Source organism: Brevibacillus fluminis (assembly GCF_003710825.1).
GTDB lineage: Bacteria > Bacillota > Bacilli > Brevibacillales > Brevibacillaceae > Brevibacillus_D > Brevibacillus_D fluminis.
This window is the reverse complement of sequence record NZ_RHHQ01000024.1, coordinates 1-84,675: the sequence shown is the minus strand read 5'-3', so window position 1 is coordinate 84,675 and position 84,675 is coordinate 1. Positions and strand designations below refer to the sequence as shown.

Genomic DNA, 84,675 nt, shown 5'->3' with positions numbered 1-84,675 from the left:
CTAACTTTTTGGGGTCACTTCAAAAACGGAAGCGTTTTGTTATAGGCACTCTTTTACGAAAGCACAGCGCCATACTTCTGCTTGAACTGCGCCAGCGAAAATCCTTCGAACAGCTTGAGAAATGCGGCCGTTTCGTTGTAATACTGGCGTCCTTCTTTGGTGTCGGGGTTCTGCTCCAAAAACAAAATCGCGGCAATGCGATTGACCGGAACACCTTCCTGCTCCTGGTCATAAATTCCTTGCTCGGCCAGCGCTTTGCCGAAATAACGGCAATAGGTGACCGTCAGGCTTTTCGTCGCTTCCCCCGCCTGATAGGTGGCGATGGAGCGATCGAACGTGTCGGACGGCGAGCCGCCTTTGCCGGCAGGAACTTGTTCGCCTGTTACGGACAGAATGTTCATCGTTAAGCTCCCCTTCAAAACGATTTATTTCGCGTTCAAAAAGGAGGATAAACATAGCCGAGAAGTTCAAGGCGCGGCAGCCCCGAGCAGCGGAACGTAGGTAAGTCTACGTGAGCAGCGGAGGGGCAACGCAACGCAGAAATTCGACAGCTAGGTTTACCGGACTTTTTGAACTTCCTCTATAAGGATTCAAGCACTTCGGTCAACAACTGGTTAACCATCGGCGGGTTGGCTTTCCCTTTTGTCTGTTTCATCACTTGGCCGACCAGGAAGCCGATCGACTGCTTCTTGCCTGCCTTGTAGTCTTCAACCGATTGCGGGTTGGCAGCGATTACGTCGCTTACGATGCGCTTCAGCTCGCCTTCATCGCTGATTTGCACCAAGCCTTGCTCTTCGACGATCTTGGCTGGCTCTTTGCCGGTCTCGACCATTTCCTTGAACACGGTTTTGGCGATCTTCGTGGAGATCGTGCCTTTTTCAATCAGGTTGATCATTTCGCCCAAGCCATGCGGCGTGATTTTGACGTCTTTCAGCTCCAGGTTGTTGGCGTTCAGGTAGCCGAACAGATCGCCCATCAGCCAGTTGGCCACGCTCTTCGGATCGGCGCCGGTTTTGGTCGCCGCATCGTAGAAATCAGCGGAATCCTTGGTCAGCGTGATGACATACGCATCGTCGCCGGACAGACCGAAATCTTTCATGTAGCGCTCGCGGCGTGCATCCGGCAGCTCCGGAATCGTCGCGCGAACCGCTTCAATCCATTCTTCGGAAATCTGCATTCTGACCAGATCCGGGTCTGGGAAGTAGCGATAGTCGTGCGCTTCCTCTTTGGAACGCATGGAAATCGTCTTCTTGCCCGCTTCATCCCAGCGTCTGGTTTCCTGCGTGATTTTGCCGCCTGCGGAAACGACCTCGATTTGGCGCTCCACTTCGAATTCCAGCCCCACTTGTACGTTGCGGAAGCTGTTCATGTTTTTCAACTCGGTTTTGGTACCCAATTCTTCTTGGCCATACGGTCGAATTGAAACGTTGGCGTCACAGCGCAGCGAGCCTTGCTCCATGCGCACATCGGAAACCTCGGTGTATTGGATAATCGCTTTGAGCTTTTCCAAATACGCTTTCGCTTCTTCTGGCGAGCGCAGGTCCGGCTCGGAGACGATCTCCACCAGCGGTACGCCGACACGGTTGAAGTCAACCAGCGAGCCTCCGCCGAAATCGGTGTGCGTCAACTTGCCCGCATCTTCCTCCAAATGCAGACGGGTGATCCCGATGCGTTTGGTCTCGCCGTTCACCTCGATGTCGATCCAGCCGTTCAGGCCGATCGGCTGATCGAATTGGGAGATTTGGTACGCTTTCGGCGAATCCGGGTAAAAATAGTTTTTGCGGTCAAACTTGGTTTCGCGGGAAATTTCGCAATTCAGCGCAAGAGCTGCCTTCATCGCGAATTCTACCGCCTGCTTGTTGGTCACCGGCAATACGCCTGGATGGCCCAAGCAGATCGGGCATGTATGGGTATTCGGCGGCGCTCCGAATTCGGTTTTGCAGCCGCAGAAAATTTTACTGTTGGTCGAAAGCTCGGCATGGACCTCCAAGCCGATGACGGTTTCGTACTTACTCATCTCGCTTACCCCCTCACCAATTCCGGCTTGCGCAAATGATGGCTCGTGGCCTGTTCATAAGCATGCGCAACGCGCAAAATGGTTGCTTCATCAAACGTTTTACCGACGATTTGCAGACCGATCGGCATTCCATTTGAAGCCAGTCCGCACGGCACGCTGATCGCCGGCAGGCCTGCGAGGTTGACGGGAACGGTACAAATGTCTTCGAGATACATTTTGACTGGATCATCGACTTTGTCCCCGATTTTGAACGCGGTCGTCGGCGTGGTCGGGTGCAAAATGACGTCAAATTGGTTGAACACTTCTTTGAAGTCGTTGATGATCAGCGTGCGCACTTGCTGCGCTTTTTTGTAGTATGCATCATAGTAGCCGGACGACAGCGCGTACGTACCGAGCATGATGCGGCGTTTTACTTCCGGTCCGAAGCCTTGGCTGCGGGACTCCTTGTACAGCTCGATCAGGTTTTCCGCATTGTCTGCTCTTACGCCGTAGCGCACGCCGTCAAAGCGCGCGAGGTTGGACGACGCCTCGGAAGAAGACAGGAGGTAATATGCAGGCACCGCGTACTCGGTATGCGGCATTGACACTTCCGCCCAAGTAGCACCCATGCTCTCCAGCTGCTTCAATGCCGCCAGCACCGCTTCGCGCACCTCCGGATCGATACCTTCGCCGATCAGCTCTTTCGGTACGCCGATGCGTAGTCCTTTTACATCGCCGGTCAAAGCGGACAGGTAGTCAGGCACGTCCACATTAGCGGAAGTCGAGTCGAATGGATCGTGACCCGCGATCGCTTGCAGTACATATGCGGAATCCTCGACGTTTTTGGTGATCGGCCCGATTTGGTCAAGTGAGGACGCGAATGCGACCAGACCGAAGCGGGAGACGCGACCGTACGTTGGCTTCAAGCCAACAACGCCGCAAAATGCAGCCGGCTGGCGGATCGATCCACCTGTATCAGAGCCCAGTGTAAAGAAGAACTGACGCGCAGCCATCGCTGCCGCAGAACCACCGCTGGAGCCACCTGGGACATAATCGGTGTTCCACGGGTTTTTCGCCGGATAGAAGCCGGAGTTTTCGTTGGAGCCGCCCATGGCGAATTCGTCCATGTTCAGCTTGGACACGATCACAGCATCAGCCGCTTTCAGCTTTTTGCTGACCGTCCCATCATAAATTGGATCATAGTTCGCCAAAAATTTGCTCGCACATGTGGTGCGCAGACCTTCCGTGACGATATTGTCCTTCACGCCCGCTGGCAAACCAAACAAAAGCCCCAGCTCCTCGCCCGGGTTTGCCAGGCGCTCGTCCAGCGCTTTCGCCTGCTTGCGCGCATATTCCTCATCGACGGAAATCGTCGCTTTGATCTCGCCATCCGTTTCGCTGATCTGCTTCAACGACGCTTCCACCAGATCGCTTACGGAGATGGTTTTGCTCCGCAGATCGCTATGTATTTCTGACAATCGCTTATCAAACAAAGACACGCTCATATCCTCCTTCCTTATTCAAACACAGCCGGCACTTTAAATTGGCCTTCATCTTGCTCTGGCGCATTTTTAAGCGCCGTCTCCGGTGAAACGGAAGGACGGTTCACATCTTCACGCATCACATTTTTCACATCGGTCGCATGGCTGGTTGCCTCTACGTTGGATGTGTCCAGTTCGTTCAATTTTGCTGCAAAATCCAAAATGGCGTTCAAATCTTTCGTGTAACGCTCCGCCTCTTCCTCTGTCAGCTGCAGGCGCGCCAGATTGGCTACATGCTCCACTTGCTCACGCGTAATCGCGCTCATTTTTCTCCACCTCCGAAACTTGCCACATATCTTTGATGATACCTGAATCTCTTCTTACTCGTCAATTTGACCCAGCTGCTGCCCCATCTGCAGGACGCTGCCTTCGCGTAGGCCGGGAACCCAGTCCATACGCCCTTTTTCAAACAGCAAAATGACCGTGGAGCCGAACTCGAACCAGCCCAGCTCCTGCCCTTTGTCGAGGCTCGGGTGTCCGGCGATTTGTTCATTGTGAACGCGCCCATGCTTCACATTGGTCGTCGCTCGATTATATGTTACTTTAACGCTTCCCACAAACAGAGCGCCTACCTTGACGACAGCTACACAGCCAGCTTCCTCGCTTTTCACGAACGTGATCAGACGTTCATTGCGGGCAAACAGGCAGTCCACTTGCTGCACCCCGATGTCATTGACCGGATACAGCCTTCCTGGCAAATACGTATATTGCTCAAGCGTGCCGTCCACCGGCATATGGATGCGGTGATAGTCGCGCGGACTCAAATAGATCGTGATGAACTTGCCGCCATAAAAACGGCTCGCCAGCTCCTCATGATCGCCCAAGAGCTCGGCAACACTATACTCCTTACCCTTGGCTTGTATCAAAGTCCCGTGCATGATGTCGCCAAGCTGCGACACTTTGCCATCCACCGGACTGACAATCGCTCCCGGGGCTGTCGCGATCGGACGAGCCGATGGCTTGAGCCGGCGAGCAAAAAATTCCTTCAACGTCCGGTACTCGCCAACCGGCTTTTCCACTACGTCAAGATCGATCTTGTAATGATGGACATAGCGACGGATCGCCACTCGGCTAAAGCGGGAAGCAGTGATTTTGCCCATCGTCCTCGACATCGCGTTTTGAGGCAGGCGATGAATGATCTTTCCAATCAAACCTTTACGCATTTTGTAACTCCTTATCGTAGAACTCCGGGTTGATTTCCAGTGTACACATATCCCTTACTCTATCACTATCCACGAAACGGAGCAATTCAGACATGCAAAAAACAGTTATAGATAGCGACTTTATAAAAACAAAAACAGGCATACCGATGTGAGGGAAAACAAGAAGCTGACCACATACAGCACAACGACCGTTTGACGCGTCGTCAGCCCTTTTGACAGCAAACGGTGGTGAACGTGGCGGCGGTCTGCCTTGTAGACGGGCAGGCCCGCTCGCAGCCTGCTGACCATCACCTGCAGCGTATCGACGACGGGCAGCCCAAGCGCCAGCACCGTCACAGTGAGCGAGACCAGCGTCGCTCCTTTCATCGCACCTTCCAGGCCAAGCAGGGCAAGCGTATAGCCGAGAAAAGCCGAGCCCGCATCACCCATGAACAGCTGTGCCGGATGAAAATTAAAGCGCAAAAACGCCAGCGTCGCCCCTACCAAAATTGCTGCCATCAACGCCGTCTGGCTTTGTCCGGTCAGCCAGGCGATGAAAAACAGCGTGGTCGCCGAGATCGTCGTCACCCCTCCGGCCAAACCATCCGCTCCGTCGAGGAAATTCATCATATTGGTCAATCCCAAAATCCACAGGACCGTCGCGATAAATGACAGCCACAGCGGAAACAGCACCATCTGCCCTTCATCCCCGCCCAACCAGCCCGTGCTAATGCCGCGAAAGCGGATATCCAAGGCGAAAGCGATTATTGTGGCAAGTCCTTGCACGATAAGCCGAGGCGAAACCGGAAATTCGCGGCGCTGCGCCTTGAACCAGTCATCCACGGCTCCTACTCCGACAAGCAAAACCCCGCCGCTAATGACCGCCACTACAAGCGAGTCCCACTCCGCATACATCATTGATACAATCAGCACGCCGCCAAACATCGCGATGCCGCCCGAAAGTGGCATGGGCTTGGCATGCGCCTTACGCCCAATGGGCAAATCGATCAACCTCAATTTCCACGCGAACCGCACGGAAAGCGGAATCAGAAGATACACGAGGAAAAATGCAGACAAACACACGACGAGGTACGTAATGAGAACCGTAACCTTCCACCTGCCTTTTACACCTGCTTTTTTCCTTAGTGTGGGTGAAAAGAAAAGAAGCCATCCCCCGCTTGCGCGGAAAAGATGGCTTCGGCTTGAAAAAATGTGGCTTACAGCAATTCGGAAACAGATTTCGCTTGCGTGAACAGCAAGAGGTAGTCTGGTCCACCTGCTTTGGAATCCGTACCGGACATGTTGAAGCCGCCGAACGGATGCACGCCAACCAGTGCGCCTGTGCACTTACGGTTGAAGTAGAGGTTACCAACATGGAACTCGGAGCGTGCTTTTTCCAAGTGAGCGCGGTTGCGGCTGTATACGGAGCCAGTCAAACCGTACTCGGTGTTGTTGCCGATTTCCAATGCATGATCGAAATCTCTTGCTTTGGTGAAACCAACAACTGGTCCAAAGATTTCTTCTTGCATCAGGCGCGCATCAGGAGCAAGGTCAGCGATAACGGTTGGCTTGATGAAGTATCCGCCTTCTGGACCTTTCTCGCCGCCAGCCATCAGCTTGCCTTCTTGTTTGCCGATCTCGATATATTCCAGGATTTTGTTGTATGCTTTGTCGTCAACAACAGGACCTGTGTAGAATTCAGTGTTAACCACATCACCGACAGTCAGAGCTTTGGTCAGTTCGGTTACGCGGTTCAGCACTTGGTCGTAAACGTCTTGATGCACGATTGCACGGGAGCAAGCGGAGCATTTTTGACCGGAGAAACCGAATGCGGAAGCCACGATCGCTTGGGAAGCCGCTTCCAGATCACAGTCGTTGTCAACGATGATGGAGTCTTTACCGCCCATTTCAGCTACGAGGCGCTTAATCCATTTTTGGCCTTTGCGAGGTTTCGCAGCCAGTTCGTTGATGCGCAGACCTACGTCGCGGGAACCGGTGAAGCTGATGAAGCGAGTCAACGGATGCTCAACCAGATAATCCCCGATTTCTCCGCCGCTTCCTGGAACAAAGTTCACTACGCCAGCTGGTACGCCTGCGTCTTCCAGGATTTCCATGAATTTCGCTGCGATTACCGGAGTAGTGGAAGCTGGCTTCATAACTACTGTGTTACCAGAAACCAATGCCGCAGTCGTCATACCAACCATGATCGCCAGAGGGAAGTTCCAAGGTGGGATCACGATGCCTACGCCCAATGGGATGTAGTACAATTCGTTGTCTTCGCCTGGGATGCGAGTCAATGGGTGGCGTTGTGCCAATTTGTCCATTTGATGCGCATAGTACTCCATGAAGTCGATTGCTTCTGCTGTGTCAGCATCAGCTTCTGGCCAGCTTTTACCTGCTTCTTTTACGAGCCAAGCAGAGAACTCATGCTTGCGGCGGCGCAGGATTGCAGCAGCTTTGAACAGGTAGCGGGAACGAGCTTGTGGCTCTACTTTTCTCCAGCTGTCAAAAGTCTCATATGCGACCTGGATTGCTTTTTCAGCAAGCGCTTGGTCTGCTTGGGAAACAACACCTACGATTTGCGTAGTGTTGGATGGGTTGATGGATTTAGATTTTTTGTCGGTTTTGATGCGCTCGCCACCGATGATCAGGTCGTACTCGCGACCCATTTCGCTTTCCACTTTGTCTAACGCTTTTTGGAACGCTTCTTTATTCTCAGGCAGTCGAAAATTGGTAAACGGTTCGTTTTTGAACTCAAGTTGCACTTGTTGTTCGCCTCCTCAATTCTTTCGTAATGCACGCTTGCCTAAATACTAATGCAAGGATCATACCAACTATTTCGCAGCCATAGTGTATGCTATTGTGCCCGATTCAAAACCAAGGAAGACTGTATTTACAAGTGACACTTTTGTATAAGCGTGTGCAAAATTTAAGCACATGTGTGCAAAATAATTTTGCTTTACTTGCGGTAAATGTGCATATAGGGTTTGCCCTCCGCCGGGCGAACATAGATGGCCAGCGGCTGGTTCATCGACTGCACATACAAGTTCACATGAACATTTTTATCAAACAATTGATCGATCAAGCCGCCGGCATATTGAGTGAATTGGAGCACGACCGTACGGGAATCGTACTCGGCAGTCGCCGTGATCGTCAGTTCGTTCAATTCACCGCCACTGAACCGGCCAAGTCCGGTCAGACCGATGTATTCGCCAATATAAGACTGAATGCTTTTGCGCAGTTTGTCGTACTGCAGCGACACTTGTGGCTGCGCCTTTTCGGCGGCATCGCTCGGGAACAGGTAATACTCCTCGTTGATCGGCACCCATTTGGACACCGAGCTATCCGTCGCCCCGACTGTGCCCGACATGATGAAATGACCAGGAACCAGCGATGAGTTTTTCTCCGGCACTTGGAACAAGGCCACCACCATCGGAATGTTGGGGTTATTGGCTCTCACCTTGGGCAAAATCTGCGCGGCCAGCTGCTGGCCTTTTGTCCGCAGCTCCTCGCTGCTGTAGGACTTCTCGGCACCGGATGTGTCCTGATAGAGCGGAGACAACGAGATGCCGAGCACAATGCCCGCGAGCTTGCGTGAGTCCTTTTCCAAATAGTCGTGCTCCAAAATATGCACCAACGTACGCGGCCCTTTTTCAGGATTCAGTGCTTCCGGATTTTGTTTTTTACGTGAGATCCAAGCATTTACCTGCTCGCGCTTTAACTGCTGCCCTTCCTGAAACAAGTATTTGTCAGGTGCAAACGTTTCGCGGGCGATCTCGGTCAACCCCAGCTCCAGATGGCTGAAATCGATCCGATACCCATAGTTCGCCAGCATGCCGCGCGTCTGATTGGGCTGGAAAGGCGCGACGCTCGCATAATAATCCTCTGACGCCGCCACGATCGGCGAAATGGATGGCTGCGCCGGTTGTGGCGTATCTTTTGTTTTCCCTGGCAAAAAAGAGCAAGCCGTACCAGTCAGCGTCAAAAGTAATACGGCACCTAATGCCGCGGCCTGCTTCCATGCAGCATGCATGATGCAAAACTCCTTTTTTTCCATACTTGGCGTTGAGCAACAAAACGCGTTTATCTAGCCTATTGTTTTCGGTCCGTCGTCAATTTCGTCTTCAAGCTGTATTCACAGCCGAATGCCTTCACGAATTTTTGCTGCAGCTCACCAGCTTCCTTCAATTCCAGGCGGATATCCGGGTCTACGCTGTACACGACGATCTTAACCTTACCTTCCTTCTGCTCACAGCTCACGTCCTGAATATGGCTGGACAGCGAGCGGTCCATCGCCCGCGCCATCATCAAAAAAACGCTTAGCTTGGCAATCACGTCTTCATCCTCAGGACGAAGCAGCTGCTGATAGGGCAAAGACATTTCCCGCATTTTCTTTTTGCTCCGGTGGGCGGCAACCAATGCCACCATCAACCGTTCCCGATGTGTAAGTCCGACGATTTTGGTATGTAGCAGCACATAATACGTATGCTTCTGCCATTCGTAAAAGCTGACCGCAACGCCGACATTGTGCAGTTGCGCCGCGATTCTGAGAAGGAGTCGCTCCCGCTCTCCGAGGCTATGGATAGCCGCCAGCTCATCGTACAGCCGGACGCTGAGATGCGCCACGTGCTTCGCATGCTCGATCTGTACGCCGTAATAGCGCATCGTGTTTTGCACGTCCAGCTCCAGTGGATTGCCGAATGCTTCTGATCCATGCACCTGGTAGTAATGCTCGAAAAACAGCCCCTCGCGCAAACCGTTTCCGCTGATGATCAATTCGGGTGCACCGCTCACTTCCATAAGCGTCTGAATGATCAAGCCGCCAGCCACGATAATGTCCGCTCTGTCTTTGGACAACCCCGGCAGCGCCTGCAGCTCTTTTACGGAAAGCTGAGTGATGAACGCCATCGTCTCGTCCACCTGCGCTTTTGTCATCACATATTGATGGGCGCTTTCAAGCGGGTATTGAATCAATTCGCGGTGGATACGGGCAATGTTGCGCACGGTTCCACCCAAGCCGATCAACGGAACGCCCGTCTTGCCGCCTATCCATTCATTGGACGAAATCGCCCCGTATAAATAGTGACGTATATCTGCGAGCAAAAGTTTCCCTTCTCCTGTAGGAGCCGGGTCGCGGAACTGTTCAGTAAGCGTCAATGCCCCGAATGGCATGCTGACGGAGTTCGCCAATTCCCGCTCCGCAAAATAGGTGACCTCGCTGCTGCCTCCGCCGATATCCAGCGTGAAGCCCGTAGGTTGTGTCAGCCCATTGATGACGCCGAGAAAGCCGTAATATCCTTCTTCATGGCCGCTCAGCACGCGAAACGTAAGCTGCGTCTCCTGTTTTACACGTTCGAGGTACTCAGCTTGATTTTTCGCTTGCCGGACAGCAGCAGTTGCCACCGGAATAATGGTCTCCACTTGTCGCGAACGGCAAATTTTCATGAAACGGGCCAGAGCAGATAACGCCCGCTCCATTGCCGCAGGTTTAATCGTCTGCTCTAGCCCCATATTTTCGCTCAGTCTTACAGTCTCTTTCGTATCGTCAATCAAATGGTACGTAAGCTCGTTCATTTGAAAGATAACCATGCGGATCGTATTGGACCCCATGTCTATAACCGCTACTTTTTGATTTACTCCCATTTTTTCCACCCCTCTTGCTGCAAAACATAGAGAAGTGCCGATTCGCCTACTCCAATCAAGGAGTTTTTATCGGAGCCAGCGGCGATCACAACCAGTCTTTCCGGGGCATTGGCAGACATCAGTTTCCATGCGCCGTTCCGTTTCTGGAAGATGCCTTGGGAAGTTGACGCATACAGGTCACCTTTCGTGTTGTCAGCTGCTACCGAGTACACCTGCGAAGCACCAGGCAAATCCTCCTTCACCCAGTTCATCCCGTCATTCACCAGCACGCCATCCTGCGTCACAACGTACAGATGTCCATCCGCTGCGTTGTATTCCATTGAATTGACGGGCTGCTCAAGCGCCATGTACTTTTTCCAGTGCAAGCCGCCATCCACCGTACGGAAGACGCCTTCCGTCGCAACGAGTGCATAAATCACGCGCTGATTCCCTTCCATCGCTTCGACTACGCTGCGGATATCAGGAGAAGGAGGGAGGCCATCGCCGACCTGCTCCCAGCTTTTCCCGCCATCTGTCGACCGGAACGAGACACTCTCGCCAGCGACAAAAACTTCGTTTGGATTATTGGCGTTGACAACCCATCCGGCAATATCTTCTCCACCCAAATCAGGCGAAAGCAGTGCCCATGTTTTGTTCTGTGCCGAGACATACAGGCCACGGTGCGTTCCCACCCAAACTTGGCCAGCTTGTCCCGGCATGCCGACAGCATGAACCAACTCGCCGTTTTGGAGGACATCCTGATAGGTCAGGTCCCCTTGAATATGTGCTGCCACTACCGGTAGCTGCTGATTTTTTCGTGGTTGCACCGTCGCTTGACCGTCATCTTGACAGCCGGTAACGAACCATGTCGCCAAAAGGATCCCGATGCCCAAGGCTTTCATCGCACACTTCATGGTTTTCACATCCTAATTAGTTGGCCGCTACAAATCACTCATTTTTTGGAAGCATTGCCAAAAATGTTTGTTCATCTATGATAGGTATGCCCAGATCTCTCGCTTTTTCCAACTTCGAGCCGGCTTTTTCCCCGGCGATCACCATGTCCGTCTTTTTGCTCACGCTACCTGTCGCCTTCCCGCCCAAAAGCGTAATCTTCTCTTCCGCTTCCGGACGCGACATCGCGACCAATGTGCCGGTGATTACGACCGTTTTTCCTTGGAACGGAGAATCAGCGGCGGCTTCCATTGCCCGCACGCCTGTATACTCCGTATTGACACCAGCTGCCTTCAGCCGTTCGATCAGGTGATGCACCTGTGGCATAGCACAATACGTCAAGATGCTTGCCGCCATTTTGGGCCCGATCTCGTCGATTGCCACCAGCTCATCTTCCGTTGCAGTCATCAGAGCGTCAATTTGGCCAAAATGCTCGGCGAGCTGACGCGCCGCTTTCGCTCCGACGTGCCGGATGCCCAGGCCGAACAGCAGACGCTCCAACGAGTTGCGCTTGCTCGCCTCGATTGCCGCAAGCAGGTTATCGACCGATTTCTCGCCCATTCGCTCGCGGGAAAGCAGCTCGTCGCGGCGCTCGTGCAGGTAATATAGATCAGCCACGCTTTTCAAAAGACCGTCGTGGAACAGCTGCCCGACCAGCTTTTCGCCAAGGCCGTCGATGTTCATCGCCAGTCGCGACACAAAATGGATCATCCCTTCGCGAATGAGGGCCGGACATTCCGGATTAATGCAGCGCAGCGCCACTTCCTCATCCAGGCGGACCAGCTCACTTCCGCATTCCGGACAGTGAGTCGGCATGTTAAACGGAACCTCGCTGCCTGTTCTGCGTTCTGGCAGCACCGCGACGATTTCCGGAATGATGTCGCCCGCTTTTTTGACGACGACATGGTCGCCTAAAAGCAAGCCTTTTCCGCGAATGATGTCCTCGTTGTGCAGCGATGCGCGCTTGACTGTCGTCCCTGCAAGGCTGACCGGCTTCAGCAGAGCAGTCGGCGTGACGGCTCCTGTCCGGCCCACCGTTACCTCGATGTCTTCGAGGATCGTCACCGCTTCCTCGGCTGGGAACTTGTACGCGATCGCCCAGCGCGGGCTTTTAGCGGTAAAGCCCAGCTCCTGCTGTTGTCCGTAGCTGTCTACCTTGATCACCATTCCGTCGATTTCATACGGCAATGTCGGCCGCTTTTCCGTCCAGCCGTTGATAAACGTAATGACATCCTCGATATCGTCAAAAACGCGAAGCTCCTGGTTCACCTTGAAGCCGAGCGACTCCAGCAGCTGAAGACCCTCGCTGTGCGCTTGCGGCGGCTGCACATCACCTTGCAGATCGCTTAACCCATAGATGAAAATATCGAGCGCCCGCGATGCCGTGATTTTGGAGTCAAGCTGGCGCAAGCTGCCTGCCGCAGAGTTGCGTGGGTTGGCAAATAGCGGCTCGCCTTGCTCCTCACGCTCTTTGTTCAGCTTTTCAAAGGAGCGTTTCGACATGAATGCCTCGCCGCGCGCCTCCAGCGTCAACGGCTGTGACAAGCGGAGCGGGATGGTTTTGATCGTCTTCAAGTTTTGCGTAATATCCTCGCCGATCGTTCCGTCGCCGCGCGTCGCGCCTCTTACGAACATGCCGTTTTCATAGTGGAGCGAGACCGCCAAGCCGTCGATTTTCAGCTCGCACACATAACGGACGGTATCGTTTCCGACGATTTGCCGCACGCGCCGATCAAAATCGCGCAGATCAGTATCATTGAAAGCATTCCCGAGGCTGAGCATCGGTGTTTTATGCTCCACTTTTTCAAAGAAAGGCAACGGCTCCGCGCCGACGCGCTGCGTGGGCGAATCCGAGGTGAGCAGATCGGGATGCTCCGTTTCCAATGCTTGCAGCTCGCGCATGAGCTGGTCGTACTCGGCATCCGAAATCTCCGGTTTGTCCTCCGTATGATAAAGTCGATTATGTCGTTCAATCTCTTCCCGTAATTGCTGAATGCGTGCCTGGGCGGCTGTTCGATCCATGTATAAATCCCTCCACCAAAAATGGGGTTATGCTTTTTCAATCGGCGCAAAATTGGCCAACAGCTTTTTGATTCCGACCGGGCTCGGGAAGGCAATGTCCAGCTCGATATCGTCGCCTTTCCCTTTCACGCTGACTACCGTTCCGATGCCCCATTTACCGTGCTTCACTTTTTCGCCCACTTTCCAGTCAATTCCTGCTGCTTTGCCGTGGTGCGTAAGTTTTGCCGGCGAAATGATGCTGCTGGATGCCGGCTTCTGCCCGAATGCGGCTGTCGTGCGCGGCTGCAGCGGCTTGACGCCAAAGCGGCTTTCCCCACTTTGCGGACGTGCTGTCGCGCCAAAGCCGGTACGGCCGAAGCCGCCAGAACGCTCCTGCTGTTCCCGTCCTTCTAGCGCCTCTGACGGAATCTCGTCGATGAAGCGCGATGTCGCATTGTAGCTGGTCCGTCCAAACAACGTGCGCATCCGCGCGCACGTCAAATAAAGACGCTCTTCCGCGCGAGTGATCCCCACATATGCGAGCCTGCGTTCCTCCTCCAGCTCACTGTCATCGAACAACGCGCGGCTGTGCGGGAATACGCCTTCTTCCATCCCGACCAGAAAGACGACCGGAAACTCCAGCCCCTTCGCACTGTGCAGCGTCATCAAGACTACCTGGCCTTCGGCTGGGGCATCGTCTTGCTGGCCGTCGTCGCCAAGCGTATCGATGTCGGCAACCAGCGCCAAGTCTGTCAAAAATGCGATCAAGCTTCTATCTTCACTCTTTTTCTCGAATTCCTGGGTAACGGATAAAAACTCCTCGATATTCTCCAGGCGTGCCGCCGCTTCCAGCGATTTGTCCTCGCGCAGCGTTTGGCGGTAGCCCGACTTTTCCAGCACCTCTTCAACCAGCTCGGTCACAGACAGGAAGTCGGTCATCTGCGTAAAGCCATTGACCAGATCGCTAAAGGACAGGATCGCATTGGTCGTGCGCGCTGGCAGCCCCATGTAGCCTGCGTCCTGAATCGCGCGGAACATGGATACGCCTTGGCGGGAAGCGAACTCGCGGATTTTGTCCACGGTTGTATCCCCGATGTTACGCTTCGGCACGTTGATGATCCGCTCGAGGCTGATGTCATCATCCGGATTGGAAATGAGACGCAGATAGGCGAGGACGTCTTTGATCTCTTTGCGATCGTAGAACTTCGTGCCGCCCACGATGGTATACGGGATGTTCGACTTGATGAACACTTCCTCCACCACACGGGACTGGGCATTCGTCCGATACAGCACGGCGAATCGGTCAAAGCTTTTGTATTTGGACAAGTGCTGACGGATTGTATCGACGATGAAATACGCTTCCTCGTGCTCGGAGCCGCCTTCGTAAAAATGGATTTTCTCCCCATCCTCGTTTTCCGTCCAAAGATTCTTGTCTTTGCGCGCCACGTTTTTTTCGATCACCCTGTTAGCCGCCTGCAAAATCGTCTTTGTTGAACGGTAGTTTTGTTCCAGTTTGATCAATTTCGCATTCGGATAATCCTTTTCAAAGTTCAGGATGATCGAAATATCGGCACCACGCCATTTATAAATACTCTGGTCCGCATCGCCCACGCAGCAAATGTTTTGATAGCCGCTGGCCAACAGCTTGATCAGCTGGTATTGCGCACGGTTCGTATCCTGATACTCGTCGACGTGGACGTACTGGAACTTCTTCTGGTAAAACTCAAGTACCTCCGGCTCCTCTTTGAACAGCCGGACGGTCGTCATGATCAAATCGTCAAAGTCGAGCGATTGGTTGTTTTTCAGCTTTTTCTGGTACAGCTCAAATACGCGTGCCACTGTGCGCTGGAATGGGTCCCCGGCCGTTTGTGCGTACGCGGCTGCGTCAATCAGTTCGTTTTTCGCCGTGCTGATCGCGCCTAGCACATTGCGCGGCTCATACTGCTTCGGATCGAGATTCAGCTCCTTCAAGCATTGCTTGATTACGGTCAGCTGGTCTCCTGCATCCAAAATCGTAAAGCTGCGGTTGATCCCCATCCGATCGATATCGCGGCGCAAAATACGGACGCACAGCGAGTGGAAGGTCGAGATCCAGATGTCCTCAGCACCGCTGCCGACCAGACTGGCCACACGGTTTTTCATCTCGCGGGCCGCTTTGTTGGTAAATGTAATGGCTAGGATGCTCCACGGCGCCCGTCTGTGCACCCCGATCAAATAAGCGATGCGCTGGGTTAGCACGCGCGTCTTACCGCTCCCTGCGCCAGCCATGATCAGCACGGGCCCTTCAGTTGTTGCGACAGCTTCCCGCTGCTGCGGATTGAGACCAGAGAGGAATTTATCTTGAAACGACATCGACATTCGTTTGCCACCTTTCACTTATTACAAACCGAATAAAAGCATATGTTCTTATTTTGGCATAAGTCAGCCGCTGCCGCCACTTTTTTGCTGCATCTGTGACGGAGAAAACCGGAGCAGATTTTTCATTCACAAACGCTCCCGATATTGCCCCACCCATTCCAGCGCCGACTGCCTAAACGCCTTAACGGCAGGCGCCGCATCATCGAGTACTGGGACGGCGAGACCGATGCTTCTTGCCGCCTCCATAGCTAGCGGAACCGCCACTACCCGGTCCAGGGACGTAGGCAGTGTCAGCCGCGGCACGATCGACAGCCCGAGTCCTTCTTTGACCATCGCCAAAATGGTTGGATTGTCAGCAACCTCGAAACGGATTTGTGGGGTTGCACCTGCTCGCTGGAACGATTCCAGCACCAGCTTTTCACAGCCAGCGAGTGGCAATATGAACGGTTCGGCGGCGATTTCTTCATGCGTTACAACATTCTTGCCGACCAACGAGTGATCGTGGGGCAATACCGCCACCAACGGATCCTCAATCAATGCGATGCTATCAAAGCCCGGTGTCGGCAGTGTGACAAAAGCGGCATCGACCTCACCGACATGCAGCCACTGCACAATTTGCCCGTACGTGCCTTCGCAAAAAACGAGCTCGATCTGCGGAAACTGCTCCTGAAACGAGCGGATGATGCCTGGTAAAAGCTTGGCGGAGGCGCTTGGAAAACTCCCGATGCGAATCGTCCCGATCGACATGCCGATCGTATCGGCGGCGATCTGCCTGATTTGCTCGGCCCGGTTGACCATTTCCCTGACGTGGGCCAAAATTCGCTCCCCCGCTTGCGTTAGCTTGATGCCGTGCCGGTTTCGCACGAGCAGCTGGATACCGAGCTCTGTCTCCAGGCCTGAGATAGTGTGGCTCACGCCCGATTGGCTCAGGTTGAGCCGCTCTCCCGCCTTGGTGAACGTTCCAGTTTCCACGACAGCCAAAAACACCTGCGCTTGCATCAACGTCATAATGGTATCACGCTCCTTGCATGAAAATCACTCATTCATCCCATGAGGAACATTCATTTGTCTGATGGTAGTACCATCATTATACTGAAAGCAAGATAGAGCGAAAAGGAGCGAATGACAAATGAAAGAAATTGACATTTATTTAATTGACGCGTTTACTTCGCAATCGTTCGGCGGGAATGCAGCTGGGGTTGTGCCCCATGCGGAAGGGCTATCCGATGAGCAAATGCAGCGAATTGCCCGCGAGCTGAACCAATCGGAAACGGCTTTCTTGTTCCCCAGTGAAAAAGCAGGAGCGGACTTTCGCGTACGTTTCTTTACGCCAACGGTCGAAATTGATTTTTGCGGGCACGCTACGGTAGGCTCTGCATGGCTGCTGGCTACCCGCCTCGGCTGGGCCGACCGAGCTGAAAAAGTTGTGTTCGATACGAATATCGGGCTGGTGCCGATTGCCTGGGAAAAGGAGAACGGCGAGCTAACCCGTGTCACCATGACCCAAGCGGCTCCAAAGGTAAAACCACTGGAATATCCGCTGCCTGAGCTGGCCCGCTTGCTCGGAATCCGCACTGACGATGTTGATGAGCGCTATCCGATCCGCATCGCCAGCACCGCCAACTGGCATTTGCTTGTGCCCGTCAAAACGCAGGCAGCCATCGATGCCGCCGCTCCCCTGTTGGCTGAACTGGGTAAAATGAATGAAGAAATCGGCGTTGTGACGACGCATTTGTTCACGTTTGCCACAAACCGCCCCGGCTATGATCTATATACGCGCGATTTTTGCCCGGCGATCGGGATACCGGAAGATCCGGTGACAGGCTCCGCAAACGGTGCGCTTTCCGGTTACCTAGCGCTCGAAGGCTTGGTTCCTGCGGATGCTCTCACTCGCCTGGTGATCGGCCAGGGCGATGCGGTCGGCCGCCCCGGCACGCTGCATGCGATGATTGAGCCTGCTGCACCGTTGCCGCTCATCAAAATTTCAGGGGCAGCCGTCATTACGGTCGCTGGACGCTTGGCATACTGATTTCCAATCGCATTGCAAAAAGGCGACGCCGGAGAAAATCGCTTTTCTCGGACGTCGCCTTCTTTTTGCAATACGATTAAGGCCGGTTGACCTCTTTCACCGCTTGCACGGTCATAAGCGCCGCTTCCACATCATCGTAAACGATATTGCCTACAACCACGACATCGGCAATCGCCGCCATCTCCCGCGCTTGTTCGACACCGGTGATGCCGCCGCCGTAAAACAGCGTTCCACCCTCGTAGCCGGACTTGCACGCGCGAACGATCTCAGGATCGCCATACATGCCGCTGTATTCCACGTAAAAAATCGGCGTTTTGCAAATATGCGCAGCCACCCGTGCATACGCTTTGGCTTCTTCCTTGCCTGTCACGGGACGAGCCTTGGTCAGCTTGGCTGCAGCCGCATCAGGGTTAAGGATCAAGTACCCTTCCGCGAAAATCTCCTCCCAATGGATGTAAGAGCCATAGGCGGTCAGACCAGCCACATGGGGAGCGATTAGCCAATCCGGATCGCCCGCATTCAGGACTAACGGCAGAAAATACGCATCAAAGCCCGGCACGACCGCTTCCAGATTGGACACTTCCAAAACAGTGGGAACCGCATAGCGGCGAATCCGCGCCATCAGCTCCAACGTATTGTCATACGTAATCCCCAGCGTCCCGCCGACAATGATCCCATCTGTACCGGAATCGCATATCGCTTCCAGCGCATCGTCATCGATCGGCTTATCCGGGTCCAATTTGAATACATGTCGCCAATTATGAAAATCGATCACAGCAAGCCTCCTAGTTTACCTTCCAATTCGCTCCAGGGCAAGCTGATAGCCATCGTTTCCGTAATTCAGGCAGCGCTTTACACGGGAGATGGTAGCTGTACTCGCGCCGGTTTCCGCTTCGATCTGATTGTACGTGAACCCTTTACGCAGCATCCGGGCTACTTCCAACCGCTGTGCAAGCGATTGCATTTCATTAATAGTGCAGAGATCGTCAAAAAACTGATAGCACTCTTCCATGGTCTCAAGCGACAAAACCGCTTCGAAAAGCTGCTCGATTCCCTTCCCCTTCAGTTTCTCCAATTGCATACACTCACCTCATCTATATGGTGAAAAATAAGCTCTTTAAATCTTTACAATTTTAAAGCCCTACAGTCACTTTATTTATCTTAGGTCAAAAACGAGACCAATTCAAGCGAATCTTAGGCTTTGGTACCCACTTATTATAAAAAAATTTTTATTGGAAAGAAAGTTCTTTCGCAAGCCCCGGTTTGTCAGGTAGAATGTTCACCCATGTATTTCCAGGTAGCAGCGGCAGTTCCTTTTGGTCGGTTACGGAATATGCCCGGATCACGCCGTTCACACGTTTCCAGATTACCGGTTGTACCTTTCCTTGCTGAAACAGGTACCCATCTCCCGGACCGTTGATATCTACCTCGCGACGTCCCTCGCTGTCCAAAATTTTGTGGCGGGCAGCGATCACCAGCAGATTGGTCACAGACAGCTGTTGTTTGGTGACGAGATCGGTATGAGGCTTTCCAGCCGTGAAGCGCAAATATTTTTTGCTCTCCGGATCATACGTGTAGCTGGCTTTGTTCAGCGAATGATAGGTTACCTGGATCGTCTCTGCCTTTGCGCCATCCGTAATCACAGTATCGGCCGGTAGAAACGGCAGAAACGGCAATTCTGATCGGTCGCGCATCCCTTTGTCAGCGATCGCTTTATCGATACGGTCGAGATCGGTGTACAGATTGTGCGGCATTTTGCGGAATTTTTCCCGCCAAAAGTATTTTCCGTTGGAGATTTCGTTAACGGAATTGTAAGTGGTGGAGTGAGCTAATGTCTCCAGCGCCTCGGGGCTGCCTCCTGCGTGGATCATGACCGCATCAAAGCCCGCACCCAATTGGATGAAATAAGGGCGGATGCTGCGGACAGGTCCGATCACCTTTGGCTTTTGGCTTTGATAAATCGCGACGAAGCGCGTCATCTCGCCCTCTGCCAGCAATTCGTAAACGATGTCCGCCTTGTCCAGTCCCGACTGCGGGCGAGCTGGGGGAGCGTTGTTGACCATCACCATGATCGGACGATGATCCACGGGTTCGTTGGTGCCCATGCCAGTCAAAGGAGCGGTATACGAATAAGTAGGCTGTTCGGGGGAAGGCTGCTGCGTCACCGGCTGAGGAGTTGGCGTGGGTGCGGGCGGTTCAGTTTGGGCAGGCGGAACCGTTGTTTCTTGTGCACATGCGGTTAAGAGAATCAACATCATGATTGAGAGGGCGGTTCGGTTCAAGCGCTTGCTCATATCTGACCACTTCCTTCTTTGGCGTTTTTACTCTGGGCATGTTCGTGCCGTTTTGTTTTCTCTACGAATGTTTGGGAATCCTTCCCTTTTTGCAGCCAATCTCTATCCTTTAAACTTTCCTAGACGAAAAAAAAGAATCCCCATACAAGGAACTACTCTGCAACGGCGGGCTTTCACAAGTTTTACACAGTCCTCCTATATCGCTCCCATACATCCATTTTTGCGCTATGCTACAATATAAAAAGAAATCCTGATAGGGAGGGAACAGACCCTATGTCTTCACCTTACGTAATCTATTTGGTCGATGATGAAACGAATCTTTTACAGTTATTAAACTCGTACCTGCTGAATGCCGGTTTCCAGGTCAAGACCTTCCAATCCGGCTCTGAGGTGCTTGCCATTTTGGATAAAGAGCAACCGCATCTCTGGATTCTCGATATCATGCTGCCGGATATCGACGGCTATGAGCTGCTCCGTTTGATCCGCAAACAATCGAATGTACCGATCATCTTCATTTCCGCTCGCGATCAAGATATGGATAAAGTGCTTGGTTTGGAGCTGGGCAGCGACGATTACTTGGCCAAACCGTTTTTGCCGCGCGAGCTCGTCATCCGCGTCCAGAAGCTGCTCCAGCGTACTTATGAAAAAGCAGCGGTTCCAACGGTCGCGTCGCCTCAGCAGCAATACCAGGACTGGTTGGCGGTCGGGCCTTACTTGATCTCTGAAAAAGGGCGGCTGATCAAAGAAAACGAAACGCCGATTGATTTGACGACGAAAGAGTTCGACCTGATCTCCTTCTTTTTGCGCAATCCGAACCAAGCGCTCCACCGCGAGCAAATATTGACCGCCATCTGGGGAGACGATTACATCGGGTCTGACCGTGCCGTCGATGATCTGGTCAAGCGGATTCGCCGGAAGCTGCCGGAATTCCCATTGGAGACCGTCTACGGATTCGGGTACAGGATGACCAATCTATGAAGCTCTTGCGCTTGAAAAACTGGCCGCTCTCCCGCCAAATCCTCATTCTGTTCATGCTGCTGACCATCTTGCTGGGAAGCAGCGTGGGCGTTCTGTATCCGATGGCGATCAAACAGTATTTGGTCAGCAATACGTTTTCGCTGCTGGAAGACGAGTTCAATGAACTATCGAGCCACATCTCGTTTACCGAGCATAATGAATTGCTACCTTTCCCTGCTTCCGCCCCACTCTTCTTGCAATTGCTTTTGTCCAAGTACGAATACTCCTTTGACGTGCTCGTATACGGGCCGAACGGAGAGCTCTTGGGGCAGCGAAGCACCGAACAGGTGCCGCAAAGCGATCTGGTACAGCTGTATCATATGGCCGCCACCTACAAAAAAGATGAACTGCAGCGCGGGACACTCGACCGCAGCCATGAAACGTATCTGTTCGTTAGCAAGCAGCTCAATTACCACTCGTTCCCCTACTACCTTGTGCTGTTTTCCAAAGAGCGCGATTTAAATAACATCAACGCCGTGCTGACCCAGCAGTTTTTCATCGTTTTCGCGATCATTTTGGTGATGAGCTGGCTCCTTGCCATGTGGTTCAGCCGCTATTTGAGTGCGCCGATCCGCAGGCTGGATGAGTCGTGCCAAAAAATCGCCCTGCGCCAATTCGACGTGCCCCTTAAGGTCGACCGGCAGGATGAAATCGGCCAGCTCGCCCGCTCTTTTGACAAAATGAAAAATCAGCTGAAGGAATACGACGAGTCGCAGCGCCACTTCATCCAGAACATCTCGCATGAGCTAAAGACACCGATCATGGCGATTCAAGGCTATACGCAAGGACTTGCAGAAGGCGTCTTTCAAGGTGAGCAAGCCGACCACGGGCTCGCAATCATCATGGAGGAAAGCAAACGTCTAGAAAAAGTCGTGGAACAGCTCCTCTATTTGACGAAAATCGAATCGGTAGCGCAGATGACCCAGTTCAAACGCGTCGATTTGGTCGAGCTGTTCACGTTGATCCATCAGCGCCTGTCCGTCCTGAACCCGGCAATAGAGTGGGACGTGCATCTTCCTCATTCGTTGTACTGTTACGGAGATGGCGAGCAGCTCAGCACCGCATTCGTCAACATTTTGGAAAACCAGCTTCGCTATGCCAAATCGAAGCTCAGCATCCGCAGCTCCTCGTTTTCAGATAGGTTGGAGTTGATATTGTCTAATGACGGGCCGCCGATTGAGGAAAATTTGCTTCCGCAGCTGTTCCAGCGCTTCCGCAAAGGCAAATCCGGTAAGCATGGGCTGGGGCTGGCAATCGCACGCGCTGTCATCGAGTCGCATGGCGGTAGCATTCGTGTGGATAATGGCGAAGAAGGAGTGTATTTTACGGTGATTTTGCCGACGGAGGCTGAGGGGGTAGCATCTTAAATACTTGCTGCGGTGGTTGTTCGGGGATTCGGGCGAAAAAGTGGGGCTGCCGCGGGTGGCTTGGCCTGCGAAGAAGTATGAAAGACCGGCTCAGGCACAAAAATGGAACCGCGCCCCAAAGCCACACGCTGCGCGGCGGGTGTATCTCAAGGACGCTCATGTGGCGCGAAAGATGTTCCATTTTTGTACCTGAGCCTCTGCTGGCCAAGCCAAAGCTTTCGCCTCACTTTTTTGCCCGAATCCCTTTGCTGCTCAGTAAATATTTTAAGACAGAAGAAAAAGCACCTAAATTGCAGGTGCTTTTTTCATTGCGGATTCGTCACGCAAGACGGCATGTTCAATTCTTAGCGCTACATCCGTCAGCGCAGCGGCTTCTTCCGGCTTTAGCCTCACGAAATAATGGATCGGCGGAATCAAGGTCCAAATGAAGCAGCCGGGAATGGCGATAAGTGTGAGGGTGACTTCATTCCCATTTTGGGTCAGCTCCACCTTTTCCATGTCGACACTGGCGAGAAGCTGAGTGATGTCCCGGTGCTCATTGAGTCTGCTAACCTGGCGGCTTGCCTGATCATCTGCTCTCTTCCATTGTTTTTTGCCCGGATTCCAGCTGAGTCGGTACGTTTCATCAGCTGTATCCGGCAGCGCAAACATGTATGTGATCTCCGGTTTATACACCCTGCTGATCCATTTTTTCGCCCGCGTATAGCGGATTCCCCAACGGCTGCCGGTTTGATCGCCGGATTGGTAGGCCAGCCGGTCTTGCTGGGTAAGCGGAAAAGAAAACTGGCGGACAAGCAGCGAAAGCGCGTGGGCAGCTCGTTTCTCAACATTTTCGTGAATGTTCATCGGCTGCCTTACTTGCCGCTCACTTTGAGCTCTTCATCCGTCTCCAAGTCGATCTCGCCACGGATATGCTCGATCGGCAACGGGGTGAAGAGCGGCAGTTTTTTAAATTTGAGCCAGAAGAACGCATACAGCACAATTACTAGCAGACACGCGCCCGAGATGCTATAGATTTTGATCTTCATGTCCGTTTCCGGATGGATGGTGATGATCGCGTACAGTGTACCCAAAATCCCGAGGATTTGCGGCAGCGGATACAGGGGCGTCTTGAACGGACGCGGCATGTTCGGATATTTTTTGCGCAAAATGATCACGTTCGCCTGAGCGATTAAGTATGACAGCAGCCATGTCACGCAAGAGGAGAGAATCAGCGTCGCAATCAGATCCATGCTGATGCTGAGCAAAAACGGGATGCACAGTAAGAGGAAAACCGCAATGATCCCAACCCATGGTGTGCGGAAACGCGGATGGATGTACGCAAAAACTTTCGGCAGCATCCCTTCGCGCGCCAGACCATACAGCATCCGTGGTACTGCTGCCAGATGCGAGCTGATGGAGCTTGAGCTGGCCAGAATGGTGATGATGATGATAAAGATCATACCTGGTTTGCCAAACATCGCGAGTCCACCGTCAACCTGCGGCGTAGCTGATGTCGTCAGCTGATCAAGCGGAACGAATTGCGTCAATGCTTGTCCAAATAGCATATCGGCGATAAAAATCGTCACAAGGCCCCAAATCATCGCCCGCGGAATCGTCTTCGACGGATTTTTGACCTCTTCCGCCATCGGGCAAATGTACTCAATCCCGATGTACAGCCAAATCCCCAAAGCAAGCGACTGGAACACAGTTCCCCAGCCTGCCGGATTGAACGCCGCGGAATGCGGTTCCGCAACGGTGCCGATCCCCAGCAAAGCGAACAGCCCCATCAAACCGGTCGACGCCATCATGGTGACGGTCAAAAGCACTTGCACCGAACCGAACACATCAACGCCGATCAAGTTGACGATCAGGAAAAAGACGAGAAGGATAATAGCGACTGTCGTGCTGTCCACGGCCGGTGATAGCATTTCGGCAGCGAGTCCTGCCGTAATCGATTCCATTGCCCCGGCTGCCGATACCAGTACGATATAGCCCCCGAGCACGGCAACGATCGCCATGAACCGCCCCATTGCGGCAAGCGTATAGTCCCCGATCATGCCCGCTCCCGGGAGAATCGAGCTAAGCTCTGCATACGAAAAAGAAACCAGGATACTGATCAGCATCGCCAAAAATGCCGGAATGATAAATGCTGGACCCGTCAAGCCCATGCTGTAGCCAAGCGATACCATTGTGGTGCCTGCTACGACGAGTCCCGTCGCCGTAGCATATGATGTCCAAAAACCTAATGTTCGTTTCAGTGTAGCCATACGTGTTCACCTCTCGTTGGAAAGTTATTCTGTGGCATACGCTTCTTCCAAAATGTGCAAATAATCGTTGACTGTCATCTCTTTTGCATTGTTTGGATCGGAAATATTGTTTTTTGAGTTTTGCGCCAATACCGCAAAGTCGGCGGGGTTGACGCCTTTCACATGGCGGAATTTCGGAATGTTGACCTTTTCGCTGAACGCAAACAGGATCTCCACAGCTGCCTGCGCCGCCGCTTCATGCGACAGGCTGCGGTCCGCGCCGAGCGCATAGCCGATTTCCGCATGCCGCTGCACATTTGCTGCGATGTTGTGCTTGAACACGTATGGCAAGAAGATCGCGTTGGCGACTCCGTGCGGTGTGTCGTACATGCCGCCGATCGCCTCGGAAATGCAGTGAACGCTTCCAATGTCTGAGTTGCCAAAAGCCGCTCCGGCGATCAGGCTGCCGATCAGCATGCTTTCACGCGCTTGCTCGTTTACCGTGCCATGCACTGCCTCGAGCAAGTTTTCGCTAATCAGCTTGATCGCATGCAGCGCAAGCGCGTCACTGATCGGGTTAGCCACCCTCGCCGTATACGCTTCAATCGCATGTGTCAATGCATCCATCCCTGTGCTTGAAGCGATCGACGCCGGCAAAGTGGCGGTCAAATCTGCGTCCAGCAGCGCCAGCTTCGGTCCGATTTGGTAATCGAGGATACTCATTTTGTACTTGCGCTTCGTGTCGGTGATGACGGAGAAGAAGGTCACCTCGCTGCCGGTACCAGCTGTCGTCGGAATGCAGACGATCGGCACAGGCTCGGCTTTCACCGTAAAAGCGCCTTCATAATCGTTCACAGAGCCGCCGTTCGTGTGCAAAATGCTGACCGCCTTGGCCGTATCGATGACGCTGCCGCCCCCGATGGCGAGAATCCCGTCGATGCGCTTTCCTTTCACCTGTTCCGCGATCTGGTCACAGTCGGTATCGCGCGGATTCGGCTTCACATCGCTGTACTCATCGTGTGTGATGCCACTTTTCTCCAGGCTGGCATAAATGTCTGTAAGCAAGCCGGCGTTTTTGATCCCGTTGTCGGTGATCACCAGCACATGCGCCATCGCCTGCTCGCGCAAATGCGTACCCGTATCGAACCGGATCCCTTTTTTCATGACAATTTTGGTCGGTAACAAAAATTCAAAATTCATCAGTCTCGTCTCCAATCTCCTGTGTCTTTATCTGCTAGTTCTCAAGCCAACCGGAGCCTGATGATTTCTCTCTACCTGCCTAGCAAAGCTCTTTGAATAAATGCGGCTGGTTGTTCAAGATGTAATCCAGCTTGGAATCCGCACTCTTGAACAGCAATACGGGAATGGTATGCAGCTCTTCCTGGTTCGACAGCAGCAAATGAGTCACGCCCTGCGCATCAACGAAACTACTGCAGCCGATGAATTCGATGTCGCCCTCCTTGCCGATCCGGTTGCACAAGGCCAGCGGCACCTCATTTTCCATTGCACGGCATTGCGTAAACGCGAGCTGGTGGGTTTTATACGGCGCCATGTTGGTGCTCGGAATCAAAATCAAATCGGCACCTTTTTTACTCAAGATGCGTGCGATTTCCGGAAATTCCAGGTCATAGCTGGACATGATCCCGATCACGCCAAACTTGGACTGAAACACCTGAACCTCGTCGCCGCACGTAAAATGCACCTGCTCCTCACCATACAAATGCGTTTTGCGGTGCAACGCCACAACCTCGCCCTGATCATTGATAAAAACAGTTGCAACATAGTAGTTGCCGTCCTGCCCCCGTTCAGGAAACGAAAATATCGTGTGGATGGCCAGCTTTTTGCAGAGGCTTTGGACATGCTGCACGCTTTCGCCATCCGGCGTCTCCGCTGCCTCGTCCAGCCACGGCCCGATCGAATAGCCGGTCAAGCCCAGCTCGGGAAACAGCACGAGATCCGATTTATGCTCCTTAGCCTCGTGCAGGAAGCGCTCGATTTTCGCGAGGTTGTATGCTTTGTCGTTCAATTTGGTTTCGATTTGCGCAATGGATAACCGCAAGTAGATACCCTCCCTTTGCCTACATAAAATCTTTATCGCAATAACTGTGCCAGTATCAAACTTGGCCAAAACCAAGTATAATTGACCTAATTATTTGGTTAGTGATGATTTTTATCATCGGTTATTCTTATCTTAACTTTTTAAAAAACCAATGAAAACAAGTATTTGTTTCACTAGGATTTTTATCATCATGATGATTTTTTTCATCGGTTTTTGGTAAGCAGCAATTACGGCAGAACAGAGGGATTGGTAACGATGACGACCAGCATGCCTGCGGTCCCAGAAGTAAGTCTCATGCTTTTCATCTCTTCCACCTACAAAATCGAAATGGTTCTTGGTAGTGCTAGCGACCTTACGCAGCGTCCGATCACAGAGATTTTTGGCCTGCAGCAGGATGTGACGACGCTCCGCTGGACAGAGCTGTTCGTCAATGAGCCTGATTTCAATGTAAATGAACAGTTTCTGTACACGCATGATCAGCAAAAGGTACTGTTTACGATTTCCAAAGTCAGCACCAGCGAGTTCGAATTCATTTTGTCGCTGATTAATGTAACCAAAGGCATCGAGCTCAAAGCACAGCAGGAGGCACAGAGCCAAGGCGTCCCGCGGCGCTTTGTCGGGGTATCGGACAAGATGACCAAAATCATGGATGTCGTTCACAAAATTTCCCGGGTGAACTCCACCGTTCTGCTGCTCGGCGAATCCGGTGTGGGCAAAAGCTTTTTAGCCAGAGAAATCCATGCGATGAGCGACCGCGCGGACCAGCCGTTCGTCTCGCTGAATTGCGGGTCGCTGCCAAAAGACCTGATCGAATCCGAACTGTTCGGCTATGAGCCCGGCACCTTTACCGGCGGAAAAAAGGGCGGCAAAATCGGCTTGTTCGAAGCGGCAGACAAAGGCACCATCTTCCTCGACGAAATCGCCGAGCTGCCCTATGATGTGCAGTCAAAGCTGCTGGAGGTTTTGCAGGAAGGCACAATCCGCAAAATTGGCGGTGTGGTCGCCAAGCAGATCGATGTCCGCATCATCGCCGCCACCAACCGTGACCTGGCTGTCCAGGTCAGCAAGCAACTGTTCCGCAAAGATTTGTTTTACCGCTTGAACGTTGTCCCGCTGCGGATTCCGCCGCTCAAGGAACGAAAAGATGAGATCCCAATGCTGATCGAGCATTTTTTGGATGTGTTCAACCGCAAGTACAATCAGAGCAAAAACATCAGCAAACCGTTCAAGCGAAAGCTGGTCGAGTATGAGTGGCCGGGCAACATTCGCGAGCTTGAGAACATCATCGAGCGGATCGTTGTAACGAATTCGGAGGATGTCTTTGAATTTTTGCTGAAAGAAGGAGACGTTCAGCTCTTCGAAGAGAATACCGTTTCGATCCAAGGGCTAATCCCCCTGAAGGATGCGAAAAAGATGGTGGAAAAGGAACTGATCCTGCGCGCACACCAGATGTACGGAAGCACCTACAAGGCGGCAAAAGCGCTCCATGTAGACCAATCCACGATCGTCAAAAAGCTGAAGCAGTACAATACCGGAGAAATTAATGAGGGATAAGCCATGAGGATTATTAACATAGCGTTAGGCCAATTGGGCTGCAGCCATCTCGGGATGGAAGATACGATAAGGCAAATCGCGGAGGCAGTTGAACAGGTCGGCCAAAAGAAGGCAGACTACCTGCTTTTCCCTGAGCTTTATCTCGAGCAAGAGCCCGATCAGACAAGCCTCGAGATGATCGCTGCAACGGCCCAAAAACACCGTGTCGGCGTCGTTCTCGGCTACTGCGAGACAGAGCAGGATACGCGCTACAACACCGCGCTGTTCATCGGCAAAAACGGAGAAATTCTCGGTCAGTACCGCAAAATCCACCTGCTCGATTTCGAGCGAAACGTTTTTACACCAGGGGATCAATGTCCTGTGTTCGACCTGCCGGAAGGAAAAATCGGTCTGATGATTTCCTATGATCTGATGTTTCCAGAAGTGTCGCGTATTTTGGCGATCAAAGGAGCGCAGCTTCTGCTGGTGCTCGCCGCCAACAAGTTCCCGCCGCACCCTCACCAACACGTGTACTTAAGCTCTCGCGCCCTAGAAAATCACGTTTTCGTAGCCATGGCAAACAAGGTCGGGCTTGATGGAAACCACCTGTATCTCGGCGAGAGCACGGTCGTGCATCCGAACGGCAGCACGATTTACAAGTGCAGCAACAATGTAGAGCTGCCCGTTATCTCCATCAATCTCGACGAGATCGAGGAAGCGCGCGGACGTCTGGATTATCTCAAAAACCGTCGGCCCGCCGTCTATGCCAAAGAGGGATTCGGCTTCACTCCCACCGAATCCCTCTAGCTTCACCGCTTACTTGCGTTTCCTACCCAACCAGCAGTCGCCACAATGCGGTAGCGGCCACTCCAGCTAGCAGAGCGAGGAAAATTTGCTTGCGCCACAGGCCGACTGCGATCGCTACCGCTCCTGCCACCAAATACTCGGGATTCCACTGTCCATTCTGTGCATGAAACAGAATGGGTGGAATCGTCAGAGAGCTGAATACTCCCACCGGAACCATCCGCAGTCCACGGCCGACCCATGCGGGAAAACTGACGCGCGAGCTTAAAAGCAGCATGGGAAAGCGCGTCAAATATGTCACGACCGCCATTAGTAAAATGTACAGAACCAAATTATCGTTCACGCGAAAACACCCCCATCAGCATCGCCGCCACCGTTCCCATGACGACTGACGATGTCAGGCCAAACATCCAGTAGCCGAGACTGGCTGCACCCGCCGCGACCACCGCTGTTTTGACATAGACGCTTGAGGTCAGATTCAACGCCAAAAATCCGAGAAACGTCGCAATGAAGGCGAAATCCAGCCCATACTGCTCGGTACCGGTAAACGCCGTGCCGATTATCGCCCCTACGAACACACAGGAATGCCAGATCGCATAATCGCCAAAACCCGCTCCCATGAAGTACGTCATGCTCGGCTTGCCGCCTTGCGCCAAATAGGTCGACTTCAGCGCATAGGTTTCATCATTTAGCTGACCCGCCATAATCGAAAGCTTCCACACAGGCAAATTGCGAAAAGACGGGCCGAGTGACAATCCATACAGCAGCTGGCGCGCATTGATCAACAACGTCGAGACCAACAACGGCCAACCCACGATGCCTTGTGAAATCAAGCCCACCGCAGCAAATTGGGAGGAGCCCGCATTAACTAGGAGCGTCAAGAGCATCGTCTCAAACATGCTCAACCCGGCATGACGCGCAAGAATCCCGAAAACCAAGCCATCGAGAATACCCGCCGCAGCGATCGGCATCATCTGCCGCATGCCATGCCAAAACAAGCGCTCCTGCGATAGCTCTTGTCCTCCCCCTTTGTTCTCTCTCGAATCAACCGCATCAACAGTACTTACTCCATGCGCCATGTAAACGTCGTACTCCTTCCTGTAAGTCTTCAATGGACAGTCCGCCGAACCCGAGCATGATTTTCGGCGACTGCTCCCGGTTTTCTCCCATCCACATCGGTGCCGTCGAATAGACGCGCACGCCAGCTTCCTCCGCTTTTTCCAGCAGCTCCGCTGTTGTCAGGCGGCTTTTTACATCTAGCAAAATGTGTAAACCCGCGTCCTGTCCGCTCACTTTGACATAATCACCCATCGAGCTGTGGATCGCGTCTAGCGTCGCCCTGTGCTTTTTCTGATAGACCATGCGCATTTTGCGGATATGCCGCTCCCATTCGCCGCTTTCAATCAAGAGCTGCAGCGTTTTTTGATGCAGGCGAGAGACTGTCTGCTCCATGTACGGCAATTTCTCCTCATAGAGTGCACTTAATCGCTCTGGCAGCACGACATACCCCGTCCGGATTGACGGCATCAGCGACTTGGAAAAGGTGCCGAGATAAATCACGTTGCCTTGGGTATCCAGCCCTTGCAAGCTGGGAATCGGCTTGCCCCGGTAACGGAACTCCCCATCATAGTCATCCTCGATGATGATTCCGCCCGTCTCCTGTGCCCATTGCAGCAGACGCTGCCGCTTGGCGTACGGCATGACCATCCCGTACGGATATTGGTGCGACGGCGTAATATAGACGACCTGCGCCTTGCTTTCGATCAGCTGTTGAATGTCCAAACCGTCCTCCTGAAGTGGAATCGGCTTTAATTCATAGCCCAACTGCCGAAATACTTTCCCCACATCCTGATAGCCGGGCTCCTCAATCGCAATCGCCCTGCCGTCCACACCGAACAGCTGGCATAAAAGCATAATCAAATACTGTGTGCCTGCTCCAATGATCATTTGCTCCGGTTTGCAGTTAACGCCGCGCGAGCGATGCAAGTAAGCGGCAAGCGCCTTACATAACCCCGCTTCCCCGCGCCGTCCCCCATAACGGAGAAAATCGTGCTCCACCTCATGTGTCGCCTGGTTGGACAACCGCCGCCACAGCTTGTAGGGAAACGAATGCGGATCGACGCTCGCCGAATGAAAATCGTACTCGATCCGCGCAGCATCCTTTTTCCGACCGTCCGCCTTCGCCGGGACCGGATTGTAGCCGCGTGAATGTACGATGACGCTCGCCTCCAGCTGTGCCACGTAATAGCCGCTGCGCTGGCGGCTCTCGATGTAGCCTTCCGCCAATAGCTGCGCAAACGCCAGCTCCACTGTGGTTTTGCTCACCTTTAGTTCTTCTGCAAGCGTGCGAATCGAAGGTAGCTTGCTGCCCGACTCCTGCTTTCCTTCTTGAATTTCCGTCCGAAAATGCTGATACAGCTGCATATAAATCGGCTGCTGCCGGTCTGTTTCCACGTGAAGGCGAATCACTGGCATCACTCCAACATTGAATTACATCCTTCAATCTTATCAGATTATTTCAACTGGATATAGATCGCAACATAAAACGACCGCCCTCTCACAATTGCATGCTGGGCGGTCGCTTCTATTTGTTTATGTTCTACACGGCAATCAAACAGTCTTCTCAAACAACGTGATGCAAACCCCTGGTGCAACCTCCTGATCCTGCAGCACCTCAAAGCCGTGTCGCAGGTACAACGTTTTGGCCGGCTCGTTTTTTGCGCCGGTGGCGACGATCGCCTTTTCCAGCCCTTGCTCTTGTCCTAATACGTATTGAACCAGCTGGCTCGCGATCCCTTTGCGAAAATGCGCAGGATGCACGATCATCCGATGAATATCGAGCACGTCTTCCTCGCGCTTATACGAGATCGCACCCGCTAGCTCGCCATCCACCCAATAGCCATAAAAGGTTTCGCCACACGCTTGCAGGCTCGCCACCGTATCTTTTAGCGGGGGTAAATCGGCAAACCCGATCAGCTCCGCCTCTACTTGGTACGACGGAATTTGGATGCGCAACACCTCTGCTGCCTCCGCCTCGTTTTGAATCTCCATTCGTCTGATCATACTTTTCCTCCATGTCCCAAAACGCATGAAGAGCCGATGGATCATAGATGCCATCGACTCTCGTGTGTTGAATTTTATGCCAGATACGCTTCGCGCACCTGCGGATTGGTCAGCAGTCGCTCAGCGCTGTCTTTCAAGATGATTTCGCCCGTCTGGATAACGTAACCGCGATGCGCGACCGAAAGCGCTTGGTTGGCATTTTGTTCGACCAGCAAAATGGTCATGCCTTCGCGGTTCAGCTCGGTCACGATATCGAAGATTTGTTCCACCAGAATCGGCGCCAGCCCCATCGACGGCTCATCGAGCATTAAGATTTTGGGTTTCATCATCAGACCCCGGGCGATCGCCAGCATCTGCTGCTCACCACCGGACATCGTTCCGCCTTTTTGGGCGATCCGCTCTTTCAGCCGCGGGAAATAGTGAAATGCCCGCTCGATGCCCTCATCGATGACTGCTTTGTCCGTGACCGAAAAAGCACCCATCTCCAAGTTTTCACGCACCGTCAGCTTGGGGAAAATCCGCCGCCCCTCCGGTACATGGGCAATACCCGCCAGCGCAATGTCGTGCGTGCGCATGGTCGTGATGTCTTTGCCTTCAAAGTACACTTTGCCTTCTTTCGCCTTCGTCTGGGCGCAAATCGTCTTCAGCGTTGTCGATTTGCCCGCGCCGTTCGAGCCGATCAAGGTGACGATTTCGCCTTGGTCGACGTGAATGCTGAGGCCCTTCAACGCGTGAATCCCGCCATAGTAGGTATGAATATTTTTCAGTTCCAGTAGTGCCATGATCTTTTCCTCCCCCTCTATGACGCTTCCGTGGCGCTCTTGCCAAGGTAGGCTTCGATCACGCGAGGATTGCTGCGAATCTCTTCCGGAGTGCCTTCCGCGATTTTTTTGCCATAATCCAGTACGTGAATGTATTCGCTCAAGCCCATGACCAGCTTCATATCATGCTCGATCAGAATGATGGTCAAATCCAGCTCGTTTTTCAGCTTGCGGATGAAATCAGTGATTTCAATCGTCTCGCGCGGGTTCATCCCTGCCGCCGGTTCGTCCAGCAAAATGATGTGCGGATTCGTAGCCAATGCGCGAGCGATTTCCAAACGGCGCTGCAGCCCGTATGGCAGACTGCCTGCCGCTTCGTTGGCGATGTGTTCGATCCCTACATACTCCAACAGCTTGTAAGCTTCGACTCGAGCGCGCTCTTCCTCCTCACGCACTCGTTTCGTATTGAACAAAATCCCGAGAATGCCCGCCTTCAAGCGGCTGTGAACGCCTACCATGACGTTTTCCAGCGCTGTCATTTCTTTAAACAGGCGGATGTTTTGGAACGTACGAGTAATTCCGTTGCCCGCGATTTGGTCAGGGCGCAGACCTTTGATGCTTTTGCCGTTGAGGAGAATCTCCCCCTCATCCGGCACATAGAAACCGGTGATCATATTGAAGAACGTCGTTTTGCCCGCACCGTTTGGCCCGATGACAGCCGTGATCGTTCCTTTTTCAATTTTTATCGTGACATTCTCATTGGCGACCAGACCGCCGAATCGCTTGGTCAGCCCATTTGCTTCCAATAACGCCATCTCTCATATCCCCCTTGTCGCAGGCTTTATTTGCTTCCTGTCAGCTTGCTCAAGATACCCGTCTTTTCTGTACTGTAGCCGCTGTTTTTGATCGCATTGATGTCATCCTTTTTCCGCTTGGCCGGTATTAATCCGTGCGGCCTGAACAGCGCGACTAAGATCAACAGAAGCCCGAAGATGAGCCGCTGGAATTTGGATGGGTCAAGCTGTGTCGGCAAATTGATCAAGCCCGACGATTGCATCGAGTGCAAGAAATTGGAGAACTCTTTCAGCAACTGCACTTGCAGAATGGTAACGAAAGCCGCGCCCAAAATAACACCCGGAATGCTGCCGCTTCCGCCCAGAATGACCATGACGAGAATCCCGAACGATTCCATCAGCGTAAACGAGGTCGGATCGATAAACGTTTGCTTGGCCGCAAAGATAACGCCGACTACCCCTGCAAACGAGGCGCCCGTCGCAAAAGCGGCAAGCTTCGTATGGAGAAGCGAGATACCCATCGATTGAGCTGCCAGTTCATCCTCGCGCACCGCAATCCATGCGCGACCCAAGCGGGAATGCTCGAAGCGGATGTTAGCAAGCACGATAAACGCGATCACGACAAGGATGATGAAGTAAAAATAAAACGGCGTGCTCATCTTTATTCCGAACAGCTCAGGGGTGGCAATTGGCGTCAAACCCTGCGGCCCGTTGGTGATGTTGATCGGCTTGTCTAAGTTGTTGAAGATGATGCGGACGATTTCCCCGAAGCCAAGCGTTACGATTGCGAGGTAGTCACCTTTTACCCGTAATACTGGCAATCCTAATAATATTCCAAATATAGCGGCGACGATCAGACCGACGATCAAGAATGGCCAGAACCAGTTTCCTGTGAGCGGAAACAGGTGTCCTGGAATGAACTCATTCGCTTGTGCTGTTGCAAAAATTGCATACGCATACGCACCGGAAGCAAAAAACGCTACATAGCCCAAATCAAGAAGTCCGGCAAAGCCCACCACGATGTTCAACCCGAGGGCCATCGCGACATAAATCCCTACCTGTGACGCAACCTCCATGTAGTAGCGGTTGTCCCCGGCTACCAGCGGGATGATTACTAGCAGGATGATGGCTCCGACCAGCATTCGTACCGCTTTGGAAGCCTTCGTGTAATACACCAGAATGATGGAAAACAAAATTCCGACAAACGCAATGACCGATTTATCCAATAAATAAAGCGCGCTGGCGAATACTACAACCCACAAAACGGTAAAGAGAAGAGGGATTTCTTTCAGCGAAAATTTCAATTTATTTGCCACTCACTCTCACCTACACTTTCTCTTTCACGGCTTCACCGAACAGCCCTTCCGGCTTGAACAGGAGAACCAGGATTAAAATGCTGAATGCGAATACATCTTTATACTCGGCACCAAACGCGCCTCCGGTCAGTGGGCCCATGTACGCCCCTGCCAGCATTTCCAATAGCCCTAACAATACGCCGCCAATCATCGCACCGCGCAGATTGCCGATCCCGCCGAGTACAGCTGCGGTAAAAGCTTTCAACCCAAGAATGAAGCCGATGTATGGATCGATGGTTCCGTAGTTTTGCGCAAACAGGACACCTGTCGCGCCACCCAAGCTAGAACCGATCATAAAGGTGAGCATAATGACTTTGTCTACATTTATAGTCATCAGCGATGCCGTCTTTTGGTCTTGCGCAACGGCACGCATGGCGATTCCCCACTTTGTTTTGTTGATGAAAAGCGTAAGTGAAACCATCATGATGATCGCAAGAACAATGACGATGAGACCTTTAATTGGAATGGAAGCAAATCCGATATTGAGTTGTCCGCTAAAAAGAATCGGTGAATTCAGGTAAAACTCATCACGTGCAATTGCCTCTGTAAAACGAACCAAGTCTTGCAGTAAGAATGACACACCTACAGCTGAAATCAATGGAACCAGACGCGGTGCGCCTCGCAATGGGCGATACGCGACCCTTTCGATCGTGACCCCTAATGCTCCTGTGAAAACCATTGCTACCACTAACATCAAGAAAAAGGTAACGTATGGATTCATTCCTGTCGTGACACCCAGCGAGTTGCCGATTAATAGAACTTCTGTTCCAACAAACGCACCCACCATGAAAATTTCGCCGTGGGCGAAGTTGATGAACTCCAGTATCCCATAAACCATTGTATAGCCGAGTGCGACGACTGCGTACATGAATCCAAGCGTCAGTCCATCCACTAGAACTTGAGGTAAAATTGAGAGCATGGCGTGGAATCCCTTCTTTCTTTAATAATCTATTTCATCCCTAAAGTGGGCCAAAAGGCAAAGGGCGCACACTCGCGTGCCGCCCTTTTTGACCGGTTGGGCTGAATGCTGCTACTTAAAAACGGGGAATATTGCGAATTATTCAGCTTTGCCGATGAATACCGATTTTCCACCCGAATACTTGTAGATGAATACATCGGCAAACTGGTTGTCACCCTTATCATCAAATGATACCTTCGTAAACTGACCTTGGTAATCCTTGGTCTTGTGAACGGCATCAAGAACTTGCTCGCGGGTCGGCTTTTTGCCGCCATTCGCTTTGATGGCTTCTTTCAGTCCATTCAGAATAACACTCATGGAGTCATAGCCATAGACGGAGAACGTTTCCAACGGTTTGTTCATCGTTTTCTTGTATTCTTCCGCCCACTTCTTGCCTTCCTCGGTTTGCGTTACGTCCCCAGCGATGGAGGTAAAGTAAACGCCTTCGGCCGCATCGCCTGCGATTTTGACCATGTCGGACGAATCCAGACCGTCGCCGCCCATGAAAGCGCCTTTGTACCCTTTTTCGCGAGCCTGTTTAATAATAATACCTCCATCCGGATAAAGTCCACCAAAGAAAATCATATCCGGATTTTTCGCGATTACCTGATTGACGACCGCGCTGAAGTCCTTTTCGCCCGAGGTGATTCCCTCATAACCCAGAACTTGCACGCCATCTTTTTCAAACTGCCCTTTCACCTGGTCTGCCAAGCCTTGACCGTACGCAGTTTTATCGTGGATCAGGAATGCGTTTTTGACATTCAGCTTGCTTTTGGCGTAAATCGCCGCTTTCGGCCCTTGCGCATCATCGCGTGCGCAAATGCGGTGAACCGTCTTCTTGCCTTCCTCTGTCAGCTTCACACCTGTATTCGCGGGTGAAACCATGACCAGCTTGCCTTCCTCGTACTTAACAGAAGACGGGATGGCAACACCGGTATTCAGGTGGCCGACGACCCCAAGCACATCCGGATTGGAAACGAGCATCTCCGCATTGGATACGCCCATTTTCGGGTCTGCCTGGTCATCTTGCGGAAACAATTGCAGATCGAAGCCCATTTTTTTGAACTCTTCCTGTTGCTGTTTCAAAGCGTATTCCGCCCCGGATTTAATCGCATCGCCGAGCGAGGATTGGGAACCGGACAACGGGCTTTGCGTTGCGATCAGGATTTTGCCGCCTGCCTGTGCTTCACCGCTTGTCCCACTGCTTTGCGTCGAGCCGCTTGAGCCCGACGTGGAGTTGCCGCTGCTGGCGGTATTGCCGCCTGCACAACCGGAAAGCGCCATGCTTGCAAGGAACGCTGCGGATAAAACACCCAATTGAGTCCGCTTTTTCATAATGATTGAATCCCCCTTTAGAAATTAACAATCAATAAAGATGGAACCAATTTACCTTTCGACCTAGGCTGCGATTTCTGTTTTTTGTGTTCGCTCTCTACCGGGACAAAAGTTCCGAATGCGTTGGTTCTTCACTAATTTTAAGATAAATAAGAAAATTTACAAGAGATAAAAATATTTTTATTATCCCCAATCAAATCGAATTTACAGATCAAAAATCAATATATGGTCGTTACATTTTTCAAAATGATTATATCAATGCTTTCAAGTGATAAAGCGAAATATGCAGATTGATTTATAATCTGACAATTCAATCTACTGAATTCTACCGAAATCTACCTAAAAAGACACCAATCTACAAGAATCTACTCGAATAAAGGAGCCGATTTTTTTATGACTACCGATTTTTTTACATCATAAAGGCCTTCAGCCGTCATTCTGACATAGGGCAAATGGGTCGCCTGGAAAAAGAATAAGGAATAAATTGGGTCTAAATACCTATACCCCTTCGCCCTCATGAATCGGACAAACGCCTCGCCGCTTTCAATCAATTCCGCCATTGATTCATCGCTCATTTTCCCTGCCAGTGCCAGTTCCTGCTCAAAGCAGATCTGGCCCTCCTCCATCGCCACGATTCCGCCCCCCAGCTCCAACACCCGCTCGAGCGCTTGTTTCATCGCTTTCGGTTCACGCCCGATGACGATCATATCGGTGGATACGGTATAACTGCTTGCCAACGCCTGCAAATTCACTGCGAATCCCCTGACAATCGCCTGCGAGCGTTTGCCTGATTCGGGATCGATCGTGACGATCTGTGCTAGGTCGGGATGAGCATCAAAGTTGATGCGCCCTGTCTCATCGCATTCAAGTCGCTCGTAAACGACACGGGTAATCACGGCATTCTCCATTTGAATCAGCGGGTAAGGTTCATCCGGGCTTATCTCAGGAAACTGAAACCATTCCTCATTCACCAATGGCAGCCTTTCCTTCGGCTGTGGAAAGCGATAGTCCGACCAATTGATTTTTGGAGTCTGGCGAAGCAGCTTCTTTCCTTCCGCCCATAGCTCGCCATTGGCGATCACTTTCTCAGGCGTGGGTTCATGCGGCGAGCGCAAAAACAAAATATCTGCAATCCGGCCAGGTGCAATCCCTCCGATCTCAGCATCCAAACCGTAATATTGTGCTGGATTGACCGTCGCCATCGCATAAGCATCGACATCGGGCACGCCTGCGTCTATCGCCAGCTTAATTAAGTAATCCGTAAAACCGTGGCGCAGCATAGGTGGTGTGCTACCATCAGAGGTCAACATCAGACGCGATGAATGAAAGGGAATGCCAAGACGCTTCATTCCGGCGAGCAGTTCAGGCAAATCCGGGCGTATAGAGGAATGGCGAAGGGTGGCGTACATGCCGAGTCTGAGTCTGTTTTGCACCTCTTCTGCCGTAATGCTTTCGTGGCATGCCGTAATTCCTGCAGCTGCCGCCACGGCCAGCGTCGATGCGGATGCACCGGGATGATGTCCTTCGATTCGTTTGCCCACATCGCGGGCATGCTTCATGCCAAACAAAATCTCCTCATTCTCCGCCAAAAAGCCTGTCCAATCCGTAATCTCTCCTCCTTGTAAGACGAGAGGATGTGCCAAAAGGCGGGCTAGCCCGTCTTTTTGAAACGCTTCGCTTTGTTTTGCCAGACGGATTTGCGGATCGAGCCGCGCCCAGAAAAATTGCTTAACCGGATGGTTTGTGAGCTGCTGCAGGATCGCTTCGACCTGTTCAAGCGAAAGCGAAGTAGTTAAATGGAGTGTGTCGGAGACGAGCGTCGTAGTTCCGGTGGCCAAGGCGAAATCGGTCAACGAATCAAAGGTATACCATTGGAACGGGTGTGCGTGAGGTTCGATGTAGCCAGGCACGAGCCAGTAGCCTTCACCCTCAATGATCTGCGTCCGTTCATCTACTATTGGTTCGGCATCTCCTACGTAAGCAATTCGCTCGCCAGCGAGAACCACATGTGCCGTAAGCCATTCCCGTGTATATACGTTCAATACGTTGGCACCTTTGATCCAGCATGTGGCCGGTTCCATTCGTCGTGCTGTCCGGATTAGGCGAAGGTACGAGTCTTCTGCAATTGGTCTGATACGCAAATGTTCCACCTTCCTTATCAAGTTTTATCATCACCAAAAAGTGTATAGCCGTTTCAAAAGTTTGAAAAGCGAAAAATCCGCTAAAACCTTCCTGAGTTCTTTTTGGGCAAGAGGTGCATCCTAAGTCTGAAAGAAAGGGGATGCTTCTCTTGCAAAAAAACGTAGGTACGATTGATGCCGTTATTCGCATTACCTTTGGGTTGCTGGGATTAGCGTATGGTGCGGGCAAGATGAGCCGCCGTCCCTACAGGACACCGGGATGGTTGATGTTTTTGTCAGCCATGAAAGTGGCGGAAGGCGTAACCGGCTTTTGCCCGATGCTAAAAATGATGGGGGCGAGCACGCGCAAGGAAGACGTGCTGCGAATGATGGTGGATAAGACGCTGCATTCCATGACAAAAGGCTCCTCCAGCAATCAGGCTGCGGGCGCAAACGCCACAAGCATGAATAGCATGAGCCAAACCAACACTGCTCAACCGCAAGCAACCGCCAAACCGCCGATCAGCGCGCAAAGCAGCAGCACTGCGAAAACAGAAATGACAGATGAAATGATGATGAATATGGCGGATGAAATCACCAATGCGGTCGTGCATTCGCACCATCAAGCCGGTAGCACAACATGACGTATTTCATGAACTGGGTTGGTACGCCCGCTTACGAATGGATCACACACAACCTGTTCGTTGCCGTCTTGGTAATTGGCTCTTTGGCGGTTATCGGGTATTTTGTTTACCAAAGCCAGAAAGACCGCGAGCGTAGCCGTTAACCGTAACTTCCCCCAATGCAAAGAGGAAGAGCCAGGCGGCTCCTCCTCTTACTGTTTTTCGTTTTATTTAACGTGCTGCTTTAACGCTTTGTCTGCGATGTCCGTACGGTAATGCGCGCCTTCAAAGTGCGTTTTCCCCACTGTCTGGTATGCGATTTCACGCGCTTTGGCCAATGTGGCACCCACGCCGGTAACCCCGAGCACACGGCCTCCATTTGTAACCAGAACTCCATCAGCCAATTTCGTACCCGCATGGAAAATGACCGTTTCGCCGTTATTTGCAGGCAATTCGATGGAAGCGCCCTTCGGATAGTCACCTGGGTAACCAGGCGCAGCCATTACGACACAGCATGCGCTATCCGATTTCCATGCCACGTCTTGATCTGCCAGCGTGCCATTGATTGTCGCCTCGAACACGTCGAGCAGGTCGCTGTCGAGCAACGGAAGCACCACTTGTGTCTCCGGATCGCCAAAACGCGCGTTGAATTCGATCACTTTCGGTCCTTGTGCTGTAATCATCAAGCCGGTGTAAAGCACACCTTTGAACGGATAGCCTTCGGCTACCATCGCTTTGGCTACAGGCTCCACAATTGTGCTTACGATTTGCGCAACAAGCTCATTAGACATTTGCGGCACAGGAGCGTACGTCCCCATTCCGCCGGTGTTCGGCCCTTTGTCTCCATCATAAGCCGGCTTATGGTCTTGGGATGTGATCATCGGCTTCACGGTTTCTCCATCCACAAACGAGAGCAGAGTCAATTCTTCTCCACGCAGGCATTCTTCGATCACGACGCGTGCGCCCGCATTGCCGAATACACCGTCTTGCATGATTTGCGCCAAGGCTTGCTCCGCCTCTTCCAAGCTTTCTGCAACGACAACGCCTTTACCCGCTGCGAGTCCGTCCGCCTTGATGACGATCGGCGCGCCTTGCGCACGCAAATAAGCAAGAGCTGCTTCATAATCGGTAAATGATTCATACGCAGCCGTAGGAATCTGATGACGTTTCATCAAATCTTTGGCGAACGTCTTGCTCCCCTCGATCTGTGCCGCCTGGGACGACGGTCCAAAAATCGGCAGGCCACGCTCGCTGAAAAAGTCCACGATTCCCGCCAGCAGCGGATCTTCTGGTCCCACGACCGTCAGGCTGATTCCTTCGTCCTTGACGAATTGGGACAGCGCTGCAAAGTCATGGGCGCCGATTGGCACATTTTGCGCCACCTCTTCTGTCCCCCCGTTACCCGGAGCGCAGTACAGCTTGGTTACTCTCGTGCTTTGCGCCAATTTCCATAGGATAGCGTGCTCGCGGCCGCCTCCACCGATGACTAATACTTTCATCCGTTTTCCCTCCTCTGCCTAGTGTTTGAAGTGACGAACAGACGTGAACACCATCGCGATTCCGTGGCGGTTGCACGCATCGATTGATTCTTGGTCGCGCACCGAGCCGCCTGGCTGGATGATCGCCGTAATGCCGGCTTTTGCAGCGGCTTCCACCGTATCCGGCATCGGGAAAAATGCGTCAGATGCGAGCGCTGCGCCTTTTGCCAGATCACCCGCTTGCTCAATCGCGATTTTAGCAGATCCAACGCGGTTCATTTGACCCGCACCAACGCCAACCGTCATGTTGTTGTTTGCCAACACGATCGCATTGGACTTCACATGTTTCACCACTTTCCAGGCGAACAGCAGCTGTTTCAGCTCTTCTTCGCTTGGTTGGCGCTCCGTCGCGACTTTCAAGTCTGTCGCTTCGATTTGTTTCGTATCAAAATCTTGTACCAGCGCTCCGCCAGCCACTGTTGTCAGCTTGAACGAAGTTGGTGCTGCCGCGCTGCCTTGGGTAGAGAGGCGCAGCAAACGAAGGTTTTTCTTCTCTTGCAGCACTGCCAGAGCTTCCGGTGTGAAATCCGGCGCCACGATAATTTCCAGGAACGTTTCTTTCAGAAGAAGTGCCGTCGCCTCGTCAATCGGACGGTTGGCCGCCACGATACCGCCGAAAATGGAGACAGGGTCTGCTGCATACGCTTTTTCGTACGCTTCCTTGATGGTCGCACCGATCCCGACGCCACAAGGATTCATATGTTTCACGGCCACAACAGCAGGCTCCGTGAATTCGTTTACGATTGCCAACGCCGCGTCCGCATCATTGATGTTGTTGTAGGAAAGCTCTTTGCCGTGCAATTGCTCAGCACTGCTGATCGTGCCCTCATTGCCGAGTGGCTGACGATAAAAAGCAGCGCGTTGATGAGGATTTTCCCCATAGCGCAGATCTTGCGCTTTTTCATACGTAACCGTGTAGCTCTCCGGCATCAATTCGCCCACTTGTTCGCTCAAATAACGGGAAATGATCGCATCGTAAGCGGCTGTGTGGCGGAATACTTTGGCTGCAAGGCGGCGGCGGGTTTCCAATGTCGTATCGCCCGCATCCTTGATTTCAGCGATGATGGTGGCATAATCGGCTGCGTCTACCACGACGGTAACGTCTTGGTGGTTTTTCGCGGCGGAACGAAGCATGGTCGGACCGCCAATATCAATATTTTCAATTGCATCCGCATACGTAACATCCGGTTTGGAAATCGTTTGTTTGAATGGGTACAGGTTCACAATCACGAGATCGATTGGTTGGATATTCAGCTCTTCCAGCTGTTTGCGGTGAGCTTCGTCCGCACGTACGGCCAACAATCCGCTGTGGATGTTGGGGTGAAGCGTTTTGACGCGTCCATCCAGGATTTCAGGGAATCCGGTTACCTCGGAAATACCGATGACCGGTACGCCTTCCTGTTTCAGAAGCGATGCGGTACCGCCTGTTGAAATGATTTCGACCCCCAACTCGTTCAGCTGACGGGCCAGCTCTACCACACCGGTCTTATCGGAAACGCTAATCAACGCTTTTTTTACACTCACGGTGGAATCCTCCTGACTTTTTATGAAAAAGTAGTCAAATCACGAACATTATATAATGATTAAAACACAAATGTACGTGTTAATCAACCGCTGCAGACGATTTTCCGAACAAATGAAAACAGGAAAAAGCTGCCCGAAAAGAGTGTTCCCTCCTTTTGGGCAGCCCATGAATTTGTTAGTTCTTTTGTTGCTTTGCTTCGAAAACGATCTTACCGTCTACGATCGTGTACAAGATCGGTGTCTCGGAAATGTTTTTTGGTGCAATTTTGGTGATATCTTGTCCCAAAACCACGAGATCCGCCTTGTTGCCGACCTTGATCGTTCCCAGGTCGCTGCGGTTCATCTCGAATGCGACGTTTTTAGTGAACGCTTGCAGCATTTCCTGTACCTTCAACCCTTGCGCTGCATTGCGCACCATGTCCGTATCCTGTTCGGTTGGATAAGGGCTGTTGCGGGTGACGCCTGTCTCGATTCCATTCAGCGGTCGATAATCCGGTGTCGGCGGAAAGTCGCTGCCGCCGGTGATGACGACGCCCGCATCCCACATTTTCCGTGTCGGATACATGTCCAGTGCGCGTTTTTCGCCGATCATCGCTTTTTCCAGGTCAAAATACTGGTCTTTATAGAACCAGAACGGTTGCAGGCTGGCAACTACGCCAAGCTTGGCCATCCGCGTGATGTCACTGTCCAATATCGAGCATACGTGCGTGATGGTATGTCGCAGGTTATGTGTACCGTTCGTTTTGCCGGCATTCTCAAACGCATTGATCGCAGCGTTGACGGCACCATCGCCAATCGCGTGGATATGGAGCTGAACGCCTGCCTTGTCCAGCGCGAGGACCATCCGGTTAAAATCGTCCACCTGCCAGATCGGTTCGCCGTGATAATGCTCGCCCATCCCAGCATGGCGATCGTACGGCTCTACGAAATATGCGGTTTTCCCTTCTGTCACACCATCGGCGAACAGCTTGACCGTATTGACCCGCAGCCAGTCGGAGTTGTATTTGCTCCGCGCTTCCTGCATCGTTTTGACTGCATCCTCCGGCTTGTCGCCAGGCTTGAAATTGATTGCGTTGGCGACCCGCATGGTGAGCTTTCCTTCCTTCTCCAGCTCGGCCATCGCCTCGATGATCATCCCTTTGTCATCACTCAAATTCAGCACACCTGTCATACCGAAGCTGTGCATCTCTTCCTGATACTTGAGGATTGCTTCTTTGTACTGCTCCTTGGTCAAATTCCCCAAAGCCTGTACGTCAGCGATCAAATTCCTCGCGCTGTCCCGCAACGTGCCGCGCACGGAACCATCCGGGTTATGCTCAATGAGTCCGCCCTGTGGTGATTTCGTATCTTTGGTGACGCCTGCCATTTCCAGCACTTTGGAATTGACCCATGTCGAATGGCCATCAACCGATCTTAGCAGGACAGGAATGTCGGAAACGACTTTATCGAGGTCTTCTTTTTTCGGTCCTGGATTCGTGCCATCTTTTAATTCGTAAGGTCCATTCACCCAGCCGGTACCCGTGATGATTTTTGCCTCCGGATGGTTTTTCCGGTAAGCAGCAACCGCCTGGACAAACTCTTCATTTGTTTTCATCGCCGTCAAATCAACGGCAAACAGCTTGGACGTCCACAAGCCCGGTACATGGGTGTGTCCATCGAGAAAACCGGGGGAAACCATTTTTCCCTGTAGGTCAATCACCTTTGTTGTGGCTCCGACAAACGCATTGGCCTGAGTGGAGGTCCCGACGAAGATGATCTTGCCATCCTGAATCGCCACCGCCTCTGCTGTAGGTTTTTCTGCATCCATCGTATAAATAATGCCATTTTTCAGGACGAGCGTGGCTTGTGCACCGGCGGCTTTTGCAGTCAGGCTAGTCATCCCTCCCATCACAATCAGCAATGATAATGTAAGCGCTAACAAAACAGTCAACTTTTTATGCCCAATAATATGATTCACTTTGATATCACTCCTTTTTGCGTTTTTAGTTTCCTCTCACGTTCATTCATCAGCAAAAGCCTTCCATTCACCTTACCTCCCCCTTTCAAAAGTTGGCATCCATCTATTCCATCGGGTTGAGAATATCCAACCTATTCCATTCCTTTAGCACTTTTCATTCCAACTTTAAAAGTTAACTAATATTCGTTAGGTCCACATTTTTTATTATTTTTTGAATAATCTATGCAATTTTGCTGCATACATTTGGAAAACGCGATGAAAAGGGCCCCCTTTAACAGGGAGCCCCTCGCCTATTCCTTACGTTTTTTGTTGATCGGCGTGACGTTTTTCCTCAGTGTACGCCTGCTGCTTACCATCTTGGCTGCTTCGCTGGTCAACTCATCCATCTGTGTCGCGGTGAACTCGTCTTGGTCCGCGAGTTTCCCTTTCAGCTTTTCCTTGGTTTCATCCGTCACATCCAGCCCCATACCCGAAAGCTCTTCGAGCACAGCATCCACGTTTTTATCATTCAACTCAGGCAGTTTTTGCGCTAAACGAAGCAGATCACTCATGTCCCACTGCCGTCCAGTTCGTTTACTCAACTGATCCAGCAAATTGCTGATTACATCTCCAGCCATTTATTAATCCCCTCCCCCAATACTTCTTTGCTAGGGTATGCCGGTGGATGGTCATGGGTTCCTGCCCTGTTTCGCTGGCTCAGCCCGCTTTATCGATAGATCTCGCTACCGCCCTCGACGAATTCGCGCGATTTCTGCTTGTAGCCTTCTTCGATCTCCCGCATCTCCGCTTCGCTGACGCGCTCGCGAATCTCCTGGGTAATTTTCATGCTGCAAAATTTCGGGCCGCACATCGAGCAGAAGTGTGCGGTTTTGGCCCCTTCAGCCGGCAACGTTTCATCGTGGTATTCGACAGCGCGAGCCGGGTCGAGCGACAGATTGAACTGGTCGCGCCAGCGGAATTCGAAGCGCGCTTTGGACAACGCATCGTCCCGCTGCTGTGCTTGCGGATGGCCTTTCGCAAGGTCGGCAGCATGTGCGGCAATCTTGTAGGCAATGATCCCTTCTCGCACATCGTTCTTGTTCGGGAGCCCCAAATGCTCCTTCGGCGTCACATAGCAGAGCATCGCCGTACCGAACCAGCCGATCATGGCCGCGCCGATTGCGGATGTGATATGGTCGTAGCCCGGTGCGATATCGGTCGTCAGTGGGCCGAGCGTGTAGAACGGCGCCTCTTGGCAAATCTCCATCTGCTTATCCACGTTTTCTTTGATTTTGTGCATCGGCACATGCCCAGGACCCTCGATCATGACCTGTACATCGTGCTTCCAGGCGATTTTAGTCAGCTCGCCCAGCGCCTCCAGCTCAGCAAACTGCGCTTCGTCATTAGCATCGGCGATCGAGCCGGGACGCAAGCCGTCACCAAGCGAGAAGGCCACATCATACGCCTTCATGATCTCGCAAATTTCTTCAAAATGCGTGTACAGGAAGTTCTCCTCATGATGTGCGAGACACCATGCCGCGAGGATCGAACCGCCGCGGGACACGATCCCTGTCACACGCTTTGCCGTCAAATGAATGTGGCGCAACAGCACGCCCGCATGAATCGTGAAGTAATCGACGCCTTGCTCCGCCTGCTCGATCAGCGTGTCGCGGTAAATCTCCCAAGTCAGATCTTCGACGACGCCGTTAACCTTTTCGAGCGCCTGATAAATCGGCACAGTCCCGATCGGCACAGGCGAATTGCGCATGATCCATTCGCGGGTTTCGTGGATGTTTTTGCCCGTGGACAAATCCATGATCGTGTCGGCACCCCAGTAGGTTGCCCACACCATTTTCTCGACCTCTTCCTCAATCGAGGAGGTGACGGCGGAATTGCCGATGTTCGCGTTGATTTTCACATGGAAATTACGGCCGATGATCATCGGTTCGCTCTCAAGGTGGTTGATGTTGGACGGGATAATGGCACGGCCCTCCGCTACTTCCTTGCGTACGAATTCCGCCTCAACCCCTTCGCGGATCGCGATGAATTCCATTTCCGGCGTGATGATGCCTCGACGCGCATAGTGCATCTGCGTCACGTTTTTGCCCGGCTTGGCCCGTAGCGCTTTGCCACGCTGTCCCTCGTATTCCTCCACATCATTTCGCTCGAGAATCCACGGCTTGCGCAGCGGCGCTAACCCTTTGTGAATATCCACTGCAACTGCCTCATCGGTATAGACCCCACTCGTGTCATAAAGGCGGACCGGCTTATTCGGCACTTCCTCGCCAGATATGGTCTTGGTCGGATGCAGCGACACCTCACGCGCAGGAACGCGCAGATCGGCTCTTGAGCCTTGCACATATACCTTTTTGCTGGCGGGATAACTGCGCGGCGTGGTTACTTGCAGCTGTGATTGTTGGTTTTCGGACATTAAAAATGCCTCCTCTGCAATTTTTTAGCGGATAAATGCAGGCGGAGGCACGACAAAGAAAAGCAAAGACCGCTTGCTTTGATAAGCAAAAGGCGGCCTGTGAGAACATACGTCAAGTATGTAGTGCGTGTACGTTCCTCCGCTGGCATTATCCAGTTCAGGTTTGACGGTCGACGGCAGCATAGCCATCCTCTCAGCCTGGTTCCCCAAGCTCCCGTGTTGGTAAGCGTATGAAATTGAGTAGCTTTACGTTATCACACCGTCCCCAAAATTTGCAACACTCAATTTTGATGTGCAAAAACTTCTTTACACCGTCTTTGCTCGTGTTATAATGATCACAATTTCATGACGAATCAATCGCTAGGGGGGCCTCTTGGAGGCTGAGATGGAACCACAACGTTCTGGACCCTTACCACCTGATCTGGATCATGCCAGCGTAGGGAAGCAAAAGAGTGCCACATACTCCGGTTTATCGGAATGTCTGTGCATGCTATGCCGCTCCCTGGTTGGGGAGCGGTTTTTTTGTATGTCCGCGACGTGTCGTGATTCACATGAGCGCGCGTTACACATAAGTGAAAATCGGATTCGGGAGGCGAATCAAGATGCATGTACATAAAGCATTGACCATAGCTGGTTCGGACAGCGGCGGCGGTGCGGGCATTCAGGCCGATCTCAAAACGTTTCAGGAGCTGTCCGTCTTCGGTATGTCCGCCCTGACTGCCATCACGGCGCAAAACACGTTGGGCGTAAGCGGGATTTTTCCACTTAGCGTGGAGGCGGTCGCCGCTCAGATCGACGCGGTCGCAAGCGATCTGGCTCCCGACGCCGTCAAGACAGGCATGTTGTTCGACCGTGGTATCATCGCCTGCGTGAGCGAGAAAGCTTGCCTTTACGGCTGGGAAAAGCTCGTCGTCGATCCTGTGATGATTGCTAAGGGAGGCGCACCACTGTTGAAAGCCGAGAGCATCGATGCGGTGAAAACCTTACTTTTGCCTGTTACCTATATGCTGACCCCCAATATCCCGGAAGCCGAGGTGCTGACCGGATTGTCGCTTACCACCATCGAGGCGCGGAAGGAAGCGACGCGGATGCTCAGTTCTTTTGGCTGCCGCTACGTCCTGCTGAAGGGCGGTCACGACGATTGCAACGAGTACTCGACCGATCTGCTGTTTGACGGCACAAGCTTTACCGAATATGTCGGCAAACGCGTCCATACGCAGCACACGCACGGCACAGGCTGCACATTTTCCGCGGCAATCACGGCTGAGCTGGCATGGGGTAAGACGCCTTGGGCAGCCGTCGACACAGCAAAGCAATTCATCCAGGCAGCCATCGAACAGCCGCTTGGCATCGGAGCGGGACACGGCCCGACCAATCATTGGGCATACCGGGGTGGCGTGCGATGCTGACACCCGGAGATGCATTGGCACTGGTACGCCAAAAACGTCCGGTGCTCCACCACATCATGAATCAGGTGACGATGTCGTTCGTCGCCAATGGCGTATTGGCACTCGGGGGACGGCCCATGATGGCGCGCCATCCGGATGAGGCTGCGGAGGCTGCTAGCAAGGCGGATGGACTTGTGCTCAATCTCGGCACACCTACGCCTGAAACGATCGAGGCGATGCTGCTCGCTGGCAAGTCTGCGCGCGCAAAAGGCATTCCCATCGTATTCGATCCGGTTGGCGTCGGACTTTCGGCCATGCGTGGCGATGCTGCCACACGCATTTTGGAGGAGCTTCACCCCACCGCCATTTGCGGGAATGCAGCCGAGCTCTCCTATTTGCTCACCCGTGAGTGGCACGGGAAAGGAATTGATGCAGCAGCCCCCGTGTCCGACCCTGTCGAGATCGCGGTCCAGGTAGCCCGTCGCTACCGCTGCCTGGCGGTCCTGACCGGCAAAACGGATGTCATCTGCGGTGGTCGTTTGATCGCCACCAGCGGGCATGGCGACGAATGGCTTACGCTTGTTACCGGCACTGGCTGTCTTGCCACCTCTATCGTTGCCTTGTTTCTCGCAGCGGTTCATTCAGCAGAGGCAGGCTCCAAACCACACGCAAGCTGGGAGGCGAGCATCGCTGCTGTATGTACGCTTGGGATTGCAGCTGAGGAGGCCCGCTTAGCCGCAGCGGGGCCGGGAACGTTTCAGCAGGAATTGCTGGATCGACTTTACACCTTACAGCCAGCCTTTATCAACAACCGGGCAGAGATTCGGCTTCATTCACGGTAGCAGATTATCTTCATGCAGTCCAAAAAGGACGGAGGAACCAAACGTGCACAAACAACTAGCTCTCTATTTGGTGATGGGGAGTGTGAATTGCGAGAACAGCAGCCCGGAAGATGTCCTGCGCGATGCGATCGCGGGCGGCATCACCTTGTTTCAATTCCGCGAGAAAGGACCAAGAGCGCTGGAAGGCACAGCCAAGCTGGAGCTGGGTAGACGGCTTTTCAGGATCTGCCACGAACACGGCATCCCTTTCATCGTCAATGACGATGTCGAGCTGATGCTGGCACTTAATGCGGATGGATTACATATCGGTCAGGAAGACGGCTCGGCTCGAGCCATGCGAAACCGCATCGGTGACAAAATCCTCGGCATTTCCGCCCACAATTTGTCCGAGGCGCGGGCCGCTCTCGCCGATGGCGCCGACTATTTAGGCGTCGGTCCGATGTATGAGACGCAGACAAAACCAGACATACGCGAGGTGCGCGGACCTGAAGTGATTCGTGAGATACGCGGAGCCGGCATCGCTTGCCCGATTGTCGGGATCGGCGGAATCACGCACGGAAAGGCTGCTCCCGTCATAGATGCTGGCGCAGATGGCGTCGCAGTCATTACGGCGATCACGCAAGCCTCCGCTCCGCTTGAAGCAGCGCGAAATCTACGAAATGAGGTACGTAGCAGATGAAAACAACCACAAGCTTGCTCACGAAAATGGCCGTGCTGGTCGCCATCGGGACGCTCAGCTCCCATCTGCTCGCGATTCCGACCGGATTGGCCAAAGCGTTCCCGATTCAGCATGCAATCAACGTGATCGCTGCCGTCCTGCTGGGGCCGATCCCTGCCGTACTGGTCGCATTCATGATTGCGCTCTTGCGCAATCTGCTTGGCGTCGGCACACTTCTGGCGTTTCCCGGTGGGATGATCGGTGCCCTACTGGCCGGGCTGCTGTACCAGCGAATCCGGCAGCATTGGAGCGCGGCTGTCGGTGAAGTCGTCGGGACCGGGATTATTGGATCGCTCGCGGCGGTTCCGTTTGCCATGCTGTTTATGGGTCAGGCAGTCGGGATGTTTGCGTTTTTGCCGGCGTTTTTAGTCAGTACGCTGTTTGGGGCTGCGATTGGCTGGGTGGTGGTCGGGTTGCTTAAAAAAGGCGGGCTTGGCGAATCACGACCGGACCATTCGCCTACGCTTCATAAAAACCGATAACTACAAAAAAACCTGCCGTTATCGACAGGTTTTTTCTTATTTCTATGATTGTGCTCAAACAGTGCACGCTATGAAAAAAGAACCCGTCTCTACCAGACAGGTTCCTTATCAATATCCGCTCTATTAACCCAACTCCCGGACCAATCGTCCGGTAGCCCCAATTTTTCCATCTACAATCTTCTGAATAACCCCGATCAACAGCTCATGCTCGACGCGATGAATTCGCTCCGCTAACGAGTCATGCGTATCCCCCTGCTCGACTATCACTGGCAGCTGCGCGATGATCGGCCCGGTATCGAGCCCCGCGTCGACGAAATGCACGGTCACACCCGTTACCTTCACACCGTATTCCAGCGCTTGTCCAATTGCATCTTTCCCTGTAAAAGCTGGCAGAAGCGACGGATGCAGGTTGATGATCCGGCCTTCGTAAGCCGACAGCAAAACCTCTCCCACAAGGCGCATGTAGCCTGCGAGCACCACAAGCGAAATATCTAACGCCTGCAGCTTTTCAACAATCACTGCCTCAAAAGCGGCCTTGCCGTCATACGCCTTCGGATCAAAAGCAAAGGCAGGCACGCCGAGGCGCGCCGCCCGCTCCAGCACATAGGCAGATGGCTTGTCGCAGATTAAGAGGGCAATTTCGGCGCCCTGCAGTCGTCCGTCTGCAATCGCAGTCGCGATGGCTTCGAAGTTGGAGCCGTTACCAGAGGCAAAGACAGCCAGCTTTTTCACCATTCCACCCCGCTGTAACGCACCTCGCGCTCGCCCGCTTCGATCGAACCGAGGCGGTATGCGTCCTCGCCCAGCTCTTTCAAAGCGCCAAGAACCGCGTCCGCTTCATCGCCGCGCACAACCAGCACCATCCCGATCCCCATATTGAAAGTACGGAACATGTCTGGCTGCGAAACAGCACCCAAACGTTGCACCAGATTGAAAATCGGCAAAATCGGCCATGAGCCGTATTCGATCACGGCTTGCGTGCCTTCTGGCAGAACGCGCGGGATGTTTTCCGTGAAGCCGCCGCCAGTGATGTGTGCAAGCGCCTTGATCTCGAAACGCTCCAACAGTGCCAACACGGATTTCACATAGATGCGAGTCGGCGTTAGCAGCTCTTCGCCCAGCGTTTTGCCCAGCTCGTCTACATGCTGCTCCAGTGTGAGGCCATTATCTGCCAACAGCACCTTGCGGACCAGGGAGAAGCCGTTGCTGTGCACGCCGCTCGACGGAATGCCAATCAGCACGTCGCCAGCCGCCACTGTTTTGCCAGTGATCAGTTTGTCTTCGTCCACAGCACCGACCGTAAAACCAGCGATGTCGTACTCGCCTTCAGCGTACATACCCGGCATCTCTGCGGTTTCGCCGCCGATCAGCGAGCAGCCCGCTTGCGCACAGCCGTCCGCGATCCCTTTGACAATCGCTTCGATTTTTTCCGGCACGACTTTGTCGCAAGCCAGATAGTCCAGGAAAAAGAGCGGTTCCGCCCCTTGCACCACGACGTCGTTCACGCACATCGCGACCGCGTCGATCCCGATCGTGTCGTGCTTATCCATCATGAACGCGATTTTGAGCTTGGTGCCAACACCATCCGTACCTGAGACGAGCACCGGATTTTTGTATTTGCCTGTATTCAGCTTGAACAGTGCGCCGAATCCGCCCAGATCGGTCATGACCTCAGGACGGAACGTGCGCTTCACATGCTTTTTCATGCGCTCGACCGCTTCGTTCCCCGCCGCAATGTCGACGCCAGCCTGTTTGTATGCGTCACTCATCTCTACCGTTCTCCCCTCTTAACACTTCGTGATCGGCAGAGCCGCTTCGAATTCGATTTCAGTCGGGTAGTCGCCTGTGAAGCATGCAAGGCAATGTCCGCGATGCGGTCCGTCTTCTGCGCGACCGACAGCCTCGACCATTCCTTCTACCGACAAATAGGCAAGTGAATCAGCACCGATGTACTGACGGATTTCTTCCAATGAATGCGTGGTGGCAATCAGCTCTTCACGCGTCGATGTATCGATTCCGTAGAAGCATGGATTCATGATTGGCGGCGAGCTTACGCGAACATGGACTTCCTTCGCGCCAGCCTCGCGCAGCATTTTCACGATCCGGCCGCTTGTCGTACCGCGCACAAGCGAGTCATCGATCATGACAACGCGCTTGCCTTCCACCACTTTGCGTACGGCGGACAGCTTCATGTGCACGCCACGCTCGCGCATTTCCTGCGATGGCTGGATAAACGTACGTCCGACATAGCGGTTTTTGATCAAACCAAGCTCATACGGGATACCGGATGCTTCCGCGTAGCCGATCGCTGCAGATATGCCGGAATCCGGCACCCCTGTCACGACGTCCGCCTCAACCGGAGATTCCTGCGCCAGTTGTTTGCCCAGACGTTTGCGCGCCATGTGGACATTGATACCGTCGATATCGCTGTCAGGTCGCGCGAAATAAATATATTCAAACGTGCAGATCGACCGTTTGGTTTTTTCCGCAAAAGTGCTGGTTTGCACGCCGTTCTCATCGACTACGATCAGCTCGCCCGGCTGCACTTCACGCCAGTACTCGGCGCCGATGATGTCAAACGCACAGGTTTCCGATGCTACGCAAATCGCATCGCCCATCCGTCCCAAGGACAGCGGACGCAAGCCATTTGGATCGAGCGCAATCACCAGCTGCTTTTCGTTCATGACCAAGAGCGCATAAGCGCCTTTGATATGCTGCAAAGCGTCGCGCACTGCATTCGGCAAATCTTTGTTTTGCGAACGTGCGATCAGGTGGGCAATAACCTCCGTATCGCTCGTCGATTGAAAAATCGAGCCTTTCTCCTCCAGCTCTTTGCGCAAAACCGACGCATTCACTAGGTTGCCGTTATGCGCGACAGCCATGCTGCCTTGCGCGTAGCGGAAAAAGAGCGGCTGCGCATTTTCGATCTTGCTGGAGCCTGCCGTCGTGTAACGGGTGTGCCCGATGGCAATATGGCCGCTGAATTTCTCCAGGTCGCCTTTGCCAAACGCTTCGGAAACAAGGCCCATGCCGCGGTGTTTGTACCACTTTTCCCCGTCAGAAGAGCACATACCGGCACTCTCCTGCCCGCGGTGTTGCAGGGCGTGAAGGCCCAGGTATGTTAACTGGGCCGCCGAATTATGATCATAGATACCAAAAACGCCGCATTCTTCGTTTAACTTATCCCAAATCAGCTTATCAAACATGGAATCGCATCCCTCCAAGCTGCTTTCAGCTCAGCGAGCGAGGCATCGACAGCTGCCCGATCGTTGATCGTAATCTTGAACTCGTTGCCACCTGTAGAACCGATTGCCGCAGCCGAAACGCCGCGATCTTTCGCCAGAGCGAGAACCGCTTCCGCTTGGTCAGCTTTCACACTGATCAGAATGCGGGATTGCGACTCGCTGAAGAGCAAGACATCATCGCGCAAATCAGTCGTGAGGGAGACGGTTGCACCGATCTCCTTGCCAAAGCTGGACTCTGCCAACGCCACAGCCAAACCGCCCTCAGACAGGTCATGCGCTGATTGTACCAAACCTTGACGGATCGCGTCCAAAACCAGTTTTTGCAGTGTCGCTTCTTTTTTCAGATCGATTTGCGGAGGACGGCCTGCGATTTTGCCGAGTGCGAGCTTTTGGTATTCGCTGCCGCCCAGCTCGCCATACGTATCGCCCAAGAGGATGATGGTGTCGCCCGCTTGTTTGAATTCTTGTGTCGTTATATCATCAACGTCTGCGATCAGACCAACCATACCGACAGTCGGAGTTGGGTAGATCGCATCGCCGCTGCGTTCATTGTAGAAAGAAACGTTACCGCCGATAACAGGCGTTTCCAAGGCGAGGCACGCTTCGCTCATGCCTTCTGCCGATTTTTCAAACTGCCAGAATACCTCAGGCTTTTCCGGGCTGCCAAAGTTGAGGCAGTCGGTGATCGCGAGTGGCTCGGCACCGGAGCACACCACGTTGCGCGCCGCTTCCGCTACAGCAATCGCTCCGCCCACTTGCGGATCGAGGTAAACGTAGCGCGCATTGCAGTCAGTCGTCATCGCAAGCGCTTTGCGTGTGCCGCGGATAACAACTACAGCTGCGTCAGAACCTGGCTTTACAGCCGTGCCCGCACGCACGATATGGTCATATTGCTCATAAACCCAGCGTTTGCTGGCAACGGTCGGCTGTTTCAGCACATCGACCAATGTTTTGTTCAAATCTGCCGGCTGCGGCAAATCGGTTGTATCGACATTTGCGTTAGCTTCATAGTAAGCTGGCACAGCAGATGGCTTGTGGTACACAGGCGCATCTTCCGCGAGCGTGTCTACAGGCACATCGCATACGACTTCTCCTTTATGGAGCAGACGCAGGCGGCCATCTTCAGTTACGCGGCCAACTACAGCGGAGTGCAGGCCCCACTTGTCAAAAATCGCTTTTACTTCCTCTTCGCGTCCTTTTTCCACAACAACGAGCATGCGCTCTTGGGACTCGGAAAGCATCATTTCATAGGCGCTCATGCCCGCTTCACGCTGTGGCACGAGGTCGAGGTTCATTTCGATTCCGTTTCCTGCTTTGGATGCCATCTCTGCGCTGGAAGAAGTCAGACCGGCAGCACCCATGTCCTGGATACCTACAACCGCTCCGGACTTGATCAGCTCCAGGCATGCTTCCAGCAGCAATTTTTCCATGAACGGGTCGCCGACTTGTACCGCCGGACGCTTTTTCTCCGATTCCTCAGTCAACTCTTCGGAAGCGAAGGTCGCGCCATGGATACCGTCGCGGCCCGTGCTGGCTCCGACATAGATCACTGGGTTGCCGATACCTTTGGCCACGCCTTTTTGGATTTCATCGTGATTGATCAAGCCGACGCACATTGCGTTGACCAACGGGTTGCCTTCATACGTCGGGTCGAAGCAGACCTCGCCGCCCACTGTCGGAATCCCGATGCAGTTGCCATAGCCTGCGATACCGGCTACGACGTTTTCGAACAAGTATTTGACACGCGGCGACTGCAGTTCGCCGAATCGCAGCGAGTTGAGCATAGCGACAGGACGAGCGCCCATGGAGAACACGTCGCGGATGATCCCGCCGACGCCGGTTGCTGCGCCTTGGTACGGCTCGATCGCCGATGGGTGGTTATGGCTCTCGATTTTGAACACGACGGCTTGGTTATCGCCGATATCGACGATACCCGCACCTTCACCAGGTCCTTGCAGTACGCGCGGCCCTTTGGTCGGGAAGCGGCGCAGCACAGGCTTGGAATTTTTATAGGAACAGTGTTCGGACCACATAACGCTGTAAAGGCCAGTCTCTGTCCAGTTCGGTTGGCGACCCAGCAGGTCAACCACGCGTTGATATTCTTCATCGGTCAGACCGATTTCGCGATAGAGGCGCTGTTCAGCGATTTGTGCTGACGTAGGTTCTTTATGCTGTGACACCGTTTCGTTCCCTCCAAGTCTTCAAGATCGAGGTAAAGATGCGTTTGCCGTCATCGGACGTCATCCATTCATGGACAGCGCGCTCCGGATGCGGCATCATGCCCAATACATTTCCCCGCTCATTAATGATTCCTGCAATATCGTCCATCGACCCGTTTGGATTTTCACCCTCGTAACGGAAGACGATCTGATTGTTCGCTTTCAATTTGTTCAATGTTTCTTCGTCGCAGTAGTAGTTGCCCTCACCGTGAGCGATCGGAACGTCGATCACTTCATCCAGCCCATAATCCTTGGTGAAAGCCGTGTCGTTGCTACTTACGCGCAGCTTGGACAAGGTGCAGCGGAACTTCAGGGAACGGTTACGCAGCAAGACACCTGGCAAGAGACCCGCTTCGGTCAAAATCTGGAATCCGTTGCACACGCCCATCACCAGCTTGCCCTCGTTAGCTGCCTTGATCACTTCCTCCATGACCGGAGAAAAGCGTGCGACAGCGCCGCAGCGCAGGTAGTCACCGAAGGAGAAGCCGCCGGGCAACAAAATCACATCATAGTTGGATAGATCGTTCTCCGAGTGGAAGACGTAATCGACAGGAACGCCCATGATGTCTTCGACGGCATTGTACATGTCGACGTCCGCGTTCGACCCCGGAAAAACAATGACTGCTACACGCATGCTCAGCCCTCCACAATCTCGAAGCGGTAATCTTCGATGACGGTATTTGCCAAAAGCTTCTCGCACATCTCCTTCACGCGCTCTTCAGCCTGCGCGCGATCTGCGGAGTCGAGCATCACTTCCATATATTTGCCGATACGCACTTCATTCACTTCATCGAAACCAAGAGTGTGGAGCGCACCTTTTACAGCCTGTCCTTGTGGGTCCAATACGCTTTCACGCAGAGTTACATATACGATCGCTTTACACATGTTCTTTTCCTCCTATACGTCGCAACATTTCTTGGTAAGCTTCTTCTACATTTCCCAAATCGCGGCGGAAACGGTCTTTATCCAGCTTTTCTTTTGTTTCGGCATCCCAGAAGCGGCATGTGTCCGGCGAAATCTCATCAGCCAAAATGATTTTGCCATCCCGCGTGCGGCCGAATTCCAGTTTGAAGTCAATCAACATAACTTTGCGCTCTGCCAAATAAGGGCGCAGCACTTCATTTACTTTCAAGCCCAGCTCCTCGAGGTAGCGTACATCTTCTTCGCTGGCGATGCCGAGCAGTTTGATGTGCGCATCGTTCACCAGCGGATCGCCAAGCGCGTCGTCTTTATAGTAAAACTCAACAATCGGATGAGCCAAAACCGTTCCTTCTTCAAAGCCCAATCGCTTCGCCAGCGAGCCGGCCGCCACGTTGCGGACAACGACTTCCAATGGAATGATCTCCACAACGCGCACCAGCTGCTCATGATTGGACAGCTGCTCGACGAAATGGTTCTCGATCCCCTTCTCCTTCAGCATCGTGAAAAAGATGGAGCTGATCCGGTTGTTCAATTCACCTTTTCCTGTGATGGTTCCTTTTTTCTCGCCATTAAACGCCGTAGCGTCGTCTTTATACTCGATCCAGTACACGTCCGGGTTGGAAGTCCGATAGACCCTCTTTGCCTTTCCTTCATACAGCTGTTCTTGTTTTTCCACTGTGAAGTCTCCTTCCCGCGAATATAGTTCGGGTTTTTACGTCATTTCACGAACATTACATTCTGATTAAACCATAAACATACGCATTTTTCAACGAAAAATCTTGTTAATAGACTCGACAAATGTTCGGGTTTTACGTTAATCACCTTCACAAGTCGTAGCTTTAAAGCATCTTGTGTTACACTAACCACGTACATACATGCTTCAAAAGGAGGATACCATGATTCCGTATGAAGTTTCTTTTCCTACCCACGTCCTGTTTGGATGCGGTGAATTAACGAAAATTGGCAGCGAAGCAGCCAAGCTGGGACACAAGGCGCTGCTCGTCACAGGTGGAAAAGCCGTCCGGGCTGCAGGCATATTGCAGCGGGCCATCCAATACTTGACCGAATCGAATGTTACTCCTATTTTATATGACCGTATCGAACCCAATCCCCGCACTTCTTCCGTCGATGCGGGTGCCGCCTTGGCTCGGGAGCATGCTTGCGATCTGGTCATCGCCATCGGCGGCGGCTCCGTAATGGATGCCGCGAAAATGATCGCACTGACCGCCAAATCGCAGCGACCCGCCTATGATTATATGAGAGGAAATCCGGACGGCCTATTCGCACAGCTTGCCACTATCACCGATGCGCTGCCGATCATCACCGTCCCGACCGTCGCTGCGACTGGTTCGGAAGCGAATGAAAAAAGCGTGCTGACGCATTGGGACACACATGAAAAATCTTCGATGAGCATGCCCGCTCTCTTCCCGAGAACGGCATTGCTTGATCCGACGCTGACCTATAGTGTTCCGTCGCGTGTAACCGCTGAGTCATCTGCCGATATTTTCTCCCATCTTTTCGAAGCTTATCTCATCAGTGCACCCAGCACGCACGTCCAGGACGGGATCACCGAGTCTTTGATTCGCCAGGTCGTCCACTTTGCGCCTATCGCCGTTGCGGAGCCTCGGCATGAAGAAGCACGCTCGACGCTCTTATGGGCAAGCACGCTTGCGATCAGCCCCTTCACATTAGCCGGACGTGGAGCAGGCTATCCACTTCACCAGCTAGAGCATCCGTTGAGCGGGCATTACGATATTTCGCACGGACGCGGGCTGTCGATTTTGGCCCTGCCGTATTTCCGCCAAATCATTGCTCATGACAGGCCGGATCGGCTGGCGCGAATGGGACGTCAGTGCTTTGGTGTCACGCATCCTGATGATCAGCAAGCCGCTTTCGATACGATTGATGCCGTCGCTGCCTGGTTTGCCCGTCTCGGGATCACCGAACGACTCGCAGATTTCGGCATCCCGCACGCTGCGCTGGAGACGCTGGCGGAAGACGCGATCCGCATCGGCGGCAGAGGCAGTGGCAGCATAGCCGGTTCACGGCCCATTTCGCTCCGTGATGTGCTTGCAATCTATGAAGCCTGCTATTAAACTTCAAATTGAAGAGAATTTTTCAATAAAATATTTTTTAATATAGGGAGATGACTGAAATGGACCTACGCATTAATGAATTGGCTAGCCGTCTGGTTCGCTACTCACTCAACCTGCAACCTGGTGAAAAAGTGTTGATCGAAAACATCGGCTTGCAGCCTGAAATGGTTCGCGCCCTTGTCCGCGAATCGTTTGCTGTCGGCGCCTTGCCATTGGTTACGATCAAAGATCAGCAAGTCATGCGCGCCATGATCCAAGGCACCAGTGAAGAGCACATGGAGCTGATGGCCAAGCACGAGCTGTCCCGCATGCAAGATGTAGACGCTTACATAGCTGTACGAGCTTATGAGAACATCAATGAGTACTCCGATATTTCTGAAGAGAAAATGGGCTTGTATTCCCGCATTTTCTATAAAAAAGTTCACTTTGGCGATCGCATCCCTAACAAACGCTGGGTCGTTCTCCGCTATCCGAACCAATCGATGGCACAGCTCTCCAACATGAGCCTCGAATCGTTCGAAACGTTCTATTTCAACGTATGCAACCTCGACTATGCGAAAATGTCAAAAGCGATGGATCCGCTCGTCGAATTGATGGAGAAAACCGACCGCGTCCATATCAAAGCGCCGGGCACCGATCTGCGCTTCTCGATCAAAGGTATCCCTGCGATCAAGTGCGATGGCCACCGCAACATCCCGGACGGCGAGGTTTACACGTCCCCAGTACTGGATTCCGTTGAGGGCACCATCTCCTACAACGCTGCGTCCAACTACCACAGCACATCGTTCACTGATATCAAGTTCACCTTCTCCAAAGGAAAAATCGTCGAAGCGACTAGCAGCAACACCAAGCTCATCAACGAAATTCTCGATACCGATGAAGGTGCGCGCTACATCGGCGAATTCGCGATCGGCATCAACCCACACATCCTGCATCCGATGCAAGATATTTTGTTCGATGAAAAAATCGCCGGAAGCTTCCACTTCACACCAGGCAATGCGTACGATGTAGCCGACAACGGCAACCGCTCCTCCATCCACTGGGATCTGGTGCAAATTCAGCGCCCTGAGTACGGCGGCGGCGAAATCTGGTTCGACGATGTGCTGATCCGCAAAGACGGCCGCTTCGTCATCCCGGCTCTCGAAGGCTTGAATCCGGAAAACCTGGTATAACGCATAAAAAGCCTGCCTCCATTACGGGGCAGGCTTTTTTTCATCTGATGAAACCTAGGCGCGACGCTCTCGGTGCCGGTTCTTCTCCTGATGCAGATTGCCCTGCTTGTCCAGCGAGAAGTACAGATCGTGCCGCTCATCAGGGATTTGTACGACGCGATCGCCTACTTTGATGATGACGCCTTCGGCCTTGTTCAATTTGACGGATTCTCCTACCTCTAGATAGGTGTTCCGCCCAAACGGCGTTCCCGCTTCGAACGCATGAATGCGCCCTTTGGCGACAATCCGCCCTCCTTTGATACTGCTGTCCGGGTTTTTGAATAAGCAGTTTTTGTTCACAGTTACTTGGCAGTTGAGCAATCCTTGTCCCGTGACGACAAGCGAACCATTCGTCTCAAGCTGGGACAGATTGGCAAAGCTGAGCACAATGTCACTTTCCTCGAAAACACTATTTTCAATTTGCACCTTGCTCAGCAGCAAATAATCGTGAATCTTCTGGACGTCGTTCCAGTTGTTAATGCGGTCAAGCAGCTCCTTGTTGCCAAAAAGCCGCAGCATACGAACAAGCAGCTTGAACTCCAACGGGATCATCGCACCTGCGCTTGCGATCAGTTCGGAAAACTCGCCGATCACCCCATGCAGGCCTGGATGGCGATTCTGGATCAGCAGCGAAGCAATCTGTCCGATCGTCACATGGAGGCCCTTTTTCTCCGCCATCTCATGTGCCGCATTCGTTTCCTTTTCCAACGCATCGTACTGCGCCATGATTTTTCCGATCAGCTCGTACGCCTTGCTGTACAAAAGCCCGAGTCTGCCGCCATACACCTGGCTCTTGGTAGCATGACCGTGAATATAGACATGCTGGCACGAAACCAATACGGCGGAAAAGGCATTGCCGAGCACCGTAATGTTGCCGGTTGCCTCTACGCGCATCCCCTCCTGCACATCTCCTTGGATCAGCACATCCCCGTTGAACAGCACATTGCCAACTGTCAGATCCACGTCACCTTCCACAATGTGCACCGTCTGAATGTCAAAAATCTTGACCGTATCACCCGTCAGCGATGGTCGACCCGCTTTCAGCGCGATGACCCGCCCCGTATCGTCCATCCGAACATTGCGCCTCAGCCCCACCTTCACGTCCGATACCGGAGTCGGTGGCACTTCGCGGCCAAACAGATCCACCCCCGACTCCCCAGGCACCGCCCTGTGAATGATGGCGATCGTATCACCACCGGCTACTGACGGAATCAAGCCATGGTTGCGGTAATCGACCTTGCGCTGCCAATCGGCGATCACCTGCTCCGTTGCATGAGGAAACATCGTCTCGATATATCCATCCCGTCCTAATTTGGCCGGTTTGCCCGATGCGACCACGACGGCTGTACGAAACGGAGCATGCAGCGCCTCCTGCAGTGCCTCTTCCTCGATCGGGCTTATGATCTCCATCTCCTGCAGCTCTTGCCGAACTTGTGCCACGATCGTAGCTTTGTCGGCTAACGGCACAAGCTCACTCTGGGGCACATAAAAAAACGTTGGTCCACAATCTGCAAGGCGCCGCTCATACATGTTTTCGGTAAACACATGCAAATACACTCGCATCGCATCATCGGCGACTGTCAGTTCATATGCTTTATCGTGAAAAATGCGGACCTCAAGCCGATCCGCCTGCCGCACCTCTGCAGGCTGAACAGCTTCCTGTCCATTCACGACAATCCTGACCTGCGCTGTCGAGACGACGGACGCATGTCGACCGCCCGCTTTCGGATCGGTGACACGTAGAATGCCGCTCTCACACACAACAGAACCATTCAGCAACTCTGCACGCCCGTCCTCCAGATTCGGCGACTCCAAATGCGCCAGCAACCGCTGCAGCTCTGCCTTTATCGACGCGTTCAAACGAGCCCCTCCCCTCTGTTTTCATCTTATTACTACTATCGAATGTTTTCGTCCGCACGATAAGCGAATCTTTTTTCCGCCATTCCTCGCTTGGCCGTTCCGTCTCAAGACGGAGACGAATTCCCTCTACAGACCATTCTCGCTGCATCCGGAGTCCGGTACAATTTTTGTAGAGATCTATAAAAGAAGGTGATTTATGATGATTGCTTTACCCCCGAGCGCACGCTCCAAGGAGAAAGCAAGCTTTTTCACGATCATGCTGGACTCGAATGCGTATCGAAGCCTGGCCTATTTGCTGCTGTCGTTTCCATTGGGTATTTTTTATTTTGTCTTCGCCATCACATGCCTTGCCTTATCGATCGGGCTCACGCCTGTATTTTTGATCGGACTTCCCCTCCTGCTTTTATTCTTGCTTTCCGCCAATCTGATCATGGACTTTGAAATCGGTCTGATCCGTTATGTCCTGGGCGTCCGTGTAGACTACTCGCGTTACCAAGCGTCCGGCCATATCGGTTTGGTCAAAAGATGCTGGGCATACGCCACACATCCGCGCACCATGAAAAGCGTGCTTCTCTTGCTGATCAAATTTCCTATCGGCATTCTATCGTTTGTCATCTCTATTACGTTCATTGCCGTCAGCTTGAGCCTGCTGTTTTCCCCGCTTCTCTATTTCATTGACCAACCGACAGATCAGTCGACCATGCGAATCATCCTGTTTGATGAAAACCTGCTGAACGTTTTGCATGTGGATAGAGATCCTTTCTTCCAAACGTGGATCTATTCCATCGTCGGCTTTTTTCTCACCTTCATCTCACTGCATCTGTTCACCTACCTCGCGCAGTTTTTCAGCAAGATCGTGATGCTGTTTGCTGAAGAATAGAAAGAAAGCGCTTTTGCTTTTCAGTCACTTTCGGCAAACAGGGGTGTAGCTCATGCTGTGGAAAAATCGTTCGTTTCTAAAAATGTTCACCGCCTATGGCCTTTCCGCCTTCGGTGATTATTTTGACTTCATCGCCATCTCCATCCTGCTCGGATTCGTTTGGAAAGCGGATGCCATGATGGTCTCACTGGTTCCGCTTGCTTTCGCGATTCCCAGCATCTTGTTTAGCCAATTGGCCGGAATCATGGCAGATCGGTGGAACAAGCGCAATCTGATGATCGTAACCGACCTGATTCGCTCCGCCTTCACGATCGGCCTGATTTTTGCGCCAAATGTATGGGTCTTGTTGGGGCTCATCACGTTGCGCGCAGCTGCACGCGTCTTTCATTATCCAGCCCAACAGGCGATGACCCGCCACATCGTCGGCACCGATCAGCTGTTGCAAGCGACCTCCCTGAACGGCGCTGTTTTTCAGCTGTCAAAGGTGCTGGGGCCGCTTTTCGGCGCCTCGATTGCCACCGCCTTTTCTCCCGCCATCTGTATGGCGGTCAATGCCGTCTGCTTCATCGTTTCCGCGCTGTTGTTGATGATGATTCCCGCTTCAGAGGGACTGGTCGAATCGAGCGAACTGCCTTCTGAAAGCATCAAGCTGCGAACGGCTTGGAAGGAAGGATGGAACATTTTGCTGCAAAGCAGAACCTTACTGGTCAGCCTGTTCTTCTCCTTGCTCGGCATGGCAGGCATCCTGATGATCGATGCGCAAGTTACGATCCTGCTGCGCGATGTTGCCCCCGATCGTCCCGAACTAATCGGCTGGATCGTGACCGCAGTCGGTGCGGGCGGATTGATCAGTGTAATGTGGCTGCGGCGTTTCCAGCAGTTGTCCGCCTATGGCTGGCTTTTGGGCGGCGGCCTTCTCCTGATCGGGCTGATGTTTGCCGGAGCGGGCACCTTTGTGGCAAGTACGCCTCTCCTGTGGATTCTCATCGTTTCCTTTATCGGCGGCCTCGGCACAGGCTTCACTTCCACTGGCATGAACTATATCATGCAAAAGGAGACGCCAAGCACCGCGATTGGTCGTATCAGCGGCATTTACGATTCCTTGATGAGCACGGTCTCGATCATCGCTCCGCTTACGGGCGGCGTACTGATCGGCCTGTGGGGCGCTTCCCTCATGTTTGTATGGGTTGGGCTCGCGATCGGGGCAGTCGGATTGCTTGGCGTGTTGTTTCAGCGTTATTTATGGAAAAAGCAGGTGATCTCCACGTCTTCTTCGATGGCTGTTTGATGTTCACTTCTGTCATACAAAAAAGCGCTTGTTGCCCACAATCATCGGGGCGACAAGCGCTTTTTCTATCAAAACATCAGGTCATTACAGGCCTAGACGTTGGAAAATCGTATCGACATGCTTCAAATGGTAGCGATAATCGAAGCAATCATCCAGCTCTTCTTTGGTCAACAGTTCTTTCACCGTTTCATCGGCGCTGATGATGTCGCGGAAGGAGCGCTGCTCTTCCCACGCTTGCATCGCGCGCGGCTGTACAGTATCGTACGCTTTTTCACGGCTCAGCCCTTTGTCGATCAGCTTCAGCAAAACTTGCTGCGAGTAGATCAGACCAAACGTGCGATCCATGTTGCGCTTCATGTTTTCTGGGAACACCTGCAAGTTTTTCACGATGTTCATGAAACGGCGCAGCATGTAGTTGAGCAGCATGGTCGCGTCAGGCAAAATCACGCGCTCCACAGAGGAGTGAGAAATGTCGCGCTCATGCCAGAGCGGCACGTTTTCATAAGCGGACAGCATATGGCCGCGAATGACGCGGGACAGGCCGGAAATATTTTCGCAGCCGATCGGGTTGCGCTTGTGCGGCATCGCCGAAGAGCCTTTTTGGCCTTTCGCGAATGGCTCTTCCACCTCGCGCATTTCGCTTTTTTGCAGGCCGCGGATTTCGGTCGCGAACTTGTCCAAGGACGTCGCGATCAGTGCAAGCGTCGCCATGTACTCGGCATGACGGTCACGCTGTAGCGTTTGTGTGGAAATCGGCGCAGCTTGCAGACCGAGCTTCTCGCACACATATGCTTCAACGAACGGGTCGATGTTGGCATATGTTCCGACTGCGCCGGAAATTTTGCCGAATGCCACCTCTGCCTTGGCGTTGCGGAAACGAGCCAGGTTGCGATTCATCTCTTCACGCCACAGCGCCAGCTTCAAGCCAAAGGTCGTTGGCTCGGCATGTACGCCATGTGTACGGCCCATGCAGACGGTATCTTTGTATTTACGCGCTTGCTCGGTCAGAATGTCGATGAACTCGACGATGTCTTTCTCGAGAATGTCATTCGCTTGCAGGAGCAAGTAAGACAGAGCCGTGTCCACTACGTCTGTCGAAGTGAGGCCGTAATGTACCCACTTTTTCTCGTCGCCGCTCAACGTTTCCGATACGGCGCGCGTGAAAGCTACGACGTCATGGCGCGTTTCCTGCTCGATTTCATAAATGCGTTCTACGTTGAAGGTAGCATTCGCACGCAGCTTCTCTACATCTTCGGCAGGGATAACACCCAGCTTGGACCATGCTTCACAAGCGAGAATTTCTACTTCCAGCCATGCTTTGAATTTGTTCTCTTCCGTCCAAATCGCTCTCATTTCCGGGCGCGAATAGCGTTCGATCATTGTTTTAGTCCTCCACTCTATCCCAAATTCCTAATTCGTTTACAATCGTCAATGCTTCTTCCACATTATCGGCGAGTACGTTCAGATGGCCCATTTTCCGTTTGACAATGCTTTCGCTTTTCCCGTACAAATGCAGCTTGCACGTCGGCGGCAGCTCTTCCAGCTTGTCCAAAACCGGCTGAACATGCTCTCCCAAAATATTAACCATGACCACCGGGCTCAAAAGCGCAGTGGAGCCGAGCGGCAGGTTGCAGATGGCACGCACATGCTGTTCGAACTGCGAGGTGATGCAGGCATCCATCGAATAATGACCGGAATTGTGCGGACGCGGTGCCAGTTCATTCACGTATACGTCCCCGTCTGCCGTGACGAACATTTCGACCGCGATCAAACCAACAACGCCCAGCTGTTCGGCAATCGTCCGTGCGATCGCTTCCGCCTTCTGCTGAACGTCATCCGACACGCGGGCTGGAACGATCGAAGCGTGCAAGATGTTGTCGCGATGAATGTTTTCCGCCATCGGGAACGTCGCCAGCTCACCAGACAAGCTGCGAGCAGCAATGACCGACACTTCCTTTTCAAACTTGACGAACTGCTCCACGATCAGCTCTGCGCCCGTTTGGGAAAGAAGATCATAGGCCTTCTCAAGATCATCCGGCGTTCGGAGCACATACTGCCCTTTTCCATCATAACCGCCGGTTGATGTTTTCATCACGGCAGGGAGCCCAAGCTCTTCGACTGCAGCCTGCAGATCCGCAAGTGATGTAATGACGCGAAACGGCGCGACAGGAATGCCCAGCGCCTGGATCATCGATTTCTCCCGGACGCGGTGCTGGGTTGTCCGCAAAAGCTCGCTGCCCTGTGGCACGAACGACGTCGTCTCCAGCGCTTCAGCCACCGACACATTCACATTTTCAAACTCATAGGTGATCACGTCGCTTTGCGCTGCCAGATGGCGCGCACCCTCGACGTCATCAAACTTGGCGACAACCTGCTCGTCGCAAACCTGACCGCATGGCGAATCGACGGTCGGGTCCATCGTGACAAACCGATAGCCCATCGCACGACCCGCCAGCGCAATCATACGCCCGAGCTGACCGCCGCCAAGTATACCGATCGTAGCTCCTGGCTTCACCACTTTGTGTAACGCGTTCCGATTGAGAGTTTGGCTCATTCCAGTTCACTGTCCTTCAATACTTTATCACGAGTGGCCTCACGGCGCACTACAAAACGCTCTTGAATTTCTGGATATTTAATCCCCAAAATCTGTGCGGCCAGCAAGCCCGCATTGATTGCCCCCGCTTTACCGATCGCAACGGTAGCCACCGGCACGCCGCCTGGCATTTGCACGATCGAAAGAAGAGAATCCAATCCGTTCAGATTCGATGATTTAACCGGGACGCCGATGACCGGCAGCTCCGTTTTGGCTGCCACCATGCCTGGCAAATGAGCGGCCCCGCCTGCTCCGGCAATGATGCATTCGATGCCGCGCGATTTGGCCGTCTCCGCATACGCAAACATGAGATCCGGCGTGCGGTGCGCTGACACCACTTTCTTCTCGTATGGTACATGAAGCTCATCTAGGATTTGGCAAGCTTCCTTCATTGTTTCCCAATCCGAGGTACTTCCCATGATTACGCCAACCAATGGACCGTTTATCATGCTGTTGCCCCTCTCCTCATGAAGTGTACTGATAGAAAACCCAATCGTAAGTGTAACAAGGAGCAGCAGCGGCTGTCAACACGTTTTCCGAACGTTCAAAAGGATAGTATTATCAATATTCGTTTTTTACTTTATCGCCAGCTTGTTTTTCCCACGTTCCAGCCAAAATGCGGCCTGTTTCTGCTGATCGAGGTCAAATCGCAGCCAATAGGCAAAATACGGAGTAGCGTCGATGCCCGCCTCGCGAGTAAAAGCCGCGATGATGTCTTCCCCGCTCGCCTGTGAAAAACGGTACTCCGCCACATACTCCTTTAGCGCATGATTCACCCGCGAGCCGCCCCACTGCTCCCGCAAATTCCACAGCATCATAGCCCCCCGGGAATAAACCAGATCAGCGTAGCTATCCCAGTTGGGAAAGCCGTTTACCGGCTGCCACACCGTAAGACCCTCGGAACGATATTGCACGGACTGATCGCTCCGCTGCTTGCGGTATGCGATGTAGGAGCCTGCCTCTCGTGGCTCCCGCTCCTTCAGATAAGACATTGCCGCATAGTCGGTCAAGCTTTCATCGACCCATGCTTCCTGTACCTCATCATTCCCAACCAAACCGTAAAACCATTGATGCGCCGTCTCATGCGCGATGACAGCGGCCGCATTAGGCAAAGGGTCGCAATAATATTCCCCCTGGATAAACACGATTCCCGGATATTCCATACCCCCAAAAAAACCGCCCGTCTTTACGACATCAAACTCGGGATACGGATAAGTCCCAAATTGCTCGCTGTAGTATCGAAAGGATTCGACAGCGGTTTGGTGCAGCTTTTTCACCAGCACCTCGTTGTCGCCTACTTCATGCCACGTCGTGACCCGCGTATTCCCGACCGTGGTCACAAGCGGTTCATACATGTCACTCATAACCACCATAGCAAAATCCCGCATTCGCGGCGCCTGAATCTGATAGGTGATCGATTTCGCCGGCCGCGTCTGGGTGATGATCGCGCTGGAATCATCCCCGCTCGTTGCGACCCGATAGCCAACAGGCAGCTTTACGCTGACTTGATAATCGGCTACATCGCTGTAGAACGGGTCCCCCATCGGATAATAAGGATCAAGATGCCAGCCGCGCTGATCGTGCACAGCCAAGATCGGCAGCCAATTTCCCAGCCAGATCGCATCGTCGTTATAGGAGAAACGCCCGTTATTGAAAGGGACTTTTTCGCTGAATTGAAGAGCAAGCTCGATCGGCTGCCCCAGTTTGAGCTTTTGTGACCCGAGCGCAACTGCCAAAACCGTGACGTCTTTTTTATAAAATGAAGAAGAGACAGGCTTGCCGTTTACAAGCACCTTCTGGACCGTTATGCTGCCCGGTTTCATTTCTTTTCCGAGCATATAGGACCAATTGGGATCAGCGAGGCTCCTGATGTCGGAAAACGCATTGGGATACAGGTGAAAATAGGCGTTTTCACGATCGTCCGGGACAAAGCGGACCTTCAGTGTTCCCGTGATTAGCTGCCGGTCATGCTGGATATCAACGTCGACCTGATAGCTTATGCCCGCAGACTTTTCTGCTGCTCGCGAGCTTTTGACGGATCTGCTCTCGTTCGTAATGTGCAAATTGGTAACCGAAAAAAGAAACAACACCGCCATCATTGCTTTCACTGCCGCTGCCACTGCGCCTCGTTTCATCCGCCGTCTCTCCCTTTGCCTAGATTCGCTGTCCAGACTTGTCCGTTGTTACAATATACTCCCCGTTATTGGCTCATTTGACTAATCCAGCAAAAGAAAAAATCAGCACTTATTATTTGACTGATCGATACAAAACTACTACCATAATGCATACCGAAAACAACGTACTAAGGAAAGGAATGGAAACAGTGAGCACAAGCGGCAGACCACGCGAATTCAAGGATACAGCGGTGATCGATGCGGCGATGGACGTATTTTGGTCCAATGGATACGAAGCCTGCTCGACTCAGGAGCTGTGCGAGCGTACGGGGCTTGGCCGAGGAAGCTTGTACAACGCTTTCGGAAGCAAGCACGATCTGTACGAACAAGCGCTGCAGCGATACCATGAGCAGGGCATTGCCGCCCAGCTAGACATACTGAATCGACCGATCGCGGTGAAAAATCGCCTTCGTCGGCTGCTTGAATGGGCCGTTGCTGCGGATTTTACCAGCCCTGACCGCAGAGGCTGCTTTGCAATCAATGCGGCATTGGAGCGGGCATGCAAGGACCCGATGGTGGAGAAAGTCTTCACTCGTCATGTTGAACGGCTTGAAGAAGCAATATGCGGGGTTATAAAGTCAGGCCAGGAATCAGGAGAAATTGCGGCAGATCGTTCTGCCGAGCAGCTGGCCGCGCTTTTTTTGAGCAGCTATTACGGATTGCGCGTCCTCAACACCGGGACCCAAAATCGCCTGCTCGCGGAACAAATTATCGCGGGCGCACTGGATGCCATTTTTTAGCAGCGCGATCTGCGCTTTTCTTTTTCACGCAATTTTGTACTGATCAATAAAGAATACGAGATAAAAAAAGGAGTGGTTTCCCATGCCATTTGCGATCTATATATTAGGCCTTGCCATCTTCGCTATGACGACGTCCGAATTCATGGTGGCTGGCATGATGAACACGCTGGCTGCGGATTTCGGCGTGTCCGTGTCTGCCATCGGTTATTTGATCTCCGCCTATGCCGCAGCGATGGTGGTCGGCGGCCCGTTGTTGACCGTTGGGCTCTTGCGCATCTCCAGCAAACGTGCGCTCCTCGCGCTCGTCTTCCTCTTCCTGCTTGGGCAAACGCTGGGTGCCTTGGCTTGGAACTATGAATCGATGATGGCCGCACGCATCATCACCGGAATCGCGTCTTCCGCCGCTTTCGGCGTTTCCCTCTCGATTTGCGCGGCGTTGGTCAGCCCGGACTCTCTTGGACGTGCTGCATCGATTGTCCTCGGCGGTCTGATGTTCGCCACAGTCATTGGGTTACCGGCAACAACGGTTGTCGCGCAGTCTTTTGGCTGGCGCAGCAGCTTCTGGGCCGTTGACTTGCTAGTTCTCGCAGCAGGAATCGCTGCACAATGGATCATTCCCGCTTCGCCTCCGGCTAAGTCGATCAACCTTCTTCGCGAGCTTGCTGCCTTTCGCAACCGCAGCCTTTGGGCCGCTTATGCCACCAGCGCGCTGATTATCGGGGCGACGTTTGCCGCATTCAGTTATTTTTCGCCGATTTTCACGTACCTCACGGGGTTCGCTGCTGAAGCGGTTCCTTGGCTTCTCGCCCTCTATGGTTCCGCAACCGTAGTTGGCAATCTCATCACAGGGAGACTTGCAGACCGTTTTATGATGCCGATTTTGACCGTTGGACTCTGCCTGCTGACTGCATCGCTTATCACGCTCGCATTCGGAGCTACCGACCCGACAATCACCATCATCACGGTCATCGTGATCGGCTTGGTCGGTGTCCCGATGAATCCCGCGATGGTCACCCGTGTGATGCGAGCAGGCGGCAGCAGCGCACTCGTTAATACCGTTCATACTGCAGTCATCACTTTCGGGTTGGCTGTCGGATCGTCCGTTGGCGGAATGGCGATCAGCGCCGGATACGGACTCACCTCCCCACTATGGGTTGGCATACTGCTTGCCGCGCTTGGCTTGCTGTCTTTACTCCCCTATTTACGCCCATCTTCTGTGCATCAATCGCGTCGTCCCAAACAGACGAGAGCTTGCTAACCTCGCACTAAAAAAACTGCCCTCCGTTACCAGAGGGCAGTAGTTTTTTTCTCCTATTCGCGCAACCAGATGAAGTACACCAGGAACACAAAGAACAGCACGTACATGATCGGATGAACTTCTTTTGCTTGTCCTTTGAAAATCTTGGTGATCGGGTAAACGATAAAGCCAGCTGCGATACCGGACGCGATGCTGAACGTGAGCGGCATCATGATGATGGTGAGGAACGCAGGCAATGCTTCTTCCATCTGATCCCATGCGATTTTGGTCATGTGGGAAACCATCAACACGCCGACGATGATCAGCGCAGGAGCGGTTACTGCAGACGTAACGACAGCCAGTACAGGCGAGAAGAACAGGGACAGCAGGAAGCAAATCCCGATGACAATCGCGGTGAATCCGCTTCGTCCGCCCGCTGCGACACCCGCTGTGGACTCGACATAGCTCGTAGTCGTGGACGTGCCGAGGATAGCGCCCGCCATACCGGCGATTGCATCGGATGCCAACGCTTTACCAGCGCGCGGCAGCTTGCCATCTTTGAGCAAGCCTGCCTGGCTCGCAACGCCGAGCAAAGTACCAGTCGCATCGAAGAAATCGACGAACAGGAATGTGAAGATGACGATTAGCATATGACCGCTGAACATGACAGACGGATCACTCAAAAACTGGAATGCTGCACCAAATGTAGGAGCGATGCTCGGTGGAGCCGATACGATGCTGGTTGGCACATTGACCAGTCCGAAGATCATACCGACGACGGCTGTAACCACCATCCCGATAAAGATCGCGGCATTGAACTTGCGTGCCATCAAGATCGCAGTAACTACTAGGCCAAATATAGCCAAAAGCGCTTGTTTCGCTGCCAGAATCTCTTCCGGCTTCATGCCTTCGTGCCAGCTAAGATGGCTGAGCGAAACGATGGTTGCCGGATTGGGGACGATGATCCCGGCGTTTTTCAAGCCGAGGAATGCGACGAACAAGCCAATCCCTGCGGATGTTGCATATTTCAAACCAGATGGAATCGAATTTATGATTGCTTCACGAACACCAGTCAACGTTAAAATCAGGAAAATCGTACAAGAAACGAAAACACCAGCCAATGCTTGTTGCCAAGGTACCCCCATGGTCAGAACAGCGGTATACGTGAAAAAGGCATTCAAGCCCATACCTGGCGCTTGGCCGATCGGGAGACGACCGACAAAAGCCATGACCAGCGTACCGATCGCTGCTGCCAAAGCTGTTGCGGTAAAGACGGATTCAAAAGGTGGGTAGTGCATTTTTACATCTGCCGGCAAATCCGCGCCGCTCAAAATAAACGGGTTGACTGCGAGCACATACGCCATTGCCAAGAAAGTGGTGATACCGGCGATAATCTCGCGGCGGTAATTTGTGCCCAGTTTCTCAAATTCAAAGAAATTACGCACGATAAGGCCTCCCTAGAGTTGTTTGAACCAAAAAGAAGAAAAAAAGCCGAGCGCACGTGAATGCCTCGACTTCCGAAGGAACGCTGGCGAAAACGTGGCTGCGCCAATGCATTGGCACAGCTACCGTTTTCCTCATACAGGGCGAAAACCGTACCCGCATGAGAATATCATAACGTTCCGTTCGTAGTCAGATCATTTCTGGTGACCTAGTAGAGACTCCTGAGCCATATTCTCAGGAATATACGAACTTTCCCCTTTTGTTTCCGATAGGGAAAAGTTTATCAACCAAAATAGAATTTGTCAACGAAAAACCGAACGTTAATAACATTTACCTTTTCTATTATACGTGCTGCTATTCCCACTCGATGGTTGCAGGCGGTTTGGAGGTAACATCATACACGATGCGGTTTACATTTTCCACTTCGTTAACAATTCTTGTCGATATTTTCTCCAAAACATCCCACGGTATACGCGCCCAGTCAGCAGTCATGCCATCGATGGAGGTTACGGCACGGATGCCCACTGTGTAGGAGTACGTGCGAACGTCACCCATTACGCCGACGCTCTTCATGTCTGGCAAAGCAGTGAAATATTGCCAAATCTCGCGGTCCAATCCGGCTTTCGCGATTTCCTCGCGCAAGATCGCATCAGATTCCCGAACAATTTTCAGCTTATCTTCCGTAACTTCGCCCAAAACCCGAATACCCAAGCCCGGACCCGGGAATGGCTGACGCCATACGATTTCGTCTGGGAGGCCGAGCTCCGTACCCAATTTGCGCACCTCGTCTTTGAACAGTGCTTTCAACGGTTCGATCAACGTGAAGCTCATGTCCTCTGGCAAACCGCCCACGTTATGGTGCGATTTGATGGTTTGCGCTGTTGCGGTTCCGCTCTCAACGATATCAGTATACAGCGTGCCTTGTGCAAGGAAATCCATATCTTTCAGCTTTTGCGCTTCTTCATCGAATACATAGATGAATTCGTTACCGATGATTTTACGCTTTTGCTCTGGATCGGTTACGCCAGCCAGCTTGTCCAGGAAACGTTTGCGCGCATCGATTTTGATCACTTTCATATCGAATTTGCCGACGAATGTTTCCATGACGCTTTCCGCTTCGCCTTTGCGCAGCAGGCCATGGTCAACGAACATGCAGGTCAATTGATCCCCAATCGCACGGTGAATCAACGCTGCTACAACGGAAGAATCCACGCCACCGCTCAACGCGCACAGCACTTGCTTGTTGCCAACAGTTTCGCGAATATGCGCGATTTCTTCATCGATGAAGTTGGTCATGCTCCAATCGCCTTTGCAGCCGCAAATGCGGAACAGGAAGTTGGAGATGAATTCGTTCCCTTTGACGGAGTGACGCACTTCCGGATGGAATTGCACACCGTACATTTTGCGCTCAGGGTTGCTAATTGCAGCCACTGGGCAAGAGTCGCTCACCGCGTCGATACGGAAGCCTTCCGGCAATTCGATAACCTTGTCGCTATGGCTCATCCACACGATTTCATTGTCCGTCCAATCATGGTACAGCTCATGGCGTTGTTCAAGGCGAACTTCCGCTTTACCGTATTCGCGTTTACCCGCACGCTCTACTTTCCCTTTCAGCAAATGGCTCATCAGCTGCATGCCATAGCAGATTCCCAATACAGGAACACCCAGGTCAAAAATCGCTGGATCTACCTTAGGAGCGCCTTCTTCGTACACACTTGCCGGTCCACCAGAGAATATAATCCCCTTTGGCTGCAATGCCTTCAGTTTTTCCACAGGTGTGTTGAACGGCAACAGCTCGCTGTAAACACCCAAATCACGCACACGACGTGCAATCAACTGATTGTACTGCCCGCCGAAATCCAACACGACTACCATTTCCATCGCCTTGTCCACGAAAATCCTCCTCATCACAAATCATTACTCATAGGATGTGCAAAAAACAGGCAAAACCATTATTCCGCACAAAGCCTTATCCAAAACGGCCATGCCTGATTGGTTGGCCGTAATCGGCCGCTTTTTCCCACGATGCTTTCACGGCTTTCGCCCTTGCAGCATGTAAGAAAAAAACCGGGACACCTCCGTCTATCATACCGGAGGCAGAGTCCCAGTTCTCATACGCAATCCAATACGTATCCCGAATGTAAAGTCCTCTCCTCGTAGTCGTCCAATTTACGGTCAGACGGTAGAAACGTTCAGGCCCTATCCCTGATTTTATACGAGAATTGCTCTATCGTAGGACATTCTAGCAGACTGCGTCAAAATGTTCAAGGCTTCAATTGATTCGTCAACCGTTCCATGATTTTGTCTCCGGTTTCCTTCGCTTTGCCCTCAAGCTCCTTGAAGCCATACAAAACACGCTCAAACAACTGTGTCACGTACAGCAAGTCCTGGCGCCGGTCTCCGGAAACTTCCAATCGCTTCACATATTCGCGCAGCGTTTCGCCCTCCTTGCGACGAGTGAAAATGCGCTCATACAGCCGGATCAGCGCATTGTACTTGTCAGGAAAGCGCTGTGTAGCAGAGCTTGTCATCCGGCGGTGCAGCCACCAAATATAGAGCGCGTCTCGTTTTTTCCAAAATACAAAACCTGCGATGGCGACGACAACCACGATGCCCAGCAATGCTCCCCACGATAAGCCGCTGTTCTTTTTCGCACCGCCTGTTTGCGCATCCCGCTCATCCAAGCGATCCGGATTGAGATCGCGCGGCTTTTGTGGCGTGATGCCCGGAACGATCGGCTGTGCAGCGGGCTGATTCGACAAATCGTACTGAACGCGCAGCGGAGAGATGAAGGAGCTGGTAGCCTCAAACGGAATCCAGCCGTAATCCGGAAAATACACCTCAACCCACGAGTGAGCATCTTTATTGCGGATTTGCATGACTTTCTGGTCTCCGCGAGTCTGTGTCTCCGTTCCCGGCGCGAAACCTTTCACCCATCGTGTCGGGATTCCCACCGTACGCAGCATGACGGCCATAGATGAAGAGAAATGGTCGCAGTAGCCGCGCTTCGTCACAAACAGGAATTGGTCAACGAAATCTTGCCCCTGCTGCAAGATCGGGACATCCGTCGTTTCATACGAATACTCCCCACCCGTGCGCAAAAAGTTTTCAACCGCCCGTACCTTCTCATATGGCGTTTTTGCATTGGCTGTCACCTTTTCCGCCAGTTCCTTGACGCGCTGCGGCAATTCTTTCGGCAGCTGCAAATATTTCTCCTTGATGGCCGCAGGGTAATTCGAGCCGGAAGCAAGGATCTTCTTCTCGCTAATAATCGGCACTTCAGCGGTCAGATCGTAGTGGTTCATCTTCATCAAAATCGTATTCGGGACGATCTTTGGATCGCCCACCCCCGGAGGCTGCCCTTCTTTTTGCGTCACCACATTGATTTGGCCGGCCCGTACCTCAACCTGCTCATTATCTTTGTCATAGACGAAGGTCGCATTGGCAGGCTTGTAATTTTTCACGCCTGTCAGCTGACCCGGGTAAAAAATCGTTGGATATCGCGTCTCCGGGCTAAATTGCAGCGATGCTTCCACCTTTTTGGTTTCAAACCCTTTAAACAGCTGATCTTTCCATGTATGCGTAGCTGGGTTCAAAATATCTTCATAGGTGCGCTCGCCTTTTTGCCATCCCACACCCGAATAGACATCTTTGGAATCGGCGCGCCAATACGTTTTTTCATTTGTTGTGGCAGTAAACACCAAGCCATTGTCCTGAACGAACGGTCCTCCCAGCAATTCGTCGCTGTTATCAAATCCGACTCGTTTGACATAGCCTGTACCTACCTCGCTGCCGTTTCCGGTGAAATACGAGATTGGATCGGGCCACTCGGGATCGTGCTTTGGCCCGGCGTAGGCCACTCCCACCGCGAGCGCGATGATCATGATCGGCGCGATCAGCGTTTTCCAAAACCGCAACGACTTTCCTTTTGCAGGCGCCAACTGCTGCATCGAGGAAAAGTGAGTCACAGCCAGCAGCAAAAATCCCGCGATGAGCGCCCGGATAATCGCCCCGTCCGCTTCATATGGCAAAAATGTATCCAGCGTCGCCAAATACGTTTCCGTCATAATCACGAACCAAAGCGCCTGTCTTTGCTCAATCACCAAATAGCTCAAAAGCGACACAATGGCCGCGATCATCAAATAAAACAGCAAGTTGCGTGTAATTAGCGACATCTCTGTCCAATGCTGCATCATGGCCAAAGGAATGTCCCGCTGCAATCGGACAAAAATTTCAAGCAGCCAATCTTTTGAGAAAAGCGGCGTCTGGATATAGTTGAAATGCAATAAATACAAGGCCCCCACCAGCTTGAGAAACGCTCCGAGCCATCTAGACCGAAGCGCGAGATCCAAAAGCAGCACGCCTCCAATCAAATAATAGAAGGCAAGCAGGTCACCCGTATCAGTCAACCGTAAAAGCGGCAGCAGCCACTCGCGAATCAAGAAAAACAAAAAGGCTGCCCCTAACCAATCCAACCATTTAAACGGCCGCAGCAGTCGACCATGCATGTCATGCACCTCCTATCCGTTGCAAGTCATCGTATTCAGCCAGATGAATGGCACGGCATGTGACTTTACCCGCGTTTAAAAATTGCAGCATTGCTTTTTCGGCCGGCGTAATGACACTGTTTTCGTGCAGCCAAAACAGCTGCACATTGCGCCCTGATGCCGCGAGCTGAATCAACCGAGTCATCAGCGGTTTCTCCAGGCCAGCGGTCACGATCGCCAGTGTCACCCCTTGGGCAAACTCAAGCGCATGCTTCCCGACGACCTGGCTGAAGCTCTCGTTTCCTTCCGGCATCACGCGTGCCAGTTGGTCGAAAATCCGGAAAAAATGCGACTGGCTATTTGCTGGCGGAATGGCCACACGATCGTTTTGATGACAAACGAATCCATACGGGTACATTTTTCTGCTCGTGTAGTAAACCAGGCTTGCGGTCAGTTTGACCGCCGTCTCGAACAAAGCCGGAGCGCTCGATGCATAGCTCGCTTTTGACACGTCGAGAAAGAAAACGATCTGGTTCATGGCTTGATGCTCAAATTCCTTCGTTTTGAGCCCAAGCCCTCGTGCAGAAGCGCGCCAGTGAATCTGGCTTAGTCGATCCCCTCGCTGATAGTCGCGCACCCCGCGCACCGCGGTCACGTCGTTGGAGAGCAGATGCGACACCTGCGCATTCCCACTCATTTTTCCATCCCCGGACGGCCAGTGGGATATCAGCTTGCAAGTCGGGTAAACCAAAAATTCGTTACGCAAGTCAAATGACTTTCGCTTTTGGAAAAAGCCAAAAAAGTCGCCGCCTGTCAATACAGAAGACTTCAATTGGTAGTGGCCCCTCGGTATGGACGGGATCACATAAGAAAAGGAAAGCTCGCGCTGAAACCAAGGAAAATGCAGCTGCCGATGCGGCTCATACAGCCCCGCAAGCTTATCTGGCAACGATTCGATCAATAGGTTCCAGCCAAGAGGAAACCAAATTTTACGCCGCAAATGAACCGTGACGACGAGATCCTCACCGTCCTGCAGACGGTCCTTGCTGATCTCCCGCGTCATCTGCAGCGTAGCGAACATCAGCACATAGGCGATGATTTCATAACCGACAAAGGTAAGGCTACTATAAAACAAGAACCAGCTGGCAAAGCCACCCTGAAACATCGCGAACGAATACGTAACGGCCAAAAGGCCAATGATTTTTACCAGACCATATTTGCGTTGAACCACACAGATCACCTCTTTTCTTTTTAGGTGATGGGAACACGTGTGGATTGCAAAACCGTAGAAAGCAAGCGATCCACCGTCTCTCCTTCCAGCCGCGCCTCCGGTTTAAGAATGATACGATGGCGGAACGTATGCGGCACCAGCTCCTTCACATCATCCGGGATAACGAAATCACGACCGCGGATGAACGCGAGCGCCTGCGCTGCCCGATACAAGGCCAGAGAACCGCGCGGACTCACGCCCAGATATACGTTTGCATGCTCGCGCGTGTTTTGCCCCAAGCGCACGATATATTCTTTGATGCTTTCGCTCACTTTGATCTTCGTCGCTTCTATCTGCAAGCTGCGCAGCTCGTCGGCCGAAACTACTGCATCAATCATCTCAATCGGCTGCTCGCTCGAAAAACGCGTCAAAATCGACATCTCTTCCTGTATCGACGGGTATCCCAGACGCAGCTGAAGGAGGAAACGATCCAATTGGGCTTCAGGCAACGGGAATGTCCCCTCATATTCCAACGGGTTTTGCGTGGCCATCACGAAAAATGGCTGCGGCAGTTGGTAGGTCACCCCATCCACGGTAACCGAATGCTCCTCCATCGCCTCAAGCATCGCGGATTGCGTCTTGGGCGACGTACGGTTAATCTCATCCGCAAGAACCACGTGCGCAAAAATCGGCCCCTGCCGGAATTCAAACTCCATCGTACGTTGATTGAAGATGGAAACACCCGTCACATCGGTCGGGAGTAAGTCGGGAGTGAACTGTATACGCTTAAAATCGCCCCCAATTGAACGAGCGATTGCACGAACCAACATCGTTTTACCGACACCCGGCACGTCCTCCAATAAGACATGCCCTTTTGCCAGCAAAGCCACAAGGCTGAGCTCAATGGTTTGCTTTTTTCCGATCAGTACTTTTTCAATATTTGCGATGAGTTTTTCGATTGCTTGATGCGGTTGGTCCACTTTTAGTACGTTCATGAGCAGGCCTCCAATTTCAACGGTCATAGTAACAAAATAAAGGATAAAACAAGGAATCTACAAGAAAAGAATAATAAATATTTGTAAAATTAAAACAAATGACAAATATTCTCTCTTGTATGTAAAAAAGAGCAGGAACACTACTTCTCCTACTCTCCTTCTATATGACGTCTTCCAGCTAATTTTTGTTTCTGATTGGGTCTTGCTGTGACAACGAGTCTTGGGAGATACAGGCACGTTCAATGTGCTCCTGTTAATCTCCACCAAATCCTAAATCTGGTTTTTTTAACACTGTTACTAGATTACCACGGATTGTGGAAAACCTCAACACATCAATAATTTCCGCGCCAAGCTCTCCCTGGCAGCATTCTCTAGCTTTGACATGGTGCCTATCTACCAGCCTACAGCCTCTATTCCTATGATATAATAGTGAGAATGCAGTCATGCGTCTCAACACTCGCCAGGATGAAAGGAGCCGAAAATGAAGTCACTATCACGCAATCATTTTCATACGTGCCTCCTTGCACTCCTTTTGTTTTGCTTGTGCTTCCTTCCAACGCATACGTTCATTGATGAGCAATCCGATCCAGGGGCGACATCCAAGTATGTAACCTCCCATCACGGGTCAGCACACCTAGCCAACTATCGCCATCAGTCACTGAACAAATATATCGGGCACACCGTCCTTTTTTCCCGCTTCATCAGCTACCCTAAGCTAGCGGCATTTGCATCGCCGCCCGTAATCGTTACCTTTTTGTTCTTAATTCAGATTCGCTTAAAATGGCAAAAGCTCATGCCGATCAAATATGAATCAAGGTTCGTGGTCTCCTCCTCTCCCGGAACGAAAACTATTCCAGAGAGGGGACTCACTCATGACAAGATACACACAGGAAGAAGTAAACATGATTCGCCGAACCGTAAAAGAGCTCAAAGTTTTCTCGCTATGCATCCTAGTAGTTCTGGCCGCGATGTTAATCGCGCAGTATTTTTTAGATTAGGAGCAAGCGTTCCTTCCGACATGGGAGGAACGCTTTTTAATTAATCCAATATCCCATGCCCCACAATCTTCACATTCAGTTTGGTATCAAATATGCTTCCGACCAATTCAACCGCTTCCAAGTATCCGGGTAATAAGCAATAAGGTGCCGTCCCACGCCAAAACTATCATGATTGACCATCTGAATTTTTGTATGACCATTTTCGCTCTTTGGGTCAATTCATTTGATAGTTTTTCATTCAACTGATCCACTACTCTTTTGTCCTTTAGATGATCCAGAGGATATTCACTGGCTATCACAGGCAATTGTAAAGCGAGATGAACTGTGATTTTTTGATCTTCATCTACCATTACCTTGAACGTGCGCTTCACCCTCTTGATATCAATCGATATGTAATCCGCGATGTTCGGTTTGTTTGTATCGTGTGCGTTTAACGTAAACCTTGCAGTTTTCGCTTTCTTGCCTTGAAGCAGCAAATATAAGATGGATTCATTCTTGTTCAGCTCACCAATCATGCGGTCGCCATCAAAAAGCGCCAAACCTCGAACAAACACCTTGTCCTCTTTTTTTTGTACGTAGGGAAGAGCCATGTCTTGGCCGGGGTCGAGCATCACCGGAAAAAATGTTTGGATGAACTCCTTAGGCACGATCGTGACATCTTCAAGCGCGTTTAGCTGCTGGTAGATATGCTCCCCAACCAGTTTGGTGCCGACCTTATTCATTTCAACGACTTCTTGTGCCGTGCCCCTGACGATGCAGGTTCGGGCATTAATCGCTGTTCGGGTATCACGGTAATAGATATTCATCGCTGGGTAAATCCCTTGTCTTGCTAATTTTTCCCCGAGTAACAGCACATTCAATTTGTTTGGTGCGAGAATGCCAGATGTCTCCTGATTGAGAATATCACGACCATCCCGAAGTGTTTTGGAGACCACAGAGTGCGTTTCACTCTCTTCCTTGGTCCCTGATTCGGTCTTTTTCACGTCCAAAACCGATACGATGCCTCTCGATTCCCCTTTGTTGGATACGTCAATACCGAGTGCGAAAATAATTCGCACGTCTTTTAAGAGCTGCTGATCCCAGCAGCCCGAAAGAATGGCTGCCGAAAGAGAGAGTACGAGGAAAAGAACAACCTTGTTCAAGGCTCGACACCTCCCGTTTTTCTCATGCCACGCACTGAGGAGACAACGAGAATCAAAAGTGGAATTGTCAGGATAAAAAGGTAGCTGATTTTGATATTGAACCTGCTAAACGCGTCAATCGCAAACGGATCCTGCGGCCAAAGCGCAATCAAGAAAAAAAGACTACCGATCCACAGCACCGTTTTACGATGATTGGTTCCGCCAAACAGCCGTATCGCTCCGGTTGCAGCCATATATAAGTTACTCATGAGAGCAGTGGTTACCACGACCATCCAAATGGTGAGAAAATAAAGGTCCGGTCGCTCAATCAATTCAAAGGTAAGCGCTCTTAACATATAGAGAACTGGCTCAGGTACAAGCTCCATCACCGGCGGGCTGAAGAAGGCGAGGCTGGTGAACACCATGAACGTATACAGCAACACTGACATCGCATTGCCAATGGAAGCAGCCTTCAGTATCGCTTTGCTCCCTCCCTCCACGAATGGGTAGACCACCAGCAGTATTTCAAACCCGAGCATCGCATCTGTTGCCTGGTAGACGCCCTTGATGATGTTTTGCCATCCCGCTTGACCGATCGGAAGAATATAGAGCAGATTGGCTTTCGTATAGGCGTAGGCTGCCATGGCGATCATGATGACGACCAGTATGTTTATAAGCACAAAGAAACGGGCAATTGTCCGCAAGCGTTCTTGTACCAAATACATGCATAGCGCAATCATTAGGATATAGATTGCCCAGCTTGGCGTCTTATAGAAGGCCCATTTCCCAAGAATACTCCCAAATCGTACAACAATTAAAACCCCCGTAGTGATGAAATAAGCCGTGTATGCCACTTTCAGCAAGGTTCCGATCGACTTCCCGAAAACTTGGGGCAATATTTCATACAAGGTAGCGGTGGGAAATCGTTTCCCCACTGCCCACATGATTCAAATAAGGATCCGGACAAGTGCGTCCTTGAAATCTTTCCAGCGAAAGGGAGCAGCGGTGCAAAATACGGGGCACCGAAGGATTGCAGCTTGCACAGATGAATGAAAATAGCCATTAAGCTGACGGCGATTCCGAGAAAACCAAACAAAGCTGCCGATAGCATAACCGGGAATCGCAAAATGCGAAGTGCTCCGCTCATCTCATGGCTAGGCACGACGAACGAAGCGAGTGCAGTCAGTGCAACTACGACTATCATCGCATTGGAAACCAGTCCCGCTTTCACAACCGCATCCCCGATTACAAGGCCGCCGACAATCCCGATCGTCTGTCCTACACGCCCCGGCAGCCGAATGCTTGCTTCACGTAAAAGCTCGATGGTCAGCTCCATAAACATAGCCTCAAATATAGGGGAAAACGGAATTTTTTCCACGCCGCTTTTTAACGTGAGAAATAAATCGGTAGGAATGACTTCAAAGTGAAAGGTAAGGACGGCAATATAGTAAGCAGGCAGCAAAATGGCAATGAAGAAGCTGAACAACCGTATGGCTGCTGCTTTCAACATGACTAAAACCCTTGCCTTCGACGGCAAGGGTAACGGTAATATATGTTTCGTTCAAAACGTTCGATGAATGTAAGATAGTGCGTTTCAAATTGAGGGATCTGCATTGATCATTTACCAAAAGCCACTCATTTCAACTGTATCCGCATCGTTCAGATGAAACGTAGTGCCTAAACCACAAAAACCACCTTCATCAAGGTGGTTCTACTTGTACGTCTGAGCCCATTTTTCCAACTTACAAAATGTCTCTAAAAATAAAAAAAGCCTTGATTCCTCAAGGGTTTTGTAAAAGTGGTGCGGATGAAGGGACTTGAACCCCCACGGTTGCCCGCCAGAACCTAAATCTGGTGCGTCTGCCATTCCGCCACATCCGCATTGCATTTTGGTGAAAATGGTGAGCCATGAAGGACTCGAACCTTCGACCCTCTGATTAAAAGTCAGATGCTCTACCAACTGAGCTAATGGCTCGAAATGGCTGGGGTACTAGGATTCGAACCTAGGAATGACGGAGTCAAAGTCCGTTGCCTTACCGCTTGGCTATACCCCAAAAAATGGTGCCGGCGATAGGACTTGAACCCACAACCCCCTGATTACAAGTCAGGTGCTCTACCAATTGAGCTACACCGGCACATTAATCATATGGTGGCTCGGGACGGAATCGAACCGCCGACACGAGGATTTTCAGTCCTCTGCTCTACCGACTGAGCTACCGAGCCATATTATATATTCGCCATAAATGGCGGAGCTGACGGGACTCGAACCCGCGACCTCCGGTGTGACAGACCGGCGTGAACTCCAACTTCACCACAGCTCCATATTTGGTGCACCCTACGGGCACTACGATTCTACTTGAGCAAGATGTTACTCCCAGATCATGCAAGTAGAAAATTTGGTTGCGGGGACAGGATTTGAACCTGTGACCTTCGGGTTATGAGCCCGACGAGCTACCGAGCTGCTCCACCCCGCGACGGTAAGAAAACTATATGGTGGAGGCTGACGGGATCGAACCGCCGACCCTCTGCTTGTAAGGCAGATGCTCTCCCAGCTGAGCTAAGCCTCCGAAAAAATGGTGACCCGTAGGGGATTCGAACCCCTGTATGACAGCGTGAAAGGCTGCTGTGTTAAACCGCTTCACCAACGGGCCATGCTTGTACAATTATGGTGCGGTCGGCGAGACTCGAACTCGCACGGGTCGCCCCGCCACCCCCTCAAGATGGTGTGTCTGCCAATTCCACCACGACCGCGCATTACTAGTAATCAAAAAATTTGGTAGCGGCGGAGGGGGTCGAACCCCCGACCTTTCGGGTATGAACCGAACGCTCTAGCCATCTGAGCTACACCGCCATAAAGCGTAAATATGGCGGAGAGTGAGGGATTCGAACCCTCGCTACGCTTGCGCATACTAACGGTTTAGCAAACCGTCCCCTTCGGCCTCTTGGGTAACTCTCCGCATATGGCTCCTCAGGACGGACTCGAACCGCCAGCCTACCGGTTAACAGCCGGTTGCTCCACCATTGAGCTACTGAGGAATATAAAGTTGAAGGTTGTTCCTTCAAAACTGGATACGCAAGTCATTGCTATGGATTGTTGTGGATAAGCCCTCGACCGATTAGTATTCGTCAGCTCCACGCGTTACCGCG

At 52.4% G+C, this 84,675-nt stretch carries 72 protein-coding genes, 13 tRNA genes, 1 pseudogene and 3 riboswitches; of the genes and pseudogenes, 18 read left to right on the top strand and 68 right to left on the bottom strand.

Annotation, left to right across the window (positions count from 1 at the left end; translation table 11 throughout):
- Positions 1–53 precede the first annotated feature (53 nt).
- The 13 genes from EDM56_RS27075 to EDM56_RS27015 all read right to left on the bottom strand — a co-directional run bounded on the left by EDM56_RS27075 (position 54) and on the right by EDM56_RS27015 (position 16,619).
- Positions 54–401, bottom strand: a complete 348-nt coding sequence (locus tag EDM56_RS27075; protein ID WP_122921055.1) for a hypothetical protein — start codon at positions 399–401, stop codon at positions 54–56.
- A 179-nt stretch (positions 402–580) separates the two neighbouring features.
- Positions 581–2,017, bottom strand: a complete 1,437-nt coding sequence (gene gatB, locus EDM56_RS27070) for an Asp-tRNA(Asn)/Glu-tRNA(Gln) amidotransferase subunit GatB (protein ID WP_122921054.1) — start codon at positions 2,015–2,017, stop codon at positions 581–583.
- 5 nt (positions 2,018–2,022) lie between these two features.
- A complete protein-coding gene (gene gatA, locus EDM56_RS27065) occupies positions 2,023–3,495 on the bottom strand; it encodes an Asp-tRNA(Asn)/Glu-tRNA(Gln) amidotransferase subunit GatA (protein WP_122921053.1) in 1,473 nt (490 codons plus the stop codon).
- Positions 3,496–3,512: 17 nt separating this feature from the next.
- On the bottom strand, positions 3,513–3,803 hold the full coding sequence (gene gatC / locus EDM56_RS27060; protein WP_122921052.1) for an Asp-tRNA(Asn)/Glu-tRNA(Gln) amidotransferase subunit GatC: 291 nt from the start codon (positions 3,801–3,803) through the stop codon (positions 3,513–3,515).
- 54 nt (positions 3,804–3,857) lie between these two features.
- Positions 3,858–4,700, bottom strand: a complete 843-nt coding sequence (gene asd, locus EDM56_RS27055) for an archaetidylserine decarboxylase (protein ID WP_122921051.1) — start codon at positions 4,698–4,700, stop codon at positions 3,858–3,860.
- Between the two features lie 120 nt (positions 4,701–4,820).
- Entirely contained in the window at positions 4,821–5,681 is an 861-nt protein-coding gene (locus EDM56_RS27050; protein WP_246009556.1) for an MraY family glycosyltransferase, read from the bottom strand.
- A gap of 215 nt (positions 5,682–5,896) precedes the next feature.
- Entirely contained in the window at positions 5,897–7,444 is a 1,548-nt protein-coding gene (pruA, locus tag EDM56_RS27045; protein WP_122921050.1) for an L-glutamate gamma-semialdehyde dehydrogenase, read from the bottom strand.
- 194 nt (positions 7,445–7,638) lie between these two features.
- The gene (locus EDM56_RS27040; RefSeq protein WP_122921049.1) at positions 7,639–8,712 is read right to left on the bottom strand and encodes a CamS family sex pheromone protein; all 1,074 of its coding nucleotides are present in this window, start codon (positions 8,710–8,712) and stop codon (positions 7,639–7,641) included.
- A 59-nt stretch (positions 8,713–8,771) separates the two neighbouring features.
- On the bottom strand, positions 8,772–10,322 hold the full coding sequence (locus tag EDM56_RS27035; protein ID WP_122921048.1) for a Ppx/GppA phosphatase family protein: 1,551 nt from the start codon (positions 10,320–10,322) through the stop codon (positions 8,772–8,774).
- Positions 10,313–11,215 carry a WD40/YVTN/BNR-like repeat-containing protein gene (locus EDM56_RS27030; protein ID WP_122921047.1) on the bottom strand — a complete coding sequence of 301 codons (903 nt, stop codon included), beginning with the start codon at positions 11,213–11,215 and terminating at the stop codon, positions 10,313–10,315. The genes EDM56_RS27035 and EDM56_RS27030 overlap by 10 nt, the downstream gene beginning before the upstream one ends.
- A 34-nt stretch (positions 11,216–11,249) precedes the next feature.
- On the bottom strand, positions 11,250–13,274 hold the full coding sequence (gene ligA / locus EDM56_RS27025) for an NAD-dependent DNA ligase LigA (protein WP_122921046.1): 2,025 nt from the start codon (positions 13,272–13,274) through the stop codon (positions 11,250–11,252).
- 27 nt (positions 13,275–13,301) lie between these two features.
- Positions 13,302–15,605, bottom strand: coding sequence for a DNA helicase PcrA (gene pcrA / locus EDM56_RS27020; protein ID WP_122921063.1), 2,304 nt, complete (start codon positions 15,603–15,605; stop codon positions 13,302–13,304).
- 132 nt (positions 15,606–15,737) lie between these two features.
- Positions 15,738–16,619, bottom strand: a complete 882-nt coding sequence (locus EDM56_RS27015; RefSeq protein ID WP_122921045.1) for a LysR family transcriptional regulator — start codon at positions 16,617–16,619, stop codon at positions 15,738–15,740.
- Between the two features lie 121 nt (positions 16,620–16,740).
- Between EDM56_RS27015 and EDM56_RS27010 the strand changes: the two genes are divergently transcribed.
- Positions 16,741–17,640 (top strand): PhzF family phenazine biosynthesis protein, encoded by a 900-nt coding sequence (locus EDM56_RS27010; RefSeq protein ID WP_122921044.1) that lies wholly within the window; start codon positions 16,741–16,743, stop codon positions 17,638–17,640.
- Between the two features lie 76 nt (positions 17,641–17,716).
- On the opposite strand, the gene pcrB is transcribed toward EDM56_RS27010, so the two are convergent.
- The 3 genes from pcrB to EDM56_RS26995 form a co-directional block, all read right to left on the bottom strand.
- Positions 17,717–18,415: a heptaprenylglyceryl phosphate synthase gene (gene pcrB / locus EDM56_RS27005; RefSeq protein WP_122921043.1), complete on the bottom strand. Its 699-nt coding sequence runs from the start codon at positions 18,413–18,415 to the stop codon at positions 17,717–17,719.
- A gap of 15 nt (positions 18,416–18,430) precedes the next feature.
- The gene (locus EDM56_RS27000) at positions 18,431–18,721 is read right to left on the bottom strand and encodes a YerC/YecD family TrpR-related protein (protein ID WP_122921042.1); all 291 of its coding nucleotides are present in this window, start codon (positions 18,719–18,721) and stop codon (positions 18,431–18,433) included.
- Between the two features lie 148 nt (positions 18,722–18,869).
- Entirely contained in the window at positions 18,870–19,934 is a 1,065-nt protein-coding gene (locus EDM56_RS26995; RefSeq protein WP_246009555.1) for a DUF3048 domain-containing protein, read from the bottom strand.
- Positions 19,935–20,207: 273 nt separating this feature from the next.
- On the opposite strand from EDM56_RS26995, the gene EDM56_RS26990 reads away from it, so the two are divergent.
- Together EDM56_RS26990 and EDM56_RS26985 are read left to right on the top strand one after the other, a co-directional pair.
- Positions 20,208–20,912, top strand: coding sequence for a response regulator transcription factor (locus tag EDM56_RS26990; protein WP_122921041.1), 705 nt, complete (start codon positions 20,208–20,210; stop codon positions 20,910–20,912).
- On the top strand, positions 20,909–22,318 hold the full coding sequence (locus EDM56_RS26985; RefSeq protein WP_122921040.1) for a sensor histidine kinase: 1,410 nt from the start codon (positions 20,909–20,911) through the stop codon (positions 22,316–22,318). Before EDM56_RS26990 ends, EDM56_RS26985 begins: the two co-directional genes overlap by 4 nt.
- A 285-nt stretch (positions 22,319–22,603) precedes the next feature.
- On the opposite strand, the gene EDM56_RS26975 is transcribed toward EDM56_RS26985, so the two are convergent.
- From EDM56_RS26975 to EDM56_RS26960, 4 genes are all read right to left on the bottom strand, one after another.
- A complete protein-coding gene (locus tag EDM56_RS26975; protein WP_122921038.1) occupies positions 22,604–23,164 on the bottom strand; it encodes a DUF3156 family protein in 561 nt (186 codons plus the stop codon).
- An 8-nt stretch (positions 23,165–23,172) separates the two neighbouring features.
- A complete protein-coding gene (locus EDM56_RS26970) occupies positions 23,173–24,567 on the bottom strand; it encodes an APC family permease (RefSeq protein WP_122921037.1) in 1,395 nt (464 codons plus the stop codon).
- Positions 24,568–24,591: 24 nt separating this feature from the next.
- Complete coding sequence (locus tag EDM56_RS26965; protein WP_122921036.1) at positions 24,592–25,746, bottom strand: iron-containing alcohol dehydrogenase; 1,155 nt, start codon at positions 25,744–25,746, stop codon at positions 24,592–24,594.
- A 79-nt stretch (positions 25,747–25,825) separates the two neighbouring features.
- On the bottom strand, positions 25,826–26,605 hold the full coding sequence (locus EDM56_RS26960; RefSeq protein WP_183192605.1) for a carbon-nitrogen hydrolase family protein: 780 nt from the start codon (positions 26,603–26,605) through the stop codon (positions 25,826–25,828).
- Between the two features lie 255 nt (positions 26,606–26,860).
- Here EDM56_RS26960 and EDM56_RS26955 point away from each other — a divergent pair, with 255 nt between their 5' ends.
- Complete coding sequence (locus EDM56_RS26955) at positions 26,861–28,159, top strand: sigma-54 interaction domain-containing protein (RefSeq protein ID WP_246009554.1); 1,299 nt, start codon at positions 26,861–26,863, stop codon at positions 28,157–28,159.
- A 3-nt stretch (positions 28,160–28,162) separates the two neighbouring features.
- Positions 28,163–28,945, top strand: a complete 783-nt coding sequence (locus EDM56_RS26950) for a carbon-nitrogen hydrolase family protein (protein WP_122921034.1) — start codon at positions 28,163–28,165, stop codon at positions 28,943–28,945.
- 22 nt (positions 28,946–28,967) lie between these two features.
- Here the strand turns inward: EDM56_RS26950 and EDM56_RS26945 are convergent, their stop codons facing one another.
- The 10 genes from EDM56_RS26945 to EDM56_RS26900 form a co-directional block, all read right to left on the bottom strand.
- Positions 28,968–29,285, bottom strand: a complete 318-nt coding sequence (locus EDM56_RS26945; protein ID WP_246009553.1) for an AzlD domain-containing protein — start codon at positions 29,283–29,285, stop codon at positions 28,968–28,970.
- On the bottom strand, positions 29,275–30,021 hold the full coding sequence (locus EDM56_RS26940; protein WP_122921033.1) for an AzlC family ABC transporter permease: 747 nt from the start codon (positions 30,019–30,021) through the stop codon (positions 29,275–29,277). Before EDM56_RS26940 ends, EDM56_RS26945 begins: the two co-directional genes overlap by 11 nt.
- Positions 29,996–31,411, bottom strand: a complete 1,416-nt coding sequence (gene pdxR, locus EDM56_RS26935) for a MocR-like pyridoxine biosynthesis transcription factor PdxR (RefSeq protein WP_246009552.1) — start codon at positions 31,409–31,411, stop codon at positions 29,996–29,998. The genes EDM56_RS26940 and pdxR overlap by 26 nt, the downstream gene beginning before the upstream one ends.
- A 141-nt stretch (positions 31,412–31,552) precedes the next feature.
- Positions 31,553–32,005: a GNAT family N-acetyltransferase gene (locus EDM56_RS26930; RefSeq protein WP_122921031.1), complete on the bottom strand. Its 453-nt coding sequence runs from the start codon at positions 32,003–32,005 to the stop codon at positions 31,553–31,555.
- 74 nt (positions 32,006–32,079) lie between these two features.
- Positions 32,080–32,787 carry an ABC transporter ATP-binding protein gene (locus EDM56_RS26925; protein ID WP_122921030.1) on the bottom strand — a complete coding sequence of 236 codons (708 nt, stop codon included), beginning with the start codon at positions 32,785–32,787 and terminating at the stop codon, positions 32,080–32,082.
- Positions 32,788–32,804: 17 nt separating this feature from the next.
- Positions 32,805–33,581, bottom strand: a complete 777-nt coding sequence (locus EDM56_RS26920) for an ABC transporter ATP-binding protein (protein WP_122921029.1) — start codon at positions 33,579–33,581, stop codon at positions 32,805–32,807.
- A gap of 26 nt (positions 33,582–33,607) precedes the next feature.
- On the bottom strand, positions 33,608–34,876 hold the full coding sequence (locus EDM56_RS26915) for a branched-chain amino acid ABC transporter permease (RefSeq protein WP_122921028.1): 1,269 nt from the start codon (positions 34,874–34,876) through the stop codon (positions 33,608–33,610).
- Between the two features lie 10 nt (positions 34,877–34,886).
- The gene (locus EDM56_RS26910) at positions 34,887–35,834 is read right to left on the bottom strand and encodes a branched-chain amino acid ABC transporter permease (RefSeq protein WP_122921027.1); all 948 of its coding nucleotides are present in this window, start codon (positions 35,832–35,834) and stop codon (positions 34,887–34,889) included.
- Positions 35,835–35,972: 138 nt separating this feature from the next.
- Positions 35,973–37,208, bottom strand: coding sequence for a branched-chain amino acid ABC transporter substrate-binding protein (locus EDM56_RS26905; protein ID WP_122921026.1), 1,236 nt, complete (start codon positions 37,206–37,208; stop codon positions 35,973–35,975).
- Positions 37,209–37,573: 365 nt separating this feature from the next.
- Positions 37,574–39,250 carry an adenine deaminase C-terminal domain-containing protein gene (locus EDM56_RS26900; protein ID WP_342772416.1) on the bottom strand — a complete coding sequence of 559 codons (1,677 nt, stop codon included), beginning with the start codon at positions 39,248–39,250 and terminating at the stop codon, positions 37,574–37,576.
- A gap of 248 nt (positions 39,251–39,498) precedes the next feature.
- Between EDM56_RS26900 and EDM56_RS26895 the strand changes: the two genes are divergently transcribed.
- Both EDM56_RS26895 and EDM56_RS31605 read left to right on the top strand, forming a co-directional pair.
- Positions 39,499–39,972 carry a YgaP family membrane protein gene (locus EDM56_RS26895; RefSeq protein WP_122921024.1) on the top strand — a complete coding sequence of 158 codons (474 nt, stop codon included), beginning with the start codon at positions 39,499–39,501 and terminating at the stop codon, positions 39,970–39,972.
- Entirely contained in the window at positions 39,969–40,115 is a 147-nt protein-coding gene (locus EDM56_RS31605) for an EYxxD motif small membrane protein (RefSeq protein ID WP_183192607.1), read from the top strand. Before EDM56_RS26895 ends, EDM56_RS31605 begins: the two co-directional genes overlap by 4 nt.
- 63 nt (positions 40,116–40,178) lie before the next feature.
- Here the strand turns inward: EDM56_RS31605 and purD are convergent, their stop codons facing one another.
- The 5 genes from purD to thiC all read right to left on the bottom strand — a co-directional run bounded on the left by purD (position 40,179) and on the right by thiC (position 47,380).
- A complete protein-coding gene (gene purD / locus EDM56_RS26890) occupies positions 40,179–41,450 on the bottom strand; it encodes a phosphoribosylamine--glycine ligase (protein ID WP_122921023.1) in 1,272 nt (423 codons plus the stop codon).
- Between the two features lie 18 nt (positions 41,451–41,468).
- Positions 41,469–43,013: a bifunctional phosphoribosylaminoimidazolecarboxamide formyltransferase/IMP cyclohydrolase gene (gene purH / locus EDM56_RS26885; RefSeq protein ID WP_122921022.1), complete on the bottom strand. Its 1,545-nt coding sequence runs from the start codon at positions 43,011–43,013 to the stop codon at positions 41,469–41,471.
- Between the two features lie 175 nt (positions 43,014–43,188).
- A complete protein-coding gene (locus EDM56_RS26880) occupies positions 43,189–44,970 on the bottom strand; it encodes an amidohydrolase (protein WP_246009551.1) in 1,782 nt (593 codons plus the stop codon).
- A 290-nt stretch (positions 44,971–45,260) separates the two neighbouring features.
- Positions 45,261–45,587, bottom strand: a complete 327-nt coding sequence (locus tag EDM56_RS26875) for a hypothetical protein (protein ID WP_122921021.1) — start codon at positions 45,585–45,587, stop codon at positions 45,261–45,263.
- A gap of 89 nt (positions 45,588–45,676) precedes the next feature.
- On the bottom strand, positions 45,677–47,380 hold the full coding sequence (gene thiC / locus EDM56_RS26870) for a phosphomethylpyrimidine synthase ThiC (protein WP_122921020.1): 1,704 nt from the start codon (positions 47,378–47,380) through the stop codon (positions 45,677–45,679).
- Between the two features lie 352 nt (positions 47,381–47,732).
- Positions 47,733–47,840, top strand: a riboswitch (TPP riboswitch).
- Between the two features lie 142 nt (positions 47,841–47,982).
- On the opposite strand from thiC, the gene thiD reads away from it, so the two are divergent.
- The 4 genes from thiD to thiW all read left to right on the top strand — a co-directional run bounded on the left by thiD (position 47,983) and on the right by thiW (position 50,810).
- The gene (thiD, locus tag EDM56_RS26865; RefSeq protein ID WP_122921019.1) at positions 47,983–48,789 is read left to right on the top strand and encodes a bifunctional hydroxymethylpyrimidine kinase/phosphomethylpyrimidine kinase; all 807 of its coding nucleotides are present in this window, start codon (positions 47,983–47,985) and stop codon (positions 48,787–48,789) included.
- On the top strand, positions 48,783–49,610 hold the full coding sequence (gene thiM, locus EDM56_RS26860; protein ID WP_122921018.1) for a hydroxyethylthiazole kinase: 828 nt from the start codon (positions 48,783–48,785) through the stop codon (positions 49,608–49,610). The genes thiD and thiM overlap by 7 nt, the downstream gene beginning before the upstream one ends.
- 73 nt (positions 49,611–49,683) lie before the next feature.
- Positions 49,684–50,289, top strand: a complete 606-nt coding sequence (gene thiE, locus EDM56_RS26855) for a thiamine phosphate synthase (RefSeq protein WP_221176006.1) — start codon at positions 49,684–49,686, stop codon at positions 50,287–50,289.
- Positions 50,286–50,810, top strand: a complete 525-nt coding sequence (gene thiW / locus EDM56_RS26850) for an energy coupling factor transporter S component ThiW (protein ID WP_122921016.1) — start codon at positions 50,286–50,288, stop codon at positions 50,808–50,810. Before thiE ends, thiW begins: the two co-directional genes overlap by 4 nt.
- 123 nt (positions 50,811–50,933) lie before the next feature.
- Here thiW and purN read toward each other — a convergent pair whose 3' ends face one another.
- From purN to purC, 7 genes are read right to left on the bottom strand one after another with little or no spacing between them, the layout of a single operon-like run.
- The gene (gene purN / locus EDM56_RS26845) at positions 50,934–51,542 is read right to left on the bottom strand and encodes a phosphoribosylglycinamide formyltransferase (RefSeq protein ID WP_183192606.1); all 609 of its coding nucleotides are present in this window, start codon (positions 51,540–51,542) and stop codon (positions 50,934–50,936) included.
- Positions 51,539–52,579 (bottom strand): phosphoribosylformylglycinamidine cyclo-ligase, encoded by a 1,041-nt coding sequence (gene purM / locus EDM56_RS26840; protein ID WP_122921014.1) that lies wholly within the window; start codon positions 52,577–52,579, stop codon positions 51,539–51,541. Before purM ends, purN begins: the two co-directional genes overlap by 4 nt.
- An 18-nt stretch (positions 52,580–52,597) precedes the next feature.
- Positions 52,598–54,016 carry an amidophosphoribosyltransferase gene (purF, locus tag EDM56_RS26835; RefSeq protein WP_122921013.1) on the bottom strand — a complete coding sequence of 473 codons (1,419 nt, stop codon included), beginning with the start codon at positions 54,014–54,016 and terminating at the stop codon, positions 52,598–52,600.
- Entirely contained in the window at positions 54,001–56,235 is a 2,235-nt protein-coding gene (gene purL, locus EDM56_RS26830; protein WP_122921012.1) for a phosphoribosylformylglycinamidine synthase subunit PurL, read from the bottom strand. The genes purF and purL overlap by 16 nt, the downstream gene beginning before the upstream one ends.
- Complete coding sequence (gene purQ / locus EDM56_RS26825; RefSeq protein ID WP_122921011.1) at positions 56,222–56,908, bottom strand: phosphoribosylformylglycinamidine synthase subunit PurQ; 687 nt, start codon at positions 56,906–56,908, stop codon at positions 56,222–56,224. Before purQ ends, purL begins: the two co-directional genes overlap by 14 nt.
- 2 nt (positions 56,909–56,910) lie before the next feature.
- The gene (purS, locus tag EDM56_RS26820; protein ID WP_122921010.1) at positions 56,911–57,159 is read right to left on the bottom strand and encodes a phosphoribosylformylglycinamidine synthase subunit PurS; all 249 of its coding nucleotides are present in this window, start codon (positions 57,157–57,159) and stop codon (positions 56,911–56,913) included.
- Entirely contained in the window at positions 57,152–57,871 is a 720-nt protein-coding gene (purC, locus tag EDM56_RS26815; protein WP_122921009.1) for a phosphoribosylaminoimidazolesuccinocarboxamide synthase, read from the bottom strand. The genes purS and purC overlap by 8 nt, the downstream gene beginning before the upstream one ends.
- Before the next feature lie 220 nt (positions 57,872–58,091).
- Between purC and EDM56_RS26810 the strand changes: the two genes are divergently transcribed.
- Both EDM56_RS26810 and EDM56_RS26805 read left to right on the top strand, forming a co-directional pair.
- Positions 58,092–59,291, top strand: a complete 1,200-nt coding sequence (locus EDM56_RS26810; protein ID WP_122921008.1) for an iron-containing alcohol dehydrogenase — start codon at positions 58,092–58,094, stop codon at positions 59,289–59,291.
- A 59-nt stretch (positions 59,292–59,350) separates the two neighbouring features.
- A complete protein-coding gene (locus tag EDM56_RS26805) occupies positions 59,351–60,463 on the top strand; it encodes an aminopeptidase (protein ID WP_122921007.1) in 1,113 nt (370 codons plus the stop codon).
- 54 nt (positions 60,464–60,517) lie between these two features.
- Here the strand turns inward: EDM56_RS26805 and EDM56_RS26800 are convergent, their stop codons facing one another.
- Positions 60,518–62,362 (bottom strand): flagellar assembly protein A, encoded by a 1,845-nt coding sequence (locus EDM56_RS26800; RefSeq protein WP_122921006.1) that lies wholly within the window; start codon positions 62,360–62,362, stop codon positions 60,518–60,520.
- Between the two features lie 196 nt (positions 62,363–62,558).
- On the opposite strand from EDM56_RS26800, the gene EDM56_RS26795 reads away from it, so the two are divergent.
- The gene (locus EDM56_RS26795) at positions 62,559–63,242 is read left to right on the top strand and encodes a sensor domain-containing protein (protein ID WP_122921005.1); all 684 of its coding nucleotides are present in this window, start codon (positions 62,559–62,561) and stop codon (positions 63,240–63,242) included.
- 52 nt (positions 63,243–63,294) lie between these two features.
- On the top strand, positions 63,295–64,530 hold the full coding sequence (locus EDM56_RS26790) for an MFS transporter (protein ID WP_122921004.1): 1,236 nt from the start codon (positions 63,295–63,297) through the stop codon (positions 64,528–64,530).
- 84 nt (positions 64,531–64,614) lie between these two features.
- Here EDM56_RS26790 and purB read toward each other — a convergent pair whose 3' ends face one another.
- The 4 genes from purB to EDM56_RS26770 all read right to left on the bottom strand — a co-directional run bounded on the left by purB (position 64,615) and on the right by EDM56_RS26770 (position 69,258).
- Complete coding sequence (gene purB / locus EDM56_RS26785; RefSeq protein ID WP_122921003.1) at positions 64,615–65,910, bottom strand: adenylosuccinate lyase; 1,296 nt, start codon at positions 65,908–65,910, stop codon at positions 64,615–64,617.
- Positions 65,911–65,914: 4 nt separating this feature from the next.
- Positions 65,915–67,084 (bottom strand): 5-(carboxyamino)imidazole ribonucleotide synthase, encoded by a 1,170-nt coding sequence (gene purK / locus EDM56_RS26780; RefSeq protein WP_122921002.1) that lies wholly within the window; start codon positions 67,082–67,084, stop codon positions 65,915–65,917.
- On the bottom strand, positions 67,081–67,572 hold the full coding sequence (purE, locus tag EDM56_RS26775) for a 5-(carboxyamino)imidazole ribonucleotide mutase (RefSeq protein WP_425456365.1): 492 nt from the start codon (positions 67,570–67,572) through the stop codon (positions 67,081–67,083). The genes purK and purE overlap by 4 nt, the downstream gene beginning before the upstream one ends.
- A gap of 126 nt (positions 67,573–67,698) precedes the next feature.
- Complete coding sequence (locus EDM56_RS26770; protein WP_122921001.1) at positions 67,699–69,258, bottom strand: M1 family metallopeptidase; 1,560 nt, start codon at positions 69,256–69,258, stop codon at positions 67,699–67,701.
- Positions 69,259–69,446: 188 nt separating this feature from the next.
- Here EDM56_RS26770 and EDM56_RS26765 point away from each other — a divergent pair, with 188 nt between their 5' ends.
- On the top strand, positions 69,447–70,037 hold the full coding sequence (locus EDM56_RS26765) for a TetR/AcrR family transcriptional regulator (RefSeq protein WP_122921057.1): 591 nt from the start codon (positions 69,447–69,449) through the stop codon (positions 70,035–70,037).
- Between the two features lie 82 nt (positions 70,038–70,119).
- Positions 70,120–71,295, top strand: a complete 1,176-nt coding sequence (locus EDM56_RS26760; RefSeq protein WP_122921000.1) for an MFS transporter — start codon at positions 70,120–70,122, stop codon at positions 71,293–71,295.
- A 53-nt stretch (positions 71,296–71,348) separates the two neighbouring features.
- On the opposite strand, the gene EDM56_RS26755 is transcribed toward EDM56_RS26760, so the two are convergent.
- The 5 genes from EDM56_RS26755 to EDM56_RS26735 all read right to left on the bottom strand — a co-directional run bounded on the left by EDM56_RS26755 (position 71,349) and on the right by EDM56_RS26735 (position 79,409).
- Positions 71,349–72,719 (bottom strand): NCS2 family permease, encoded by a 1,371-nt coding sequence (locus EDM56_RS26755; protein ID WP_122920999.1) that lies wholly within the window; start codon positions 72,717–72,719, stop codon positions 71,349–71,351.
- A 164-nt stretch (positions 72,720–72,883) separates the two neighbouring features.
- Positions 72,884–72,985: riboswitch (purine riboswitch) on the bottom strand.
- An 86-nt stretch (positions 72,986–73,071) separates the two neighbouring features.
- Positions 73,072–74,625, bottom strand: coding sequence for a glutamine-hydrolyzing GMP synthase (guaA, locus tag EDM56_RS26750; protein WP_425456366.1), 1,554 nt, complete (start codon positions 74,623–74,625; stop codon positions 73,072–73,074).
- A 229-nt stretch (positions 74,626–74,854) separates the two neighbouring features.
- A riboswitch (purine riboswitch) is annotated at positions 74,855–74,956 on the bottom strand.
- 25 nt (positions 74,957–74,981) lie between these two features.
- Positions 74,982–77,225, bottom strand: coding sequence for a transglutaminase TgpA family protein (locus tag EDM56_RS26745; RefSeq protein ID WP_122920997.1), 2,244 nt, complete (start codon positions 77,223–77,225; stop codon positions 74,982–74,984).
- Between the two features lies 1 nt (position 77,226).
- Positions 77,227–78,435, bottom strand: coding sequence for a DUF58 domain-containing protein (locus tag EDM56_RS26740; protein ID WP_122920996.1), 1,209 nt, complete (start codon positions 78,433–78,435; stop codon positions 77,227–77,229).
- 20 nt (positions 78,436–78,455) lie between these two features.
- Complete coding sequence (locus EDM56_RS26735) at positions 78,456–79,409, bottom strand: AAA family ATPase (protein WP_122920995.1); 954 nt, start codon at positions 79,407–79,409, stop codon at positions 78,456–78,458.
- An 872-nt stretch (positions 79,410–80,281) separates the two neighbouring features.
- Between EDM56_RS26735 and EDM56_RS32135 the strand changes: the two genes are divergently transcribed.
- Positions 80,282–80,407, top strand: coding sequence for a hypothetical protein (locus EDM56_RS32135; RefSeq protein WP_281274992.1), 126 nt, complete (start codon positions 80,282–80,284; stop codon positions 80,405–80,407).
- A gap of 107 nt (positions 80,408–80,514) precedes the next feature.
- On the opposite strand, the gene EDM56_RS26730 is transcribed toward EDM56_RS32135, so the two are convergent.
- The 16 genes and pseudogenes from EDM56_RS26730 to EDM56_RS26655 all read right to left on the bottom strand — a co-directional run bounded on the left by EDM56_RS26730 (position 80,515) and on the right by EDM56_RS26655 (position 84,564).
- The gene (locus EDM56_RS26730) at positions 80,515–81,549 is read right to left on the bottom strand and encodes a Ger(x)C family spore germination protein (RefSeq protein WP_122920994.1); all 1,035 of its coding nucleotides are present in this window, start codon (positions 81,547–81,549) and stop codon (positions 80,515–80,517) included.
- A complete protein-coding gene (locus tag EDM56_RS26725; protein WP_122920993.1) occupies positions 81,546–82,472 on the bottom strand; it encodes a GerAB/ArcD/ProY family transporter in 927 nt (308 codons plus the stop codon). The genes EDM56_RS26730 and EDM56_RS26725 overlap by 4 nt, the downstream gene beginning before the upstream one ends.
- 6 nt (positions 82,473–82,478) lie before the next feature.
- Positions 82,479–83,020, bottom strand: a pseudogene (locus tag EDM56_RS26720) (spore germination protein); the annotation flags it as partial.
- Between the two features lie 307 nt (positions 83,021–83,327).
- Positions 83,328–83,409, bottom strand: a tRNA-Leu gene (locus EDM56_RS26715).
- Between the two features lie 18 nt (positions 83,410–83,427).
- Positions 83,428–83,503: transfer RNA gene (locus tag EDM56_RS26710), tRNA-Lys, on the bottom strand.
- Positions 83,504–83,507: 4 nt separating this feature from the next.
- Positions 83,508–83,582: transfer RNA gene (locus EDM56_RS26705), tRNA-Gln, on the bottom strand.
- Between the two features lie 5 nt (positions 83,583–83,587).
- Positions 83,588–83,663 (bottom strand) — tRNA-Thr (locus tag EDM56_RS26700).
- Positions 83,664–83,675: 12 nt separating this feature from the next.
- Positions 83,676–83,751 (bottom strand) — tRNA-Phe (locus tag EDM56_RS26695).
- A 21-nt stretch (positions 83,752–83,772) separates the two neighbouring features.
- A tRNA-Asp gene (locus EDM56_RS26690) sits at positions 83,773–83,849 on the bottom strand.
- Between the two features lie 76 nt (positions 83,850–83,925).
- Positions 83,926–84,002, bottom strand: a tRNA-Met gene (locus EDM56_RS26685).
- A 17-nt stretch (positions 84,003–84,019) separates the two neighbouring features.
- Positions 84,020–84,095 (bottom strand) — tRNA-Val (locus tag EDM56_RS26680).
- Between the two features lie 7 nt (positions 84,096–84,102).
- Positions 84,103–84,179, bottom strand: a tRNA-Glu gene (locus EDM56_RS26675).
- A 15-nt stretch (positions 84,180–84,194) separates the two neighbouring features.
- Positions 84,195–84,279 (bottom strand) — tRNA-Leu (locus tag EDM56_RS26670).
- A 23-nt stretch (positions 84,280–84,302) separates the two neighbouring features.
- Positions 84,303–84,379 (bottom strand) — tRNA-Met (locus EDM56_RS26665).
- 14 nt (positions 84,380–84,393) lie between these two features.
- Positions 84,394–84,484: transfer RNA gene (locus tag EDM56_RS26660), tRNA-Ser, on the bottom strand.
- Positions 84,485–84,489: 5 nt separating this feature from the next.
- Positions 84,490–84,564: transfer RNA gene (locus tag EDM56_RS26655), tRNA-Asn, on the bottom strand.
- Between the last annotated feature and the right edge of the window lie 111 nt (positions 84,565–84,675).

What these genes read in the sequence shown, in the direction of transcription:
- EDM56_RS27075 (WP_122921055.1), bottom strand. Translation starts at nt 401, where the DNA reads ATGAACATTCTGTCCGTAACAGGCGAACAAGTTCCTGCCGGCAAAGGC.
- gatB (WP_122921054.1), bottom strand. Translation starts at nt 2,017, where the DNA reads ATGAGTAAGTACGAAACCGTCATCGGCTTGGAGGTCCATGCCGAGCTT.
- gatC (WP_122921052.1), bottom strand. Translation starts at nt 3,803, where the DNA reads ATGAGCGCGATTACGCGTGAGCAAGTGGAGCATGTAGCCAATCTGGCG.
- asd (WP_122921051.1), bottom strand. Translation starts at nt 4,700, where the DNA reads ATGCGTAAAGGTTTGATTGGAAAGATCATTCATCGCCTGCCTCAAAAC.
- EDM56_RS27040 (WP_122921049.1), bottom strand. Translation starts at nt 8,712, where the DNA reads ATGCATGCTGCATGGAAGCAGGCCGCGGCATTAGGTGCCGTATTACTT.
- EDM56_RS27035 (WP_122921048.1), bottom strand. Translation starts at nt 10,322, where the DNA reads ATGGGAGTAAATCAAAAAGTAGCGGTTATAGACATGGGGTCCAATACG.
- EDM56_RS27030 (WP_122921047.1), bottom strand. Translation starts at nt 11,215, where the DNA reads ATGAAGTGTGCGATGAAAGCCTTGGGCATCGGGATCCTTTTGGCGACA.
- ligA (WP_122921046.1), bottom strand. Translation starts at nt 13,274, where the DNA reads ATGGATCGAACAGCCGCCCAGGCACGCATTCAGCAATTACGGGAAGAG.
- pcrA (WP_122921063.1), bottom strand. Translation starts at nt 15,605, where the DNA reads ATGTCGTTTCAAGATAAATTCCTCTCTGGTCTCAATCCGCAGCAGCGG.
- EDM56_RS27015 (WP_122921045.1), bottom strand. Translation starts at nt 16,619, where the DNA reads ATGACGTTGATGCAAGCGCAGGTGTTTTTGGCTGTCGTGGAAACTGGA.
- EDM56_RS27010 (WP_122921044.1), top strand. Translation starts at nt 16,741, where the DNA reads ATGAAAGAAATTGACATTTATTTAATTGACGCGTTTACTTCGCAATCG.
- EDM56_RS27000 (WP_122921042.1), bottom strand. Translation starts at nt 18,721, where the DNA reads ATGCAATTGGAGAAACTGAAGGGGAAGGGAATCGAGCAGCTTTTCGAA.
- EDM56_RS26995 (WP_246009555.1), bottom strand. Translation starts at nt 19,934, where the DNA reads ATGAGCAAGCGCTTGAACCGAACCGCCCTCTCAATCATGATGTTGATT.
- EDM56_RS26990 (WP_122921041.1), top strand. Translation starts at nt 20,208, where the DNA reads ATGTCTTCACCTTACGTAATCTATTTGGTCGATGATGAAACGAATCTT.
- EDM56_RS26985 (WP_122921040.1), top strand. Translation starts at nt 20,909, where the DNA reads ATGAAGCTCTTGCGCTTGAAAAACTGGCCGCTCTCCCGCCAAATCCTC.
- EDM56_RS26975 (WP_122921038.1), bottom strand. Translation starts at nt 23,164, where the DNA reads ATGAACATTCACGAAAATGTTGAGAAACGAGCTGCCCACGCGCTTTCG.
- EDM56_RS26970 (WP_122921037.1), bottom strand. Translation starts at nt 24,567, where the DNA reads ATGGCTACACTGAAACGAACATTAGGTTTTTGGACATCATATGCTACG.
- EDM56_RS26965 (WP_122921036.1), bottom strand. Translation starts at nt 25,746, where the DNA reads ATGAATTTTGAATTTTTGTTACCGACCAAAATTGTCATGAAAAAAGGG.
- EDM56_RS26955 (WP_246009554.1), top strand. Translation starts at nt 26,861, where the DNA reads ATGACGACCAGCATGCCTGCGGTCCCAGAAGTAAGTCTCATGCTTTTC.
- EDM56_RS26950 (WP_122921034.1), top strand. Translation starts at nt 28,163, where the DNA reads ATGAGGATTATTAACATAGCGTTAGGCCAATTGGGCTGCAGCCATCTC.
- EDM56_RS26940 (WP_122921033.1), bottom strand. Translation starts at nt 30,021, where the DNA reads ATGGCGCATGGAGTAAGTACTGTTGATGCGGTTGATTCGAGAGAGAAC.
- EDM56_RS26930 (WP_122921031.1), bottom strand. Translation starts at nt 32,005, where the DNA reads ATGATCAGACGAATGGAGATTCAAAACGAGGCGGAGGCAGCAGAGGTG.
- EDM56_RS26925 (WP_122921030.1), bottom strand. Translation starts at nt 32,787, where the DNA reads ATGGCACTACTGGAACTGAAAAATATTCATACCTACTATGGCGGGATT.
- EDM56_RS26920 (WP_122921029.1), bottom strand. Translation starts at nt 33,581, where the DNA reads ATGGCGTTATTGGAAGCAAATGGGCTGACCAAGCGATTCGGCGGTCTG.
- EDM56_RS26910 (WP_122921027.1), bottom strand. Translation starts at nt 35,834, where the DNA reads ATGCTCTCAATTTTACCTCAAGTTCTAGTGGATGGACTGACGCTTGGA.
- EDM56_RS26905 (WP_122921026.1), bottom strand. Translation starts at nt 37,208, where the DNA reads ATGAAAAAGCGGACTCAATTGGGTGTTTTATCCGCAGCGTTCCTTGCA.
- EDM56_RS31605 (WP_183192607.1), top strand. Translation starts at nt 39,969, where the DNA reads ATGACGTATTTCATGAACTGGGTTGGTACGCCCGCTTACGAATGGATC.
- purD (WP_122921023.1), bottom strand. Translation starts at nt 41,450, where the DNA reads ATGAAAGTATTAGTCATCGGTGGAGGCGGCCGCGAGCACGCTATCCTA.
- EDM56_RS26875 (WP_122921021.1), bottom strand. Translation starts at nt 45,587, where the DNA reads ATGGCTGGAGATGTAATCAGCAATTTGCTGGATCAGTTGAGTAAACGA.
- thiC (WP_122921020.1), bottom strand. Translation starts at nt 47,380, where the DNA reads ATGTCCGAAAACCAACAATCACAGCTGCAAGTAACCACGCCGCGCAGT.
- thiD (WP_122921019.1), top strand. Translation starts at nt 47,983, where the DNA reads ATGCATGTACATAAAGCATTGACCATAGCTGGTTCGGACAGCGGCGGC.
- thiM (WP_122921018.1), top strand. Translation starts at nt 48,783, where the DNA reads ATGCTGACACCCGGAGATGCATTGGCACTGGTACGCCAAAAACGTCCG.
- thiE (WP_221176006.1), top strand. Translation starts at nt 49,684, where the DNA reads ATGGGGAGTGTGAATTGCGAGAACAGCAGCCCGGAAGATGTCCTGCGC.
- thiW (WP_122921016.1), top strand. Translation starts at nt 50,286, where the DNA reads ATGAAAACAACCACAAGCTTGCTCACGAAAATGGCCGTGCTGGTCGCC.
- purM (WP_122921014.1), bottom strand. Translation starts at nt 52,579, where the DNA reads ATGAGTGACGCATACAAACAGGCTGGCGTCGACATTGCGGCGGGGAAC.
- purF (WP_122921013.1), bottom strand. Translation starts at nt 54,016, where the DNA reads ATGTTTGATAAGCTGATTTGGGATAAGTTAAACGAAGAATGCGGCGTT.
- purQ (WP_122921011.1), bottom strand. Translation starts at nt 56,908, where the DNA reads ATGCGTGTAGCAGTCATTGTTTTTCCGGGGTCGAACGCGGACGTCGAC.
- purS (WP_122921010.1), bottom strand. Translation starts at nt 57,159, where the DNA reads ATGTGTAAAGCGATCGTATATGTAACTCTGCGTGAAAGCGTATTGGAC.
- EDM56_RS26810 (WP_122921008.1), top strand. Translation starts at nt 58,092, where the DNA reads ATGATTCCGTATGAAGTTTCTTTTCCTACCCACGTCCTGTTTGGATGC.
- EDM56_RS26805 (WP_122921007.1), top strand. Translation starts at nt 59,351, where the DNA reads ATGGACCTACGCATTAATGAATTGGCTAGCCGTCTGGTTCGCTACTCA.
- EDM56_RS26795 (WP_122921005.1), top strand. Translation starts at nt 62,559, where the DNA reads ATGATGATTGCTTTACCCCCGAGCGCACGCTCCAAGGAGAAAGCAAGC.
- EDM56_RS26790 (WP_122921004.1), top strand. Translation starts at nt 63,295, where the DNA reads ATGCTGTGGAAAAATCGTTCGTTTCTAAAAATGTTCACCGCCTATGGC.
- purB (WP_122921003.1), bottom strand. Translation starts at nt 65,910, where the DNA reads ATGATCGAACGCTATTCGCGCCCGGAAATGAGAGCGATTTGGACGGAA.
- purK (WP_122921002.1), bottom strand. Translation starts at nt 67,084, where the DNA reads ATGAGCCAAACTCTCAATCGGAACGCGTTACACAAAGTGGTGAAGCCA.
- purE (WP_425456365.1), bottom strand. Translation starts at nt 67,572, where the DNA reads ATGATAAACGGTCCATTGGTTGGCGTAATCATGGGAAGTACCTCGGAT.
- EDM56_RS26770 (WP_122921001.1), bottom strand. Translation starts at nt 69,258, where the DNA reads ATGAAACGAGGCGCAGTGGCAGCGGCAGTGAAAGCAATGATGGCGGTG.
- EDM56_RS26760 (WP_122921000.1), top strand. Translation starts at nt 70,120, where the DNA reads ATGCCATTTGCGATCTATATATTAGGCCTTGCCATCTTCGCTATGACG.
- guaA (WP_425456366.1), bottom strand. Translation starts at nt 74,625, where the DNA reads ATGAGGAGGATTTTCGTGGACAAGGCGATGGAAATGGTAGTCGTGTTG.
- EDM56_RS26745 (WP_122920997.1), bottom strand. Translation starts at nt 77,225, where the DNA reads ATGCATGGTCGACTGCTGCGGCCGTTTAAATGGTTGGATTGGTTAGGG.
- EDM56_RS26735 (WP_122920995.1), bottom strand. Translation starts at nt 79,409, where the DNA reads ATGAACGTACTAAAAGTGGACCAACCGCATCAAGCAATCGAAAAACTC.
- EDM56_RS32135 (WP_281274992.1), top strand. Translation starts at nt 80,282, where the DNA reads ATGACAAGATACACACAGGAAGAAGTAAACATGATTCGCCGAACCGTA.
- EDM56_RS26725 (WP_122920993.1), bottom strand. Translation starts at nt 82,472, where the DNA reads ATGTGGGCAGTGGGGAAACGATTTCCCACCGCTACCTTGTATGAAATA.